We start from the raw sequence: 92,303 nt of genomic DNA, 5'->3' as shown, positions 1-92,303 counted from the left end.
GCACCATCGGACCCAAAGCCCCGGGCGCGCTTCACTTTCACCGTGACGCAACCAGCCCGTCACCGTGGGCAAAGCCCGAAAACCCCAGCCTCGGGTGGTCCAGAGTTGGAAGGCAGAGCTGAATGATTGGCTGACCGTTGCACCGGATCAGCGCGCAAACCAGTGCAGGGGTAGCTGTCGACCGAATAACTCGCCTGGGACGTCGCTTGGGATGCGGGGCTTGGGATAGGGGGCAGGGAGAATATTCTTGCTCCGTATCCTTCCTGCGAACTTGGCGCGTCAAAGGTTACGCGCGATCACCAATCTTTGGACCTCGCTGGTGCCTTCGTAGATCTGGCAGACCCTGACATCGCGATAGATCCGTTCGACGGGATAATCCGCCAGATAGCCATAACCGCCATGGATCTGGATCGCGTCTGAACAGACCTCTTCGGCCATCTCGGATGCAAACAGTTTGGCCATGGATGCCTCGGTCAGACAAGGTTGGCCTGCGTCACGCAGTGCCGCGGCCCGCTGCACCATCAGCCTTGCGGCATCGATGCGTGTGGCCATATCGGCCAGCTTGAACGCGATGGCCTGATGCGTGGAGATCGGCTTGCCAAAGGTGATCCGTTCTTTGGCATAATTCAATGCGGCCTCATAGGCGGCGCGTGCCATACCCACCGCCTGTGCCGCGATGCCGATCCGGCCGCCCTCCAGATTGGCGAGTGCGATCTTGTAGCCTTCGCCTTCCTGCCCCAGAAGATTTTCGACCGGGATACGCATCTCGTTGAACGCAAGCGCACAGGTGTCGGACGAATGCTGGCCCAGCTTTTGTTCGACGGAAACCACCTCATAGCCCGGCGTGTCGGTCGGCACGATAAAGGCCGATATGCCTTTTTTGCCCGCGGCGGGATCGGTGACCGCAAAGGCAATGATGACCTGACCGTTCTTGCCCGATGTGATGAACTGCTTGGTGCCGTTCAGGATGTAACTGTCGCCATCCCGCCGCGCCCGCGTTTTCAGCGATGACGCGTCAGAACCCGCTTGCGGTTCGGTCAGGGCAAATCCGCCGATCCATTCGCCGGACGCCATGCGCGGCAGAAACCGTGCCTTCTGGGCTTCGCTGCCAAAGCGCAGGATCGGCACACAGCCGACCGAGGAATGGACAGAGACAATGGTCGAACATGCGCCGTCCGCTGCCGCGATTTCCTCGAGCGCAAGGGCATAGGCCACCATGCCCGTCTCGACGCCGCCATGGGCCTCGGGGACCAACATGCCCAGAAAACCCAGTTCGCCCATCTGGGTCAGCTCGGCGCGTGGAAAAGCGTGGTCGCGATCGCGTTGATGGGCGCCCGGTGCCAATGCATTCTGGGCGAAATCACGCGCTGCGTCGCGGATCTGCTGCTGCTCTTCGCTCAGGTGCATCAGCTCAGCCTTTCGATTGCGATTGCCGTTGCCTCGCCGCCCCCGATGCATAGTGAGGCCACGCCCCGGTCGAGGCCGTGGGTTTCCAGCGCGGCCAGCAACGTCACCATCACCCGTGCACCGGATGCGCCGATCGGATGGCCAAGCGCACAGGCACCGCCATGGATGTTCACGATGTCATGGGACAGGTCCAGATCACGCATTGCGGCCATGGCAACCACGGCAAAGGCCTCGTTGATCTCGAACAGGTCGATCGCGCCAAGATCAAGCCCCGTGCGGTCCATCAACTTGCGGATCGCGCCGATTGGGGCTGTGGGAAACAGGCTGGGTTTATCGGCATGGGTCGCATGGCCCAGGATCCGGGCGCGTGGCGTCAGGCCCAGGCTTTCGGCCTGCGAGGCCCGCATCATCACCATTGCCGCGGCACCGTCGGAAATCGAACTGGAATTTGCGGCGGTGACGGTCCCGCCCTCGCGGAATGCCGGACGCAGGCCGGGGATCTTGTCGATCCGTGCCTTGCCCGGCTGTTCGTCGATGTCCACGCGTGTTTCACCCTTGCGCGACGTGACCGTGACCGGCGTGACCTCGGCGCCAAAGGCCCCGCTTTCGATCGCCTTCTGGGCACGGGTCAGGGACGTGATGGCGTAATTGTCCTGTTCTTCGCGGGTGAACTGATAGGACTGGGCGCAGTCTTCGGCAAAGGTGCCCATCAGACGTCCCTTGTCATAGGCGTCCTCCAGCCCGTCAAGGAACATGTGGTCCATGACCTGACCATGCCCCATGCGATAGCCGCCGCGCGCCTTGGGCAGCAGATAGGGCGCGTTCGACATGCTTTCCATGCCGCCGGCAATCGCGATCTCGGCGCTGCCGGCCGCGATCAGATCATGAACCAGCATGGCGGCCTTCATCCCCGATCCGCACATCTTGTTCACGGTTGTCGCGCCGGCAGACAGCGGCAGGCCGGCCTTCAGTGCGGCCTGACGGGCCGGGGCCTGTCCCTGACCTGCGGGCAGGACACAGCCCATGATGATTTCCTGCACCTGATCGGCGTTCAATCCTGCCTGCGCCATCGCGCCAGCTGTGGCCGTTGCGCCCAGCTGCGCCGCCTCGACCCCTGCCAGATCACCCTGAAAGCCGCCCATGGGGGTGCGCGATGCGCCCACAATGACGATCGGATCCTTTGCATTTTCCATCTTCTGATATCCTTTCATGCTTACCGGGGCGCCATACGCAAAGCACCGTCAAGCCGGATGACCTCGCCGTTCAGCATCTGGTTTTCGACGATATGGCGGACCATTGCGGCGTATTCCGCAGGACGGCCAAGTCGTTGCGGGAAGGGCACCGTCTTGCCAAGGCTGTCCTGAACTTCCTGAGGCAGTCCGGCCATCATCGGCGTGCCGAAAATACCCGGCGCAATCGTCACGACCCGCACACCATGGCATGCCAGTTCGCGGGCGGCGGGCAATGTCAAAGAGGCAACGCCCCCCTTTGAAGCAGCATAGGCGGCCTGTCCGATCTGGCCGTCATACGCGGCGATCGAGGCGGTGTTGATCACAACCCCCCGTTCGCCGTTCTGGTCCGGATCATTCGATGCCATGGCTTCGGCGCCAAGGCGCAGCATGTTGAATGTGCCGATCAGGTTGATGGTCACAGCTCTGGCAAACCGGTCGAGATCGTGGGGACCATCGCGCCCGACGATCTTTTCACCGGGTGCGACGCCGGCGCAATTGACCAGAACGTCGATCCGGCCGAATGCCTGACGCGCCTGCGCAATGGCGACCATACCGTCTTCGGGGCTGGTCACATCGGTGCGGCAGAATTTCGCCGCATCGCCGAGTTCTTGTGCCTTGGCCTGTCCGGCATCGGTGTTGATATCCAGCAAGACGACCTTTGCACCGGCCTCGACGGCCATCTCGGCAACTGCGGCACCCAGACCGGATCCTGCGCCCGTAACCAGGAGAACCTTGTCTTCAATCTGCATGTTGATGGTCCTCAGCTTTGCTGTTGTTTGGCGATTTCGGCCTTGCGCAGAATAAATCGCTGGATCTTGCCGCTGGGGGTCTTGGGCAGTTCGGCAACAAATTCGATCTCGCGCGGATAGGCATGGGCTGACAGGCGCTTGCGCACGTGCTGCTGCAACTGTTCCGCCAATTCCTGACCCGCCATGTGCCCATTGCCAAGAATGACGAAGGCCTTGACGATTTCGGTACGTTGGGGGTCGGGAACCCCGACGACGGCCGCTTCGGTCACGGCGGGATGTTCGATCAAGGCGCTTTCGACATCGAACGGCCCGATGCGATACCCCGATGAGGTGATCACATCGTCCGAGCGTCCGATAAAGCTGATTGATGCGTCCGGCTCGAATTCATTGCCTTCATCATCCAGCACCGCAATGCGATAACCCGGCATCGCCAACCCAGCCGATCCCGCCCGGACAGGGTGATCAAGCCCGTGGTGATTGTTGACGCACATGCCCAATTCCGTCTGACCGTAATGGTCATGGATCGGCGCATCGAGGCTGGCGGCAAACCAACGGATGATTTCGGGGTTCAGCGGCTCGCCGGCGCTGCTGACGACACGCAGGCGCCCCTTGGCCCCGGCCGCAGCCGCGTCACCGGCCGCAATCAACAACCGAAATGCGGTCGGGGATCCTGCAAGGCTGGTCACGCCCAGCTTGTCGATGATGCGATAGGTGCTGTCGGCGGTGAACCCGCCTTCGAACAGCGTTGTCGCCTGCCCCAGAAGCAAAGGGCCCGTCAGCGCGTAATAAAGGCCATAGGCCCAGCCGGGATCGGCGATGTTCCAGAATACATCGTCGTCGCGCAGATCAACCGCATCGCGCATGTAGGCGGCAAATGACAGCAAGGCGTGCAGAGGTACCGGCACGCCCTTGGGCAGGCCGGTGGTCCCGGATGTCGACATCATCATCATCAGGTCGTCACCCCGGCGCATGACCGGTGCAAAGTCCGGGGATTGCGCAGCGATGCCGCTACGAAAATCGGTGTCGGCCTCAGCAACATGTTCACCTTCGGATGCGACGGTGACGATGGCGGGGCAATGGGAAATATCGTCCAGCTTGGCGCGGTTGGCGTGATCGGTCACGATCAACGAGGCTTCGCTGGTGGTCAGGCGGTGTTCGATTGCCTTGGGACCAAAGGCGGTGAACAGTGGTTGATACACGGCCCCCAGGCGCCAGGTGCCCAGGATGACGGCGACCAGATCTATCTTGCGCGGTAACAGGCCGGCGACGACATCGCCCGGTTTTACGCCGAGGGATGCAAACAGATTCGCTACGCGGCCAGACAGATCCTTCAACTGTTCAAAGCTGTATTCAGTAAGATTTTCTTCGCCATCAAGGCAGCGCAGGGCCGTCCGGTTGCTGCCGGTATGACGATCACAGCATTCGACACATGCGTTCAAGCCGTCTTGCAGATCGCCCTGCAACCCGGCGATGGCCTCTTGGATGCGGAAATTCCCGGCGGCGTGCTGATAGCTGGGGCGCGTGCGCGCCTGTTCGGATACGGACATTGGCTCCTCCCTGCCAAGAATCGTTCAGGCCGTCGGCCCTCGGTTCGTCACGATTATGGCCATGTCCGGCATTGCAAACAATGACAGAGCCGGCCAAAATCACTGATCGAATTTACCAGAAAGGCGCATATGCAGCGATCGGTCATCTTTCCCGGTTTTGTTCGTGACGCGTTGGGACCGTTGTTATCACGTGGCATGGATACGGCGCCGGTTCTGGCCGAGGCCGGGATCGATCCGGCATTGTCCGGGCCGGTATCGAACATGCAGTATGGCCGTTTGTGGCTGATCATCAGCGAGCGGATCGAGGATGAGTTCTTCGGGCTTGCCGCACGGCCCATGCGTCCGGGCAGCTTCAGCCTGATGTGCCATGCCATCCTTCATGCCCCGACATTGGAACGGGCGTTGCGCCGCGCCCTGCGGTTTCTGAATGTCGTGCTGGATGATCCCCGTGGGGCGTTGCGGTTGCGCGATGGACAGGCCGAGATCGTGCTTGCAGATCGCGATGGTCCGCGCCCGGCATTTGCCTATCGAACCTATTGGCTGATCCTGATGGGGGTGCTGTGTTGGTTGGTGGGGCGGCGTTTGCCCCTGATACGGGTCGATTTCGCCGGTTCTCCGCCACCTGACCGCGCCGATTATCACCAGTTTTTCGGCGCGCCGGTCATGTTCGGGCGACCTCAAAGCCGGATGATCTTTGCAGGCGAATACCTGACATTGCCGACGATACGCGATGAACAATCGCTGAAGTCCTTTCTGCGTGCCGCCCCGGCGAATATTCTTCTGCGGTATCGCCATGACCAGGAACTGACGATGGCGATCCGCAACCGGCTGCGGGCCGATCAGCCGGAAGACTGGCCGGATTTCAACGAGGTCGCGCATGATCTGGGCTTGTCTTCGGCGTCGCTGCGGCGTCGTTTGCGGGGTGAAGGGCAAAGCTTTTCGGCCATTCGTGATGAAATCAGGCACCGCAAGGCCCAGCAGATGCTGGCCGGTTCCGGCCTGCCCGTGGCAGAGATCGCGACCCTTCTTGGGTATCGCGAACCCAGCGCATTTTATCGGGCCTTTCAGAAATGGTCGGGGGTGACGCCCGGCGCGTATCGCCAGACATGTCAGGGCCGACAGCGCGACGATTGAGGCCTTGCCCCCGACCCCGACGCGATGCAATGTCGCGCCATGATTCCCGAGACAGATGTTACATTCGCAGGCAGCTTTCTGGATCGTGCCGACAGGCTGCGCAGTAATCCGACCGAGATCGCGGCACGACTGGCCGATCCGTCCAGCCTGGTGTCACCGTTCTGGCGCGGAAAGCCATTGTTTGACCGGACAGCCGATGGCCCCCGGCTTGCGTGGCTGTCCAGCCGGGATCGTTTGATCGCCGATTGCCCCGAATCCCCAATCTTCATGGGGCTGGATGGTGACGGATTGGCGCATTTCGCGGCGGATGTGTCCTATATCGCGCCCGCCGATCAGGAACCTGCGGCGTTCATTGATGAACGGACGCTGGACCTGTCTGACACGCGTGCATTCGTCGAACTGCGCAGCATCATGGGCGAGATCGACCATCGCGATGCCGGTATTGCCGCCGCAGCCAAGGGCATCTTCGAATGGCGCGCCACACATGAGTTCTGCGCCAATTGCGGGCACCGCAATCAGGTCTCTCATGCGGGCTGGCGGTTTGATTGTCCCAATTGCGGTCGTCAGCATTTTCCCCGCACCGATCCGGTGGTGATCATGCTGGTGCTTGACGGGGATCGGGTCTTGCTGGGGCGCCAGTCCGTCTGGCCAGAGAAAATGTATTCCCTGCTTGCCGGGTTCATGGAGCCGGGAGAAACCGTGGAAGAGGCCGTCCGGCGCGAAACTCAGGAAGAGGCTGGCGTTGTTGTTGGTGATGTGCGCTATGTGACCTCGCAGCCCTGGCCATTTCCCGCTTCGCTGATGATCGGCTGTGTGGGGTGCGCGCAAACGACGAAGATCACCTTGGATACGCATGAGCTGGAAGATGCGATCTGGGTCAGCAAGGCCGAGGTCGCCGAAGCCCTGGCAGGGCGACATGATCGGATCTCACCTGCGCGCAAGGGCGCGGTTGCTCAGGTGATGCTGCAAGCCTGGGTCGATGGCACTGTAGCGGGATTTGGTCCCGTGCCGACGCAAGCGGTGGCATCCGCTTGACCTTGGTGCCCGCCGCTGCAAAGACCAAGGGAACAGAGGCAAGGGCATTGAAATGAAAGAAAACTCTTATCCCAGCCTCGCCGAGGCCGTTTGGGTTTGGGCAAGGATTGCGGCGCTCAGTTTTGGCGGACCTGCGGGTCAGATGGCGGTGATGCACCGTATTCTTGTCGAGGAAAAGCGTTGGATAGGCGATGACAGGTTCCTTCATGCGTTGAATTTCTGCATGCTGCTTCCTGGTCCCGAGGCCCAGCAGCTTGCAACCTATGTTGGTTGGCTGATGCATGGGGTTCGTGGCGCATTGGTTGCGGGGCTGTTGTTCATTCTGCCCGGGGTCTCTGCGATCATGGTGCTTAGCTGGATCTATGCGGCACATGGTGATGCAAGTTTTGTCGAGGCGCTGTTCTTTGGCCTGAAGGCCGCAGTGCTGGCAATCGTGATTCAGGCCGTCATGCGCTTGGCGGCAAAGGCCCTGCGCAACAATACCTTGCGTGTTCTGGCGGTTGGCGCTTTCATTGCATTGTTTGGCTTTGCCGCGCCGTTCCCGCTGGTCGTGGCGCTGGCAGCCCTTGTCGGCTGGGCCGGGGCCGCGATGGGGTTACAGGCCTTTGACAAGGGCAAGGGGGGCGGCAGCACTGCCACCGGGCATGTTATGGATGCTGAAACCCTGTTGGGTCAGCTGGGGCAGGGTGCTGGCCCGGACAGACGGACTGCGCATCTGGCCGGTCTGGCTGCGCTGGTGCTGTGGCTGGCGCCGGTCGCGTTGCTTGTGATCTTTGCGCCGGGCAATGTGTTCACGGATATTGCGACATTCTTTTCCAAGCTGGCATTGCTGACCTTTGGTGGCGCATATGCGGCGCTGGCCTGGGTGGCGCAAGAAGCGGTCGGGACCTATGGCTGGTTGCACCCGGGCGAGATGCTGGACGGCTTGGGCCTTGCGGAAACAACCCCGGGGCCGTTGATCATGGTATTGCAGTTCGTCGGCTTTCTTGCGGCATTTCGCGAAGCTGCCTGGCCGATGGCGCTGCTGGCGGGAACTGTTGGCGGTTTTCTGGCAACTTGGGTCACGTTTGCGCCCTGCTTCGCCTGGATTTTTTTCGGTGCGCCTTACATGGAGCAATTGCGTCACAATCAAAGATTGTCCGCCGCACTTTCGGCGGTAACGGCTGCTGTGGTCGGCGTCATTCTCAATCTGGCGGTCTGGTTCACGATCCACACGATCTGGCGCGAAACGACCTTGCTTGATGCCGGCCCGCTGCACATGGAGCTTCCGGTCCTGTCTTCGCTGGACTCGTTTGCGGCATTGCTGTCGGTTTGCGCGCTGATTGGCGTGTTCCTGTTGCGGCTGGGCATGACCACATTGCTGTTTGCATCCGCCGTTGCGGGAATCGCGCTGCATCTGGTCGGGTTCGTCTGATCGGATGCCCGTATGTGATCATTGTCGGTCGGTATCAGCGTCAGAGCCAAAGCAACCTTTGCGGGAACTGGAAAACCTTGCTGCGATATGCTTAGACCCCGGAAGATCAGCGGGGAAATCGAATTAGAATGGCTTTACAGCAACGTGGCAAGATTTTCGCGGTTCGCAACGACCGGCTTGGGGGACGGCTTGGGGCATTGCTGAATGCCAAGCGGATCGCCGATGATTATTCGGCGCGCTTCGCCTTTACCTGGTCCAGCCATGCCAATGTCAGCCCGGAACTTCAGCACCCCGAGCAGCTGTTTTCCGAGGACTTCCTGCAGGAGTTCCGCGAAACCGAGCTTGGTTTCGGCGAACTGCAGGAAAAGGCCCTGGCGCTGGAAAGCCTGCCCGCAGGGGCGGATCGGGAATGGTTGGTGAACCAGCTGTCGACCCGGAACTTGCGCTGCTCCGAGGCGATGAAAGTCGTGAAGATGCCGTGGGAGGACCCGGATGATGTGGCCGAGCGTCTGGTCAGGACGCTTGACAGCATCCGGTTCAATCCCGTGGTCGAACGGGCCATGACCCGCATCCGTGCCAGCCTTGGGGATACCGCGTTGGTGGCCTATCACCTGCGCCGGGGCGACATCATTGACCCTGCGGCACGTCCCTCGAATGTTCTGTGGCCCAGCAAATACATTCCACGGGTGTATTATGAGGAACATATCAATCGGGTTCTGACGAACGAGCCGGACGCGCGCATTGTCATCTTCTCGGATGCGCAGCACGAGGTCGATGCATTCTGTGCCCTGTCGCCACGCGTGATACCGGCGGCAGAGCTGATCGATGATGAGGAACTGGCCCCGCTTCAACGCGATTTTCTTGAACTGTTCACGATGTCACTGTGCAAGCGCATCATCGCACCGGGGGCCAGCGCGTTTTCAAGCCTCGCGGCGCTGTTGGGGAACAGTCGGATCGTTCCGATCACCGCGGATCTGAGTCAAGAGGAACGCGAACGCGCATTGACGCGGCTGACCATGCAGCTGGACCAAACCCCCGAGGTCTTTGCGGGGGACGCGGATCTGGGGCAGAATTTTCCCGAACTGATCGCGTTTCACGGACGGCGCAAGACACCTGATGTCGCGCGGGCTATTTTGCAAAAGCATCACCAGCGTGGCTTTCACCTGTCATACATCCATGACCTTTTGGCCGAACAGCATTTCTGGGCAGGTGATGCCGACGCGGCCTTGAAACTTGCGCAATCCCTGAAAGACCGGCCGATCCTGACCGATCTGGCCAATGCCCAGGTCTATGCCTGGGCCGGGCTGGCGGCATTGGCCGATAACCGTCTTGCCGAGGCATCGCGCATGGCCCATATCGCCAGCTGGCTTCAACCCAATCTGCCGATATCGCGATTGCTGGTGGGGGCACTGGCGGCGTCGGATGCCGATCAAAGGCATCTGTATCCTGTTGCTCCCGAGTTCGTCGTCCTGAAGATGACCATCGTCGCACGGTTTCAGGCCATCGCCGCAAGATTGCCCGTTCAGGGGAATGCGCGGGGCCGGTTGAATTTCATACCGTTCGAACTGGACATCCGGGATTGGCGCGATGTGCAATCGCTGCGCCTGCCATCGGCATTCTGGAACCTGCCAAACCAGCAGAAGATGATCGGGTTCTATCGCAGCAGCTTTCGCAAGCAGCTGGATAATCCACAAATCAAATCGCTGTTGGGACAACTTTACGTGCAGGCCGGGGAACGGGATCAGGGCCTTGAGTTGATCCGGACTTCATATGAGGAAAGCGGTGATGATCCCTTCGTTGTCCTGCGCCATGCGCGAATGCTTGCCGCCGATGGTCAAATGGCGAAGGCGCTGAAAGGCTTTGATCACGCAAGCGAGCTTTCGGGCCGCCACACCTGCTTTCAGGCCGAACTGGGTCTTGCGATGATGCGGGTTGGCAAAAAGGGGGCTGCGGCCGATTTGTTCAGCCAGCTCTGGGATCGCGGACATGATTTCATTGAAATCCATATCCTGACCGCCGATGTCCTGAGGCGTCAGGGCAAGACCCGTGACCTTGCGTTGCGTGTGGCGGACCATGTGGATGACATGGTGCCCGGTGCCCTGCGCACGGCTCAGATACATCGCAAGGTTCTGGAACAGTCCGGTCAACAGGAACAGGCCGATCGGATTGTTGCACGCTTCAAGCAGTGGAACCGTTCCTGCGGCAAGTTTTCATCGCGGATCGGATCGACGGGTTAGGAAAACACGACTGGCGAGGATGCAAATCTCGCCAGTCCTTGTTGCTTGCCGGTTAGGCCAATTGTCGTGCATAGCCGCGTTTGCGAAGGGCCTGCGCAATTTCTTCCAGAATTTGGGGGTCGTCGATTGCTGCCGGCATCTTCCATTCCTGGCCATCGGCGATTTTCTGGACCGTCCCGCGCAACACTTTTCCTGAACGGGTCTTGGGCAGGCGTTCGACCTCGATCGCCGTCTTGAACGCGGCAACCGGGCCGATCTCTTGACGCACCAGCGAGACTAGTTCACCTTCAAGATCGCCGGACTCGCGATGTACGCCCGAATTGACCACGTAGAAGCCGACCGGCATCTGGCCTTTCAGTGCATCCGCAACCCCAACGACCGCACATTCCGCGATGTCGGGATGGCTGGTGATGACCTCTTCCATGGCGCCGGTGGATAGACGGTGGCCAGCCACATTGATGATGTCATCAGTGCGCGCCATGATGAAAACATAGCCGTCCTCATCGATCATCCCGGCATCTGATGTGGCGTAATAACCCGGGAACTCGGTGAAATAAGCGCTGAGATAGCGTTCGGCGGCATTCCATAGCGTCGGAAAGCAACTGGGCGGCAAAGGAAGCTTCAGCGCGATATTGCCAAGCGTGCCCGGCGCAACCGGTTGTCCGGCATCATCCAGCACCTGCACGTCATAGCCGGGCATGGGTTTGCCCGGACTGCCCAGGCGGATGGGAAAGGCGCCAAGGCCAACGGGATTGCCCGAAATGGCCCAGCCTGTCTCGGTCTGCCACCAATGATCGATGACCGGACGATTCAGTTTGGACTGAGCCCATTTCACCGTGTCGGGATCGGATCGTTCGCCTGCCAGAAACAGGCTGCGGAAATGAGAAAGATCATATTTGCCAAGCAGATCGCCGTTCGGGTCTTCCTTGCGGATGGCGCGAAAGGCCGTCGGGGCCGCAAACAGCGCGCTGACCTTGTGATCCTGAATGACGCGCCAGAATACGCCAGCATCGGGGCAACCCACGGGCTTTCCTTCGAAAACGACCGTGGCGCAGCCCTGCAGCAGCGGGCCGTAACAGATATAGGAATGTCCAACGACCCAACCGACATCGGATGCCGCCCAGAACACATCCCCCGGGCGGGTGCCGTAATGGTTTTGCATCGACCAGTGCAGCGCGACCATATGCCCGCCATTGTCCCGGACAACACCCTTTGGCTGACCTGTGGTGCCGGATGTATACAGGATATAAAGCGGGTCGGTGGCGGCGACGCTGGTGCATTCGGGTCGGCGGTTGTCCTGTTTGGCCCGTGCAACTGCGGCACCCATGTCGATATCGCGGCCCGCAATCAGGTCGCACGGGTGGGCGTTTCGTTGCAGGATGATACAGGTCTCGGGTTTGTGCGTCGCCGAGGCGATCGCCTGATCGAGCAGCGGTTTATATTGAACGATACGCCTGGTTTCCAGGCCACATGACGCGGAAATGACCAGCTTGGGGGCTGCATCATCAATGCGCGCCGACAGTTCATGGGCGGCAAATCCTCCGAATACCACCGAATGAACCGCGCCCAGACGCGCACAGGCCAGCATAGCAAAAACCGCCTCGGCGACCATCGGCATATAGATGATGACCCGATCCCCCTTGGTGACACCATGATCCTGCATCACCGCGGCTAGCGCGCAAACTTCGTCCAGAAGCTGGGAATAGCTGTAGCGCGCAACCGAGTTGGTGACCGGGCTGTCCCAGATCAGGGCGGTTTGCTGGCCGCGCCCGTTGTGAACATGGCGATCGACGCAGTTCCAGCAGGTGTTGCATTCCGCATCGGAAAACCAGCGACCGAATTCGCCCATGTCCGGGTCGAATACCCGTGTTGGAGGCTTGTTCCAGTCAATGGCTTCGGCGGCTTGTGCCCAGAACGTCTGGGGGTCCGCCTGCCAGGCGGCATAAGTCTGATCGTATCCCGACATTGGACGTTCCTCAGCAGACATAGTTCAGGCCCAGCCGCCCGCCATCGACATAGATGGTTTCGCCGGTGACGTAGCTGGCCTTGTCCGATGCCAGGAATGCGACGACGTTGCCGATCTCGCGGGCGGTGCCCATGCGTTGCAGCGGTGTGCGCGACATGGCCATTTTCATTGCTTCGGGATTCGCATTCACCCCGGCCATCATGTCGGTGTCGATCGATCCCGGCCCGACCGCATTGACGCGGATCCCATGGGGTGCCAGCGCCAGGGACATGGATTTGGTCAGCTGCATGACCCCGCCCTTCGATGCGCAATAGGCCGGAATGGCGGGGATGGCGACGACGGCATTGATAGACGACATATTGACGATGGAACCGGGGATCTTGTGCTGCGCCATTGCCTTGGCGGCCCGTTGTGATGCGTAGAACACCCCGGTCAGGTTGACGTCGATCACCTTGCGGAAATCCTCGATGGAATAGTCCAGGAAATTGCCGGGCAATGCCACACCGGCATTGTTCACCAATGTATGCACATGGCCCAGATCGGCCTCGATCTGTTCGAACATGGCGTCGATCTGTTCGATGTTGCCCAGATCGCAGCTCAGCCCGACGGCGCCATTTCCCAGTTTGGCAGCTGCGGCCTCGACACCTTCGGCGTTGATATCGGCCAGGACCAGTTGATAGCCATCCTCGGCAAGCGCCTCGGCACAGGCATATCCAATTCCTTGTGCAGCACCGGTCACCAAAGCAATTTTGCGCGTCATATCATAATTCTCCTTCAGTCTTTCAGACCGTAATCGTCGCGGGCCTGTTCAGATGTGATATATCCAGCCTCCAGATCGGCACGCACCAGTTCACGGTTGCGCTTGCTCGGGTCGCCATAGCCGCCGCCACCGGGCAGCCGCAGGACCAGGCGCTGATTTTCGGCGATTTTCTGGCGACCCTTGCCCTTCAGTCGCGTGCCGTCCGAAAGTTCGACACTGCCGTTGCCGCCACTGCCGCCGCCATCGCGACCGCGGGCGGGGTGATCGATGCGATCGAACATGGCGTTGAAGAACAGATCGTATCCCTGACGGGGTTCGATTTCGATCGTCTGGCCCAGGCCGCCACGAAAGCTGCCCGCGCCGCCAGAACCTTCGCGCAGATCCTTGCGCCAGACAGTGATGGGGCCGACCTGTTCGGTCACTTCGACGGACATCGTTGACACACCGGATGGGAAGGCGGTTGCCGACATGCCGTCCAGTGTCGGGCGCGCGCCTGTCCCGCCGGAATTGAACATCAACACCTCGCGATTGGGAAGATCGCTGTCGGGGGAGGATGGGCGTGCCGAGATCTGGATATTCCACAACGCCGACGCACCTTCCGCAGGCACGGTATTTGTCATGGCCTGATGCAGTGCCCCCATCACGACATCCGGGACCAAATGTCCCAGCACGTGACGCACCGAGACCGGGGCAGGGCGTCGGGCGGCAAGGATGCAACCCTCGGGGGCGGTGATGCGGAACGGTTCAAGCGATCCGGTATTGTTGGGCACCTCGGGCGCGATGGCGCATTTCAGCGCATAGCAGGCATAGGCGCGCGTATAGACCTCGGGGCAGTTCACCCCGAATTTTGACATGCCGCTGGTTCCGTCGAAATCGGCCAGCAGACGATCGCCCTCGACAGTCAGGCGCACCTGAAGATGCACAGGCGCTTCATATCCATCAACGGTCATCGAGGATTCATAGCTGCCGGCCGGAACATTGGCGATTGCGCGCAACGTGGCCCTGCGGCTGCTGTCCATGATGAATTCGGACAAGGCGTCAAGATCGTCGATGGCGAATTCATCCATCATATCCTGCAATCTGCGGTTTCCGGCCTCGTTGCAGGCGGCAAGGGAATACATGTCGCCCACGGTCTGGTCGGGGGTGCGCACATTGGCGCGGATCATCTGGATCAGCAACGCGCTGACCTGTCCTTTTTCTGCGAATTTCGTGATCGGAATCAGCAGCCCTTCCTCGTAGACTTCGCCAGCGTCCGGACCAAAGCCGCGCCCACCGATATCGACCACATGCGCCGTACAGGCGAAAAAGCCGATATGCGTGCCCTTGCGAAAGATGGGTGTGACAACGGTGATGTCATGCAGATGCCCGGTGCCCATCCAGGGATCATTGGTGATGAATACATCACCTTCAAAGATGTTCTGTGCGCCGATCTCGCGGGTGAAATGGGTGACGCTTTCGGCCATGGCGTTGACATGGCCGGGCGTGCCGGTGACGGCCTGGGCCATCATGCGCCCCTGCCGGTCGAACAATCCGGCCGACAAATCGCCGGCCTCGCGGACACTGGTGGAAAATGCGGTCCGGATTAGTGTGGTGGCCTGTTCTTCGACCACGGCGATCAGGCGGTTCCACATGATTTGCAGGTCAATCGACGATACGCTCATTTTCCCGTTCCTTTCCGCTGCAGCAACAGGCTGCCATCGCCCTGTCCGATCGCCGCATAACCCGACGTGACGATGGTCGAAGTTTCATTTTCGGTAATGACAGCGGGGCCGTCGATCACCGTTCCGGGCGCGATCTCATCGCGCGGAACCTCTTGCGCGGTTACAGTCTGACGCAGCGCCGAATCGAAGAATTGTCTGTTCTTGGCGGCCCGCAATGAAGTTCCCGACAGGAAGCGTTTCGCCTTGGCCATCTCTGGCAGGACTGACGCGACGGTGAGCGACCAATTGGTCACCTCGACGGCAAGATCATCAATGGTCCGGCCGAACAATGTGCGATAGGCGTCCTCGAAGGCGCGCAACAATGTATTGTGATCACCTTCTGCGAATGGGCCATAGGGCAGGACGACCGGAATTTCCCAGCCCTGACCGGTATAGCGCATGAAGGCGGTCAGCCGGATCGTCGTGGCGCCATCACCGGCGCCTTCTGCGACAAAGGCCCGCGCCTCGACCTCCAGCTCATTGAGGGCCGCGTTGACGGATTCGGCGTCAAATGCGTCCAGCCGTTGGAACAGGCCGCGCGTCGCTTCATAGCTGAACGGCGCCTTGAGAAAACCAATGGCCGAACCCACGCCAGCGCCCGGCGGGATCATCAGATTGTCGATACCCAGCTTTTCGCACAGGCGGCACGCATGTAGCGGTGCGCCGCCCCCGAATGCGATCATGGTGAAATGTTCGATGTCGCGACCGTTTTCGACCGTATGGACGCGTGCTGCATTGGCCATGTTTTCATCGACCATTTCGGTCACACCGAAAGCTGCATCCGCGACAGGCATGTCCAAGGTTTCGGCCAGATTGTCCCGCAGCGCCGCATGGGCGCATTCGGTCGAAAGGGTGATCGCGCCGCCTGCGAAATTATCCGGGTCCAATCGGCCCAGGGCCAGGTTGGAATCGGTTACGGTCGGTTCGATCCCTCCGCGCTGATAGCAGGCCGGACCGGGTTCCGAAGCCGCCGAGCGTGGGCCGACCTGAATGCGGCCCATTGCATCGATCGACGCGATTGAACCGCCGCCGGCACCGATTTCAACCATTTCAACGACCGGCGTCGAGACCGGCATGCCCGAGCCTTTCTTGAAACGATAGGTGCGCGCCACCTCGAAGGTGTTTGCGGTTTTCGGGCGACCGTCTTCGATCAGGCAGATCTTGGCCGTCGTGCCGCCCATGTCAAAGCTGAGCACCTTGTCCAGACCATGGGCGCGCGCAAATTCCGCAGCAAAGATGGCGCCCCCCGCCGGGCCGGATTCCAACAGGCGGACCGGTTCCGCGCTTGCGGTTTCCACCGAGATCAGCCCGCCCCCGGAATGCATCATGAAGACCGGAGCCTGGATTTCCGTTTCGCGCAACCGGCGAACCAGCCTTCCCAGATAATCTGCGACCTGCGGTTGCACATAGGCATTGGCGATTACGGTGTTGAAACGCTCGAATTCGCGCATTTGCGGTGAGATGACCGAAGACATCGAAACCGACAGATGCGGGGCCACCGCCTTCAGGGCATCGGCCATCATCTGTTCGTGGTGTGGATTGGCATAGGCATGCATGAAGCCGATGGCGACGGCCTCATATCCGCCGGCAACGATCCTGGCGGCCATTGCTTCGACCTCGGCGGTGTCCAGTGCCAGCAGGACCGAACCATCGGCGGCCATGCGTTCATGCACTGTAAAGCGGTCCTTTCGGGCGACCAGCGGCTTGGGCAGCGTCAGGTTCAGATCATACTGCTCGAACCGGTTCTCCGAGCGCATCTCGACCACATCCCGGAACCCCTCGGTCGTGATGAAGGCAAGTTTCGCGCCGCGCCTTTCGATCAGGGAATTGGTAACCAGCGTGGTGCCGTGAATGACCTGCCCGATGCGGGCGGGATCGATTGCGCCCGTTCTGGCGGCCTGCAGGATGCCGTCAAGAATGGCTTGCTCGGGCTGGGCATAGTTTGTCAGAACTTTCGCGGTTGCCATGCCGCCGGGATGTTGCAACGCGACATCGGTAAATGTTCCGCCGATATCAACGCCGACACGGATATTTGGATCAGTCATGCAGACCTCGGATCAGAAGCTTTTCAATAATTGGTTCATGGTAAAGGCGGATTCGTAGAACCCGGCCTTCAACGCGCGATGAGACACGCGCTTCATGCCGCTTACCGGAACGGGCAGAACGGATTCGTCCGCGCCGGTCATCAGCTCGGCCAGGGCCTTGCCGAACATCGTGCCGGTTGTGATCCCGCGACCGTTATAGCCGATGGGCGTGAACAATCCGTCGGCCAGTTTGTGGATCCGGAACAAATGGTCAGGGGTCATCGCAATCTGACCATGCCAGGCATTGTCGAATTCGACCTGGCCAAGTTCTGGAAACAGGCGCTTCAGGTTGGCCTTGGCCCAACGATGCGAAAGACCATTCATACCACCGATCGCAGACCCCATCGAGCCGATGATCAACCGCCCGAAATCGTCACGGCGCAAGGAAAACATGATCTGGTTTGTGTCCCATAATCCTTGTCTTTCGGGCAGGATATGATCGGCTATCGCGCCAAGGGGCTTGGTCGAAAGCTGGAAGAAATGGATGTTCGTGAATGTTTGGCGCAGCCCCGGCCACAGGTCATCGGAATAGGCGTTGGTCCCAAGCACGACATATTTTGCGCTGATTGTTCCGCGATTGGTTCGAACCAGCCACCGATCGCCGCTGCGCGACAGGTTCGTCGCCTTGACGCCAGTTGAGATCCTTGCGCCGGCTGCAAGCGCTGCCCGTGCAAGCCCGCGGGCATAGCCCATTGGGTTGATCGTGCCCGCACGGCGGTCAAGCAACCCACCGTGGAACTTGTCCGTGCCGGTCTTTTTCGCAGTTTCGGATGCATCCAGAAGATCAACCGGCGCCCCGATCCTTTGCCATTGTTCCGCGCGTGTCTGCAGGTCTTGAAAGCCTTTTGCGGAATGTGCTGCGTGAATCGTGCCGTTTCGTGTCGCCTCGCAACGGATCTGGTATTTTTCGATCAGCGAGAAGACATATTCCGGCATCTGCCCAAGTTGGTCGACCAGTCGTGAGCCTGTTGCCTTGCCCAATGTGTCTTCGACATCCCGGGGGGGCAACCAGACCCCGGCATTCACCAGACCCACATTGCGCCCTGACCCGCCATAGCCGATATGCTTGGCTTCCAGAACATGGCAATCCAGCCCCAGATTGGCGGCGTGCAAGGCAGTGGACAGGCCTGTAAAGCCCCCTCCGACAATGGCGACATCACATGTCGAGTCACCATCCATATCGTTTTGATATGCGTGTTCGGCGGCTGACATGTCCCACAAGGAAATCGGCTTGTCTGGTGCCACGGCTCTCTCCTGGTTGGTGCGGTATGGCGGTCGATTCATGTCGGCACGCCCTTTGGGTGAAAGCTTGATGCACATAAAAGGATGTGTCAATATACATTATGATTGTTCTGAATAGCGATACAAAGGAGATGGCGAATGCCAGAACTGAACACATCGGTCAAGAAAATGGTCGAACAAGCGCGCGCACGCATCCAAGAGGTCGAAACAAAAGACGCCATAGCGATGGTCGATGATCCCGGTGTGGTGATCGTGGATCTGCGGGATGTGCGGGAACGGCAGCGATCTGGCTTTATACCGGGCAGTTTTCATTGCCCGCGCGGCATGCTTGAATTCTGGGTGGATCCCGAAAGCCCGTATTTCAAGGAGATCTTTGGCGAGGACAAAAAATTCGTCTTCCACTGCGCAAGTGGCTGGCGGTCGGCATTGTCCGTCGCGCTGCTTCAGGACATGGGTTTTGAGGCAGCCCACCTGAAGGAAGGTTTCTCGACGTGGGAAAAGCAGGGCGGGCCGGTCGAATTTCCCGCCCCCAAATCGTAGCTCCGGACTGGCTAGCTGCGACCCAATTGTTGTGACACCGACTCGGCTGCCAGCCTGACCAGCTGGCAGATCATTTCTTCATCGCCATCTTTCAGATTGATTTCGGGAACCGAAACGCCGAAGGCCGCAATCGCGGTTCCGTCGGGCATGCAGATCGCGGCCCCATAGCTGCGGATCTGGTCGCGGAATTCACCGGTGTCGATGGCGTATCCCTTGGCCCGGATCTGTAGGATCTCGTCATCCATAGCCTTGATCGAGGTGATGCTGTGTTCAGTGTGTCTGGTCAGGTTGCCGGTCAGAAGATCCCTCATCCTGACATAGTTTGCCGCCAGGATTGCCTTGCCGGTCCCGACGCAATGTATAGGTGCCGAGCCTGATACCGGGTTCCATGATCGGATCGGCTGGATACTGTCGATCTTGTCGATATAGACCACGTTCAGCCCTTCGGGCACTGCCAGATAGACGGCTTCGCCCGTCTTGCTGGCCAGCATTTGCATCGAGGGTGCACAGATGTCGCGAAGGTTGAAATGTTCGACAACAGAACGGCCAACCTGCCACGCCTTCAAGGTCGCGCTGTAGCGTTTGTCATCGGTCGGGCGTGCATAGCCCAGGGTGGATAATGTCTGCAGTAGCCGGAACACGTTCGATTTCGTCAGCTCCAGCTCTCGGGACAGTTCTGATACGCCGCGAGGGCCTTTGGATTGGGCCAGCGCCTCAAGTATCTGCAGGCCTTTGGCTAGAGTGCTGTCGACTTTTGGTGTCTTTTTGGGTTCTGGGGCTGTGTCTTGTTGATCCACCCGTTCCTCCTGTGTTTGTCCGGCGCTTGTTATCGATCATCCGCGAAATCGCTTGCGAAGTGAATGTCGGTGCCGCATTCGCGGCGAAGCTCGTTATGCAAGTCAATCGGTGTGCTGATATAAAGAACATATATCACATATATTGACACGAAAAGACCTATTCGTCACAGTCGGAAAATCCATTGCCGCAAAGGTATCTCCGATGACTGATCGTCCTTTATTTTCCGACGCGCTTGTTCACCTTGGGCGCGGAGTGCAGGCCAATGGGCGCCCCGTGAACCTGCCGATATCGCAAGGGTCGACAATGCTGTTCAACAGCCTCGCTGAATTCGAGGCGGCGCGTGACGCCCGGCACCAGCATGGGACATTGTATTACGGGCGCTATGGAACCCCTGCCAGTTTCGAACTGGAGGCTGCGATGACGGCGTTGGAGGGCGGGGCAGGTTGTGTCAGCGTTTCGGCCGGGCTGACTGCGGTGACACTTGCCCTGATGGGGGCTGCAAGATCCGGGGATCATCTTCTGGTTGCCGACAACGTATATATGCCGACGCGCAATTTCTGCGACAATGTGCTGGCGCGCTATGGCGTCGAAGTGACCTATTTCGATTCAATGCAGGACATTTCGCCGCTCTTGCAAAGCAATACCAGCGCCGTGATGTTCGAGGCCCCCGGTTCGGGAACCTTCGAAGTGCCGGACATAAGGGCAATTTCCGCCACCGCGCGGGCGCATGGTGCGCTTGCGATCATTGATGGCACCTGGGCGACGCCGATTTTCTGCCGCCCGCTTTCCCTGGGGGCGGATGTCGTCGTGCATTCCGGTTCAAAATATATCGGGGGACATGCCGATAGCATGATCGGGTTTATCGTTTGCAATGAAGCGACCTATCCCCGCATGCGGCAAATGGCACTGGCCTTTGGGGACAAGCCCGGCAGCCAGGACGTGTTCCTGTCCTTGCGCGGATTGCGGACATTGGAAATGCGCATGAAAGCTGCCGAGTCTTCGGGGTTGCAGGTCGCGCGCTGGCTGGCGGAACAGCCGCAGGTGCTGAAGGTCCTGCATCCAGCTTTCCCGGAATGCCCGGGGCATGACACATGGAAACGCGATTTCGAAGGATCTGCGGGCCTGTTCAGCATCGTGGTTCGCGATTGCTCGACAGACCGGTTGCATGCATTTGTCGATGCGTTGGATCTGTTCGGGATTGGCGTCAGCTGGGGCGGATTCGAAAGCCTGATCCTGCCGGTGCGGCCGCTGCGCACGGCGACTCGATGGGATGAGGCCGGGCATCTTGTCCGGTTGAATATCGGCTTTGAAAATCCCGATAGCCTTTGCGCGGATCTGGCGCGGGCACTACCACTTTTGGACTGAGGACAGGATCATGAACAACAGGATCGACCATATCGCGATTGGCGCGGCCAATCTGGAACAGGGGCAGGCGGCGCTGCGCGACATTTTGGGGGTGACGGTGCCCCCTGGCGGCAAGCATGAAGCGATGAGCACCCATAACTGCGTCATGCAGACGGGCAACCAGACCTTTCTTGAAATCATCGCCATTGATCCCGACGCTCCGGCACCCGGGCGCGTCCGTTGGTTTTCGCTGGACGACGACGCCACAAGGGACCGGATCGCGCAACGGCCACGGGCCTTGTGCTGGGTGGTGGGGACCGACGATCTGGACGCTGTTGTTGCCGCCAGCCCTATCGATCTGGGCGAGGTGATCGAGCTGAGCCGCGGGGGGCGCAGCTGGCGCCTGACAGTGCCGCGTGACGGCCATTTGCCCGAAGGCGGTCTGCTGCCGGCTTTCATCGAATGGTCGCCGGGTCCGCATCCGTCACAAGGTCAGCAGGACCTGGGCGTTCGCCTGCAATCCGTGGTTCTGACGCATCCCCGCCCGGCTGAGTTGAACGGGACACTGGTCGCGTTGGGAATCGACCATCTGGCCCGGGTCGATCAGGGGCCGGCTGGTTTGTCATTTGCCGTCGATACACCTGACGGGCCGGCTGTCATCGATTGAGTGTGACGCCGGACCTTGACGCCCGCCCGGACCCTTGCTGACATCTGGTCCGGGCGGGCGAATGCCATGCCTTGAAACAGCGAGTGACGGGTTGTCGGTCGAAATCCGGACCTGATCAGCTTGGGGGTGATTGTCGAACCCCGCCGGATGGGCCTAAGCTGCAGTTGGGCACGATAGGCACAAGATTAGGAGGCGACGATGACCCTGGACCTGACGCAAAACGATATCTCGGATGTGGTTGCCGCGGATCGCGCCCATGTCTGGCATCACCTCAGCCAGCACAAGCCATATGAAACGACGGATCCCCGCGTGTTTGTTGAAGGCAAGGGGATGAGATTGTGGGATGCGACGGGCAAGGAATATCTTGATGCGGTCTCGGGCGGGGTCTGGACGGTCAATGTCGGTTATGGCCGCGAAAGCATTGCGGATGCCGTGCGCGAACAGCTTGTGCGGCTGAACTATTTCGCGGGGGCCGCAGGCAATGTGCCGTGCGCGCTTTTCGCGGAGAAACTGATCGAGAAAATGCCGGGCCTGAGCCGTGTCTACTTCTCGAATTCCGGGTCTGAGGCAAACGAAAAGGTCTACAAGATGGTGCGCCAGATCTCGGCGCGTCATCATGGCGGCAAGAAGGGCAAGATCCTGTATCGCGAACGTGACTATCACGGCACCACGATTGGCACGCTTGCAACCTCGGGGCAGGCGCAGCGGGCCGAACAATACGGTCCGTATCCCGACGGTTTTGTCATGGTCCCCCATTGCCTTGAATATCGCAAGCAATGGGATGTCGAGGCTTATGGCGTCCGCGCCGCCGATGCCATCGAAGAGGTGATCTTGCACGAGGGGCCTGACAGTATCGGCGCGCTGGTGCTTGAGCCGGTCACTGCCGGTGGCGGGGTGATCGTGCCGCCGGAGGGGTATTGGCAACGTGTTCAGGAAATCTGCCGAAAACATGACATTCTGCTGCATATAGACGAGGTGGTCTGTGGGCTGGGCCGTACGGGCAAGTGGTTCGGATATCAGCATTACGGGATCGAACCTGATTTCGTGACGATGGCCAAGGGGGTTGCCTCGGGTTACGCGGCGATTGCCTGCACGGTCACGACCGAACGGGTTTTTGACATGTTCAAGGACGACGCCAGCGATCCGATGGGCTATTTTCGCGATATATCGACCTTTGGCGGATGCACGTCCGGGCCGGTTGCGGCATTGGAAAACATGCGCATCATCGAGGATGAGGGATTGCTGGAGAATACCCGCCTGATGGGTGAGCGTGTCCTGAAAAACCTGCGAGAGTTGATGGACCGTCACGACGTCATTGGCGATGTTCGGGGGCTGGGCCTGTTCTGTGGTGCCGAACTGGTTGCGGATCGCGATTCCAAGGAACCCCTTGAGGAAAAGCTGGTGCAGGCCGTGGTTGCGGATTGCATGGGGCAGGGGGTGATCATCGGGGCGACCAACCGGTCACTGCACGGGCTGAACAATACGCTATGCCTGTCGCCGGCTCTGATCGCGACCGCAGAGGATATCGACCGGATTACCGACGCGATCGATGCGGCGTTGACGCGCGTCATGGGTTGATCTCAAAACCATTCGATGCTGCGGGATATCATGTTTCGCAGCATCAATGTCATACAATAGCGGCCAATGGCCGCTATTTTTCTTTGACATCTGCGATATTCAGCGCCATGAAGGCATTTATGGTATGACCAAAGGCACATGAGGGCAAAGTTAATGGAACGGCGCGATATCTTTATCGGCGGTGAATGGATCAATCCTTCGGGCGCTGGCAGGATCGAGGTCGAAAACCCGGCGAACGAGCAAATCATCGCCAGCGTTCCAGATTGCGGTGCTGATCTTGCGCTCGAAGCGTTGGAAGCGGCAAGGAAAGCCCAAACGAGCTGGGCCGCGATGCCCGCGATTGCCCGTGCGAAGGTGGTTCATGCATTGGCCGCCAGCGTCCAGAAGAATTCCGAGGCATTGGCGACATCACTGGTCGCGGAACAAGGCAAGCCGATCGGGCAAGCGCGCGGAGAGGTGCAGGCCGCCGCCAATTTCCTGACCTATGCCGCGGAAAATGCCCGGCGTATCGAAGGCGACATCATGCCTTCGGACAACCCGGATGAGGAAATCATGATCAGGCGGGTCCCGCGCGGCGTGGTCGTCGGGCTGACAGCGTGGAATTATCCGCTGGCCCTTGCCGCGCGCAAGCTGGGCCCGGCCTTGGTTGCGGGCAACAGCTTCGTGTTGATGAGCCATGAAATCACGCCGCTTTCCGGTCTGAACCTCGCCCGATTGGCGCAGCAGGTCGGCGTTCCTGCCGGGGTGTTCAACGTGATTACCGGGCGTGGTGCCATCGCGGGACGGGCGATGGTCGAAAGTCCGCTATCCGACATGATCACCATGACCGGCAGCACGCGCGCGGGGCGCGAGATCTATCGGTCGGCGGCGGATCGCCTCAAGGTGATCAGCCTCGAATTGGGTGGCAAGGCGCCCTTTATCGTGATGGAAGATGCTGATCTGGACAAGGCTGTCGAGGCGGCAATTGTTGCGCGGTTCACCAATTGCGGGCAGGTCTGCACCTGCAATGAGCGTATGTATCTGCATCGCGACATAGCTGATCGTTTCATGCAAAAATTTATCCAGCGCATCGGGAAGCTGCGGATCGGTGACCCCATGGATGATCCGGATCTTGGCCCCAAGGTCAGCGGCGTGGAGATCGACAAGATCGAAGCATTGGTGGAACAGGCTATCGCCGCGGGTGCCAAGGCGATCCTGCCCGGTGGGCGATTGCGCGAAGGGTCCTTTTCCAAGGGGCATTGGATGTCGCCCACGGTGCTGGAACTGGACAGAAATGACAATCCGATCATCCGCTCCGAGGTTTTCGGACCGGTGGTGCCGTTTATGCGCGTCGACAGTTTCGAAGACGCGTTGACCAAGGCCAATGACAGCGATTATGGGCTTTCGGCCTATCTGTTCACCCGAGATATCCAGCGGATGATGCGTGTCAGCCGCGAATTGAACTTTGCCGAGATCTATTTCAATCGCGCCAATGGCGAGCAGGTTCAGGGCTATCACGCCGGTTGGAACCAATCTGGCATCGGCGGCGAAGACGGCAAGTATGGCTTCGACAACTATCTGAAAAAACAGACCATGTATGTGAACTGGTCCTGATCCGGAGGGAAGATCTATGGCAGCAATCACCGATGTTACGGTGCGCTATTTCCAAGTGCCGCTGGATGAGGTTCTGGTCGATGCAAAACATGGTGCGCATACGCATTTCGAACTGATCACCTGCACGATTACCGATGCAAATGGGCGATCCGGGACGGGCTATACATATACCGGCGGCAAGGGCGGCAGCGCGATCGTGGCGATGCTGCAAGATGATCTTGCCCCTTTTCTGATAGGTCAGGACGCCGACGGGATCGATCAGCTTTATGATGAAATGCAATGGCATATGCATTATGTGGCGCGTGGCGGCATCGCGTCATTTGCCATTTCCGCGGCCGATATAGCGTTATGGGATCTACGAGGGCAGGCCGAGGCGATGCCGCTTTGGCAAATGGCGGGGGGCGCGCAAAACACCTGCCGTGCCTATCGTGGTGGCATTGATCTGAATTTTCCATTGCCGAAGTTGCTGGATACGATTTCGGGCTATGTTGCCCAGGGGTTCGACGCGGTAAAGATCAAGGTGGGCCAGCCGCATCTTTCGGAAGATGTCCGGCGTGTGCGGGCGGTTCGCGAGCTGATCGGACCGGATGTGGCCTTTATGGTCGACGCGAATTACTCGATGGATGTCGAGGGTGCCATTGCAGCGGCGCAGGCATTCGCACCCTATGATATCACTTGGTTCGAAGAGCCGATCATTCCCGATGATTATCAAGGTTTTGCAAAGATTTCCGAGGCGACGGGAATGCCGTTGGCAATGGGCGAAAACCTGCATACCGAGCATGAGTTCGGATACGCGCTTGCGCAATCGCGGCTGTCCTTCATTCAACCTGACGCGTCGAATTGCGGCGGGATCACGGGCTGGTTGAGGGTGGCGCATATGGCAGCAGCGAAAGGCGTTCCGGTTTGCAGTCACGGAATGCAGGAACTGCATGTCAGCCTGGTGTCCGCACAGCCCAATGCGGGCTGGATCGAAGTTCACTCTTTTCCCATCGATCGCTACACGACCCGACCTCTGACCCTGGAAAACGGGCGCGCGGTCGCCCCGGATTTGCCGGGAACTGGTGTCGTGTTCGATTGGGACCTGTTGAAGCAAAGCTGCGACCGCGCAGCGTGACGGAGGATAGCATGAAGATTGATGCAGCATATTATACGGGCAATGGCAGTTTCGAGCTGCGCAAGGTCGAAGATGTCGCGCCCGGCCCTGGCGAAGTGCAGGTTGAAACGGCATTTTGCGGCATTTGCGGGACCGATCTGCATGTCTATCTGGGCCATATGGAGGCGCGGATCGGCGATAATCGCGTGATCGGCCATGAGATGTCGGGCCGGGTCAGTGCGGTTGGCGACGGGGTCGAAGGATACAGGATTGGTGATCCCGTCGTGGTCAGGCCCTTGGCGCATTGCGGGCACTGTCCGGCCTGCAAGGCCGGTCATATTCACGTTTGCCACAAGTTGAAATTCCTGGGGCTTGATACCGATGGGGCGTTCCAGAACCGCTGGACCGTTCCCGCGCATGTGTTGCACAAGCTGCCGGCGGACATGCCGCTGGATCAGGCCGCATTGGTCGAGCCGATGGCGGTTGCCGTGCATGATGTCCGTCGGGCCGGCGTTGCGGTGGGCGAAGATGTTCTGGTTATCGGCGGCGGACCCATCGGCATGCTGGTTGCGCTGGTCGCACGGCATGCGGGCGCGCAGGTGACGATATCCGAGGTGAATGAGAGCCGGTTGAAACTGGCCCGCAACATGGGCTTTGCGACGGCGAACCCGCGCAATGAGAACGTCGCCGAGCGGATCATGGCCGAAACCGGCGACAAGGGCGCCGATGTCGTCTTCGAGGTGTCCGGCACGCAGCCCGGTGTCGACCTGATGACCGAGGTTGCCGCAACCCGTGGGCGGATTTGCATGGTCGCCATTCACGCGCAAAAGCCACAGATCGATCTGTTCCGGTTCTTCTGGCGAGAGATCGAGCTGATCGGTGCCAGAACCTATGAGATCGGCGATTTCGACGCTGCGATTTCGCTGCTGTCACAAGGGATCGGGGCCGACAGGCTGATCACCGATATTCGTCCGCTTGCAGAACTGCCCGATGCTTTCAAGGCGCTGACCGAGAACCCCGACTCTATGAAAACCCTGATCCGCGTCACAGAAGAGGCCGTATGATGTTCGATCCCAAAGCATTTGACCTGACGGGAAAAACCGCGCTGGTGACCGGCGCAAAACGCGGTATCGGCCGTGGCATGGCCGAAGCCTTGGCCGCGGCAGGGGCGGATATTGTCGCCGTCAGCGCCTCGATGCCCGAAGATGGCGCGGAGTTGGGTCGCGCCGTTACCGCGCTGGGTCGAAAGTTCAGCGCGTATGCCTGTGATTTTTCAGATCGCAAGTCGGTCCATGAATTTGCCGACCGGGTGCAGGCTGAACATCCGGCGATTGATATCCTGATCAATAACGCCGGCACAATTCGTCGTGCCCCTGCGGCCGAGCATGGCGACGACATCTGGGATGAGGTGATCGAGGTCAACTTGTCCGCTCAGTTCGTCCTTACCCGAGAGATCGGGCGGGGTATGGTCAAGCGCGGTCGGGGCAAGGTCATTTTCACTGCGTCCCTGCTGACCTTTCAGGGTGGCATCACCGTTCCGGGGTATGCGGCCTCGAAAGGCGGGATCGGCCAGTTGACCATGGCGTTTGCCAATGAATGGGCGGGGCAGGGCGTCAATGTGAATGCGATCGCGCCCGGCTATATCGCGACCGATAATACCCAGGCGTTGCGTGATGATCCCGAACGCCATGATGCCATTCTTGGGCGTATTCCGGCGGGTCGCTGGGGCACGCCGGATGATTTCGGCGGTCCCGTCGTGTTCCTTGCTTCCGATGCGGCCAGCTATGTGCATGGCGCGATCCTGACGGTGGATGGCGGCTGGATGGGGCGCTGATCACCATGCTTTGCGTCATCCGCAAGTTGCGGGTGGCGCATGCATCGCGGACCTAAGCGTCGGGCATATCGGCAAAGAAAGTGCTGCTTACGAAATCCCAGGCAGCATCGAGATGGCGAACAAGCGCGGCCTCGGCGGCATCCGGATCGCGTTCGAGAATGGCAGTATAGATCTGTTCATGCGCGGCGAAATTCCGGCGATTGCGTTCAGGCAGCCGTTCCATCCGTTCCCATTGGGGGGCAAGCCAGGACACAAAGCCTTCATGGGTTGCGGTGAAAACGGGATTGTCGGCGATCTCATAGAGTACGCGGTGAAAGGCGACATCGGTCTGATAAAAACGTTCCGAGTTGTCGATCGCCTCGCCGTTTTCGGCCAGTTTTTCCTTGAGCCGGCGGATGTCTTCGCGATTTGCGCCTGTCGCTGCGTCGCGAACCAGAAGGCGCTCGACGAAAACACGGGCCTTGTACAGATTGCGAACCCCGACCGGATCATGCAGCAGCCGTTTGATGACGGGGCTGGTCGTGTCCAGCACCGAGTCATAGCCGATGCGGCGCACCACGGGGCGAAACCTCGGGCGTGCCTCGATCAGGCCCCGGTTGGACAGCGCGGTAATCGCTTCGCGCACGACGGTGCGGCTGGCGCCGAATTCCTCCATCAGCGAACGTTCGGCGGGCAGCGGTGCGCCATCTTTCAGTGCGCCGGATGCGATGCGCGTCTCGATTGCGTCCACGATTGCATCTGCGGCGCGGGCGGATTTTCGAATGGGTTCTTCATTTTCCATATGTCGGCGCCCTGCTGCTGATCCTGTCATCCGGTTTGGTCCTGTAGCATCCCCGGCGCCGCAAGTGAAATCCCATGATTTCGGTTCTCGCGTGGCACCAAAAGAGTGAACGTGACCTGTAGGTCATGCGGATTCCGCCGCATTTCCAATATCGCCCGGAGCTGTTTGGTATGTCAATAACTTCTCTTTTCGCATTCTCCATGCGTTTTTTGTTGACATACAGCCAGTATTGCCGTCCATTGCACTGTGTTTAGTCATACAAAAATGGCATGCAAGAGGAAGCAAATGCCATTCAGGGGAGGACAAGCAATGAAGAAATATTCGACGATCAGTCTGGCATTGGCAGGTGCGATGGTGCTGGGGGCGCTGCCATCACTGGCGGACCTGCCCAAGCTGGAGCAGAAAGATCGCTACAAGGTCGGTTTCTCGCAAATGGAAAGCAACAATCCCTGGAGGATCGCCGAAACGAAATCCTTCAAGGACACGGCGGAAAGCTGCAACTGGGATCTCATCTCGACCGACGCGGCGGGTTCGGCGGCCAAGCAGGTTGCCGATGTCGATTCGATGATTGCGCAGGGCATCGATGTTCTGTTCCTGCCGCCCCGTGAAGAAAAGCCGTTGATCCCGGCCGTCAAGAAGGCCAAGGCCGCCGGCATCCCGACCTTTCTTGTCGATCGCTCGGTCGACCCCAATGCGGCAAAAGCCGGTGAGGATTTCGTTGCCTTCCTTGGATCGGATTTCGTCGATCAGGGACAGCGCGCCGCAGAGTGGCTGATCGAGAATTTTGACGGTGACAAAGGCGTTATCGTCGAATTGGAAGGCACGACGGGTTCCTCGCCCGCAAATGACCGCAAGAAGGGGTTTGACGACCGGATACTTCAGGATGACCGTTTCGAGATCGTTGCGTCGCAATCGGGTGATTTCGCACGGGATCTGGGTCGCCAGGTCATGGAAACGCTGTTGCAGGCGCATCCTGACGTGAATGTGGTCTATGCCCATAACGATGAAATGGCCATCGGGGCGATTCAGGCGCTGGAACTGGCCGGTCGCAAGCCGGGCGATGACATCACGATCGTGTCGATCGATGGCACCCGCGACGCTTTGCAGGCAATCATCGACGGCAAGATGGGCGTCACGGTGGAAAGCTCGCCGTTCTTCGGGCCTTTGGCCTGCGAGGTGATGAACCGATATGCCGCCGGCGAGGAAATCGAACCCTGGGTTCAGGTTCAGGATCGCATCTTCACCGCCGACAACGCTGCCGATCATATCGACGAAGCCTATTGAGGCCGGCGCGCCGGGACGGGTTCGTTCCGGCGCGAGCCACGAATACCGGGGGGGAGACGTGCAACAGCTTGTGTCAATGCGGCAGGTCCGCAAATCATTCGCGGGCGTGCCAGCCTTGCGCGACGCCTCGCTCGAGATCGTGCCGGGAGAGGTGCATGCCCTGATCGGACAGAACGGGGCGGGAAAATCGACCTTGATCAAATGTCTGACCGGGGTGCATCGACGCGATGGCGGGCAGGTTTCGCTGTCTGGCAGGGAATTTGCCGCCGATAGCCCGCGTGATGCCCAGGATTCCGGAATCGCCACGATTTACCAAGAATTGAACCTTGTTCCCCTGCGCAGCGTGACCGAAAACATCGTCATGGGGGCCGAGCCGAAAAACAGGCTTGGGCTGATCGACTGGCCGGCGGCCCACCGCCGGGCTGGCGAGATGTTGTCGCGCTTTGGCATCGATATTGATGTGCGCCAGCGATTGGGCCGATATCCGGCCGCAATCCAACAATTGGTGGCGATTGCGCGGGCCGTTTCGCTGGACGCCCGTTTGGTCATCATGGACGAGCCGACCTCGTCATTGGATGATCGCGAAATCGAGACGCTGTTCTCGGTTGTGCGCAACCTGCGTGCCGAGGGTATTTCGGTTCTGTATGTATCGCATTTTCTGGACGAGCTGTTCCAGATCTGCGACCGGGTGACGGTCATGCGGGACGGCTGCACGGTTGCTGTGCGAGAAATCGCCCGGACCGACAAGCTGGGCCTGATCGCAGACATGCTGGGGCGCGACCGCAACGAAATCTCGGCCTCGGGCATGACGGCGCTGGATGGTCCGCGTGGCGAGGTTGGCGCCGAAATCCTGTCGCTTGGACATGTGGCCACCGGGCGGTCGTTGCGTGATGCCTCTTTGACCGTGCGGCAGGGAGAGATCGTCGGGCTGGGGGGCTTGTTGGGTTCGGGGCGAACAGAAACCGCCCGCGCCATCTTTGGCCTGGACAGTCTGAAGCACGGCGAAATCACATTGCCCGGCGGTGGTGGCGCGCCGCGTTCCCCCGCGGACGCGATCGCCGCCGGAATCGGCTTTGTCGCCGAAGATCGCAAGGCCGAGGGAATCGTGCCCGATATGAGCGTGCGCGAAAATCTGACACTGGCCTTGCTGCCAAGGCTGCGTCATGCGGGCGGCATAGATACCCGGCGCGAACGAGAGATCGTCGATCACTTCATTCGGGCGCTGGGGATCAAGCTGGCCAGTGCCGATCAGCCGATCCGGCAATTGTCGGGTGGAAACCAGCAAAAGGTGCTGTTGGCGCGATGGCTGGCAACCAGGCCGGACCTGTTGATCCTGGATGAACCGACACGAGGGGTCGATGTCGGCGCCAAACGTGAAATCCAGGCCATCATCCGCGATTTCGTGGCCGATGGTGGGGCGGTTCTGCTGATCAGTTCCGAATTCGAGGAAATCGTCGAAGGTGCGGACAGGGTGATCGTGATGCAGGAAGGGCGGTCGGTATCCGAACTGCCGGGCGAAGGACTGACGGAATCGGCATTGATCGCCGCAATCGCTCATGTCCCCGATGAGGTGCCGGCATGAGTGACGAAGGAATGACAGTGGAAAACAGGGTGCGGGGCAAACGGGAGCCAATGGCGATGATTTCCCGCCACGGGGGGCTGGCTGCCCTGGCGGTGCTGTTGATCTTCAACTTGCTTGTCACGCCCAATTTCCTGCAGGCGCAGACATTGGCGGTCAATGTCAGTCAGGTTGCCACCATTGCCCTGGTTGCCGTGGGAATGACACTGGTCATCGCAACCGGGGGCATCGACCTGAGCGTTGGTGCGGTCATGGCGTTGTCGGGCGCGATGGCACCGATCATATTCACCTCGGAATTCGCGCAAGCCTATCCGGTTCCTGGCCTGGCTGCGGCCTTTTTGCTGCCGCTGGTCGCGGCGTTCTGTTGTGGCATGTTCAACGGGGCACTGGTCGCGCTGCTGGGGGTTCAGCCGATCATCGCGACGCTGATCTTTTTCATCTCCGGGCGCGGCGTTGCGCAGGTTTTGACAAATGGCAATCTGCAGACATTCACCAACCCTTCGTTCAGTTATATCGGCACTGCCCGCCTGTTGGGGATTCCGGTTCAGGGTTGGCTGGTCGCATTGATCGCGGCGGTGATCTGGTATGTCATCCGCTACACGGCCAGCGGGCGTTATCTTCTTGCGGTGGGCGGAAACGAACGCGCAGCGCGGATGGCGGGGGTTCCAGTGACCCGCGTCAAGATCATGGCCTATGCAACCTGCTCGGTTCTTTCGGGGCTTTCGGGGTTGATCGTGGTTGCGATCAATTCGGCCTCTGACGCGGCGCGAATCGGAAATCTGATGGAGCTGGACGCGATTGCCGCCGCAGTTGTCGGAGGTGCGGTCCTGTCGGGTGGTCGCGCGCCGATCTGGGGGGCGATTCTGGGCGCCGTGGTGATCCAGCTGGTGAAATACACCCTGTTGGCCAATGGCGTCGCAGACGAGATCGCGCTGATTGCCAAGGCAGGAATTATCGTTGCGGCCGTCTATGCGCAGCAGATGAGAAAGGGTTGAACGATGGCAAATACTGACATGTTTGACTTGCGCGGGATGGTGGGACGCCATGCGCAGATGTCAGGTGTCTGGGTGGCGCTGGCAGCGATGATCATCTTCGGGCTGTTGCGATACGAGAATTTCGGCAGTGCCTATAATCTGGGATCGTTTCTCAACTATAACTCGATGTTCATCATCATTTCCCTGGGCATGTGCTTCGTGATCATGACCGGGGGGATCGACCTTTCGGTCGGCTATGTGGCTGCATTCACCTCGATCGTTGCGGCCTATCTTTCACCTTGGGGTATTGTTCCAGCGCTGATCGGTGGCGTGGCTGCCGGGGTGGCCTTTGGCGCGGTGAACGCGATCCTGATCGTGCCGATGCGTCTGCCCCCCTTTATCGCGACGCTTTCGACGATGCTGGCCGCCAAGGGCGGTGCCCTTGTGATTTCGGGCAAGCAGACGGTTGCCGTTGATTGGGAATCAAGCTTTACCAAGCTGGGCATGGAAAAGGCGTTTGGCCCCATCCCCTGGACCATCGTTCTGGTGGCAATTGCTGCCGTTGTGCTGTGGATCATATTGGAACGCACGGCGCTTGGTCGCACGGTTCTGGCGATCGGTGGCAGCGAAGAAGCGTCAGGACTGATGGGGCTGAAGGTGACGCGCGCCAAGGTCTTTGTCTATCTGCTCAGCGGTGGCTGTGCGGGTCTGGCCGGTGTGTTCCTGGCCAGTGGCTTTGGCGCCGGACAGCCGCTGGAAGGCACGGGCTGGGAGCTGACGGCAATCGCATCGGTGGTCGTGGGCGGCACGTTGCTGACCGGCGGGCTGGGCTCGATTCCGGCAACCGTCGGCGGCGCGCTGTTGCTGGGCCTCGTATTCAACCTGCTGAATTTCGAGAACGGGCGCGGCACGATTTCCCTGTCTGCCTATTGGCAGATGGTCATTCGCGGTGGCGTTCTTTTTGCGGTGATCCTGTTGCAGGCCCGCATGAACAAAAGCGCGGATCGCGCGAACTAGAAACCAGACATCTCAATCAAGTCCAACGGAGCTATTTCATGAAAATTACCCTGACCACGACCGCCCTTGCACTGGCATCGACCCTGATGACCGCCTTGCCGGGCCTGGCCGAAACGCTGAAATTCGCGCATGTGTATGAAACCGGGCATCCGCTGCATCAGGGCGCATTGCGCGTCGCGGAAGAGGTCGAGAAGGCCACCGAGGGGCGCGTCACGATCGAGGTCTATCCAGCCTCTCAGCTGGGCGAAGAGCTTGCGCTGAGCGAAGGGCTGACACTTGGCACGATGGACATCATCTATACCGGCATCGGGTTCGTGTCGTCCTATTACGCGCCGATCGGCATGACCGACTACCCGTTCACATTGCGCGGGATGGATCACTGGCGGGCGTTTCGTGGAAGCGATCTGTTGACGGAAATGAAGTCCGAGCTTTCCAATGCAATGGGAGGGGTCGAGGTCGCGGCCGTCAGCTATTATGGCGCACGCCACGTCACCGCGAACAAACCAGTGACCACGCCTGCCGATATGGAAGGCCTGAAGATCCGCGTGCCGAACGCCCCAGCCTACCTGATCTTTCCCGAGGCGACCGGAGCCAACCCCACCCCGATGGCATTTTCCGAGGTGTACCTTGCCTTGCAACAAGGTGTTGTCGATGCGCAGGAAAACCCGCTGACCACGATTCAGGCAAAAAAACTCTATGAGGTTCAAAGTGATATCAGCCTGACCGGGCATATCATGAACAGCACGCTGACCCTCTTGTCTCCGATGACGGTTTCCAAGATCGGCGAAGATGATGCTGCCATCCTGCGTCAGGCGTTGGTCGACAACGCGACCCGTGTCACGGACCAGATCGAGAAGGCCGAAAACGAACTGGCTGACTGGTTCACCGAACAGGGTACCAACGTGAATGTTGTCGATCGCACCCCCTTTATCGAGGTCGTGCAGCCCGCCTTGCTTGCCGCTGATGTGCCCTTCTCGAAAGAGCAGTTCGACCGCCTTCAGGCACTGCCCGGGAATGAATGATCAGCCACGGGTCGCCCTATTGGGCGGCCCATCCAAACATCGAGGCGGATATGTCCGACGATAATATCGATTTCGAGGAAATCACCGACGACATTTCGGTCGTCAGGCCAGAAGATATTCCAGCGCTGTTGCTGTTCGCCTTTCTGATCGTGATCGTCGCGCTGCAGTTCTTCACCCGCTATGTGCTGAACGACAGCATCAGCTGGACGGAAGAAGTGGCGCGCTATTGCCTGATCGCGCTGACGTTTCTGGGCAGCGCGATCTGTTCGCGCCGAGCATCGCATTTGGCGCTGGGGCTGATCTACCGCTATGTGCCGATGCGGGCAGTCAAGCCGCTTGCAATGGCAAGCGAGGCCTTGACCTGCGGGTTCTTCATCTGGATGGCCATCATCGGCACCCAGATGATGCAGCGGACTGCAGCGCAGATGATGATTTCGGTGCCGGTGTCCAAATCGGTCCTTTACACCGTGATAACCGCTGCCAGTGCCCTGACCGCTGTCTATTGCGCAATCAATATATGGCGCATTTCGCGCCAGAGTGCCGCCGAGATTTCCGAAGCGCGGCTTGGAACGGGCTGATCACATGGAACTTCTAGTCTTGTTTTTCGTATTGGCGATCACGCTGATCGCCGGGCTGCCCGTCGGGGTGTCGCTGGGGCTGGCGTCTTTAGCCTATGTCGTCCTTGCCGGGCTGCCCGAAGCCGTGGTGTTGCATCGGATGGTCGGCGGGGTTGACAGCTTTCCATTGTTGGCGGTTCCGTTCTTCATTCTGGCGGGCCATCTGATGAATACCGGCGGGATTACCGAAAGGATCTTCGGATTTGCCCGTGCATTGATCGGATGGTTGCCCGGTGGTCTGGGCTATGTGAATGTCGGCGCAAGCGTGATGTTTGCAGGCATGTCGGGTGCGGCGGTCGCCGATGCCGGCGGGTTGGGCAGCGTCGAGATCCGTGCCATGCGCCAGGCCGGTTATGACAGCGATTTTGCTGTCGGGGTCACGGCTTCGTCCTCGACGATCGGGCCGATCATTCCCCCGTCGCTGCCATTGATCGTCTATGGGGTGATGGCCTCGGCTTCGATCGGCGAGCTGTTCGTCGCAGGTTTGTTGCCGGGGCTGTTGATGGCTGTTGCCCTGATGGTCATGGTGGCCTGGTATTCACACCGTCGTGGCTATCCGCGTGACGGCGCATTGACCCTTGGGCGGGTGTCTCAGTCATTCGCGCGTGCGTTTCTTCCGCTTTTGACGCCGGCGATCATCATTGGCGGCATCATGACCGGGGCCTTCACCCCCACCGAAGCCGCGGTTGCGGCGGTGGTGTGGACCCTGGTCCTGGGCATGTTCGTCTATCGGTCCCTGACCTGGCGGCATCTGGTGCGTGTGATGTTCGATACAGTGGAAACCACGGCGTCGATCTTGCTGATCGTTGCGGCATCGTCGATTTTCGCATGGATCCTGATTTCCAATCAGATCGCTGCGCATCTTGCAGCTGGCCTGTTGGGGATTTCCAGCGATCCCATGTTCGTGATGATGGCTATTCTGGTCATCGTGCTGCTGCTGGGGCTGTTCATGGAAACGGTTGCCGCCATCACCATTCTTGTGCCCGTTCTGTTGCCAGTGGCGACGCAGGCAGGGATCGATCCTGTGCATCTGGGCATCGTTGTGGTTCTGGCGCTGATGATCGGATTGCTGACCCCGCCGGTCGGATTGGTGTTGTATGTTCTTGCAGGGGTTTCGGGCGTCAGTTTCGAGCGCTGCGTCAAGGCCACGATGCCATTCCTTGTTCCCTTGCTGATCGTGTTGTTGATGGTGGCGTTCATTCCCCAGCTTTCGCTTTGGTTGCCTCATACGCTTTATCGCTGAACTGCATGACATGCGCCGCCATCCACGACCAGGCTGGCGGCGCAATTGAAGTCTTGACGGATGCAGGCATCATGGGAAACGATCACGCGCATCTTGGCCGGGGATTGTTCAACGGGATGAAAGGAAGGTCGACATGCACGAGGTCGCATCATTGCCTGATGGTCGCGTCGTTCATGCCATTTCATTGCGTGGCGGAGGGCTGCGGGCGACTGTCTTGACGCTCGGGGTGACTGTTTGCGATCTGCGATTGGATGGCACTGCACATCCCTTGGTTCTGGGATGTGCGAATATCGCCGACTATTTGACACACGGGCGTTATGTCGGGTCGGTGGTCGGTCGCTATGCCAACCGGATCGCCGGCGCGCGGTTCGAACTGGATGGTCAGGCCCATCAGCTTGATGCCAATTTTCGTGACCGCCATATCCTGCACGGCGGCAGTGATGGGGTAGATGGTTGGATCTGGCAGGTCCGGGACATCGGCGTCGATCGCGTGATCTTTGAACTAAGCTTGCCGGATGGGCATATGGGCTTCCCCGGGAATTTGCAGATCGTCGCCGAGCTGTCACTGCAAGATGGTGCGCTTTGCTTTGATTTCTCGGCGGTTGCCGACAAGGCGACCCCATGCAGTCTGGCTCATCATGGGTTCTTCAACCTCGACGGTGGCAAGGATATTTGCGATCATGAACTGCGGATTGATGCGGAAAGCTATCTGCCCGTGGATGATGACCTGATCCCGCTGGCCGATCCATCTATGGTCCGGAATGGTCGTTTCGACTTTCGCGCACCGAAACGGATCGGTGGCGATGGGTACGATCATAATTTCTGTCTGCGTGATAGCGGCGGTGAATGTCCGGTGGTGGCCGAACTAAGCGGCAAAGGCGGTCTGGTGATGCAGGTCGAGACCGATGCCCGGGGCCTGCAATTGTATGACGGTGCGCATTTTGACGGCTTGCGCGGAATTGGAGGGCGCGTCTATGGCCGCAATGCCGGGTTGGCGCTGGAAACGCAGCACTGGCCGGACGCGCCCAACAGATCGGATTTCCCGGATGCGATCTTGCGTCCCGGTCAGACCTATCGCCATCGTGTGAACTATCGCTTCCAGCAGCGCGCGCCGCGTCGTTCATAAGGTCCGGCAAATATCCTCGATCGTGCTGGCGGAATCGCTGTTCAGCGCCAGTTTCAGGAAGCGTGGAAATTTATGCAGATGACGGGCGAATAGTTTCTTCGATGTCAGTGTCGGATCCGCTTCGACAAGCAGCGACAATTCGTTTGCATCATTGCGCGCAGCAAAGCTGAGGTTGAACCCGTCGCCAGGCCCCGCGGCCAAGACCTCGCGCGTGGTGTCGCATCCCTTGAAGCGCGGCGGCTCGAAGGGCAGAACATTCACCAGCGGAGAAAAGAAGAACCTGTACCCGCTGTCGAGACCACGATCAGCTGTCATTTGTTCGATCCGATAGCGGCCGTGACGACGTGCCTTGCGCAGGTCGCGCGCCATAGTGGTCATCAGATCGGGCAGTGGAATTTGGGCATCTGCCCGCACCTGAAACGGCAGGATATTGACGACCATGGCTGGTATCGTGGCGCTGACACTGCCCAGACGGCCCATGAATGGCAACCAAATCGTCATCGGCTGACGGGGCAGGCGGTTGTCCTCGCCCGGGCACGACCACAGCCAGATTCCGCTCAACAGGGTCAGTAATTCGGGCCATCCGATCCCGGTCCGTTCTGAACAGAGCCGCAGGGCCGGAACCAGATCTTGCAGATCGACATGACCTTCGTGCGGGGCTTGCGGGTAATCCTCATCACCTTTTCGCAGAACCTTCAGGTCGTTGGCATCCCCAAGATAATCTTGCCAGAACTGGCGATCCCGAACATGCCGCGACCCATTGCGATAGCTGTGTTCCTCGGCCAGAAATGTATCGAAATGCGCGAACTCCCGACCAAGATCACCGGCCGAAATATACGCGTCATAAAGCCGAGCGACCCGACGTTCGATCAACGCCATCGAATACCCGTCCAGAAAGATGTGATGGCCGCGAAAATACCAATGCCATTCTTGATCATCTGTTTGTAGCAGCCATTGCGCCGCCAATGGACCGCGCGTCAGGTCAATTGGGGCTTCGGTATCGGCGCGCATCAGTTCCGTGGCTGCGGCTTGCGGGTCGGTTTTCTGGCGAAGGTCACAATATTGCACGATCGGGGTCAGACGCGGATCAATCACCTGCTTGGGGGATCCGTTGCAATCATGACCAAATCGCAACGAGAGAACCTGCGCCTCGCGTGACATCTGGTTGATGGCCCGTTCCAGCGCAGGACGGTCGATCACGCCCCGCAATCTGGTGACATGCGCGACAGTTGAAACCGGCTGTCCGGGATGGGCGCATGCCTCTTGCCAGAAGTCCAGTTGTCCAAGGGTCAGATCGTGCCAGGTGGCTGTCGGGCTATGCAGGTTCATTGAATTTCGCCTTGCGGGTTCAATTGTGGCGCGATCCGGCAGGTGCCGGATTGACAATTTCCGACAAAAATACTTAAGAATTATGTGGCGTCAATATCTGGCCTACGCCACTGGACGCTGCAACGGCACGGAACTGCTCAGGGTATTGAAAAAATGATAGAATTCACGCCGTGGCCAAAGTGTTTCGCCGATCTTTACCGGCAACGCGGCTATTGGGCGGGGCGTCCGCTTTCTGCGGTATCAGAACAGGGCGCGCGGGAACATCCGGATGCTGTTGCCATTTTGTGCGGTGAGCGGAGCTTTACCTACAAGCAATTTGACCAGACGGCTTCAAGGCTGGCTGCCCGGCTAGCTGCCGCGGGGTTGGGGCAGGGCGACACGGCATTGGTGCAACTGCCGAATGTCGCAGAATTCTACGTTGTTTTCATGGCCCTGATGAAGATCGGGGTCGCTCCGGTCAACGCCTTGTATAGTCACCGTCAAACAGAATTATCTGCCTATGCAGATCAGATCGGTCCACGCTTGCTGATCGCCGATCGGGCCAATTCGTTGTTTGCCGACGAGAGCTTCCATAAACAGTTGATCGCCAAAGGCACGATCCAGCTTTCGTTGATGTTGAACGATGGCAATTCGGATCGGGATCTTGGATCCTGGCTGTCCGATGGCCCCAACCTAACCTGCGCTTTCGCGCCGACACCTACGGATCAGGTGGCGTTCTTCCAGCTGTCCGGTGGCAGCACGGGAACCCCAAAGCTGATCCCGCGCACGCATGACGATTATGACTACAGCGTTCGGGCCAGCAACGAGATCTGTGGCGTATCTGCGGCGACGCGCTTGTTGGTGGCTTTGCCCGCCCCGCATAATTTTCTGATGAGTTCACCTGGCGCGCTTGGCGTGTTTCTTGCGGGCGGCACCGTTGTGCTGGCCCCGAATCCGCAACCGAATATCTGCTTTGCGCTGATTGCACGTCATGGTGTCACCATGGCTGCGCTTGTGCCTGCGGCGGTTGGTCTTTGGGTTCAGCTGGCCGAAGAACAAGGGCCGCCGGCATCACTGGCGCATTTGTTGGTTGGGGGAGCCAGCTTCTCTGAAACGCTTGCACGCAAGGTGCCCACCGTTCTGGGATGCCGCTTGCAGCAGGTCTTTGGCATGGCCGAGGGGCTTGTCAATTATACGCGTCTGGATGATCCCGACGAAGTCGTGTTCACGACCCAAGGGCGCCCGATCAGCCCCGATGACGAGGTAAAGATCGTCGATGAAACCGGAAAGCCGGTTCCGGCAGGGATGCCGGGGCAACTGGCCGTGCGCGGCCCATATACGTTTCGCGGATATTATCGGGCACCGGAACAGAATTGCCAGGCATTTGACGCCGAGGGCTTTTATTACAGTGGCGATCTGGTCATGCGCACAGCTTGCGGCAATCTGCGGGTTGTTGGCAGGTTGAAGGACCAGATCAATCGGGGTGGCGAAAAAATCGCCTCCGAAGAGATTGAGCATCTCTTGCTGCGTCATCCCGACACCCGCCAAGTCGCATTGGTCGGATATGCCGATGAAAATCTGGGTGAGAAAAGCTGTGCCTTTGTCGTCGCGGGGCGGGAAATGCGTGCTTCTGAACTGCGGCGTCATCTGATCGGTCTGGGAATCGCGGATTACAAGCTTCCTGACCGGTTCCGGTTTGTAGATCGTTTGCCGCTGACTGCGGTGGGCAAGACGGACAAGCGCCAGTTGCGGATCACATTGCAAACCGCGACGGCCTGACGAAAGGAAAAACCATGAATGATTTGTCATCACGTGCAATCGACCGCGACTGGCTTGCCGCGCAGATTGTCGCGATCATCGAGGACGAGGAAGAGATCTGTCCGGATGAAAACCTGATGATGTATGGCCTGGATTCTGTTGGCGTCATGAAGCTGATCGCCACACTGGAACAGCGCGGTGTAACGCTCAGCTTTGATGAACTGGCTGCGGAGCCGTCGGTCAATGCATGGTGGACGTTGATAGAGGCCCGGATGCAGCCATGAAGGGCGCGAGGTGTCAGGCCCGAAGGGTCGCGCCTCCGTCAACATACAGGTCGGCCATGGTGATGTGGCCCGCCTGATCCGACAACAGGAACATCGCGGCCTGGGCAATATCAACCGGCGTTGCCAGCTTGCCAAGCGGGATACCTGTCCGGAACGTTGCCAGATCCCCCGCGATGACCTTTTCGGCACCGCGCTCATCCGCCCACATTCCCGTTTGCATCGGCGTCAGGGTGGATCCCGGAGCAACCAGATTGCAACGAATGCCGAATTCGGCAAGCTCTAACCCGGCGCAACGTGTCAGCATCGCCGCAGCCGCCTTCGAGGCCGCATAGCTGGCCATTCGATGCCGTGGAATACCCCCGGCATTCGACCCGATGACGACGATGGCGCCCTTGCGTTGGGGGCACATCGCCTGACCGGCCGTGCGAAGAACGTGAAAGGTGCCGTCATTATTGATCCGGGAAACCCGCGACCATTCCTGCGGGGTCGTTTGCAGGATCGGCATATTGGAAAGCGTTCCGGCCGCGTGAATTACTAGTCCGATTGGTCCGAAATCGCGTGTGGCCTTGGCAAACAGGGTTTCGGTCGCGCTTGCATCGCTTACGTCCAGCGCCTGCCATGATAGCCCGTCCTCGTCTTGCTTGTCTGCAAGCGCTGCGGTCAGGTCGGTTGCCACGACCAGGCTTCCTGCCGCGCGCAACAATGTAACCAGCGCCAGACCTATGCCGCCAGCGGCGCCGGTGACAACAGCAGTCCTGCCTTTGAAACCTGTCAGCTGCATGTCATTTCCCCATGGTGTTCAAGGCAGTTTGCGTCGAGATCACGCCCCCACAGCATGACGCGACCCAATCCATGGCCATCAGATGACGCTCTTTGCTGAAATCGGCCTGCGCATCCGCCGCGGCAAAGGGCTGGATGTCGCGTTGAAAGGCCTCGGCGGCGGTGCACAGGCAACCGATATGGGCGTAAATTCCCGTCACGATCAGCTGGTCCCGCCCTCGCGCGCGCATCAGATGTTCAAGATTGGACCGCTGAAACGCGCTGTAGCGATGCTTGACCAGAACGATATCACCCTCGTGCGGGGTCAGTTCCGGCAAGATGTCCTCATGTGCGGCGATGGCCTGCATTCCTAGCCCCCAAAGGTCGGCTTGCAACCCTCGATCCGGTCGGAACTGATTGCCCTTTTGTGCCGTGTAAAAGACCGGAATGTCCGCGTGCCGCGCTGCTGCTGCAAGCGCCGCGATATTGGCGGTGACGGTCGCAAGGGGCGCGCCCTGATCAGGGAATGGACGACAGAAATAGCGTTGCATGTCATGGATCAGCAATGCACAGCGCGAAGCGTGCAATTGCCAATCACTGCGCGATTCTGGCAACGGTTCGGCAGGTGGCGCATAGGCGGCGATGGTCGGCAATGCCATAGGTGGTCCTTGGGTTCTGGTTAGTTCAGCCCGGTCAGCGCAGTGTCGGCAGGCAGGCCAAGTGCGTGCAAAAGGGCCGCGAACTTGCTGCCGGTCTCTTGTGCTTCGGCCTTCGGGTCGGATCCGGGGACGATCCCGGCCCCGGCGAACAGCGTGGCATCGCAATCACTGATTTCGGCACAGCGAATGGCCACATGCCATGCACCATCGCCATTCTTTGCCGTCCAGCCGACGGCACCGGCGTAAAAGCCGCGCGAAGTTGGCTCCAACTGCCGGATCAAATCATCTGCCCGCTGACATGGCAGGCCACAGACGGCGGGTGTCGGATGCAATGATGCGGCCAGCACCGCTGATGGCACATCGCGGTCCTTCACGTGCCCGATGATACGCGTGCCCAGATGCCACATGCTGCGGGTGCAGGTCAGTCGGGTTCCGTCAGGGCAGGACAGCTGTTCGCAATATGGCGCAAGCGTGTCGAGAATATATTCCACGACAATGGCATGTTCGCGCCGGTCCTTGTCGGATTGGGCAAGATCCGAACATGCGTTGCAATCCTTGACCATATCCGGGGAACGTCGCGCTGAACCCGCCAGCGGATAGGACAGGATATGTTTGCCCTGTTTTTCCAACAGCAGTTCCGGGGTTGCACCCACTAATGCGCGCGGATGCGGCCCGTCATCGGGCAGGGCGACACGAAATGCTGTCGTACCCGGATCGATTGCCAGGCGCGACAGCAATGCATCCAATGAAATCGGGTGTCGGGTCCGCACTTTCAGCACCCTTGCCAACACGATCTTGCGCAGGGCATCGGCCCGGCCGGTATCCTGTTCCATGATCTGGAGGGCATCTGATACCGCGGCTGCATAATCGGCAATGCCGGGTTCTGCCCATATACGCTCGGCGACGGCGCATGCCTGATCCCGCTCTGTGTTCCACATGCCGCGATTGCAAGAACGCGAAAGCCACAAACAGTCCCGGTCGCTGCGATGAAACGGCATGGCGCCGCCGATCAGGGCATCGTCATCGCTATCGGCGAACGCGTCGGACAGGCGTTGTTCAAGCGTCTGTGCCGTGCCCTGTTGCAACGGGATGGGGGCGCCTGCGGCGGCAACATGTCCGGTTGGCCCACAGAACCGGAAATGCCCACGGTCGGTGGCGCTTGCATATTGCTGTGCATCATGAAGCGGAATGTTCATGGATAAGCCCTTCAGCCTGTCATTCGACATTTATAAACGCCGGACTTGCTGGCCGAGGCTGGCTGTCCAATGGCTGTGCGACATGCACAGCGTGATCAGAGAGCGGGCTGCAAAGGGTCTTTCGACGCGCTGTGCAACCCGCGCCACGGAGGGAACCGCAACTTCTGGCGGGAATAATCTGCAACCTCAGATATAGTCAACTAAAAAACTCGGATATATAGGGTGGGGCGCGGAACTTCGCCGTCATCATGATTCCACCAACAGGTCAGGCCGATGCGTGCCGTAAAGATCAACACCCGGATACCGTTCGCAATTGCCGGCATTGTCTGGGCGGAATTGGATTATGCGCAGCTGAGGGACGTGGCCCAGGACAGCTTTCTGGTATCAGAAACGATTCAGCCGGTGCGCAGGATATGCGTGCCGTCGCAACTGAGCCGGGCGGGTTTCCGACGCCGGCGCGATTGGATGTCGGGCAGGTTATGCGCGATGCGCGCGCTGGAACAGATTGGAAGATCGGCCGACACAAACGCAACGAAGCTTCCCATCCATTGGCCTGCCGGGGTTGCAGGGTCGATTAGCCATGATCGGTTAGGGGCGGTCGCCGCCGTCTCGACCAGGTTTCGGCGGATTGGCGTGGACAGGCAATGCGTCTTCGATAACGACGAGGCCACGCTGCTTGCGCCAATCATACAGGCGCCGGGTGATGACGGCTTTAGACCAGATTGTATTTCAAGAGAAAAATTTCTGACAATCCTGTTTTGTGCCAAGGAAGCTGCTTACAAGGCTATGCCGATGAACATGCAGCACGGCCAAACAATGGACCGCTATTCGCTGCGCGCCTTCACCCCCGATTACTTGCAGTTGCTTGGCCCCAGAGGCAGCTTTTTTCTTTGGTGGCACATCAATGAAACCGGGGCGACCAGCCTGGCCATCGAAACCTGACAGAAATACTGCGATATATATGCAACAGAGATTTCATACGGAGTTTATTCCCAAGTAAAATACTTGGATTCCAGCGTTTATGCTCCTAGGGGGCGGATACTGGAATTCATAATTGGGTGACCGAAATGACGCTTCGACGCGTGATGCCCCTGGCCGGGGTTTCGCTGATGGCAATGTCCACTGCGCTGATGGCGCAAGATTTGCAGATCTCGCAGATACCGGGGACGATCACACTTGATCCGATTACCCTTATCGCAAACGGACAGGAAAACGTCGAAGCGACCGGCGGTGTAGTGGTGTCCTCGGAAGACATCGAGCGAATGCAACCTGCGGATGTGTCCGAGCTGTTCGCGCGCGATTCCGCGATCACAGTTTCGGGTGGGGCCGGTCCGTCCAAGCGCATCCATGTCTTCGGCATGGAGCAGTCGAACCTTGCCGTGACAGTTGACGGCGTGCCGCAGGGTGTGACCAGCTGGCACCATACCGGCTCGAACGTGATTGATCCTGCATTCCTGAAATCGGTCGAGGTCGAAGCCGGTGCAGCCGCCGCGGATGCCGGTTTCGGCGCAGCGGCCGGGGCGGTTCGCTATGAAACGGTCGGCGCGCGTGACCTGTTGGATGACGGGCGCACGCAGGGTGGTCGCGTCGGGTTGTCATATGGCAGCAACGGGCGCGGTGTTTCCGCCGATCTGGCCGGATACGGCGTCTATGAAGGTTTCGACTGGTTCGCGATGATCCACACCGCCGATGGCGATGATTACGAGAACGGTGATGGTTACACATTGCCGGGAACCGCGCCGGCGACGCAAGGGGCGCTGGCCAAGGTCGGGTATGAATTCGAAGGCCATCGCGTCGAACTGGCCTATGAATACAGCAAGGATGACGATGACCGCGTCATCAAGATGAACATGGATCTTGGGCGCAGCACGGACACCTATCCGCTGGAAGTGTCGCGCAATACGTTCAGCCTGAAATACACCGAAGTCGCCCCCACCGATTTGTGGGACCCCGAAGCGATGCTGTATGTCAGCCGCGACGAATACTGGCGTCCGAACTATGCCACCGTCGAAAGTGGCCGTCCGATCAATGGCGACATGGATCTGGAAAGCAATGTCTTTGGCGGCCTGATGCAGAACACCTTCACGCTGGGTGCAGGCACCGTGACGGCCGGGGTGGATTTCAACAGCACCGATTACCAGATCGACAATTATGGCGATCTTGCGCCGGGCCTCCGCAATATGGAAACCCAGCAGATCGGCACCTTCATCCAGGGGCGCTTTGCCTTCGAGAACGGGATCGACCTGTCGACAGGTCTGCGCGTCGACCAAAGCAAGTTCACCGATTGGAACAACCGTCGCCTGACCGATCAGGGCATCAGCGTGAACGGCACCGCATCCTATGAATTCGCCCCTGGGTTCGAGGTTTTCGCGGGCGCGTCCAACACCTGGCTGGGCTATGATGTCGGCGAATACGGGCTGCTGCATGCACGTGATGATGCGTTCGTCACCGATCCCGATTTCGAACCCGCGACCGCCGAAAACGTCAAGGTCGGCCTGAACGCGGCTCAGGACAACTGGACCGGTAATCTGACCTTCTTCGATACCCGTCTGGATGGTCTGGGCGAATATGACGTGGCCGCCGGCATGCTGACCAACGCCGATGAATACCGCAGCAAGGGTGTCACCCTGCAGGGCAGCTATAGCTGGGGCTCGGGCCGTATCGGCGCCAGCTATACCAAGGCCGATGTCACCCAGGATGGCGAAGATGTCCTGCCAAATGGTGGAACGGTCATGCCGATCGGAGACATGGCGACGCTGTATGTCGATCAGGAACTGCCGCAATATAACCTGACGGTCGGCGGCACGCTGGAATGGGCGGGCACGCTGGACGGCGATTACCTGACCGAGGCCGGGTTCGAGGATCATTCGTCCTACACGGTGCTGAACGCCTATGCCGAATGGCGCCCCGAGCGTTTCGACAATGTCGTTGTCCATTTCACCGTGGATAACCTGCTTGACGAAACCTATTACGAGCGCAGCAGCTATGTTCAATACAGCCCGCGCGATGTCTATCCGCTCTATGCGCCGGGTCGCACCGCGACGCTGGGTCTGACTGTCGACTTCTGATCCCTGCGATCATCGCAAGATACGAAAAAGGCCCGGTTTCCTACCGGGCCTTTCTGTTTTTCGACCGGCGCGGGATCAGTCGATCTGACCGAGGTTCCAGAACAATGTCTCGCCCGAGCTGTCATCAACGCCGTCATTGTCGGTCACGACCCAGGCATCGCCCGCCGCATCGAATGCCAGCCCCTCGACCTTGTCGACGGCATAGCCATTGGTCAGCGATGTCAGTTCCGGCAGCAGGTCGCGGACCTCGGCCTTGGCAACGACGGGCAGATCGCCGTCCAGCGCCGCCGGCTGCATGTCGGACAAGGCGACCCGAAAGATCTTTTTCAGCGCAGCGGCCTTGCCGATCTGGTTGTCGCGCTCGATCACATAGGCATGGTCGCCTTTCACGGCGATTTCAGACAGACCGACCCAGCCCACGCCCTTTTCTTCGAGCGGATAGCGCAGGCCGCCCCAACTTTCGTTTTCAAGATCATAGGCCAGCAGCTTGACCTGACCTTCAGGATCGTCGCCCCATTCACGCTGCATCGCGATCCAAAGCGTCTGTCCGACCAATGCGATGCCCTCGGCCCCAAAGCGGCGCTGATGGGCCAGCACTTCGTCAGGCAAGGCGATTTCACGGGTGATCTCGCCCTGCGCATCGACATGGACGATGGCATGGGGCACCAGCTTTGCCGCATTGCCTTCGATGGCCAGCCAGAAACCGCCCTCATTGTCACTGGTCACGCCTTCGATATCCAGCTTCTGCGCCGCTTCGCCGCCGCGTGTGATGACGGTCTGGGCCGTGATCCGGGCCGGGGTCTGGCTTGCATCGATATGATAGAGCGAGGGCATCATCGAATAGACGCTGTCCGAGGCCGCAACCAGCTGTCCCGGCTGATCGCCCACTGCTGTCAGCGCCCCCAGCGCACCCCACCCGATCAGGCTGTCAGCGCCCTTGGATGTCAGCATCGGGTAAACCGGTTCGGATTCCTGCAAGCTGTAAAGCATGACATGGGCGCGTGCGGCACCATCCTCGCCCAGATCGGCCTCGTTGGCGGTGGCCAGAAGATTGCGCGAGGGGATCGCGACCGCGCCTTCGGGGCTGATGCCAGAGGGCAGCAGTTGCACCAGTTCGGGTGCGGTCGGATCGGTCAGGTCATAGACACCGACGACCGAGGCACGTTCCGACACCACGAAAAGATAGGGGGTCTCTCCGAAGCGGGCGAATTCGATATTCTCGACCTCGACGCCTTTGGACTTCGAACGTTTTTCGGGATAGTGCCCGATCTGGATGATCGCATGTTCAAGCGTATTGCCGGAATCATAGACCACGGTGCCATCCTTGTTGAAGATGGTGAAGCCGCGGCTACCGCCATTCCAGTCACCTTCATTGGCCGTCGCGAAATGATCGTTGTCGATCCAGCGCACCCCATCGGGTTCGCGCAGCATGGGGGCAGGGGATTCATCAAAGCGCAACCGCCCATCGCTGCGCGTGTCAATCCCGTCCAGCGCGACCTTGCCCGCTGAGAAATGGCTTGTGACTGCGCCGTCTGGGCCGATCACCACGATATGGTTGTTTTCCTGCAGCGTCACGACGATCTCGCCGGCCTCGTTGATATCGACGAATTCGGGTTCGGGATCTTGGCCGCCGATCTCGGCCAGGCCCGTCAGGTCGATCTTTTGCAGCGCGTCACAGGCGACACCTTCAGCCGAGACGGGCATCTTGACCACGAAACCCGCAGGCATCTGGGGCAGGCCGCCATCACCCAGATCCTCGTCACGCTCGTTCTCGATGGCGACGGCGATAAAGCTGCCATTGGGCGCGACAGCCACGGAATCCGGCTGCCCGCCCAGATCGCAGGAACCGATCTCGGTTGCAGATGCGAGATCGATCACCGCGATCCGTCCGGCAGGGGCCGTATAGCTGTCAGAGGTGTTGACGCCGACAATCGCCTTGTCGCCGATGATATAGGCCGTGGTGGGTTCGCCCTGCAGCGCGATATGGCCCAAGGGCTTGGGGTTTTCGGCATCGGTGATGTCGATCAGCCCGACCCCGCCAAGCGGACTGTCGGTATAGATCAGCGTGTTGCCATCATCCGAGACCGAGATGATCTCGGCCGATGTTTCGCGGCTGCGGTCTTCATCCGCGCCCATATTGGCAAGCACGGGAAATGTCGCGATGCGGTTGAAGCTGTTGGCGAAGGATGGCGTGGCCAGCAGGGCCAGGACCGAGACTGCTGAAAAAAGTTTGACCGACATGGATTGCCCTTGATGTTGGATTCAAGGGGGCATGGCGTGCGCTTGTGTCACCGATATGACGGTTGCGCGAACATTTAGTGTCGGCCAGCGCAACCTGCCGGCAACCCGTCAGAAGCTGACCGCCAACCCGATCCCGTAGCCGTTCAGATTTTCACCCATCGTGTAGCGCAGCACAACGCGCCCCTCGGTGATCCAGGGAAGCTTGGTCTTGGTGGTGTTGACCTCAAGTCCGACGCCGATCTGCGCCAGCCAGTCGGTATGCAGGATTTCGCCCTGATCGCCCGCCAGCCACGAGGCCGAAAATTCATAGACCGTGCGCATCGGATTGTCGAAGGCCCGCAACGAGTTGGGCTGTCGCCAGCGCGACCACAGCGCCAGCGAACGTGCATCGGCCGATGCAATGACATCCTTGTCGCCGCCGATGGGTTTCAGGTGGATATCGGTATAGCGCAGCACCGCGTCGGCCTCGGCACCATTTTTCCATTGCTGGTTATAGACCAGCGCCAGCGACCCGCCATAGCCGCCGACTGTCAGCCCTCCTTCACGCAGATACCGCGCATCTTCATTGCCGATATGGTTGGCGATAAATTGCGCCACGACCTGCGTATCGGTGATGACCTTGCCATAGGTCAGGTTCAGGATAGGGCGGATCTTCAGGGTCTCGGTCAGTTTGAAATCCCAGCCGATGCCGCCTGTCGCCGCGATGCCGGTCCATTTCGGTCGCAACCGCGCGGATTCTCCTTCCTCTGTCAGCAGCAGGTCGGGATTATATCGGTTATAGCCGATTGATCCTTCCAGATAGAGCGGGAAATCATCACTGAATGTGAATCCGCCGCTAAGCTGAGACGAGCCGAACTCGGCCCGAGAGCCGCGCGCGATATTTCCGCGCAGCTGAAGGCTGCTGGAGGTGGAATCCGGGATGGCGGAAATGCCCATCATCGACAACACCCCCTTGGCCTGCCGTTCGACCGAAAAGCTGAGTTCATTGCCGATTTCGAGAGCATGTGCGCGGGGGGGCGCAAGCGCGGTGATGATGATCATGCCCGTGCCGACCAGCGATGCACGCGCATATTCGCGAATGCGCGATGCGCGTGGCACGCTGATGAATGATACTGACATGCCCATGGCCTATCCCGTGCAGTGGCTGAAAACCTGACCTCCCGGCATGTCCGGGCAATATGGCCTGCGCAAAGTCCTAAGAGGTGGGCCGTGCCGGAATCCAGAAAATTCCAACCATCGCCAGCGCGCTGACCAGTTTGGCAGGCAGGGCGCGACAAAAAGGTCGCGCTTGCCGGGTGCCGAGGCTAGAGATGAAGGGATATGGAGACACAGCCCCAAAGACCGATTCGCGGTATCCTGTTGAAATGCAGCAGCGTCACGGTGTTCACCGTGATGGCGGCACTGGTGAAAACAACGTCGGATGGCGGATTGGGAATTCCCCCCGGCCAACAAGTCTTTTTCCGCTCTTTCTTTGCGTTGCCGGTCATTTTGCTGTGGCTTGTGATGCGGGGCGAGATGCGCGTTGGCCTGCGCACGTTCCGTCCAATGGGACATTTCTATCGTGGGATCGTCGGCACGGCCGCCATGGCGTTGAATTTCTGGGCACTCGCGCTCTTGCCATTTCCCGAGGCCACGGCGATCGGTTATGCGGCACCACTGTTGGTGGTGATCTTCGCGGCTATGTTCCTGGGGGAAAATGTACGGATATTCCGCCTTGGCATGGTCGCCATGGGGCTTGTGGGTGTGCTGATCGTGTTGTCACCCCAGTTGCTGGCGGGTGAGGGGACGGGTGACGATCTGTTGCGCACGCTTGGGGCCGTGGTGGCGTTGGGCGGGGCGTCATGCGCCGCTCTGGCCCAGATCTTCATTCGCAAGCTGGTCGTGGAAGAACGGACCTCGGCGATCGTTTTCTGGTTTTCGGTAACCTCGTCCGTTCTGGGATTGATGACCTTGCCCTTCGGATGGGCAGTCCCGACGCCAAAGACCTTTGCCCTGCTTGTCACCATGGGGCTTCTGGGCGGTGTCGGGCAAATTTTGCTGACCTCGGCCTATCGCTATGCGGATGCGTCGCTGATTGCCCCGTTCGACTATGTGTCGATGATCCTTGCGATCGCGATCGGTTGGTATGTCTTCGGCGAGGCACCGACGGCGGTTGTCCTGACCGGTGCGGGGATCGTCATCCTTGCCGGCATTCTGATCATTCTTCGCGAACGCCGTCTCGGGCTCGAACGCAATCGCCAACGCAAGGCAATGACGCCGCAGGGGTGATAGGCGCCTAGGGTGCGCGGCAGGCGATCAGGTCCGCCACCGTGTCAATGTCGCGCAAGCATTCGGCAGAGGCTGGTACAAGACTGCATCGCGGCGCCGATAACAATAATTGACGTGCACCACGATCCCCGCTGATCTGACCCAGCGCATCAAAATGCGCCGAGGTAAAGCAAGCCGGTGGCATCGGCCCCTTGTCAACACTGGCCGCGCTGGGGGCTTCGGGGTTGGCCGCCGCCAGAACGCGCTTCAAAAGTTCGGCGGTGACGAATGGCATATCGGCAAGCGCAATCAGGCATCTGGTCGCACCCAGATCGCGGGCCGCGGCAATGCCGGCGCGCAAGCTGTCCGATTGCTGGCCGTGGCTTGTCACGATCTGAAAACCGGCAGGCAGCAACGGGGCAAGCGCCGGGTCCGAGATGACCGCAATCAAGGCATCAGCCCCGCATTTCGCCAGATTGTTCGCGCTATGGGTCAGGATCGCGGTTCCCGAAATTTCAGCCCGCAGTTTATCAGTGCGGCCAAAGCGGCTGGACTTGCCCGCCGCCAGAAGCACCGCAACAGAGGTCATGGCTGCGCCGCCGCGATTTCCGCCAGAACCGAGATCGCCAGGACGCGCGGATCCCGCGCCTGAGAAATCAACCCGATGGGGCCGTGAATCCGCATTAGCGCTGGTTCCGGGATGTCACGTGACCGCAGGCTGTCCAGACGCCGCTGCTGCGACAATCGACTTCCCTGCGCGCCAATCCAGAATGCGGGTGATTTCACGGCTTGTTCCAGAATTGCGATTTCGCGGCTGTGGTCGTGAAAGAACAGGGCGATTGCGGTAAAGCTGTCAATGGTTGCAGGATCCGGCTTTGCCGCCAGAACGACATCATATCCTGCAGATTGCGCCAGCGTTTGAAAGCAGCGGGTTTCTTCGCCTTCGCCAAATACCAAGATCCGGATTTCCGGTTGAAGCTGCACCGGAGGCAAGGTGCCAAGTGAAAGCGTCGTCGGGTGTCGCTGCGCCAGATTGCAAAGCGCCGGTTCGATTTGCGCGGGCGTGACCCGCAGCAAGGAAACCTCGATTCCGGATCCACAGGGCAGCCGAATGTCGAAATAGGGCGAACCCGCGCCATAGCGCAATGTCTTGCCCTGTCCGGTTTTGACAAGCTGGGTCGCGTGCAGCGCAATATCGCCTTCGACGCAACCGCCCGACAACTGACCAACCTGGCGTCCGTCCGGCAGGATTGCCATCATCGCGCCGATTGGCCGATAAAAACGCCCCTCGATACCTGTCAGCATTGCCAACACGCCTCCGGCCTTGGCCAGTTCGGCCAGAACGGGCCACGCCTCTGCGGCGGGGATCTGAGGCAAGGACGGGCTTGTGCCGATGGTGGCGCGTGCAGCAAGGGGCATGATCTGACCGGTTTCCGGTGGCTTGACTGACCTTACGGCCAGAGGTGACGTGGTGCGGTGGACCTTCCCGCAGGCAAGAAGCCCGGAAAGGCCCGATTTCAACAAGGACGACAGGCGGTCACAGATAGAAATCCGTCGATGAGATCATTGGCAATTCAGTGATGCGCTGACCCGTCGCGCGTGCGATGGCATTTGCCAACGCCGGAGCGGCAGGCGGGGTTCCCGGCTCTCCGATCCCCGAAGGGGGCAGGGCCGAGGGAACGATATGAACGTCAATCGCCCCGATATCCGCGATCCGCAAAGGTTCATAATCGGGAAAGTTCGACTGAACGATTTCGCCCTTGTCCAGCGTGATTTCGCCGCGCATCGCGTGGCCCATCCCCCAGCCGATCGCCCCTTCGACCTGCGCTTTGATGACATCCGGGTTGACCGCGATTCCGCAATCGACGGCAGCCGTCACCTTGTCGATCCTGATCGTGTCGTCGGGTGTCGAGATTTCACAGACCTCGGCGATATAGGTGTTGAAGGATTTATGAACCGCAACGCCAAGGCTGCGACCGTCCCCTTGCTGCGCCCATCCGGCCTTTTCCGCGGCGAGTTTCAGAACCTGCGCGGCGCGCGATCCATCATCGCTGTTCTGGTCAAGATGGTTCAGTCGAAATTCGACCGGATCGATGCCGCTGGCCTCGGCGGCAAGGTCCATCATGACCTCCATCACATATGCTGTATGGCTGTGCCCGACCGACCGCCACCAGTTCACCGTGGTTGCCTTTTTGGCATCCGACAGCATCAGCGCCATACCGGGGATGGTATAGGGCCCGTCCGCGATACCTTCGATGCTGGAACTGTCGACACCGTCACGAACCATCGCCTCTTCGAACGGAGAACCCTTGAAGATCGACGGCGTGGCAACATGATGTTCCCATCCGATGATCTTGCCCGCATCATCCAGCCCGACACGCACCCGGTGCAGCGCCATCGGGCGATACCAGCCACCTGTTACGTCGTCTTCGCGCGACCAGACCAGCTTGACCGGGCGGGTGCGGTCGGTCAATGCATAGGCCATGGTCAATTCGACAAGGTAATCGGATCCACCATTCAGCCGGCGACCAAAAAACCCCCCGGCATACAGTGACTTGACCTCGACTTGTTCAGGTGAAATCTCAAGTATCTGCGCCGCGACCATCTGGTTTGCGGTGGGACCCTGCGCACCATCATGATACCGCACTCCGCCGTTTTCCAGTGGTTCGATCGTCGCGTTGATCGGTTCCATGGGGGAATGAGCCAGAAGCGGAAAGTAAAATTCCTGGGACAATGTCGTGGCGGCGCCATCAATCGTGGCAGCAACGGCGGCCTGATCGGCATTGTTGACATTATAGTCCGGTTCGCCATCCAGCTGCATACGCAGGTCGGCAAGAATTTCGTCTGATCCGCGGGCTTCGGCCTTGCTGAAATCCCATTCGACGCTCAATGCATCACGTGCCTGAAACGCCGCCCATGTGTTTCTGGCATAGACCGCGACGCCCGCGCCGTTTGGCAGGGTGGCGGCATGGTCGAAACCGTTGATGTCTTTCGCGGCGCTATCATCAAAAGAGATCACGACGCCCCCCATCCGCGGGGTGCGCTTGATCGCGACGACCAACATGCCATCCAGATGGACATCCATGCTGAACATGGCCTGACCATTGATCTTGTCGCTGCTGTCGCGGCGCGCCCGCTGGGGGTTGCCGATCTGGGTCCATTCGGATGGATCCTTCAGCGTCGGCTCGGCAGGCACATCCATCTTGGCGGCGTCACCGACCAGCTCTCCGATCGAGACGGATTTTCCATCCCCCGAGATGATGCCCTCTTTCAGCGCAAGGCTTTCCGGGGCCACCGACCATTGCTGTGCGGCGGCTGCGATCAGCATTTCGCGAGCAGCGGCACCGGCGGTGCGATACTGCATGAAAGAGTTGGCCATTGCGGTCGAACCGCCGGTTGCCTGAACGGGACCGAATAGCAGGTTGTTGTAAACAGCCGCATTTGCCGGAGCCATCTCGAACCGAATATCGGTCAGCTGCATGTTCAGTTCTTCGGCGATAAGCGTGCTCAGGCCGGTTGCCGCGCCCTGGCCACCTTCGAGATGCTTGACAATCGCGGTGACCGTGCCGTCACCTGCGACCTTCAGAAATGGCGTCAATTGCTGTGTTTGCGCAGCTTGCGCCAGCGCCCCTCTGGGTGTGAATCCCAGGGTCAGGACGGCGCCGGAGGCAACGGCTGTCTGCAGGAATCCGCGACGGGACAGGGTTGTCATATCTTCAGCCCTCCAGAATTTCCGAAGCGCGCTGAACAGCGGCCCGGATACGTTGATAGGTGGCGCAGCGACAGACATTTCCCGACATGTAATCGTTGATCTGGGTGCTGTCGGGTTTCGGAGTCTCGCGCAGCAGCCCAATGGCCGACATGATCTGCCCGGATTGGCAGTATCCGCATTGCACCACATCCAGCTCACCCCAGGCTTGCTGGACGGCTGCGCCGACAGGGTCATCTGCTGCAGCTTCGATGGTGGTGATCTCGGCGTCTTCGATGTCCTCGATATAGGTTTGGCAGGATCGCACCGGTTCCCCGTCCAGATGAACCGTGCAGGCGCCGCAAGATGCAACGCCGCACCCGAATTTGGTGCCGGTCAGGCGCAATTCGTCGCGGATGACCCACAAAAGGGGCGTTCCGGGTTCTGCCGCAACCTGCCGCGTTGCGCCGTTGATCTTGACTGTATAGTCCATCGGACCTCCTGAAGCTGGCTGGGACGGCGCGCAGGGTTGGTTAGGGTCCGCAAATGACATGCACATGCTGCAAGCCGAACCAGACCAGCGCGCTTGTCCGTTTCGCTGACTGGAAACCATATTAGCCCGAAACTATATCGGGCGGAACTTGCGGAACACGTCAAATCACTAACGATCGGTGACAGGGGTCACAGCCTGCCGAGACCATGGAAGGGACAGCAATGGTCGAGAACAGACTATACAAGATCGCGGCAGGGATCAGGCACAGTTGCAGCATTCTGGGTATTTCGCCGGCGCGTGTTCTGGCGCGTTGCGGGCTGGATGCGGCGTATCTGGACCTCGAAGCGAACGGACACGCACGGGGGGTCGATGCCGCGGGTTATTTCAGGCTGTGGTCTGCGTTGGCCGAGGAAAGCGATCATCCCGAACTTCCGCTGGCCTTGGGGCAAGGGGCGTCAAAAGGACCGTTCCAACCTGCGCTTCTGGCATGTTCATCCAGTCCCGATATCTATACCGGATTGAACCGCTTGCAGGTATTCAAGGCGTTGATTGCGCCGATCCGCCTGGACTTTATCGAAACCGCCAACAGTTTCTCGGTTCGATTTGAAAGTGTGGTGTCGCAGCCTATTCCCGAAATCATGGCCGCAAGCGAGATTGCCTTTTTTCTGGATTTCGCCCGTGCCTTTACCGCGCATCCCGTGCAACCGCTTGGGGTTACGCTGCCGGGGGCAACTTTTGTGACGCCAGCCTATCAGAGCTTTGTCGCGGCGCCGATCACGCAGGGGGCGCACGCGGTGCTGACCTTTGCGATGGAGGATGCGCGGCGGCCATTGATTTCGGCCGATGCGGATCTCTATCAACTGGTGGCGACCGAACTGACATCGCGGCTACGCAACGCGCAAGCAGACGCGGCCTTCGTCCCGCGCGTGCGACGAGTGTTGACCGAATTGCTGCCAACAGGGCAGATTTCGGCCGAGCAGGTCGCGTCCCGACTTGGAATCAGCAAGCGCAGCCTGCAGCGCAGGTTGAAGGACGAAGGCACGACCTTTCGCCATGTGCTGGATGAAACGCGCGCGGAACTTTCGTTGATCTATCTGCGGGACCGGAAGCTGAGCACCGAGGAAACCAGCTTTTTGCTGGCGTATCAGGACCCGAACTCATTTTATCGTGCATTTCATGAATGGACAGGTATGACCCCCGCACAAGCGCGCAATAGTGAAGGAGCGCCGCGCCGTTCCGAGGTGAATTAATGGCGGCAGTGTGTTACTTCACCGTCTCGCAATCCCTGTCCTGTGGCGGCTATCAAGATGTTCGATAGTCCGGTCCAATTGATCTTGCCTCTGACGGTCATCCCATTTTAGAATATTTGCGCAAATAATTGAAATATTGTTAATATCTCTAATCGATAGACTTCCTGTAACGGCCAATGGGGTGCGCCGCATCACAAGGTCTTGCAGATCCCGGACCTGTTCATGCCCGGTGATCCAGGCCAGCTCAGCGTGACTGAAATCGATTGCGTCTTCCAGCATGACGGGGGTTTCCCCCTCGGCCGCGGCAATTTGGGCAGCCGTACTGCCATATCGTGACAGCAGTTGATCTATTCGCTTCGGGTGCGCTCCGGTCGCTTGGGAAAGCCGGGCAATCCAGTTTTCGCGCTGGTCTTGCGCGGGCAGGTCGCGGCCGCCTCCGATCGGCAGGTTCTGGGTGCTGATCAATCGTTTGGATTCAATCAGATCCAGAACCATATCCGCAACTTCTTCGGAAAATCCGCGAAACGTGGTCCATTTGCCGCCAACCAGCGATATGATCGGCCATTGCCGGTCTGCGTCACGCGGGGCGACCGGGGCGGAATGGTCGCGACTTATCAGGCCGGGGGCAGTTCCGTCGCTGGCAGGCAGGGGGCGGATGCCGGAATAGGCATAGACGATCTGACTGTCGTCAAAGCTCAGGCCCGGCAACAAGCTGCGCAGCGCTGACATGAAATAGGTGACTTCGTGATCTTCGCATCTCACCTTGTCGGGGTCATCGGCGCGAATGTCCGTCGAGCCAACCAGCGCGCGGCCGAGATAGTCGAAAACCAGACAGATACGCCCATCATCGGCTTCGAAATAGATCATCCGGCCTTTGAGGGCACGGATCAGCTCCGGGTGGTCCAACAGAATGTGGGATCCTTTGGTTCCGCCGATCAGATGTGAAGATGCGCCAAGTTGTGCGTTGACCCGATCAATCCATGGCCCGGCCGCATTCACCACGACGCGTGGTCGTAGCGCGATTTTACCTTCGGGTGTAGCAAGGTGAATGATTTCGCCATCTGTCGCGGCGATATGCGTATAGTTCAGGGCCGTCGCATCGGTGTTCGCACGCAGACCATCAGCGACCAGTTCCCAGACCAGTCGCTCGGGCTGGGTGACCGTGGCGTCGTAATACTGACCCGCAGCAACGATCCGAGATGTCAGGGGCGGAATTTCCTTCAGGGCGCGGGCCTTGGACCAGATTTGGTGCCGGGGCATCACCCGATGACGTCTTCCGTAAAAATCATACATCATCATCCCGATTTTCATCAGCACGGCGCCGCGGCTGCGCGGTGCCGTCGTCGAGCCGATCAACGTTCGCAGCGCAGCTGGAATGCCTTTGAGCCAAGAGAATATCGGGATGACGGTGGGTAGAGGCTTGACCAGATGAGGCGCATTCTTCAGTAGCAAATTGCGTTCAAGCGTAGACTGAGAAACAAGTCCTAACTCTGCGGTTTCCAAGTATTTAATTCCGCCATGTATTAGCCTGGATGGGGCGGATGACGTGCCGCCGCCGAAGTCCCCCTTGTCCGTGATGACGCAGTTCAGACCCTGTTCGCACAGATCCCGGAACAGACCCGCGCCGTTGATGCCCGCGCCGATGATCAGCACGTCGAGATCGCGGATTTCGCTCATCATGCGGTTCCTTCCAGGGCATCGATGCGGGGCCAGATGGGCTGCAGGGCTTCAGCCAGTTCCATAAAGACGCGATAGCGTTGGGCCAGCGCCTCGCTTTGATGCGGGTCCGGGGTGTAGGTGGTGGTCAGGTCAGCCAAATTTCGTGGATCATCCGTGCATCGTGCAAACAGGCCAACGGCTTCGCCTGCACAGAGGGCAGCCCCCCATGCTGCGGCTTCATCCGTCGCGCTTACCTCGATGGGGATTCCAAGCGCGTCGGCAAATAGCTGCGAAAACAGACTGCTACGGGATATTCCTCCGGTAAGAACTGCTTTCTGCGGGGCAAAGCCGTCGCGCAGGGCGTCGACGTGAATGCGGTGATTGAAGGCGATGCCCTCGATCACGGCACGCAGGGTCTGTCCCCGATCCTGCCAGCCACGCAACCCGAAGAGCGCGCCGCTTGCATGTGGTCCCATCGGCGAGCCAAACAGGAAGGGATGAAAGATTGCGGTTGATGGACTTTCCATAGCTTTTTGGATTTCTGGAATAATATCTACATGCAAAGATCGCCCTGCATCTTCGGCCGCCCGCTTTTCATGTTGGCAATAAGTATCCAGAAACCAATCGTAATTCGCTGCGGATGCGGGCGAGATGGACATGTTGTTCCATTCTCCACGGGTCAAGCCATTGCGGCAGAACCAGCGTTTGTCCGTGCGCGGCCTTAGTGAGACGGTTTCATTGATCGAATAGGTGCCGGCGACGATGGCAACACGATCCGTTCCATAGCCTCCGGAGCCAAGCGATGAGGCGGTCACATCATGCAGACCGGCAGCGACGGGCGTCCCTTCTGGCAATCCGGTTGCGGCCGCAGCATCGGCGGTGACATGTCCGGCAATCGATGCAGGGGCAAGGACCGGCGGCAAAGTGCCGGCCAATTCCTCCAGGTCGAAGATCGGCAGGATTTCGTCATCGTAATGCTGTGTCGCGACATTGGTAAAAGAGGTGCTGGCCTCGGTCAGGTCCGTGGCAATCTTTCCGGTCAGGCAAAAACGTAACCAGTCTTTGCAGGCCAGCACATGGGCAATCTGTTCAAATCGCTGAGGTTCGTTCTTGCGGATCCAAGCCAGCAACGCCGAAGGGGCCGAGGCATGGGGCGTCTGCCCGGTCTTTTCCAGGGCGATGCGTGCTGTTCCATCCTGTTCCCATTGATCTGCGACGTCGGCGGCGCGGCTGTCCAGTGACAATATTCCCGGACCCAGCGGACAATGAGCGGCATCAAGCAGATACAGACCATCACCATGAGCGGTTGCCGCGACCGCTACGATTTCGGTTGCGGCAACCGGGCAGGTCGAGATGGCCTCGGCGATTGCGGCAGCCGTTTGTTTCCATAACTCTCGCATGTCGCGTTCGACATGACGGGGGTGCGGCATTGATTGGGGCACCCTGCGGCGGGCAAGTGACAGGACATTGCCCTTTTCGTCAAAGATGACCGCTTTGGTTACGGTCAGGCCATTATCGATGCCGAGTAGCAGGGGCATGGTGCCTGGTCCTTGCGTCCGATGGTCGTATGATTTGCAGTCAGGCAATGATGTTCCATCCATCCGACCGGAGTGGGTCGATGGCGATCATCGCGTGACGCATGTGATGTCAATTCAAACGAATGGGCGCGACCCCAAGGCCGCGCCCGCTTTTGCGGTGTTACTGATCCAGCACGAAGGCTGCGCTGTATTGGTCAACATTGTCTTCGGTGATCAGCAGGCAGTCGAACAATTGCTTTTCTGAATCAGCGCCGGTTTCACCGGTCTTGATGAAATTGTCGGCCTGGCGAACCGCGGCCTCAGAGAAGACGGCAACCGGCTGAAGGACAGTGTATTGCATCTCGCCCGACTTGACGGCATCGACCGCATCAGGGGACCCGTCGAAACCGCCGACCTTGACCTGATCCAGCTTTCCGGCTTCTTTCAGGGCGGCAATGGCGCCTAGGGCCATTTCGTCATTGCCCGAAATGACACCGGTGATGTCGGGATTGGCCTGCAGCAGCGACTGCATCTTTTGATAGCCCTGCGTGCGGTCCCAGTTCGCGACCTCTTGGCCCACCTTGTTCAGGTCGGGATATTGCGTCAGCACGGTTTCATATCCGTTCGAACGGGTCGCGGCATTGTTGTCAGAGGGGTTGCCGAACAGTTCGACATAGTCGCCGCTGTCCCCGACCGATTCAACCCATTGCTGCGCACCCATCGCCGCGCCTTGCGCATTGTTGGAAACCAGCTGCGATTTTGCCAATCCCTCTTGGTTGATTTCGGCATTCACCAGAAAGACGGGAATGCCTGCATCGACGGCTTTCTTGACCGCGCCAACTGAGCCATCGGCATTGGCCGGGTCAAGGATGATCGCGACCGATTTATTCGTGATGGCGGTGTCCACCAATGTGCTTTCGGCATTCGTGTCACCCTTGTGGGCCGCGACATTGGCCGAATATCCCAGCTCTTCCGCGGTTTGCTTGGCGATCTCGCCTTCGGTGAACCAATAGGGGTTCGCCGGATCGTTCACGATGATCGAAATCAGGCCATCGGCCCATGCCGAAGATGCCATCAGTGGAACGGTCGCGGCGGCTGCCAACAATGTGCGGCGCGTCAGATTGAACATTTCGTTTCTCTCCCTTGGGTTGGTAGTGCTGCCGTGGTTTTCGGCAGGTATTCCGCCCGGATGGTGCGTGGTCCGCGTCCGGGCGGGAATGCTTTGGGGGTCAGGATTTTCGCCCCCCGCCATATTGAAGCGAGTTCATCAGGACAGCCAGAACAATGACTGCTCCGGTAAAGACGGTTTGCCAGTATGACGACACGCCAATGATCACCAGGCCGTCCGACAGGAAGCCGATCACGAACGCCCCGAGCATCGTGCCCCGCATTGTGCCGCGTCCGCCCGTCAATGCCGCCCCGCCGATCACGACCGCGGCGATTGCCGTCAGCTCATAGGTAACGCCGGCCGTCGGTCCCGCCGAGGTCAGCTGGGATGCCAGCACAAGGCCGGCAACAGCAGACAGCATCCCCGACAATGTATAGACAGTGATCTTGACGCGGCGGGTCGGAACGCCCGACAGTTCGGCCGCGCGCTCGTTTCCGCCCGATGCATATAGCCAGCGGCCAAAGGATGACCGCGACAACATCAATCCGCCCAGAATGGCCAGCAGCGCCAGAACAATCACAGAGATCTGCACGCCCGCGATCCGGCTGAAACCCAGCCAGTCAAAGCCGGTATTTCCCAGCTCGGCACGCCCCGAGAGGTTGTTGTAGGTCAGGCCATTGGTCATCAGCAACGCGATCCCGCGCGCCACATACATGACACCCAAGGTCGCGACAAAGGCCGGAACCTTGAAAACGGCGATCAGCACGCCATTGACCGCGCCCACCAATGCCCCCAGCACACAGGTCAGTATGACCACCGCCCAGACAGGAGGATACAGGATGACCCCCATCGCCTGAAGCTCGATCCCCTGCATCATGGCCCCCGCCGTGACACCTGCCAGCGCCAGGATCGACCCGACGGACAGATCAATGCCGCCATTCAGGATCACCAGCAACATACCGATGGCAAGGATCCCATAGATCGCGACATGGCTGGCCATGGTCAGAAAGTTGCTGACGGTTAAGTAGTTTGGAGAAAGTATTGAAAAAACGACAATAATCGCAATCAACGCAAAGAATGCTCGACCTTCCAGAAGCAGGCGCGCGATGCTGAAGTCGCTTTTCTTGTCGCTGGGTCGTGCGGCGGTTGTGTCCGACATGGTTGGTTCTCTCTCGCTCTCGTCCATCAGGCGGCCACGGACTCGCCCGAGGCGGCCATGATCTGTTCCTTGGTGACGGTGGAATCGAATTCGGCCGAGATGCGGCCCTTGTGCATGACGATGATGCGATGCGCGATGGACAGGCATTCGCTGACTTCGGAGGTCGAATAGATGACAGCCAGCCCGTTTCCGGCCCCTTCGGACAGCAGCCGAAAGACCTCGGCCTTGGCGCCGATGTCAATGCCGCGCGAAGGTTCGTCCAGCATGATGACCCTCGGTTTGGTGGCCAACATCTTGCCGATCACCACCTTTTGCTGGTTGCCCCCGGAAAGGGACCCGATCGCGGCATTCCCCCCAGAGGTTTTGACCGTCACTTCGCGGATGCTGTCATCGACCAGCTTCTGTTCCAGGCGTTTCTGCGTAAATAACCCGCGGGTAAAACTTGCAATCGAGGCCAGGGACAGGTTTTCGCCGACGCTCATGGTCTGAACCAGTCCGTCGCGCTGGCGATCTTCGGGCACCAGGGCAAGACCCCGGGCGATGCGCTCGGCGATGGACAGATGCGAGACCTCTTTGCCCTCCAGCACGATTTGGCCGTCACTGGCCTGCAGTCGCCCGGCACAGGTTTCCAGCAACTCGGTGCGTCCCGCACCCATCAATCCGTAAATGCAGACGATTTCACCCGCACGCACGTCAAGCGACAGCCCGTCAACCAGATTGAAGCCTCCGGCGGGGTCGGGCAGGGTCAATTCGCGGATCGACAGCGCGACATCGCCCTGACGGCTGTCGGGCGGGCTGCCAAGATCGTAATTCTCGCCAACCATATTGCGGACGATCCATTCCAGATCGATTTCGGCGCGCGGGGCATAGGCCGTCATGGTGCCGTCACGCAGGACAACAGCATGATCGGTGATGGTCAGTGCTTCTTCGAGGTGATGAGAGATATAGACGATGCTGACGCCGCGTGCGGTCAGATCGCGAATGACCTTGAACAGCACCTCGACCTCGCTGGCGGACAGGGCGCTGGTCGGCTCGTCCATGATCAGGATTCGACTGTCCACAGACAAGGCGCGTGCGATCTCGACGATCTGTTGCTGGCCCAGTCGCAATTCCTCGACCGGGGTCAGGGGGTCGATGTCTTCTTCCAGTTCGCTCATCAGCGCGCGGGTCTGGCGTTCTTCTTCGGCGAAATTGACGCCGGTGGCGCCCATGATTTCGCGGCCCATAAAGATGTTGTCACGCACGGACAGATTGGGGGCCAGCGACAATTCCTGGTGAATGATCGAGATGCCCAGATCGCGCGCCTCGGTCGAGTTATTGAATGCAACCGATTGACCATCAAGGATTATTTCACCACTTGTTGGTTGAATGACACCCGAAAGGATTTTCATCAGCGTCGATTTCCCGGCGCCGTTTTCACCAAATAGCGTTGTCACCTGCCCGCGATGGATGTCGAAGTTGACACCTTTCAATGCGTGGACCTGACCATAGGATTTCGCCACGTTGCGCGCGGCCAGAACCACTTCGCGCGTGTCAGGGTCACCGGTCGGCATTTCGCCCGCAATGTTCATTGATGTGCTCATTCGACACTGACCTTCACCGGGGTGATCATCCAGTTCTTGGGATTGATCAGACGAAATGCGCCGGTAACCGACAGGGTTTTGCCCGTCAGCTCCGCATTGTCGATGTTGTCGAGGACCGCGGCCTTCATGGCACGGTTGATCCCTGAACCCGCGTCCTGATATTCGATCTGGTTCTTGAACTGCCCGAACTCGATGTCTCCTGGTGCGTCCCGCAGGTCCGTGCCAATGACGGCCGGGCCGGTTTGAACGCGCAAGGTTATGTCTTCGGGGACCCCTTCGACCTGCAGGTTGTAGATTCCGGATTTGCCTTCGCCCACGATTCCGGTGGCGGTGACAAACATGATCGTGCCGGTGGATGCCGGGGTTCCATATTTCTCGGCCGCGGCATTCTTGTCGCCAAGAACTTCGGGTGCCAGTGTCGCGGCTTCGATCGCCTTGTCGGTCACAAAGGACTGGATCCGCGGAAATTCGGATTCGCCATAGCTGTCAGGTGAGAATGCCTGTGCCCGCACATCCTGGTCAGAGCCGATGTGAACCACGGTCGTATCCAGCGCGATACCCGCCGCTACCAAAAGCGTCAGGGTAGCGCTGAAATAAAGCCCCCGCCGCGGGGATGCCGGCGCTTTTGGCGCGGATGCGGTGTGTGTTGTCATGACGCAGCCTCGTATTGATGGAAGCAAGTTGATCAGGCGCGGTGCGCCGCCGGACAGGTGAAGGCTACGATGTTTGCACAGCCTTTTTCCATATGGATGCAAAGGGAATCCGGGCCTGAATGCGACATGTATATTCCTCCTCCGTTAACTCAGCTTAACTGAAAAAAATTACTCTGTCCGTAAAAAAATACGTTTCATGCCGAAAATTCGTGATATAGGGTTGAGGCAAGCGGCAGAGGCGTGGCCAAGGCTGAGCATGTCGCGAATTTCCGGGGGGATCATGGTCGCTGATATTGTAATCGGGATTGATGCAGGCACATCCGTGATCAAGGCCGTCGCCTTTGATCTTACGGGCAAGCAGCTGGCATCGTCGGCGGTTCGCAACCGCTACACTTCCGGTCAGGATGGCGCGGCCACGCAATCGCTTGCGCAGACATGGCGCGATTGTTCGACTGCATTGCGCGGCCTGGGCGACAAGGTTGAAGGCTTGGCACAGCGCACGGCGGCAATGTCGGTTACGGCACAGGGCGATGGAACCTGGCTGATCGGCGCGGACGGACCGGTGGGGGATGCGTGGCTGTGGCTTGATGCGCGCGCGGCGCCGACCGTGGCGCGGCTGGCGTCTGGCGCGGGCGAGCGGGCACGGTTCGAAGCAACCGGCACCGGCCTGAATACCTGCCAACAGGGCAGTCAGATGGCGCATATGGATGCCCATCACCCCGAGTTGCTCGATCGTGCCGAAGTCGCGATGCATTGCAAGGATTGGCTGTATCTGAACTTGACGGGTATGCGGGTGACCGATCCGTCCGAGGCCAGCTTTACCTTCGGCAACTTTCGGACCCGCAGCTATGATGACACCGTGATCGAGTCGCTTGGCTTGCGCCATCGCCGCCATCTGTTGCCAGAGATTGTCGATGGATCGCAGGTCACGTATCCGCTGTGCGCCGCCGCGGCCGAACAGACCGGATTGCTGGCAGGGACGCCGGTCAGCCTTGGATATGTTGATATGGTGATGACCGGCCTGGGGGCAGGGGTCTATGGCGGGGTTGGTGACATTGCCTGTTCGACCATCGGCTCGACCGGGGTTCATATGCGGGCGGTCCGTGCAGACAAGGTGAATCTGAACGCCGCAGGCACCGGATATGTGATCTGCCTGCCTGTGAATGATACGGTCACGCAAGTTCAGACGAATATGGCGGCGACGCTGAACCTTGATTGGCTTCTGGGTGTCGCGGCGGATCTGTTGTCCGAAATGGGGCATGGGTGCGATCCGCGCGATCTGATGGGCCGGATAGAAGGCTGGCTGGCGCAGTCACGGCCCGGCCAGATCGTCTATCATCCCTATATTTCCGAGGCTGGCGAGCGCGGCCCCTTTATCAACGCGGATGCGCGGGCGGGGTTCATTGGCCTGTCGGCAAACCATGGCTTTCCCGACCTGTTGCGCGCTGTCGCCGAGGGTCTGGCCATGGCCATGCGCGATTGCTATGGTGCGATGGGGCCGCTGCCATCCGAGTTGCGCCTGACCGGCGGGGCCGCCCGCTCTGGGGGACTTCGCGCGATATTGGCGGCGGCGCTGAACGCCCCGGTGCGCGTCTCCAGCCGCGACGAAGCCGGTGCGGCGGGTGCCGCGATGATGGCAGCCGTCGCGATTGGCGCCTATCCCGATATGGATGCATGTGTTGCCCAGTGGGTGACCCCGTTATTGGGGGCAGCCGAAACCCCTGACCCCGGGTTGGTGGAGGTATATGACCGATTGTTTCCGGCATTCTCCGCGTCTCGCCACGGCATGAACGATAGCTGGAGCGCCCTCGCGGCTGCCCGCGACGTATTTTCGAAAGGATTATGACATGACGCCCGAACAACGCCCCCCCGAAAGCGACATCGTCGACCTGTTCGTGATCGGTGGTGGGATCAATGGCGCCGGAGTTGCGCGCGACGCGGCGGGGCGCGGACTGAAAGTCGTGCTGTGCGAAAAGGACGACTTGGCCGAGGGAACATCGTCGCGATCGGGCAAGCTGGTTCATGGCGGGTTGCGCTATCTTGAATATTACGAATTTCGCCTGGTGCGCGAGGCGCTGATCGAGCGTGAAGTCCTGCTGAAATCGGCCCCTCACATCATATGGCCCATGCGTTTCGTGCTGCCTCACAGCCCTCAGGACCGTCCCGCCTGGCTGGTGCGGCTTGGATTGTTTCTTTACGACAATCTGGGGGGGCGCAAGAAACTGCCCGGCACAAGAACGCTGGACCTGCGCCGTGATCCCGAAGGTGCGCCCCTGCGGGACGAATATGTCAAGGGCTTCGAATATTCCGATTGCTGGGTCGATGATTCACGCCTGGTGGTCCTGAACGCATTGGATGCGGCAGAGCGTGGCGCGACTGTCCTGACCCGCAATCCATGCGTTTCCGCACGCCGGGAAGGCGGAATCTGGCACGTCGAAACGCGCGATACGCACAGCGGTCAGATCCGGGTGTTTCGCGCCCGTTGCGTGGTGAATTGCGCGGGTCCGTGGGTGACGGATGTGATTGACCGCGTGGCCGGTGCGCAATCAACGCGCAAGGTGCGGCTGGTCAAGGGCAGCCATATTATCGTGCCGAAATGGTGGGCCGGGAGCAACGCCTATCTCATTCAGAACCACGACAAACGTGTCATTTTTGTCAATCCCTACGAAGGCGACAAGGCGCTGATCGGGACGACGGATATCGCCTATGACGGACGGGCCGAGGATGTGGCCGCTGATGAAGGCGAAATCGACTATCTTCTGGATGTCGTGAACCGGTATTTCAAGGAAAAGCTGCGTCGCGATGATGTCGAACACAGCTTTTCGGGTGTCCGACCGCTGTTTGATGACGGGCAGGGCAATCCTTCGGCCGTGACACGTGACTATGTATTTGATCTGGATGTGACTGCTGGGGCGCCGTTGCTGAATGTCTTTGGCGGCAAGATCACCACATTCCGTGAACTGGCCGAACGCGGCATGCATAAATTGTCCGGGATCTTCCCGAAGATGGGCCCTGACTGGACCGAGGAAGCAACGCTTCCGGGTGGTGAAATCGCGAACGCCGATTTCGAAAGCTATGCAAACCTGCTGCGGGAACTTCTTCCGTGGATGCCCCGACCCTTGGTCCTGCATTACGGCCGCCTTTACGGGGCCCGCACCAAGGATGTCGTGGCGGGGGCGAACTCGGTCGCGGATCTTGGTCGCCATTTCGGGGGACTGCTGTATGAGGCAGAGATCCGCTATCTTGTGGCGCACGAGTGGGCGCGTCATCCCGATGACATCCTGTATCGCCGCACCAAGCACTATCTGCACCTGACGCCCGAGCAGCGCGGTGCCTTTGCCGAATGGTTCAGCCATGCTGACCTTGTGCACGCAGCCTGAGGAATTTCGCATGCCCCTGACGCTGTCCCTGAATACCAATCCCTTGGTCAACCGGTTTGCCGACCCCGATGATCTGATCGACATGGTTGCACGCGATCTGAAAATTCGTGACCTGCAATTGACCCATGAGTTTATCAACCCGTCGTGGCCTGCGCCGCTGATCCGACGACTGACGCGCCAGATGGACGCTGCGTTAAGGCGCACGGGCGTGCGCGTTACGAGCGGGATGACCGGCCCTTATGGGCGCTTGAATCATTTCGGACATCCTGATCGCGATGTCCGGCGTTACTACGTGGATTGGTTCAAGACCTTTTGCGACATCATCGCCGATCTTGGCGGGCGCTCGGTTGGCACGCAATTCGCGATTTTTACCTATCGCGACTTTGATGATCCGGTGCGGCGCGAAGAATTGACATCCATCGCGATCGAATGTTGGGCCGAAGTGGCCGAACACGCCCGTTCGGCCGGGCTGGACTATCTGTTCTGGGAACCGATGAGCGTGGGCCGCGAATTCGGGGAAACAATCACCGGCTGTCTGGCATTGCAGGATCGGCTGACTGCGGCAGGGATGGCGGTTCCGATGTGGATGATGGCCGATATCGACCATGGCGATGTGACCTCATCCGATCCAGATGATTATGATCCTTATGCATGGGCACGTGCGGTGCCCCGTGTCAGCCCGATCATTCACATCAAGCAATCTCTTATGGACAAAGGTGGTCATCGCCCCTTCACCGCCGAGTTCAACGCCAAGGGGCGTATTCAGCCCGCCCCCTTGTTGGCTGCCTTGCAGGAAGGTGGGGCCGAGGACAACGAGATCTGCCTTGAACTCAGCTTCAAGGAGCGAGAACCAAATGACAGACAGGTCGTGTCGCAGATCGCGGAAAGTGTCGCGTTCTGGGCACCCCATATCGATAGCGGCGGCGACAAGCTGAAATTGTAACGCTATATCCACAGGATAGACCACCCAGCGAACGAGGCAGAAAACATGGCACGTCGTGGTGCAACCGACCCGGAAGAAGACCTGTCGATCAGGGCTGCGTGGCTGCATTACGCGGGCGGCTTGACGCAGGCAGCGGTTGCCAAGCGTCTGGGCGTCCCCTCGGTCAAGGCACATCGGTTGATCGCGCGGGCTGTGGCGGATGGGGTGGTCAAGGTCAGCATCGATGGCGAAATCGTCGCCTGCGCCCGGCTCGAGGCCGATTTATGCAGCAAATACGGCTTGGATTATTGCGAGGTCGCGCCCGATCTGGGTGAAGAAGGTCTGCCTTTGCGGGCGCTGGGGCTGGCCGGTGCCGCGTTCCTGCGCCGCCAGATCGAACGCGGCGAGCATCCCGTGATCGGGGTCGGGCATGGCCGGACATTGGCCGCCGCCGTGCAGCAGATGCCGCGCCTTGATGCCGGGGGTTTGCGGTTCGTATCGCTGTTGGGCGGCTTTTCCCGCAACTATGCCGCCAATCCGCATGATGTCATGCACAGCCTGGCCGAAAAGACCGGCGCAGTGGCCCATGTCCTGCCGGTGCCGTTTTTCGCGCGATCCGAATCCGACCGCGCCGTTTTGCTGGCCCAGCCCGGCGTGCGCGAAATTTTCGATCTGTCCAATGGTGCAACGCTGAAATTCGCCGGTATGGGGCCTGCGGATTCAACCGCTCAGCTTGTGTCGTCGGGAATGATCGAACCTGATGAAATCGCGGAAATCAACGCCGCCGGTGGTGTCGGAGAAATCCTTGGGAACTTTTTTGATGCCGAAGGTCGGGTGCTGGAAACCGGGCTGAGCAGCCGCACTCTTTCTGTCGATCTGGACGGACCGGCAACCAGTCGGATCATCGCGATTGCCGGAGGTCGCGAAAAGGTCGCCGCGATCCGTGCTGTCCTTCGCAGCGGCCGCCTGTCCGGATTGATCACAGACGAGGCCAGCGCCCGCGCAATCCTTGACCAGGACGGATAACCGTTCGGGTTCTTGAACGAAGCACCTCTTCCGGTCAGGGCTGCACTGCGGGGCCTCGATCCACGAATCTTGCCGCAAAGCGATGGCATGCGGCGGCATCGTGATCCTTGTCCTTCAGGATCGCCAGTGTCTGATGCGCCAACCGGTCCACCGGGACCGCAATGGTAGAAAGCCCGCCATTCAGCCAGGTGTAGAAGGACGGATCCCCATAACCGACAAATGCGGTTTCGGATCGGGCTGCAGGGGCAAGATCCATGAAGGCATTCAATGCCCCGTTGGATATTTCGAACCCGCCGCAAATCACCGCCGTCGCACCGGAAGGGCGCAGGATGCGGCGGCCTTGTTCGCGGCCGGTCGTGAAATTGGGGGCGCCGGTGCAGATCAGGTCCGGGTATTCGTCAAGGTCGGCGGTGCAGATCCCCTGACGAAAGGCAGCAAGTCGGTTCCGCCCCGAGGACAGGTGATCATGGGCACCGATATAACCGATGCGTTCATGGCCCTTTCTGGCCAGATGTTGAACGGCCTGAACGATCGCCGCCTGGTCATCGACCAATATGGCAGGGGCCGGTTCGCCGTCTTCCCGCTGGCGGATCAGCTGAACCTGCCGCATCGCGATGGACGGGCGGGCAGGCGGTGCTTTGGGTGACGGTGCGGGAACCATGACGGCCGCCATGGCCTGGACTTCGTGCAGGCGGGCAATCGCGCTGGCCTCGGCCTGTGGGTCGTCATCGGTCAGGTGGATGATCAGATGCAGCCCGTTTTCACCACATGCCTTGGCTAATGTATTGGCAAAGCGCGCATAAAACTCATTCACGATATTTGGCAGCAGCAACCCGACGATTTGCGTTTCCTCTCCGCGCATGGCGCGGGCCGCGGCGCTTTTGACATAGCCCAGTTCGCGGGCGCGGGTCTGGATTGCCTCGCGTGTTTCGGCATGCACGTTGGGATGGTCCGACAATGCGCGAGAGACCGTCATATGTGAAATGCCAAGGTCTTTTGCGATGGATTTGATCGTCACACGCTTGGACATTCTGTCTCCTACCGGTTGTTCTGCGCGCAAATGCGGTGATCCGCCCACAGAGGCAAGTGCCACGACACAAGTCGTCGGGATTTTTCCAAGTAAAGCGTTGACAGGAACTTTCTGCAACACTTATTGTTCACGTGAACACTGGCGGTTGATCCAGTTTGACGATTGGGGGCAGGAAATTTGAATCTGACTGAACGCTGCACGGCACTGATACAGGCGCTGGATCTGGGGCATCCGGATCAGGTGACGCTGGTGCGCCCGCTGACCGGGGGCGTCGCTTCGGACATCGCCGAGGTTCGGGTCGCGGAACTGCGCCTATGCGCGAAATTCGCCTTGCCCAAGCTGCGTGTTCAGGCCGAATGGCTGGCCCCTGTGCATCGCAATCGCGCCGAGTTCGAATGGCTGTCCTATGTACATGGAATCGCGCCTGAAAACGCGCCAAAACTCTATGGCCGGTCCGAGGATATGCACGGCTTCGCGATGGAATTTCTGACCGGAGAGGACACCTATCTCTGGAAGGACGCGTTGCTGGCAGAACGACCCGAGCGGGGCGAGGCCGCCGCCGTTGCCACCTTGTTGGGGCGGATTCACAACGCATCTGCCAAGCCCGGTTTCGATACATCCGCGTTTCAGAATCACGATGATTTCCGCGCTTTGCGGATCGAGCCGTATCTGCTGTTCACAGCGACGCGCCATCCTCAGCTAGCGGAGAAACTGCAAGGGCTTGCCGATATGCTTTACAGCGCATCGATCGCATTGATTCACGGCGATGTCAGCCCAAAGAACATCATGTTGCGCAACGGCGCACCCGTCATTCTGGATGCGGAATGTGCCACAATGGGGGATCCATGTTTCGACGTGGCATTCTGCCTGAACCACCTGATGTTGAAGGCGGTTCACCTTCCACAATCCGCACCGGATCTGATCGCCCGGCTCACGGAATTTCGAGACAGCTACCTACCCTTTGTCGACTGGGAAAACCCGGACCAGTTCGAGGCACGCGTTGCGGCGCTGCTGCCGGCGCTGTTCCTGGCCCGTGTCGATGGCAAATCGCCGGTCGAATATCTGGATGACGCAGCACGCGATCATGTGCGCCGCATCGCCCTTGCCTTGCTGAATGCCGGTCCGGGCAATCTGGACGAGGTCGCGGCGGGGTTTCTTAAAGAACGGAACAATATATGAGCCAGTTTGATATCAGGAATTTGCATGCCCGACGCGTCTGGGACAGCCGGGGGCGGCCGACTGTCGAAACCGAAATCACCCTGCAAGGTGGGGCGGTCGGACGTGCGATTGCCCCTGCGGGGGCATCCCGTGGCAGCCGCGAAGCCCTGGATCTGCGTGACGGCGGCAAGCGGCTTGGCGGAATGGATGTGTCGCGTGCATTGGCCGCGGTCAATACCGAGATTGGGCCATTGCTGACGGGACGCGATGTGCGCGATCAGCAAGGCCTTGACAGCGCCATGATCGAGCAGGACGGAACCGAGCTGAAATCCCATCTGGGCGGAAACGCGCTGGTGGCGACATCTTTGGCGGCGATCCACGCGGCAGCCGCAGCCGAGGGGGTCCCCTTGTGGCGATACCTGTCGCGGATCACCGGGCGCCAGGCAAGTATCCCCTTGCCCGAGATCCAGATTTTCGGCGGTGGCGCCCATGCCGGACGACGTGTCGACATTCAGGATTTCATGGTCATGGTTCCCGGCGCGAATGATTTTGCCGAAGCTATTGAAATCAGCTCTGAAATCCATGCGGCGGCGGGATCGTTGATGGCCCGGCAGGGGCGGCGCGCCGGTGTCGCGGATGAAGGCGGCTGGTGGCCGTCCTTTGACAGTAACGAGCAGGCCTTGGAAACCCTGATACAGGCGATAGAGCTGGCCGGCGAAACACCGGGTCGGCGGGTGGTTGTCTCGCTCGATATCGCGGCATCTGAATTCGGGAACGACGGTCAATATCAACTGGCACTGGATCAGCGAAAGATGGACACGGGTGGAATGATCGACCTGCTGGCCCGCTGGATAGACGATTACGCAATCGCGTCGATCGAAGACCCCTTGGCCGAGGATGACACCGCGGGCATGATCGAGTTCACCCGGCGTTTCGGTTCAAGGCTGCAAGTCATTGGCGACGATTATCTGGTGACCAATGCGGCGCTGCTGAATCACGCGGCGCGGGAAGGGGCCTGCAACGCCGTTCTGATCAAGGTCAATCAGGCAGGAACCGTCAGCGAAAGCCTTGAAACAATGCAGGCGGCCGAGACATCTGGATACCGCTGCATCGTGTCCGCGCGTTCGGGGGAAACCGAGGATGTCTCGATCGCACATATGTCTGTCGGGCTTGGCGCTGGACAGTTGAAGGTCGGGTCGATGACCCGTTCCGAGCGGATGGCAAAATGGAACGAGGTGTTGCGGATCAGCGAAGATCCCGATGCCGGAAAATTCGTCGGCGGAGCCCCCTTGGGGAACGCCTGGCAACAAAGCGGAGTATGACAAGATGAAACTTATGCGTCTGGGTGATCGCCATGCGGCCAAGACCCCTTGCATTGTCGATGATGATGGTGCCTTGCGCGATGTCAGCGGCATAGTTGACGATTTCACCCCCGAGACGATCTCTGCCGATCTGTTCGTAAGGCTGCGAGCCACGGACCTGTCATCCTTGCCGGTCGTCGATGCCGGTGGACGCCGGATCGCGCCGCCTGTGGCGCAACCTCGAAATATCTGGTGCGTGGGCCTGAACTATTCCGATCATGCCGCCGAGGCCGGCATGGAAATTCCGTCGGAACCGATCCTGTTCAACAAATCTTCGGCGACTTATTGCGGGCCGAATGATCCGATCCTGTATTCGGCGAAGATGACCAAACTGGATTGGGAAGTCGAGCTGGGTATCGTGATTGGAACCGCGGCTCTGGATGTTGATCGCGAACGGGCCATGGATCATGTCGCGGGCCTTGTGCTGGTCAACGATCTTTCCGAACGCGCCTGGCAACTGGAACGGGGCGGGCAATGGGTCAAGGGCAAAAGCTATCCCAACTTCTGCCCTACGGGTCCGGTTCTGGTCACGCCGGATGCAATCGGGAATTTTGACGATCTGGATATGTTGCTCGATGTGAACGGGCAACGGATGCAGACCGGCTCGACCGCCAAGATGATCTTCGATGTGCCCACCATCGTCTCCTACATGAGCGAATTTTGCCAGCTTCTGCCCGGAGACCTGATCTGCACGGGAACGCCCCCCGGTGTCGGTGCCGGGATGAAACCGCAGGTGTGGTTGCAGCCCGGTGACAAGGTGCGGCTGTCCATCGATGGGTTGGGCGAACAGAACCAGACAGTTGTTCATGCTGCGGATGCGAAATCATGAACAGCTATGATTTCAAGGACCGCGTCGCTGTCGTTACCGGTGGTGCAAACGGAATTGGGGCCGCTGTTGTCGAACGTCTTGCGCAATCCGGTGCGCGGGTCGCGATCTGGGATATGGATATCTCTGCACCTGAGGCCCGTGTGACCGGGCTGCCGTCGGATCAGGTGCTGTTGGTTCAGACAGATGTCAGCGACCTGGACAATGTGCTGGCGGCAGCGCAGGCGACCGAAGAACGCTTTGGTCTGATTGATGTCCTGATAAACAGTGCCGGTATCGCCGGACCGGCGGCACCGCTGGCCGAATACCCGGTGGATATGTGGCGCAAGGTGCAGGCGGTGAATGTCGACGGCACGTTTCACACATGCCGCGCGGTCATTCCGGGCATGGTCGCGCGGGGCTATGGCCGGATCGTGAACATCGCGTCGATTGCGGGCAAGGAAGGCAACCCCAACGCTTCGGCCTATTCCTCGTCCAAGGCTGCGGTCATCGCGATGACCAAATCGCTCGGCAAGGAAATGTCGCAATATGACATCGCGGTGAACTGCATCACGCCGGCAACGGCGCAAACACGCATACTCGAACAGGTTTCCGCCGAGTTCATCGAATATATGCGCGGCAAGATTCCCCGCGGTCGTTTCGTCACGGTTGATGAGGTGGCCTCGATGGTTCTGTGGATCGCCTCGGCAGAAAATTCCTTCACCACGGGTGCGGTATTCGACCTGTCTGGCGGGCGCGCAACCTATTGAGGTGATCATGGATAGCGCGAAGATACAGGAGGCACAGGATGGCCAAGGCTGAACAAGGCAGATTGTCGGGACGCGTCGCCGTCGTCACCGCAGCCGGGCAAGGCATCGGGCGGGCCGTGGCGGAACACCTGACAGCCGAGGGCGCTGTGGTGCATGCCAGCGACATCAATGATGCGCTCCTGCGGGATCTGGAGGTGGCCTCGACCACGGTCGTCGATGCCAGTGATGGCAGCGCGGTTCGCGATTGGATTTCGGACATCGCGCATATCGACATCGTCGTGCACGCGGCAGGTTGGGTGCATCAGGGGACCATTGTGGAATGCAGCCCCGATGATTGGCGCAAAAGCATGCAAATCACCCTGGACAGTGCCTATCTGCTGTTGTCCGAGGCCGTGCCGCGCATCGGGGAACGGGGTGGCAGTGTCATCGCCATTGCATCGGTGGCATCGTCGCTGCGTGGTTTTCCACGTCGTGCGGCCTATTGTGCCGCCAAGGGCGGCGTCATCGGGCTGATCAAGGCCTGTGCCGCGGATTATCTTTCGCAAGGAATCCGGTTCAACGCTGTGTGCCCCGGAACCGTCGACACCCCTTCGTTGCGGCAGCGGATCGAAGAGTTGGTGCCGCAACTGGGAAGTCACGAAGCCGCGCTCAGGTTCTTTACCGATCGACAGCCGGCCGGGCGTTTCACCCACGTGGACGAGGTGGCGGGACTGGTGGCGATGCTGGCCAGTGATGAGGCCGCGGCCATCAACGGGCAGGCGTTGTGCATCGATGGAGGAATTTCGATCTGACTGCGACCAAATAAGACGACAAATCAGGGAGGAAGAAACATGACAACAATCAAAACCACCGGCCTCGCCGTAACCAGCCTGCTGGCCGTGATCGCCAATACGGGAACGGCGCTTGCAGAACCCAAGACCAACATGATGCACCAATGGGCGCAAGGCTCCGAGGCGGCGGCCATCGCCAAGCTGGGCGAGATGTATGAGGCCGCGGGAGGCACATGGGAGCAGACGGCGATCTCGGGGCATACCTCGAATACGCTGGCCAAGCTGCGTTCGGATGTCGTGGCGGGCAATGCCCCTGCGGCAGTGCAGTTGAAAGGCCCGGAAATCATTGAGTGGAACGAAACCGGACAGACCGCGAATATGGATGAGCTGGCCAGTGCGGAAGGCTGGGATGATGTCGTCGCCCCCGAATTGATCTCGGTCATGAAGCCGACCGGGCATTGGGTCGCGGTGCCGATGAACATTCACCGCGTGAACTGGTTGTACAGCTCCAAGAAGTTGCTGGACGAAATGGGCTTGGCCGTCCCGACGACCTGGGCGGAATTCAACGCGGCTTGCGACAAGATTGTCGAAGCAGGCAAAACCTGTATCGCCCATGGGGCCGCCGACTGGTCGGATACCACCACCTTTGACAGCGTTGTCTATGGGATGGATATCGACCTGTATCGCAAGGCTTTCCAGGAGGCCGATATCGATGCGATGCGCAGCCAGGGAATGATCGACGCCTTTGCGCAACTGCGCAGGATGGTCGGCTACATGGATGATGGTATCAATGGCCGGTCCTGGGAACAATCGATGACCATGACCATGACCGGCGAGGCGGCGTTTTTCCTGATGGGGGACTGGACGATCGCTTCGGCCAACCTGGCCGGCTTCGAAGAAGGGGTGGATTACCTGTGCAACCAGACACCAGTTGATTGGGGTGGCACCGGATATATCCTGAACGCCGATTCCGTCGTGATGTTCAAACAGAACGAGCCCGACTATGTCGAGGGTCAAAAGCTTCTGGCCAAGACGATCATGTCGCCGGAATTCCAGGTGACCTTCAATGTCGCCAAGGGGTCGATCCCGTCGCGCACCGATGTCGACCTGTCCGAGGGCGGGTTCACGCAGTGTCAACAAAAAAGCCTGAGCGATCTGCAGGCCTCGGTCGAGGAAGGAACGCTGGTGCGTTCGATGGCCCATAACATGACCGTACTGCAGAAATTCCGTGGCGCAATGATGGAAGTCATCACCGAATATGTCGCCGACGACTCGATCACGCCTGAAGAGGCCGCGAACCAGTTGGCGGATGCCGTCGAACTGCAGATGTGATCCAGGCATGGCTCCGGTCGCGCGTGCGTGCGGCCGGGCATCCCCACCCTCAAGGAAAGGATCTCGCCATGCCGCCCGAACGGGCCAGTGTGCCGATATACCGCCGGCTTGCCGGAATGACGCCGCAAATGGTGCTGGTGCCCACCATTCTTGCGTCGGTAATTTACGTCGTGCTGTTTTCGCTGTGGACGATCTGGATTTCGCTGTCCCAGTCGACCTTGTTGCCGGACATGACCTATTCGGGTTTCGACGCCTATTTCACGCTGTGGCAATCCAAGCGATGGACAGTCGCGTTTACCAACCTGTTTGTCTTTGGCACTTTATATGTCCTTGGTGCGCTGGCGATGGGCACATTGCTTGCCATCCTGATCGACCAGCGGGTGCGCTTTGAGGCGTTTTGGCGCACGATTTTTCTGTATCCGCTGGCCGTGTCTTTCATCGTGACCGGAACGGTGTGGCGCTGGATCTTTCACCCGCAAACCGGGGTCGAACTTGCGCTGAAGGATCTTGGCTGGATCGGCGCGAAATTCGATTGGATCAGCGATCGCGACATGGCGCTTTATGTAGTTGTGTTTACGGCGATCTGGCACGCTTCGGGTTTCGCGATGGCATTGATCCTGGCGGGGTTGCGTTCGGTCGACAGCGATCTGATCAAGGCAGCGCAGATCGACGGAGCTTCGATGCCGCGCATCTACCGCCGTGTCGTCTTGCCGACGATCTGGCCCATTTTCGTGGCGGTCGCGGTCGTATTGCTGCAATTCGCCATCAAGACCTATGACCTTGTCGTGGCATTGACACAGGGCGGCCCCGGTGTCGCGACCACGGTGCCGGCAATCGTGGTTTACGACCTGATGTTCCAGCGGGGCCAGATCGCCGAAGGGGCCGCCGCCGCGGTGATGATCCTTCTGGGGCTGGTCTGCGTGCTGATCCCCTATGGCCTGTGGTCATCCTGGCGCCAGCGCAAGGAAGGCGGAAAACATGGCTGATATGACACAACGAACCGAGTTCGACCCGCTTGCAACCGGGGGCAAGGGCCGCCAGCGGCGCGCACGGCTGACGGTATACGGGCTGTTGGGCCTGTTCGCTGCCATTTACCTGATGCCCGCAGTCATCATTTTTCTGAACACGTTGCGACCGCTCGAAGAAATCGTACGCCAGGGCTTTATTTCCTGGCCCGGCTCGATGTCGCTGCATCATTGGAGCGAGGCCTGGTCCAGTTTCTGCATCGGTGGCACCTGTGAGGGTGTTTCCCGATACTTCACCAACTCGTTGTTGATGGCCGTTCCGGCGACGGCATTGTCCACGGCCCTGGGCCTGGTCAACGGCTATGTCCTGTCGAAATGGCGCTTTCGTGGCGATGCCTGGGTCTTTGGCGTGATCACGCTTGGTGTGTTCCTGCCCGCGCAGATGACGTTGCTGCCCTGGGCATTCGTGCTGGGCAAGCTGGGCCTTTCAAACACGATTTCTGGTCTGGTGCTCGTGCACACAGTGCAGGGTGTGTCGTTTACAACTTTGTTTTGCCGAAACTATTTCCTGAATGTGCCGGATGATTTGATCAAGGCGGCCCGCATTGACGGAGCCGGTTTCTGGCGAATTTTCCGACGCATCATTCTGCCACTGTCGCCACCAATCCTGATCGTCACCGTCATCTGGCAATTCACCGGCATATGGAATGAATTTCTGTTCGGCACGGTTTTCACCTCGGGTGCGAACCAGCCGATCACCTCGGCGATCGTGGCATTCTCGGGGTCGGGAACCGGCGAGCGGCATTACAACGTCGAAGCCGCATCGGTGATCATGGCCGCCTTGCCACCTTTGTTCATCTATCTGGTCGGTGGAAAATATTTTGTGCGCGGGCTGACCCAGGGCGCGGTCAAGTAAGGAAGGCAATCTCATGTCCACACTTGAAATCAACGATCTGCGCAAAAGCTTTGGTGCGGTCGAAGTGCTGAAGAACATCAACCTCTCGGCGCGCTCGGGCGAATTTGTCGCCCTGGTCGGGCCGTCGGGCTGCGGCAAATCGACCTTGCTTTCGATGATCGCCGGGCTTGAGTCCGTTTCATCGGGTGAAATCCGTATCGACGGCCATCTTGTCAATGACGAGGCACCAAAGGACCGCGATATTGCCATGGTTTTTCAAAGCTATGCCTTGTATCCAACCATGAGCGTTCGCCAGAATATGACCTTTGGAATGGAATGTCGGGGCATCGCGAAATCAGAACAGGAACGCGAAATCCAGCGGGTCGCGACGATGTTGCAGATCACACCGCTGCTGGATCGCAAACCCGGGCAATTGTCCGGTGGGCAACGCCAGCGCGTGGCGATGGGGCGCGCTTTGGTCCGCGACCCCAAGATGTTTCTCTTTGACGAACCACTATCCAATCTGGATGCCAAGCTGAGAATCGAGATGCGCAGCGAAATCAAGAAGCTGCATCAGAATGTCGGAAAAACCACGATCTATGTCACCCATGACCAGATCGAAGCGATGACATTGGCAACCCGCATCGCGGTGATGAACAAGGGGGTGTTGCAGCAATATGATACGCCTGATGAAATTTATCGCCGTCCGGCGAATATGTTCGTGGCCGGCTTCATGGGGTCGCCGACGATGAACTTTCTGAACGCGACGGTCGTGCAGGGGCGGATGCTGCGCCTGGAAGGTGCGGAGGGCGTGTTGTTACCGTTGCCCGAAAACGCCGAGGTCGCCGATGGCAGGTCAGTCGTGCTTGGGGTGCGGCCAGAACATTTCAGCCCCCTTGTTGCACGCAGGTCAGTGCGCAAGGGCCTGAAATCCGTTCCAATCAGGGCTTTTATCGAGATGCTTGAACCGACCGGCGCGGAAACGATCCTGATGGGACGGGTGGCGGGGCAGCAGGTGGTCCTGACATGTGAACCCGATGAGGCCCCGACCGAAAATGTCGAGGCCGAGTTCGAAATCGACATGGATCGTGTTTGCCTGTTCGATCCCGATACTCAGGTGCGGCTGTGACCGGCCGCCCGGTTTTTCCCGACCTCGCGGGAAGGCATGTCGCCGTGACGGGCGGAGCGTCGGGGATCGGCGCCGCGATCGTGCGGGCTTTTCGGGATCAGGACGCCATGGTCACCTTTTTCGATATCGATAAAGACGCGGGCATGGCGCTGGAGGCGGAACTGGCATCGAATATACGCTTTCATCGGCTGGATCTGGCGCAGACAGGTCACATCGGGGCGACCTTTTCCAAGGCGGCAGCGGATCGGCCATTCGATGTCCTGATCAACAACGCGGCCCATGACGATCGCCATAAAACCGCAGATGTGACCCCGAAGTATTGGCGCGATCGATTGTCGGTCAATCTCGACCATCACTTTTTCTGCAGTCAGGCCGTCATTCCGCAAATGAAGGCGCGCGGGTCCGGCGTGATCATTCACTTGGGGTCGATCGCATGGCGCGTCGGATTGCAGGATGCGCCAGCCTATGTGACGGCCAAGGCCGCCATCGAAGGGCTGAGCCACGGGCTGGCCCGCGAACTGGGACCGTCGGGTATTCGCGTGAATTGCGTGTTGCCAGGATTCGTGCGGACGCGCCGCCAGGTCGAGAAATGGGTGACGCCGGAATTCGAGGCCCAGGTGCTTGAACGGCAATGTCTAAAGCGATTTGTCATGCCTCATGATGTTGCTGCCGCAGTCGTCATGCTGGCCTCGGACAGTGCAGCGGCAATTACCAACCAGACCCTGATCGTTGACGGGGGCTGGTCCTAGCGCGTGCCCGGAACGAAGCGGCCGTCATCCGGTTTCCTCGGAACGGTCGGTGGCCGGATCGGGTGTCTTCGAAAGGGCGGTAACAGCTGCATAAACATCATCGACAAGGTTCAATCCCATCGCCGCCAGCGACGGGGCAAGTTGCTCGGGTGATCTTGCGCTGATGATCGGGGCGGCGATGGCTGGATTGCGTGCGATCCAGGCCACCGCCAGCGTCGCCGCGTTGTGGCCCAGTTCCGCAGCCAGATCTGTCAGCTTCGACGCACAATCCCACATCCAGTCTGCACCATAGCGCGCGGCATACACCTGATCGCTGGACAGCCGTCCGGTTCCGCCACCCCGGTATTTCCCTGTCAGCAAGCCGCCTCCAAGCGGAGAATATGGCAAGACGGCAATATTCTGGTCCAATGCCATCGGCAGGATTTCGGCTTCGGCCTGACGCTTGACCAGATTGTACATCGGTTGAATCGCATCAATGCGCAGACCGAAGCTTTGCGCAACATGGTTTGCCTTCATCACCTGCCATGCAGCAAAATTCGAGACCCCGACATGTCGCAGTTTTCCGTCCTGCTGCAGCCCGGCCAATGTTTCGAATGTTTCGCTAAGCGGTGTGTCCGGGTCCCAGCGATGCAGGTAAAGCAAGTCGACGCAATCCAGCCCGTGCCGCCTTTGGCTGATGTCGAACTGGGCCAGAATATTCGCGCGGGCCGATCCACCTGTTGCCGCCAGCTTGGTGGCGAAGAACAGGTCCTCGCGTTCAGCCTGCACGAAGCTGCCCAACCATTCTTCGGACAGACCGTCATTATAGCCATGAGCGGTGTCAAAGACATTGATACCCGCGCTCCGACATTGCTGAAACATGGCGGCAGCCGCGGCGTGATTGGCCCCGCGGCCGAATTGCATGGCACCAAAGCACAGCGAAGAAATCGGGGTTCCGCGCATGGTTTTCAACATCTTACAGGTCTTTCCGGTATTGTTTCGGTGTCATAGCTGCCGCAGGCGATGGCGTTCCAGAAGGTCAAGGATCATGTCGCGGGCCTGCTGCCGATGCGCCCGATGCAAATTGCGGGCTGCGGTATAATCACCGCGCAATATGGCTTCGTAGACGCCTTGATGGTCGCGGTTCGATTGGATGGGCAGGGGGCGCATGAACAATGTCACGGCGCGCGCCCTTCGCACCTGATCCCCCAGCATTGCCGTGATCGCAAGGACGCGAGAGTTGCGACCCAGCCGCACCAGTTCGGAATGGAACCTGTCATCGGCCTGCGCCCATGCCTCGAGGTCACGCTGATCCAGAGCATGATCCATATCTGCGATCGCCGCAGCCAGATCTTGCAATTCATTGGCAGAATAGCCTTGTTCGGCGGCGCGTTCGGCAGCCAGACTTTCCAGCTCGGTCAGGACGTCATAGATCTCGCGCATGTCATCGGGCGAGACAGACAGGATGCGGACCCCTTTGCGCGCGCGCAATTCCAGCAAACCCTGGCTTTCCAATGTACGCGCAGCTTCGCGGACCGGTGTGCGCGACATGCCCAGCATCTCGGCCAGTTCACTTTCGAGGTGATCCGACCCGGCCGCCAGTTCACCCGAAAAGACCAGGCGACGCAGCTCGGCGATGGCGCGTTCAGTGTTCGAGACCGGTTTTTCACCTTGTTTGTTCACATGGCCTCCAATGGCAGTTTCTGTGCGAGTTCGGCCGATCGATAGATCGCGGCCTCGGTCCGCATAACCGAAAGATAGTCCTGAGCAAGGTTTTCCAATGCCTCGCCATCCAAAAGCCCGGAAATGACATGCGACTGCAAATTGTGGACGCAATCGCCGCCAAAGCCCGGATGCCCGTCGGCGGGGAGCAGGGTCGAGACCTTTTCCTGACCAAATTTGCGCAAATGAACCGCGCCGTCACCGGTCAGCGTGATGGTCCCCTGCGTGCCTTCGACCAGACCCTCGCCCATGGTGCGACGCGTATTTTCGGCCTTGTGATCCAGGCTGCGATTGCCGTCCAGCAAGGCCCGGACGGATTTCGAATGTTCAAAGATCACGTATCCGGCATCTTCGCCGGCAATGACAGGATTGATCTGACGCAGATCCGCATAGACCGAGACCGGTTCACCCAACAGGAACCGGAATGTATCGATCCAGTGGACGCCCGTTTCGCGTATCAGAAAACGTGGCATCGTCTGGAAATATGGCTGACGATCCAGATAGGCGCAGGGGCCCTGACCATCGCCGGGGCGTAAGCGGAATGTGACCTGCAGCACATCGCCGACGGCGCCCTTCTGCAGGGCGGATTTGATGGTGCGATACCAGGGCTGAAAGCGAAAATTCTCGTGGATGATGATCTGTGCGCCTGCTTGGTCGGTCTCGGCCAGAATGTTCTGAGCCTGATCCAGATCGATGCAGAATGGTTTCTGGCAGATCAATGTTTTCACGCCTGCCGCAAGTGCCGTTCTGATGGCATCGGCGTGTTGGACCGGGGGCAATATGATGTCGAGCAGGTCTGGCTTGGTTGCGGCCAGCATCGTGGCCAGGTCATCAAATGCCGGCAGTCCGGTCGCCCTGGCTTTGGCAAGATCAAGATCGCAACTGCCGACCACACTCGCGCGATCCATACGTGCCCAGCTTTCATAGTGGAACTGGCTGAAATAGCCCGCGCCAACACAGGCCACGCGCAGGGTCTTGCGGTCGGTCATCTGGTCCTCCGTCCATCCCGGTCTTCACATTTGCCGCCCGATCTTGGCCCAAAGGCGATCGTGGCGTTGACAGACATGATAATAGCGTATACGTAAAAAAACGCAATATCGTACACAACTGCTGGGAGGAGGGGTTGATGAAAAAATTGCTGACGGGCGCCACATGTGCGGCCATGCTTGTCGCAGGAATTGGCACATCGGTCATGGCGCAAGAATATCCCTATCGTGATATCACGAATGCGGTGGTTTGGGGTGCCGGAGGGGGCACTGACTCGATCAACCGCATGATCATGGCCGAAATGGAAGAACACCTGCCAGTCTCGATCAATGTGATCAATCAGACTGGCGGCGTCGCGGGATCAAACGGCATGGTCTATGTCATGAACCAGCCCGATGACGGATACACGCTGGCCGGTATTTCGGAATCAAATGTCACCGCCGCAGTGCAAGGCGGCTGGGACAAGAAATTCGATTTCTGGTATCCATTCATCGTTGGCGGTTCACCCGATCTGATCTCGGTGCCGGCTGACAGCCCCTATGGCACGCTGGAAGATCTGGTCGAGGCTGCGAAGGCCGATCCCGGCAGCATTCCCGCCGCTGCATCGGGGGCCGGATCGATCCATCATCTGAACCTGTTGGCGATAGAAAAGGGTGCCGGCGTCGAGTTCAAGTTCGTTCCCTACAAGGGATCGGCTGCGGGGCAAGAGGCCGCGATGGCTGGCGAGGTTGCCGTCGTCGTGACATCGCTGGCAGAGCAGGCCCCCTTGATCGAGGGCAGAGAACTGAAACCCCTGGCAATGTTGACCCCTGACAAGGCGCAGATTGCCGGAATGGACGTGCCTTCGGCGTTCGATCTCTATGATGGGCTGGACGCCTATTTGCCCTTGAAGCAGGCCATCGGGTTCGCCGTCCACAACTCGGCCTCAGATGAGGTCAAGCAGGCGCTGACAGAGGCTTTTGATGCGGCGATGGCGGGCGAAGCCGTCGCGCAATGGGCGGCGGCCAATCACTATGACATTGGCGGACAGTCCGGTCCGGAAGCACAGGCCCTGTTTGCAAATCTTGAAAGCAACTTTGCCTATACCCTGCAGGAATTGGGTGTGGCCACCGTCGATCCCGCCACATTGGGCATCGACAAGCCGTAAGGGCGCTTTGCCAGCATTGCAAATCCGGGGGCGCTGGTCCTGCGCCCCCGATGACGCCGGGGAGAGCGGGTTTGGACATCCATGACGACAAGACGGTGATGCGGGCCCGCGATTTCTGGGCATCCTTGCTGTTGATCCTTGTGTCGGTGTTTTTCATCTGGCGCACATTCGACATTCCGTTGCTGGCCGGAACTCAGGGCGGAGTAAAAGGGGTCGAGTGGTTCAATTCGGCGGCGATCGTGCCGTTAGGTGTCTTCGTGGCCTTGCTGATCCTTTCGGTTGCATTGCTGGCCCGTTCCATTCGCGAAGGCGGCGCGGCCCTGGCGCTGGACAAGGTTGGGCTGGGCTGGAACCCGGCAGAGGCGCTGCGCTTTTGCACGCTGATCGTGATCTTCCTGTTCTATATCGTGGCGCTTGTGCCGCGAGTTGATTTCATCATTGCCTCGGGATTGCTGATTACCGCGCTGATCTATGGCTATCACAGTGGTCGCCCGAAGCGGATGTTGCTGGCCACCTTGGCAATGACGGTATCGGGCCTGGCCGCATTGATTTTGCATTTTCCGCAATCGGAATGGAATGCCCATGATGATGACTGGATCGCCTTGGGCGTCTGGCTGGCCCTGACCATCTGGTCATTGTGGAACGGACGCGGCGATCCCGTCGCTCGGGTGACGCCGGTGATCGCCATCGGTGCTCCGCTGGTGCTGATCTGCGCGATGGCCTTTGCCTTCCGACAGAATGTGCCCAATCGCAGCGGCCTTCTGTTTTCCAAGATCGAATATCACTACTATGTCACGCTCGCACCGATGTGGAGGCAGTGATGGATTTTCTGCTCTCGCAACTCATCGGTTTTGGCGGTGCTTTTGTCGCGCTGGTTTCTGACCCGCTGACATATCTGTATTTGATCGGGTCGGTCTTTCTGGGCATCACGTTCGGGGCGTTGCCGGGACTGACGGCGACACTGGCCGTCACCATCCTGACCGGCTTTTTCGGCAACAAGATCCCGCTGGATTATTCACTGATCGCCTTGTTGGGGGCCTATGTCGGTGCGATCTACGGAGGTTCTTACCCTTCGATCATGCTCAACATCCCCGGCACGGCCGCAAGCGCGGCAACCGCGATGGACGGGCATCCGCTGGCAAAGGCGGGCAGGGGGGGCGAAGCATTGGGGCTGACCACCACCGCCAGCTTTATCGGCACGCTGATCGGCACGACGGCGCTGCTGGTGTTTGTCTGGGCCTTGCTGCTGGTGTCAAAGAACATCGCCAGCCCTGAAAAGGCGCTGCTCGCATTGTTTGGAATTCTGCTGTCCGGCGCATTGATGAGCGAGGATCTGGTCATCAAGGGCTGGATCGCCGGGCTGATCGGGCTGGCCATGGCGATGGTCGGGCTTGACCCGCTGTTGTCCGAGCCGCGCTATACCTTTGGCTGGTCATATATGCTGTCGGGATTTCAGGTCGTGCCGGTTCTGATGGGGGCATTCGCAATCCCCCAGATCATCGCCGGAATGCGACACACGCAGCGCGCCAAACTGACCCAGCTGACCGGGCGCATCGTGCCCAGTTTCGCCGCAGTGCGCCGGTATTTGCCCACGATCACCCGTTCCGGGGTCATCGGCACGGGTGTTGGCGCTTTGCCGGGGGTGGGCGAAGATGTCGCCGGCTGGGTCAGCTATGGCGTCGGCAAGACGGTCTCGAAAGAGGGGGACAAGTTCGGCAAGGGATCGATCGAAGGGTTGTTGTCTTCGGAAACCGCGAACAATGCCTGCATCGGTGGGGCGCTGATTCCGCTTTTGGTGCTGGGCATTCCGGGATCGCCCCCTGCCACGGCGCTGATGGGCGCGTTCATGATCAACAATGTCATCCCCGGCCCGACGCTGGACCCGTCTATCATTTTGCGCGTGGTCGCCATTCTTGTGCTGGCATCCTTTACGATGTTCCTGATGGGGTTGTTCACCGCGCGGGTCTTTATCCGCATCCTGCGGATTCCGCAGACGGTGTTCTTGCCGGTCGTCCTGATCCTGACCACCATCGGGTCCTTCAGCGTAGGGGGCGGAATCAATGATCTTTACCTGATGCTGGGGGTCGGCGTGGTGGCCTATTTCATGAATATGCTGGCCTTTCCAATCGCGCCGCTGGTCATTGGTGTCATCCTTGGCGGCATGTTCGACGAGATGTTCCGCCGGTCGCTTTTCCTGTCGGACGGCGACCTGAGCGTTTTCGCATCGCGCCCCGCCGCCGCGGTGCTTCTGGCTTTGAACCTGGCCCTGATCGCAAGCCAGCTTCCCCCCGTAAAACGCGCCTTGGGGCGCATTCGTCGAAGGATCGTCTGATGTATGCTGTCACCGTCACTTTCGTGACCAAACCCGACCAGTTTGATATGTTTTTGCCGTTGGTCCTTGAAAATGCACGCACATCCCTGGAGCTGGAACGGGGTTGCCACCGCTTTGACGTCTGTACGGATCCAGAGCTGCCGGAGCGGGTATTCCTGTATGAATTGTATGATGATCGTGCAGCATTCGACCTTCACCTGAAATCGTCACATTTCAGGTCGTTCGACACCGCGATCGGATCGATGATTGCCGACAAGAGGGTTCATTGCTTCTCGAATGTCGAGGGCTGAACATGTGGGAAGTGCATGCCGTCAAATACGCGGATCGAAACGCCAGGACCCGCCGCGACAGTTTTATCTTTGATGACAATCATGATGCGCCACATGCAATGGATTACTTCATGTGGGTTCTGCGCCGGGGCGATCAGATCGTTCTGGTCGATACCGGATACGACAATGACGAGGCCGCGGCACGGGGGCGCCCCATTCGTCTGGATCCGCGCGCGGCATTACAGCCGCTTGGGATCGACCCGGCAGATGTCACCAACGTCATTGTCACCCATTTGCATTACGATCATGCGGGTGGGCTGCATCTTTTCCCCAATGCGACCTTGCATCTGCAAGCGGCCGAAATGGCCTTTGCCACCGGGCCTTGCATGTGTCATGACACGCTGCGCGCGCCCTTTACGGCGGGCCATATCTGCGAAGCGATCCAACGCTTGTATTCGGGGAAAGTCGTGTTCCACGACGGAGACGCCGAGCTGGCTGAAGGCATCACCGTGCACCGCATCGGCGGGCATAGCAGGGGCCTTCAGGCGGTGCGGGTCATGACCGGCGCAGGCTGGATGGTGCTGGCGTCGGATGCCGCGCATTTCTATGAAAACCTGTTTGCGCGAAAACCTTTCCCGATTGTTGTCGATATGCAGGACATGTTGGACGGGTTTGATCGTTTGCGACAGCTTGCCAGCAAGCCCGAATTGATCATTCCGGGGCATGATCCGCTGGTGCGCAACTATTTCCCCGCCGGGGTCGCCGATCATATTTTTCGACTGGATCCCGGACCTATACGAAAGATTCCGACATGAGCGAGCAATCCAGACAGCGCGAAGATATTTGCAGGATCGCGAAATCCATGTTCGACCGGGGGCTGACCTGCGGTGCGTCGGGCAACATTTCGGTGCGCTTGTCCGATGGCAGCCTGCTGATGACACCCACCGGCAGCTCGATGGGGTTTCTGGATCCCGCGCGCATCAGCCATCTGGACCGCGACCTGCAATTGCTGTCGGGGGACCCTCCGACGAAGGAGATCCCGCTTCACACCGCATTCTATGACACGCGTCATGGGACCGGGGCGGTTGTGCATCTGCATTCATCGCATTCGGTTGCCCTGTCGATGTTGCCTGATATCGACCCCAACGACATGCTGCCGGCATTGACGCCCTATGCGATCATGCGGCTGGGCAAGGTTCAGCGGTTGCCCTTTATCCTGCCCGGCGATCCCGCGATGGGCGATGCGGTGCGCGGGCTGGCGGGCCGCCGGTCAGCGGTTGTTCTGGCAAATCATGGGCCGGTCGTGGCGGGCAAGGATCTGTGGGCGGCCACCTATGCAATCGAAGAACTGGAAGAAACCGCCAAGCTTGCCCTGCTGACGCACGGCGCGGGTGCGATGGGGCTAAGCACGGCCCAGATCGCTGCGGTGGTCGAAAGATTTGACATTGACTGGTAAAGGGAAGGGGTGCCCGATGGGAACCGCCGCACGCATCGCGCTGATCAAGGGTGACGGAATCGGGATCGACGTGGCCGAGGCCGCCATGCAGGTCGCAGAGGCAGCCTGCAGCCATGTCAATGCCCCGGCGCTGGAGTTTGACGATATCCATGCCGGGGCCGGTTACTTTCGCGACACCGGCACAGATATCGAGCCGGGCGGCGAAGAACGTGCCGGATCAGCGGACGCCATTTTCCTTGGTGCCATCGGCCTGCCTGCGATCCGACACGCAGATGGGACCGAGATTTCCCCGCATCTTCGTCTGCGGGATCGATACGGGCTTTATGCCGGCATACGCCCTGTCCGCGCCTATCCGAATGCGCCCCAGCGCCTTGCCGACCCGCGTGCTGCCGGGCTGGATCTGATCATCCTGCGTGAAAGCACCGAAGGTTTGTTCTATTCGGCTGCTGCCCATGGCAGGGCGCAGGTCATCGGTGATGACGAAGTGCGCGAAACGCTGCGCATCACCCGATCTACCACCGAAAAGCTTCATCGGTTCGCCTTTCGTTTGGCGCGAAAGCGGCATGAGCGGGGCAAGCGCGCCCGTCTGACCTGTGTGGACAAGGCCAATGTGTTCTCGTCCATGGCGTTCTTTCGCAAGATCTTTGATGAAATTGCAGCCGATCACCCCGAGGTCGAAATCAGCTACAACTATGTTGATGCCCAGGCGCTGGACCTGGTGCGCAGGCCTTGGGATTTCGACATTCTGGTCATGGAGAACATGTTCGGGGATATTCTTTCGGATCTTGCCGGGGGGTTGGTCGGCGGTATGGGCATGGCAGCTTGCGCCGAAATCGGCGACAGCACCGGACTGTTTCAGCCCGCCCATGGCAGCGCCCCCGACATCATGGGCCAGGACAAGGCAAATCCTTTGGCCGCAATCCTCAGCGCCGCATTGATGCTGGATTACCTTTCCGAAAAGACGGGGAATTCAAGCTACGCAGAGGCCGGATTGGCCATTGACCTGGCCGTCGATGCCGGATTTGCTGCGAACGCATTGCGCCCGATGGAGTTTGGCGGCGATATGGGCACCCATGCGGTCACCAACGCAGTTCTGAAACATCTGGGCGGTTGATTGCCCTTTGCGCGACACGCTTGTTCAGGCTTCAGGTCCGGCGCGAGACCCAGCCCTTATACGTAAATGCGGCAAAGAACATTTGAACCTGTTCAAAGCCGGCTTTGTTCAACAGAGCTTCATCGAGGTCCGGGGCAAGAACCGGCAGGTGCTGTTTCATGGCCTGAGCGCCTCTCCTTGCCTGCGCAGCGGGAACCCCGGACGCTTCCAGCCAGGCGGCATTGCGTCCCAGCCAAAGGTCGCGCGCGGATCCATCTGTCGGAAAGCTGTGATGGGCTGTAACAAGGGGCGCGCCCGGTCGCAGGCGGCCTGCAATTTGCTGCAATGTGCGCAAACGCTCGTCACGTTCCAGGAAATGCAGCGTCAGCAGGCAGACCGCCCCGTCAAAGGGTCCGCTCGGCGCATCATCGATATATCCTTGGCACAATGACACCCGGTCGAGATGCGCGGCCGCAGTCTGACGCGCCTGGGCAAGCATTTGCGCGGATGGGTCGATCCCGCAGAAACGCCATTGCGGATGTTGCCCGGCCAATGCGCATAGCTCCAGCCCGCCGCCGGCCCCAAGAACCAGAACCGAGCCGGTTTGAGGCACATGTTCGGCCAGAAGCAACCCGGTCATACGGTGAAGATCCGTCAGGGCGGGAACATGGCGCGCAACGCGTTCAGCATAGCTTTCCGCATCACCGTGCTGATCTGTATCGTTCATGGTGTTTTGAAACATCTTTTCTGTTGCATGATGATGCTTGATTTCCGGCATCGGTCTGCCTGACATGTTTTTGTGCCAGTTCAGTTAGGGGCTATGTGAAAGCGATCGGCCTACCGGCGGTGGAACGGATATTCCATGCGGCAGTAATTGCCCGCAGCCATCGCCACCGAAACGGACCCATCCTTCGGCCCCGAGCCGAACTGGGACGGACCTGCATTGGCGGTCTTTTTCGCCGGATCCAACGTGAAGGTCATACCATGCCCCGCCTTTCGGGGTTTGGGCGAAGCTCGCCACATTCTGGTTTTACCGTCCAACCCCAAAGCGCGCTTTGCAAAATCACCGGCAGCACACCAATATTGGGTCTCGATCCGGCGAACATCCAGTTCGACGGCAATTTCGGTCGGACTGATTTGCTGAACCTTCATGCCATTGATCGCGGTGAACGCAGCGGCAGGCAGGGGAAGCAGCAGGGCGAAAAGACAAATCCAACGCATCGGGACCTCCGTTCTGTTTGGATCATCTCGAAACTATGCGCCATGCTCAAGCCCTGGTTGTCACATTCACGTCAGGGCCGGCACCTCAGGCGCGTAGAAACCCACAACCGGATTTTTTGGGAAAGCGCATCTATTCAAGACATTCAAGCAAGGCCGGTCCCAAGCGTTCACGCGTCAGCAAGCTGGTGAGAAATCACCAACTATATCCATTTTCAATAAAGTGAAGCCAATATTATGCGGATTTTATATTTGAGCGAGGCGCGTAAATACCGGGGCAAGCAAATTCAACAGCAGGAGTTGTCCGATGAAGGCCATGACCCTTACCGCCTATGGTGCCGACGCACCGTTTGTATCTGCCGATCTCGATCGCCCAAACGCGTCCAATGGACATGTCGTGGTCCGCGTTCACGCGACCAGCATCAATACGATCGATACGATGATCAAGGCCATGGGTTCCGACCTGCCTTTGTCTCCGGCATTGCCCGCGGTGTTGGGCATGGATTTTGCCGGGGTCATCGAGGAAATCGGAGATGGTGTCGAAGGGTATGCCGTCGGTGACGAGGTGTATGGCTGCGCCGGTGGGCTGGCCGACCTTCAGGGTGCCTTGGCCGAATACATGCTGGCCGATGCACGCCTGATTGCCCATAAGCCGAAATCCTTGTCCATGCGTGAGGCTGCGGCCATCCCTCTGGTTGGCATTACCGCCTATGAAGGGCTGGAACGTGCCGGCGTCGGTCCCGACCAGAAAGTGCTGGTTCAGGGTGGTGCCGGCGGCGTAGGGCATCTGGCGATCCAGCTGGCCCGACATCTGGGTGCGACCGTATCGGCGACAGGAACCGGTGACGTTCATATGGCGGCCATCAAGGCATTTGGCGCGACACCGATCGATTTCATGAAGGAAAAGATTGGCGACTATGTCGCATCGCATACGGCGGGCAAAGGCTTTGATATGATCTTTGATGCCGTCGGTGGTGCGAACATGACCAATTCCTTCGAGGCTGCGGCGTTGAATGCGCAGATGGTATCGACGGTTGCATTGCTGGAAATCGACCTGACGCCTGCGCATTTCAAGGGCTTGTCGCTGCATGTGGTGTTCATGCTGTTGCCTATGCTGCATGATCACCAGCGCCAGAAACATGGCGAGATCCTGGCCAAGCTTGCGCAGATCGTCGATTCCGGTGCCATGAAGCCCATGCTGGATGAACAGCGTTTTGGCCTGCAAGATGTGGGGGCCGCTTATGCACGGCTGACCAGCGGACAAGCCATTGGCAAGGTCGTGGTCGAAATCTGATCGGGCATGGCCTCCCTGCAGTTTGTGATCGGGCGGTTCCCGACCCGATCACAGACGTTTTTTTACGGCGTTGCGGGTGTCCTTGTATTCGGGTTGTGACCGGCATATGGGGCCTGGCGATGAAGTTTTCCGATCTTGCCGAAAGGCAGATCCGCAAAGCGTAGGCCGCAGGCACATTTGACAATCTGACCTATTCGGGAAAGCCACTGGATGGTTCGACGGGTGGCAGCCCGGAAATGCGGGTCATGTATCGCACAGTTACGTTCAGCAGTTCTGCCCGGAGACGA

At 59.4% G+C, this 92,303-nt stretch carries 81 protein-coding genes; 48 read left to right on the top strand and 33 right to left on the bottom strand.

Annotated elements, in window-relative coordinates; translation table 11 throughout:
* Positions 1 to 279: 279 nt before the first annotated feature.
* From PAF17_RS02730 to PAF17_RS02715, 4 genes are read right to left on the bottom strand one after another with little or no spacing between them, the layout of a single operon-like run.
* A complete protein-coding gene (locus tag PAF17_RS02730; RefSeq protein ID WP_271887550.1) occupies positions 280 to 1,407 on the bottom strand; it encodes an acyl-CoA dehydrogenase family protein in 1,128 nt (375 codons plus the stop codon).
* The gene (locus PAF17_RS02725; protein ID WP_271887549.1) at positions 1,407 to 2,600 is read right to left on the bottom strand and encodes an acetyl-CoA C-acyltransferase; all 1,194 of its coding nucleotides are present in this window, start codon (positions 2,598 to 2,600) and stop codon (positions 1,407 to 1,409) included. Before PAF17_RS02725 ends, PAF17_RS02730 begins: the two co-directional genes overlap by 1 nt.
* A 20-nt stretch (positions 2,601 to 2,620) precedes the next feature.
* Positions 2,621 to 3,388, bottom strand: coding sequence for a 3-hydroxyacyl-CoA dehydrogenase (locus PAF17_RS02720; RefSeq protein WP_271887548.1), 768 nt, complete (start codon positions 3,386 to 3,388; stop codon positions 2,621 to 2,623).
* An 11-nt stretch (positions 3,389 to 3,399) separates the two neighbouring features.
* Positions 3,400 to 4,935 (bottom strand): AMP-binding protein, encoded by a 1,536-nt coding sequence (locus PAF17_RS02715; RefSeq protein ID WP_271887547.1) that lies wholly within the window; start codon positions 4,933 to 4,935, stop codon positions 3,400 to 3,402.
* Between the two features lie 129 nt (positions 4,936 to 5,064).
* On the opposite strand from PAF17_RS02715, the gene PAF17_RS02710 reads away from it, so the two are divergent.
* From PAF17_RS02710 to PAF17_RS02695, 4 genes are all read left to right on the top strand, one after another.
* Positions 5,065 to 6,069, top strand: a complete 1,005-nt coding sequence (locus tag PAF17_RS02710) for an AraC family transcriptional regulator (RefSeq protein WP_271887546.1) — start codon at positions 5,065 to 5,067, stop codon at positions 6,067 to 6,069.
* A 39-nt stretch (positions 6,070 to 6,108) separates the two neighbouring features.
* Positions 6,109 to 7,104, top strand: coding sequence for an NAD(+) diphosphatase (gene nudC / locus PAF17_RS02705; protein WP_271887545.1), 996 nt, complete (start codon positions 6,109 to 6,111; stop codon positions 7,102 to 7,104).
* 52 nt (positions 7,105 to 7,156) lie between these two features.
* A complete protein-coding gene (gene chrA / locus PAF17_RS02700) occupies positions 7,157 to 8,518 on the top strand; it encodes a chromate efflux transporter (protein ID WP_271887544.1) in 1,362 nt (453 codons plus the stop codon).
* A 128-nt stretch (positions 8,519 to 8,646) separates the two neighbouring features.
* A complete protein-coding gene (locus PAF17_RS02695; RefSeq protein ID WP_271887543.1) occupies positions 8,647 to 10,755 on the top strand; it encodes a hypothetical protein in 2,109 nt (702 codons plus the stop codon).
* Positions 10,756 to 10,807: 52 nt separating this feature from the next.
* Here the strand turns inward: PAF17_RS02695 and PAF17_RS02690 are convergent, their stop codons facing one another.
* From PAF17_RS02690 to PAF17_RS02670, 5 genes are read right to left on the bottom strand one after another with little or no spacing between them, the layout of a single operon-like run.
* Positions 10,808 to 12,721: a propionyl-CoA synthetase gene (locus PAF17_RS02690; protein ID WP_271887542.1), complete on the bottom strand. Its 1,914-nt coding sequence runs from the start codon at positions 12,719 to 12,721 to the stop codon at positions 10,808 to 10,810.
* 10 nt (positions 12,722 to 12,731) lie between these two features.
* Positions 12,732 to 13,481 (bottom strand): SDR family NAD(P)-dependent oxidoreductase, encoded by a 750-nt coding sequence (locus PAF17_RS02685; RefSeq protein WP_271887541.1) that lies wholly within the window; start codon positions 13,479 to 13,481, stop codon positions 12,732 to 12,734.
* Positions 13,482 to 13,495: 14 nt separating this feature from the next.
* Positions 13,496 to 15,142: a hydantoinase B/oxoprolinase family protein gene (locus tag PAF17_RS02680; RefSeq protein WP_271887540.1), complete on the bottom strand. Its 1,647-nt coding sequence runs from the start codon at positions 15,140 to 15,142 to the stop codon at positions 13,496 to 13,498.
* On the bottom strand, positions 15,139 to 17,226 hold the full coding sequence (locus tag PAF17_RS02675) for a hydantoinase/oxoprolinase family protein (protein WP_271887539.1): 2,088 nt from the start codon (positions 17,224 to 17,226) through the stop codon (positions 15,139 to 15,141). The genes PAF17_RS02680 and PAF17_RS02675 overlap by 4 nt, the downstream gene beginning before the upstream one ends.
* A gap of 12 nt (positions 17,227 to 17,238) precedes the next feature.
* Positions 17,239 to 18,510, bottom strand: coding sequence for an NAD(P)/FAD-dependent oxidoreductase (locus tag PAF17_RS02670; RefSeq protein WP_271887538.1), 1,272 nt, complete (start codon positions 18,508 to 18,510; stop codon positions 17,239 to 17,241).
* A gap of 135 nt (positions 18,511 to 18,645) precedes the next feature.
* Between PAF17_RS02670 and PAF17_RS02665 the strand changes: the two genes are divergently transcribed.
* On the top strand, positions 18,646 to 19,047 hold the full coding sequence (locus tag PAF17_RS02665; RefSeq protein WP_271887537.1) for a rhodanese-like domain-containing protein: 402 nt from the start codon (positions 18,646 to 18,648) through the stop codon (positions 19,045 to 19,047).
* An 11-nt stretch (positions 19,048 to 19,058) separates the two neighbouring features.
* Here the strand turns inward: PAF17_RS02665 and PAF17_RS02660 are convergent, their stop codons facing one another.
* Entirely contained in the window at positions 19,059 to 19,844 is a 786-nt protein-coding gene (locus PAF17_RS02660) for an IclR family transcriptional regulator (RefSeq protein WP_271887536.1), read from the bottom strand.
* A gap of 202 nt (positions 19,845 to 20,046) precedes the next feature.
* Between PAF17_RS02660 and metC the strand changes: the two genes are divergently transcribed.
* The 7 genes from metC (at position 20,047) to PAF17_RS02625 (ending at position 27,954) form a co-directional block, all read left to right on the top strand.
* Positions 20,047 to 21,210, top strand: a complete 1,164-nt coding sequence (metC, locus tag PAF17_RS02655) for a cystathionine beta-lyase (protein ID WP_271887535.1) — start codon at positions 20,047 to 20,049, stop codon at positions 21,208 to 21,210.
* 10 nt (positions 21,211 to 21,220) lie between these two features.
* Positions 21,221 to 21,856 (top strand): VOC family protein, encoded by a 636-nt coding sequence (locus PAF17_RS02650; RefSeq protein WP_271887534.1) that lies wholly within the window; start codon positions 21,221 to 21,223, stop codon positions 21,854 to 21,856.
* 198 nt (positions 21,857 to 22,054) lie between these two features.
* The gene (gene tpa / locus PAF17_RS02645) at positions 22,055 to 23,434 is read left to right on the top strand and encodes a hypotaurine--pyruvate aminotransferase Tpa (protein WP_271887533.1); all 1,380 of its coding nucleotides are present in this window, start codon (positions 22,055 to 22,057) and stop codon (positions 23,432 to 23,434) included.
* A 153-nt stretch (positions 23,435 to 23,587) separates the two neighbouring features.
* On the top strand, positions 23,588 to 25,027 hold the full coding sequence (locus PAF17_RS02640) for an aldehyde dehydrogenase family protein (RefSeq protein ID WP_271887532.1): 1,440 nt from the start codon (positions 23,588 to 23,590) through the stop codon (positions 25,025 to 25,027).
* A 16-nt stretch (positions 25,028 to 25,043) separates the two neighbouring features.
* Positions 25,044 to 26,141 carry a mandelate racemase/muconate lactonizing enzyme family protein gene (locus PAF17_RS02635; protein WP_271887531.1) on the top strand — a complete coding sequence of 366 codons (1,098 nt, stop codon included), beginning with the start codon at positions 25,044 to 25,046 and terminating at the stop codon, positions 26,139 to 26,141.
* Positions 26,142 to 26,152: 11 nt separating this feature from the next.
* The gene (locus PAF17_RS02630; protein ID WP_271887530.1) at positions 26,153 to 27,184 is read left to right on the top strand and encodes a zinc-dependent alcohol dehydrogenase; all 1,032 of its coding nucleotides are present in this window, start codon (positions 26,153 to 26,155) and stop codon (positions 27,182 to 27,184) included.
* Positions 27,184 to 27,954 (top strand): SDR family oxidoreductase, encoded by a 771-nt coding sequence (locus PAF17_RS02625; protein ID WP_271887529.1) that lies wholly within the window; start codon positions 27,184 to 27,186, stop codon positions 27,952 to 27,954. Before PAF17_RS02630 ends, PAF17_RS02625 begins: the two co-directional genes overlap by 1 nt.
* Before the next feature lie 52 nt (positions 27,955 to 28,006).
* On the opposite strand, the gene PAF17_RS02620 is transcribed toward PAF17_RS02625, so the two are convergent.
* Positions 28,007 to 28,735 (bottom strand): FCD domain-containing protein, encoded by a 729-nt coding sequence (locus PAF17_RS02620; RefSeq protein ID WP_271887528.1) that lies wholly within the window; start codon positions 28,733 to 28,735, stop codon positions 28,007 to 28,009.
* A 309-nt stretch (positions 28,736 to 29,044) separates the two neighbouring features.
* On the opposite strand from PAF17_RS02620, the gene PAF17_RS02615 reads away from it, so the two are divergent.
* From PAF17_RS02615 to PAF17_RS02580, 8 genes are all read left to right on the top strand, one after another.
* Positions 29,045 to 30,019 carry an ABC transporter substrate-binding protein gene (locus PAF17_RS02615; protein ID WP_271887527.1) on the top strand — a complete coding sequence of 325 codons (975 nt, stop codon included), beginning with the start codon at positions 29,045 to 29,047 and terminating at the stop codon, positions 30,017 to 30,019.
* A gap of 58 nt (positions 30,020 to 30,077) precedes the next feature.
* Positions 30,078 to 31,601 carry a sugar ABC transporter ATP-binding protein gene (locus PAF17_RS02610; protein WP_271887526.1) on the top strand — a complete coding sequence of 508 codons (1,524 nt, stop codon included), beginning with the start codon at positions 30,078 to 30,080 and terminating at the stop codon, positions 31,599 to 31,601.
* Positions 31,598 to 32,593, top strand: coding sequence for an ABC transporter permease (locus PAF17_RS02605; protein ID WP_271887525.1), 996 nt, complete (start codon positions 31,598 to 31,600; stop codon positions 32,591 to 32,593). The genes PAF17_RS02610 and PAF17_RS02605 overlap by 4 nt, the downstream gene beginning before the upstream one ends.
* 3 nt (positions 32,594 to 32,596) lie before the next feature.
* Positions 32,597 to 33,589, top strand: coding sequence for an ABC transporter permease (locus tag PAF17_RS02600; protein ID WP_271887524.1), 993 nt, complete (start codon positions 32,597 to 32,599; stop codon positions 33,587 to 33,589).
* Between the two features lie 38 nt (positions 33,590 to 33,627).
* The gene (locus PAF17_RS02595) at positions 33,628 to 34,611 is read left to right on the top strand and encodes a sialic acid TRAP transporter substrate-binding protein SiaP (protein WP_271887523.1); all 984 of its coding nucleotides are present in this window, start codon (positions 33,628 to 33,630) and stop codon (positions 34,609 to 34,611) included.
* A complete protein-coding gene (locus PAF17_RS02590; RefSeq protein ID WP_271887522.1) occupies positions 34,608 to 35,189 on the top strand; it encodes a TRAP transporter small permease in 582 nt (193 codons plus the stop codon). Before PAF17_RS02595 ends, PAF17_RS02590 begins: the two co-directional genes overlap by 4 nt.
* Before the next feature lie 4 nt (positions 35,190 to 35,193).
* On the top strand, positions 35,194 to 36,471 hold the full coding sequence (locus PAF17_RS02585; protein WP_271887521.1) for a TRAP transporter large permease: 1,278 nt from the start codon (positions 35,194 to 35,196) through the stop codon (positions 36,469 to 36,471).
* A 133-nt stretch (positions 36,472 to 36,604) separates the two neighbouring features.
* The gene (locus PAF17_RS02580) at positions 36,605 to 37,597 is read left to right on the top strand and encodes an aldose epimerase family protein (protein WP_271887520.1); all 993 of its coding nucleotides are present in this window, start codon (positions 36,605 to 36,607) and stop codon (positions 37,595 to 37,597) included.
* On the opposite strand, the gene PAF17_RS02575 is transcribed toward PAF17_RS02580, so the two are convergent.
* Entirely contained in the window at positions 37,592 to 38,926 is a 1,335-nt protein-coding gene (locus PAF17_RS02575) for a condensation domain-containing protein (RefSeq protein ID WP_271887519.1), read from the bottom strand. The two genes, PAF17_RS02580 and PAF17_RS02575, sit on opposite strands and share 6 nt — an antisense overlap.
* Positions 38,927 to 39,079: 153 nt before the next feature.
* On the opposite strand from PAF17_RS02575, the gene PAF17_RS02570 reads away from it, so the two are divergent.
* Positions 39,080 to 40,684, top strand: a complete 1,605-nt coding sequence (locus tag PAF17_RS02570) for a (2,3-dihydroxybenzoyl)adenylate synthase (RefSeq protein ID WP_271887518.1) — start codon at positions 39,080 to 39,082, stop codon at positions 40,682 to 40,684.
* A gap of 14 nt (positions 40,685 to 40,698) precedes the next feature.
* Positions 40,699 to 40,947 carry a phosphopantetheine-binding protein gene (locus PAF17_RS02565; RefSeq protein WP_271887517.1) on the top strand — a complete coding sequence of 83 codons (249 nt, stop codon included), beginning with the start codon at positions 40,699 to 40,701 and terminating at the stop codon, positions 40,945 to 40,947.
* Between the two features lie 13 nt (positions 40,948 to 40,960).
* Here PAF17_RS02565 and PAF17_RS02560 read toward each other — a convergent pair whose 3' ends face one another.
* From PAF17_RS02560 to PAF17_RS02550, 3 genes are read right to left on the bottom strand one after another with little or no spacing between them, the layout of a single operon-like run.
* On the bottom strand, positions 40,961 to 41,728 hold the full coding sequence (locus PAF17_RS02560) for an SDR family oxidoreductase (RefSeq protein ID WP_271887516.1): 768 nt from the start codon (positions 41,726 to 41,728) through the stop codon (positions 40,961 to 40,963).
* Position 41,729: 1 nt separating this feature from the next.
* A complete protein-coding gene (locus tag PAF17_RS02555) occupies positions 41,730 to 42,365 on the bottom strand; it encodes an isochorismatase family protein (protein ID WP_271887515.1) in 636 nt (211 codons plus the stop codon).
* A gap of 20 nt (positions 42,366 to 42,385) precedes the next feature.
* Positions 42,386 to 43,561: an isochorismate synthase gene (locus PAF17_RS02550; RefSeq protein ID WP_271887514.1), complete on the bottom strand. Its 1,176-nt coding sequence runs from the start codon at positions 43,559 to 43,561 to the stop codon at positions 42,386 to 42,388.
* 273 nt (positions 43,562 to 43,834) lie between these two features.
* Between PAF17_RS02550 and PAF17_RS02545 the strand changes: the two genes are divergently transcribed.
* Together PAF17_RS02545 and PAF17_RS02540 are read left to right on the top strand one after the other, a co-directional pair.
* Positions 43,835 to 44,503, top strand: a complete 669-nt coding sequence (locus PAF17_RS02545; protein ID WP_271887513.1) for a hypothetical protein — start codon at positions 43,835 to 43,837, stop codon at positions 44,501 to 44,503.
* 125 nt (positions 44,504 to 44,628) lie between these two features.
* Positions 44,629 to 46,629, top strand: a complete 2,001-nt coding sequence (locus PAF17_RS02540; RefSeq protein WP_271887512.1) for a TonB-dependent receptor domain-containing protein — start codon at positions 44,629 to 44,631, stop codon at positions 46,627 to 46,629.
* A 75-nt stretch (positions 46,630 to 46,704) separates the two neighbouring features.
* On the opposite strand, the gene PAF17_RS02535 is transcribed toward PAF17_RS02540, so the two are convergent.
* Positions 46,705 to 48,870: an esterase-like activity of phytase family protein gene (locus tag PAF17_RS02535; RefSeq protein ID WP_271887511.1), complete on the bottom strand. Its 2,166-nt coding sequence runs from the start codon at positions 48,868 to 48,870 to the stop codon at positions 46,705 to 46,707.
* Between the two features lie 108 nt (positions 48,871 to 48,978).
* On the bottom strand, positions 48,979 to 49,989 hold the full coding sequence (locus tag PAF17_RS02530) for an autotransporter outer membrane beta-barrel domain-containing protein (RefSeq protein ID WP_271887510.1): 1,011 nt from the start codon (positions 49,987 to 49,989) through the stop codon (positions 48,979 to 48,981).
* 201 nt (positions 49,990 to 50,190) lie between these two features.
* Here PAF17_RS02530 and PAF17_RS02525 point away from each other — a divergent pair, with 201 nt between their 5' ends.
* Positions 50,191 to 51,138 (top strand): DMT family transporter, encoded by a 948-nt coding sequence (locus PAF17_RS02525; protein ID WP_271887509.1) that lies wholly within the window; start codon positions 50,191 to 50,193, stop codon positions 51,136 to 51,138.
* 7 nt (positions 51,139 to 51,145) lie between these two features.
* On the opposite strand, the gene PAF17_RS02520 is transcribed toward PAF17_RS02525, so the two are convergent.
* From PAF17_RS02520 to PAF17_RS02505, 4 genes are all read right to left on the bottom strand, one after another.
* A complete protein-coding gene (locus tag PAF17_RS02520; protein ID WP_271887508.1) occupies positions 51,146 to 51,706 on the bottom strand; it encodes a nucleotidyltransferase family protein in 561 nt (186 codons plus the stop codon).
* Positions 51,703 to 52,536 (bottom strand): XdhC family protein, encoded by an 834-nt coding sequence (locus PAF17_RS02515; protein ID WP_271887507.1) that lies wholly within the window; start codon positions 52,534 to 52,536, stop codon positions 51,703 to 51,705. Before PAF17_RS02515 ends, PAF17_RS02520 begins: the two co-directional genes overlap by 4 nt.
* 118 nt (positions 52,537 to 52,654) lie before the next feature.
* The gene (locus PAF17_RS02510) at positions 52,655 to 54,829 is read right to left on the bottom strand and encodes a xanthine dehydrogenase family protein molybdopterin-binding subunit (RefSeq protein ID WP_271887506.1); all 2,175 of its coding nucleotides are present in this window, start codon (positions 54,827 to 54,829) and stop codon (positions 52,655 to 52,657) included.
* Positions 54,830 to 54,833: 4 nt separating this feature from the next.
* Positions 54,834 to 55,298 (bottom strand): (2Fe-2S)-binding protein, encoded by a 465-nt coding sequence (locus tag PAF17_RS02505; RefSeq protein ID WP_271887505.1) that lies wholly within the window; start codon positions 55,296 to 55,298, stop codon positions 54,834 to 54,836.
* A gap of 221 nt (positions 55,299 to 55,519) precedes the next feature.
* On the opposite strand from PAF17_RS02505, the gene PAF17_RS02500 reads away from it, so the two are divergent.
* Positions 55,520 to 56,548 (top strand): AraC family transcriptional regulator, encoded by a 1,029-nt coding sequence (locus tag PAF17_RS02500; RefSeq protein ID WP_271887504.1) that lies wholly within the window; start codon positions 55,520 to 55,522, stop codon positions 56,546 to 56,548.
* An 18-nt stretch (positions 56,549 to 56,566) separates the two neighbouring features.
* Here PAF17_RS02500 and PAF17_RS02495 read toward each other — a convergent pair whose 3' ends face one another.
* The 6 genes from PAF17_RS02495 to PAF17_RS02470 form a co-directional block, all read right to left on the bottom strand.
* The gene (locus PAF17_RS02495) at positions 56,567 to 58,225 is read right to left on the bottom strand and encodes a glycerol-3-phosphate dehydrogenase/oxidase (protein ID WP_271887503.1); all 1,659 of its coding nucleotides are present in this window, start codon (positions 58,223 to 58,225) and stop codon (positions 56,567 to 56,569) included.
* A complete protein-coding gene (locus tag PAF17_RS02490; RefSeq protein ID WP_271887502.1) occupies positions 58,225 to 59,745 on the bottom strand; it encodes an FGGY-family carbohydrate kinase in 1,521 nt (506 codons plus the stop codon). Before PAF17_RS02490 ends, PAF17_RS02495 begins: the two co-directional genes overlap by 1 nt.
* 160 nt (positions 59,746 to 59,905) lie before the next feature.
* Positions 59,906 to 60,853: a D-ribose ABC transporter substrate-binding protein gene (locus PAF17_RS02485; RefSeq protein ID WP_271887501.1), complete on the bottom strand. Its 948-nt coding sequence runs from the start codon at positions 60,851 to 60,853 to the stop codon at positions 59,906 to 59,908.
* 100 nt (positions 60,854 to 60,953) lie between these two features.
* Positions 60,954 to 61,991, bottom strand: a complete 1,038-nt coding sequence (locus PAF17_RS02480) for an ABC transporter permease (RefSeq protein ID WP_271887500.1) — start codon at positions 61,989 to 61,991, stop codon at positions 60,954 to 60,956.
* 26 nt (positions 61,992 to 62,017) lie between these two features.
* On the bottom strand, positions 62,018 to 63,574 hold the full coding sequence (locus PAF17_RS02475) for a sugar ABC transporter ATP-binding protein (RefSeq protein ID WP_271887499.1): 1,557 nt from the start codon (positions 63,572 to 63,574) through the stop codon (positions 62,018 to 62,020).
* Positions 63,571 to 64,227, bottom strand: coding sequence for a DUF2291 family protein (locus PAF17_RS02470; protein WP_271887498.1), 657 nt, complete (start codon positions 64,225 to 64,227; stop codon positions 63,571 to 63,573). Before PAF17_RS02470 ends, PAF17_RS02475 begins: the two co-directional genes overlap by 4 nt.
* A 256-nt stretch (positions 64,228 to 64,483) precedes the next feature.
* Here PAF17_RS02470 and PAF17_RS02465 point away from each other — a divergent pair, with 256 nt between their 5' ends.
* The 4 genes from PAF17_RS02465 to PAF17_RS02450 are packed head-to-tail and all read left to right on the top strand — an operon-like array spanning position 64,484 to position 69,555.
* On the top strand, positions 64,484 to 66,073 hold the full coding sequence (locus PAF17_RS02465) for an FGGY-family carbohydrate kinase (protein ID WP_271887497.1): 1,590 nt from the start codon (positions 64,484 to 64,486) through the stop codon (positions 66,071 to 66,073).
* 1 nt (position 66,074) lies between these two features.
* Positions 66,075 to 67,607, top strand: coding sequence for a glycerol-3-phosphate dehydrogenase (locus PAF17_RS02460; RefSeq protein ID WP_271887496.1), 1,533 nt, complete (start codon positions 66,075 to 66,077; stop codon positions 67,605 to 67,607).
* 10 nt (positions 67,608 to 67,617) lie between these two features.
* The gene (locus PAF17_RS02455; RefSeq protein WP_271887495.1) at positions 67,618 to 68,550 is read left to right on the top strand and encodes a sugar phosphate isomerase/epimerase family protein; all 933 of its coding nucleotides are present in this window, start codon (positions 67,618 to 67,620) and stop codon (positions 68,548 to 68,550) included.
* A gap of 45 nt (positions 68,551 to 68,595) precedes the next feature.
* Positions 68,596 to 69,555 carry a sugar-binding transcriptional regulator gene (locus tag PAF17_RS02450; RefSeq protein WP_271887494.1) on the top strand — a complete coding sequence of 320 codons (960 nt, stop codon included), beginning with the start codon at positions 68,596 to 68,598 and terminating at the stop codon, positions 69,553 to 69,555.
* A 34-nt stretch (positions 69,556 to 69,589) separates the two neighbouring features.
* Here the strand turns inward: PAF17_RS02450 and PAF17_RS02445 are convergent, their stop codons facing one another.
* On the bottom strand, positions 69,590 to 70,585 hold the full coding sequence (locus PAF17_RS02445; protein WP_271887493.1) for a LacI family DNA-binding transcriptional regulator: 996 nt from the start codon (positions 70,583 to 70,585) through the stop codon (positions 69,590 to 69,592).
* 177 nt (positions 70,586 to 70,762) lie between these two features.
* Between PAF17_RS02445 and PAF17_RS02440 the strand changes: the two genes are divergently transcribed.
* From PAF17_RS02440 to PAF17_RS02395, 10 genes are all read left to right on the top strand, one after another.
* The gene (locus PAF17_RS02440) at positions 70,763 to 71,764 is read left to right on the top strand and encodes a phosphotransferase family protein (protein WP_271887492.1); all 1,002 of its coding nucleotides are present in this window, start codon (positions 70,763 to 70,765) and stop codon (positions 71,762 to 71,764) included.
* Positions 71,761 to 73,065 carry a phosphopyruvate hydratase gene (gene eno, locus PAF17_RS02435; RefSeq protein ID WP_271887491.1) on the top strand — a complete coding sequence of 435 codons (1,305 nt, stop codon included), beginning with the start codon at positions 71,761 to 71,763 and terminating at the stop codon, positions 73,063 to 73,065. The genes PAF17_RS02440 and eno overlap by 4 nt, the downstream gene beginning before the upstream one ends.
* 4 nt (positions 73,066 to 73,069) lie before the next feature.
* On the top strand, positions 73,070 to 73,933 hold the full coding sequence (locus tag PAF17_RS02430) for a fumarylacetoacetate hydrolase family protein (protein WP_271887490.1): 864 nt from the start codon (positions 73,070 to 73,072) through the stop codon (positions 73,931 to 73,933).
* A complete protein-coding gene (locus PAF17_RS02425; protein WP_271887489.1) occupies positions 73,930 to 74,679 on the top strand; it encodes an SDR family NAD(P)-dependent oxidoreductase in 750 nt (249 codons plus the stop codon). Before PAF17_RS02430 ends, PAF17_RS02425 begins: the two co-directional genes overlap by 4 nt.
* A gap of 38 nt (positions 74,680 to 74,717) precedes the next feature.
* Positions 74,718 to 75,470 carry an SDR family oxidoreductase gene (locus PAF17_RS02420; RefSeq protein WP_271887488.1) on the top strand — a complete coding sequence of 251 codons (753 nt, stop codon included), beginning with the start codon at positions 74,718 to 74,720 and terminating at the stop codon, positions 75,468 to 75,470.
* Positions 75,471 to 75,509: 39 nt separating this feature from the next.
* Positions 75,510 to 76,781 carry an ABC transporter substrate-binding protein gene (locus PAF17_RS02415; protein ID WP_271887487.1) on the top strand — a complete coding sequence of 424 codons (1,272 nt, stop codon included), beginning with the start codon at positions 75,510 to 75,512 and terminating at the stop codon, positions 76,779 to 76,781.
* Positions 76,782 to 76,849: 68 nt separating this feature from the next.
* Positions 76,850 to 77,767, top strand: a complete 918-nt coding sequence (locus PAF17_RS02410) for a carbohydrate ABC transporter permease (RefSeq protein ID WP_271887486.1) — start codon at positions 76,850 to 76,852, stop codon at positions 77,765 to 77,767.
* Complete coding sequence (locus PAF17_RS02405) at positions 77,760 to 78,662, top strand: carbohydrate ABC transporter permease (protein ID WP_271887485.1); 903 nt, start codon at positions 77,760 to 77,762, stop codon at positions 78,660 to 78,662. Before PAF17_RS02410 ends, PAF17_RS02405 begins: the two co-directional genes overlap by 8 nt.
* Positions 78,663 to 78,675: 13 nt before the next feature.
* Positions 78,676 to 79,770, top strand: coding sequence for an ABC transporter ATP-binding protein (locus PAF17_RS02400; protein WP_271887484.1), 1,095 nt, complete (start codon positions 78,676 to 78,678; stop codon positions 79,768 to 79,770).
* A complete protein-coding gene (locus PAF17_RS02395; protein ID WP_271887483.1) occupies positions 79,767 to 80,519 on the top strand; it encodes an SDR family NAD(P)-dependent oxidoreductase in 753 nt (250 codons plus the stop codon). Before PAF17_RS02400 ends, PAF17_RS02395 begins: the two co-directional genes overlap by 4 nt.
* Positions 80,520 to 80,543: 24 nt before the next feature.
* Here PAF17_RS02395 and PAF17_RS02390 read toward each other — a convergent pair whose 3' ends face one another.
* Genes PAF17_RS02390 through PAF17_RS02380 form a run of 3 tightly spaced genes read right to left on the bottom strand, consistent with a single transcriptional unit; the run spans position 80,544 to position 83,209 of the window.
* Complete coding sequence (locus PAF17_RS02390; protein WP_271887482.1) at positions 80,544 to 81,473, bottom strand: aldo/keto reductase; 930 nt, start codon at positions 81,471 to 81,473, stop codon at positions 80,544 to 80,546.
* Between the two features lie 30 nt (positions 81,474 to 81,503).
* Positions 81,504 to 82,181, bottom strand: a complete 678-nt coding sequence (locus tag PAF17_RS02385) for a GntR family transcriptional regulator (protein ID WP_271887481.1) — start codon at positions 82,179 to 82,181, stop codon at positions 81,504 to 81,506.
* Positions 82,178 to 83,209: a Gfo/Idh/MocA family protein gene (locus tag PAF17_RS02380; protein ID WP_271887480.1), complete on the bottom strand. Its 1,032-nt coding sequence runs from the start codon at positions 83,207 to 83,209 to the stop codon at positions 82,178 to 82,180. Before PAF17_RS02380 ends, PAF17_RS02385 begins: the two co-directional genes overlap by 4 nt.
* Before the next feature lie 137 nt (positions 83,210 to 83,346).
* Here PAF17_RS02380 and PAF17_RS02375 point away from each other — a divergent pair, with 137 nt between their 5' ends.
* From PAF17_RS02375 to PAF17_RS02345, 7 genes are all read left to right on the top strand, one after another.
* Positions 83,347 to 84,354 (top strand): Bug family tripartite tricarboxylate transporter substrate binding protein, encoded by a 1,008-nt coding sequence (locus PAF17_RS02375; RefSeq protein WP_271887479.1) that lies wholly within the window; start codon positions 83,347 to 83,349, stop codon positions 84,352 to 84,354.
* Positions 84,355 to 84,425: 71 nt separating this feature from the next.
* On the top strand, positions 84,426 to 85,175 hold the full coding sequence (locus PAF17_RS02370) for a tripartite tricarboxylate transporter TctB family protein (RefSeq protein ID WP_271887478.1): 750 nt from the start codon (positions 84,426 to 84,428) through the stop codon (positions 85,173 to 85,175).
* Complete coding sequence (locus tag PAF17_RS02365; RefSeq protein WP_271887477.1) at positions 85,175 to 86,686, top strand: tripartite tricarboxylate transporter permease; 1,512 nt, start codon at positions 85,175 to 85,177, stop codon at positions 86,684 to 86,686. The genes PAF17_RS02370 and PAF17_RS02365 overlap by 1 nt, the downstream gene beginning before the upstream one ends.
* The gene (locus tag PAF17_RS02360) at positions 86,686 to 86,976 is read left to right on the top strand and encodes a putative quinol monooxygenase (protein WP_271887476.1); all 291 of its coding nucleotides are present in this window, start codon (positions 86,686 to 86,688) and stop codon (positions 86,974 to 86,976) included. The genes PAF17_RS02365 and PAF17_RS02360 overlap by 1 nt, the downstream gene beginning before the upstream one ends.
* Before the next feature lie 2 nt (positions 86,977 to 86,978).
* Complete coding sequence (locus tag PAF17_RS02355; RefSeq protein WP_408636359.1) at positions 86,979 to 87,770, top strand: N-acyl homoserine lactonase family protein; 792 nt, start codon at positions 86,979 to 86,981, stop codon at positions 87,768 to 87,770.
* Positions 87,767 to 88,411, top strand: a complete 645-nt coding sequence (otnC, locus tag PAF17_RS02350; protein WP_271887475.1) for a 3-oxo-tetronate 4-phosphate decarboxylase — start codon at positions 87,767 to 87,769, stop codon at positions 88,409 to 88,411. Before PAF17_RS02355 ends, otnC begins: the two co-directional genes overlap by 4 nt.
* A gap of 16 nt (positions 88,412 to 88,427) precedes the next feature.
* Complete coding sequence (locus PAF17_RS02345) at positions 88,428 to 89,525, top strand: isocitrate/isopropylmalate dehydrogenase family protein (RefSeq protein WP_271887474.1); 1,098 nt, start codon at positions 88,428 to 88,430, stop codon at positions 89,523 to 89,525.
* Positions 89,526 to 89,556: 31 nt separating this feature from the next.
* On the opposite strand, the gene PAF17_RS02340 is transcribed toward PAF17_RS02345, so the two are convergent.
* Both PAF17_RS02340 and PAF17_RS02335 read right to left on the bottom strand, forming a co-directional pair.
* On the bottom strand, positions 89,557 to 90,231 hold the full coding sequence (locus PAF17_RS02340) for a class I SAM-dependent methyltransferase (protein WP_271887473.1): 675 nt from the start codon (positions 90,229 to 90,231) through the stop codon (positions 89,557 to 89,559).
* Positions 90,232 to 90,341: 110 nt separating this feature from the next.
* The gene (locus tag PAF17_RS02335; RefSeq protein WP_271887472.1) at positions 90,342 to 90,725 is read right to left on the bottom strand and encodes a hypothetical protein; all 384 of its coding nucleotides are present in this window, start codon (positions 90,723 to 90,725) and stop codon (positions 90,342 to 90,344) included.
* A 304-nt stretch (positions 90,726 to 91,029) separates the two neighbouring features.
* On the opposite strand from PAF17_RS02335, the gene PAF17_RS02330 reads away from it, so the two are divergent.
* Positions 91,030 to 92,016: a zinc-dependent alcohol dehydrogenase family protein gene (locus PAF17_RS02330; protein WP_271887471.1), complete on the top strand. Its 987-nt coding sequence runs from the start codon at positions 91,030 to 91,032 to the stop codon at positions 92,014 to 92,016.
* The last annotated feature ends 287 nt before the right edge of the window (positions 92,017 to 92,303 follow it).

This window comes from Paracoccus onchidii (assembly GCF_028294535.1).
GTDB lineage: Bacteria > Pseudomonadota > Alphaproteobacteria > Rhodobacterales > Rhodobacteraceae > Paracoccus > Paracoccus onchidii.
Note: the sequence above shows the minus strand (reverse complement) of the source record. Positions and strands in the feature narration are given on the sequence as shown.

What these genes read in the sequence shown, in the direction of transcription:
- chrA (WP_271887544.1), top strand. Translation starts at nt 7,157, where the DNA reads ATGAAAGAAAACTCTTATCCCAGCCTCGCCGAGGCCGTTTGGGTTTGG.
- PAF17_RS02505 (WP_271887505.1), bottom strand. Translation starts at nt 55,298, where the DNA reads ATGGACTATACAGTCAAGATCAACGGCGCAACGCGGCAGGTTGCGGCA.
- PAF17_RS02335 (WP_271887472.1), bottom strand. Translation starts at nt 90,725, where the DNA reads ATGCGTTGGATTTGTCTTTTCGCCCTGCTGCTTCCCCTGCCTGCCGCT.
- PAF17_RS02635 (WP_271887531.1), top strand. Translation starts at nt 25,044, where the DNA reads ATGGCAGCAATCACCGATGTTACGGTGCGCTATTTCCAAGTGCCGCTG.
- PAF17_RS02640 (WP_271887532.1), top strand. Translation starts at nt 23,588, where the DNA reads ATGGAACGGCGCGATATCTTTATCGGCGGTGAATGGATCAATCCTTCG.
- PAF17_RS02715 (WP_271887547.1), bottom strand. Translation starts at nt 4,935, where the DNA reads ATGTCCGTATCCGAACAGGCGCGCACGCGCCCCAGCTATCAGCACGCC.
- PAF17_RS02595 (WP_271887523.1), top strand. Translation starts at nt 33,628, where the DNA reads ATGAAAATTACCCTGACCACGACCGCCCTTGCACTGGCATCGACCCTG.
- PAF17_RS02535 (WP_271887511.1), bottom strand. Translation starts at nt 48,870, where the DNA reads ATGTCGGTCAAACTTTTTTCAGCAGTCTCGGTCCTGGCCCTGCTGGCC.
- PAF17_RS02580 (WP_271887520.1), top strand. Translation starts at nt 36,605, where the DNA reads ATGCACGAGGTCGCATCATTGCCTGATGGTCGCGTCGTTCATGCCATT.
- PAF17_RS02665 (WP_271887537.1), top strand. Translation starts at nt 18,646, where the DNA reads ATGCCAGAACTGAACACATCGGTCAAGAAAATGGTCGAACAAGCGCGC.
- PAF17_RS02390 (WP_271887482.1), bottom strand. Translation starts at nt 81,473, where the DNA reads ATGTTGAAAACCATGCGCGGAACCCCGATTTCTTCGCTGTGCTTTGGT.
- metC (WP_271887535.1), top strand. Translation starts at nt 20,047, where the DNA reads ATGACTGATCGTCCTTTATTTTCCGACGCGCTTGTTCACCTTGGGCGC.
- PAF17_RS02600 (WP_271887524.1), top strand. Translation starts at nt 32,597, where the DNA reads ATGGCAAATACTGACATGTTTGACTTGCGCGGGATGGTGGGACGCCAT.
- PAF17_RS02375 (WP_271887479.1), top strand. Translation starts at nt 83,347, where the DNA reads ATGAAAAAATTGCTGACGGGCGCCACATGTGCGGCCATGCTTGTCGCA.
- tpa (WP_271887533.1), top strand. Translation starts at nt 22,055, where the DNA reads ATGACCCTGGACCTGACGCAAAACGATATCTCGGATGTGGTTGCCGCG.
- PAF17_RS02485 (WP_271887501.1), bottom strand. Translation starts at nt 60,853, where the DNA reads ATGTTCAATCTGACGCGCCGCACATTGTTGGCAGCCGCCGCGACCGTT.
- PAF17_RS02565 (WP_271887517.1), top strand. Translation starts at nt 40,699, where the DNA reads ATGAATGATTTGTCATCACGTGCAATCGACCGCGACTGGCTTGCCGCG.
- PAF17_RS02710 (WP_271887546.1), top strand. Translation starts at nt 5,065, where the DNA reads ATGCAGCGATCGGTCATCTTTCCCGGTTTTGTTCGTGACGCGTTGGGA.
- PAF17_RS02450 (WP_271887494.1), top strand. Translation starts at nt 68,596, where the DNA reads ATGGCACGTCGTGGTGCAACCGACCCGGAAGAAGACCTGTCGATCAGG.
- PAF17_RS02470 (WP_271887498.1), bottom strand. Translation starts at nt 64,227, where the DNA reads ATGACAACACACACCGCATCCGCGCCAAAAGCGCCGGCATCCCCGCGG.
- PAF17_RS02530 (WP_271887510.1), bottom strand. Translation starts at nt 49,989, where the DNA reads ATGTCAGTATCATTCATCAGCGTGCCACGCGCATCGCGCATTCGCGAA.
- PAF17_RS02570 (WP_271887518.1), top strand. Translation starts at nt 39,080, where the DNA reads ATGATAGAATTCACGCCGTGGCCAAAGTGTTTCGCCGATCTTTACCGG.
- PAF17_RS02465 (WP_271887497.1), top strand. Translation starts at nt 64,484, where the DNA reads ATGTCGCGAATTTCCGGGGGGATCATGGTCGCTGATATTGTAATCGGG.
- PAF17_RS02460 (WP_271887496.1), top strand. Translation starts at nt 66,075, where the DNA reads ATGACGCCCGAACAACGCCCCCCCGAAAGCGACATCGTCGACCTGTTC.
- PAF17_RS02560 (WP_271887516.1), bottom strand. Translation starts at nt 41,728, where the DNA reads ATGCAGCTGACAGGTTTCAAAGGCAGGACTGCTGTTGTCACCGGCGCC.
- PAF17_RS02425 (WP_271887489.1), top strand. Translation starts at nt 73,930, where the DNA reads ATGAACAGCTATGATTTCAAGGACCGCGTCGCTGTCGTTACCGGTGGT.
- PAF17_RS02525 (WP_271887509.1), top strand. Translation starts at nt 50,191, where the DNA reads ATGGAGACACAGCCCCAAAGACCGATTCGCGGTATCCTGTTGAAATGC.
- PAF17_RS02555 (WP_271887515.1), bottom strand. Translation starts at nt 42,365, where the DNA reads ATGGCATTGCCGACCATCGCCGCCTATGCGCCACCTGCCGAACCGTTG.
- PAF17_RS02515 (WP_271887507.1), bottom strand. Translation starts at nt 52,536, where the DNA reads ATGCCCCTTGCTGCACGCGCCACCATCGGCACAAGCCCGTCCTTGCCT.
- PAF17_RS02540 (WP_271887512.1), top strand. Translation starts at nt 44,629, where the DNA reads ATGACGCTTCGACGCGTGATGCCCCTGGCCGGGGTTTCGCTGATGGCA.
- PAF17_RS02680 (WP_271887540.1), bottom strand. Translation starts at nt 15,142, where the DNA reads ATGAGCGTATCGTCGATTGACCTGCAAATCATGTGGAACCGCCTGATC.
- PAF17_RS02590 (WP_271887522.1), top strand. Translation starts at nt 34,608, where the DNA reads ATGATCAGCCACGGGTCGCCCTATTGGGCGGCCCATCCAAACATCGAG.
- PAF17_RS02380 (WP_271887480.1), bottom strand. Translation starts at nt 83,209, where the DNA reads ATGACCGACCGCAAGACCCTGCGCGTGGCCTGTGTTGGCGCGGGCTAT.
- PAF17_RS02575 (WP_271887519.1), bottom strand. Translation starts at nt 38,926, where the DNA reads ATGAACCTGCATAGCCCGACAGCCACCTGGCACGATCTGACCCTTGGA.
- PAF17_RS02490 (WP_271887502.1), bottom strand. Translation starts at nt 59,745, where the DNA reads ATGCCCCTGCTACTCGGCATCGATAATGGCCTGACCGTAACCAAAGCG.
- PAF17_RS02605 (WP_271887525.1), top strand. Translation starts at nt 31,598, where the DNA reads ATGAGTGACGAAGGAATGACAGTGGAAAACAGGGTGCGGGGCAAACGG.
- PAF17_RS02330 (WP_271887471.1), top strand. Translation starts at nt 91,030, where the DNA reads ATGAAGGCCATGACCCTTACCGCCTATGGTGCCGACGCACCGTTTGTA.
- PAF17_RS02365 (WP_271887477.1), top strand. Translation starts at nt 85,175, where the DNA reads ATGGATTTTCTGCTCTCGCAACTCATCGGTTTTGGCGGTGCTTTTGTC.
- PAF17_RS02550 (WP_271887514.1), bottom strand. Translation starts at nt 43,561, where the DNA reads ATGAACATTCCGCTTCATGATGCACAGCAATATGCAAGCGCCACCGAC.
- PAF17_RS02475 (WP_271887499.1), bottom strand. Translation starts at nt 63,574, where the DNA reads ATGAGCACATCAATGAACATTGCGGGCGAAATGCCGACCGGTGACCCT.
- PAF17_RS02650 (WP_271887534.1), top strand. Translation starts at nt 21,221, where the DNA reads ATGAACAACAGGATCGACCATATCGCGATTGGCGCGGCCAATCTGGAA.
- PAF17_RS02430 (WP_271887490.1), top strand. Translation starts at nt 73,070, where the DNA reads ATGAAACTTATGCGTCTGGGTGATCGCCATGCGGCCAAGACCCCTTGC.
- PAF17_RS02545 (WP_271887513.1), top strand. Translation starts at nt 43,835, where the DNA reads ATGCGTGCCGTAAAGATCAACACCCGGATACCGTTCGCAATTGCCGGC.
- PAF17_RS02720 (WP_271887548.1), bottom strand. Translation starts at nt 3,388, where the DNA reads ATGCAGATTGAAGACAAGGTTCTCCTGGTTACGGGCGCAGGATCCGGT.
- eno (WP_271887491.1), top strand. Translation starts at nt 71,761, where the DNA reads ATGAGCCAGTTTGATATCAGGAATTTGCATGCCCGACGCGTCTGGGAC.
- PAF17_RS02400 (WP_271887484.1), top strand. Translation starts at nt 78,676, where the DNA reads ATGTCCACACTTGAAATCAACGATCTGCGCAAAAGCTTTGGTGCGGTC.
- PAF17_RS02620 (WP_271887528.1), bottom strand. Translation starts at nt 28,735, where the DNA reads ATGGAAAATGAAGAACCCATTCGAAAATCCGCCCGCGCCGCAGATGCA.
- PAF17_RS02340 (WP_271887473.1), bottom strand. Translation starts at nt 90,231, where the DNA reads ATGAACGATACAGATCAGCACGGTGATGCGGAAAGCTATGCTGAACGC.
- PAF17_RS02415 (WP_271887487.1), top strand. Translation starts at nt 75,510, where the DNA reads ATGACAACAATCAAAACCACCGGCCTCGCCGTAACCAGCCTGCTGGCC.
- PAF17_RS02445 (WP_271887493.1), bottom strand. Translation starts at nt 70,585, where the DNA reads ATGTCCAAGCGTGTGACGATCAAATCCATCGCAAAAGACCTTGGCATT.
- PAF17_RS02345 (WP_271887474.1), top strand. Translation starts at nt 88,428, where the DNA reads ATGGGAACCGCCGCACGCATCGCGCTGATCAAGGGTGACGGAATCGGG.
- PAF17_RS02410 (WP_271887486.1), top strand. Translation starts at nt 76,850, where the DNA reads ATGCCGCCCGAACGGGCCAGTGTGCCGATATACCGCCGGCTTGCCGGA.
- PAF17_RS02500 (WP_271887504.1), top strand. Translation starts at nt 55,520, where the DNA reads ATGGTCGAGAACAGACTATACAAGATCGCGGCAGGGATCAGGCACAGT.
- PAF17_RS02615 (WP_271887527.1), top strand. Translation starts at nt 29,045, where the DNA reads ATGAAGAAATATTCGACGATCAGTCTGGCATTGGCAGGTGCGATGGTG.
- PAF17_RS02725 (WP_271887549.1), bottom strand. Translation starts at nt 2,600, where the DNA reads ATGGAAAATGCAAAGGATCCGATCGTCATTGTGGGCGCATCGCGCACC.
- PAF17_RS02495 (WP_271887503.1), bottom strand. Translation starts at nt 58,225, where the DNA reads ATGAGCGAAATCCGCGATCTCGACGTGCTGATCATCGGCGCGGGCATC.
- PAF17_RS02520 (WP_271887508.1), bottom strand. Translation starts at nt 51,706, where the DNA reads ATGACCTCTGTTGCGGTGCTTCTGGCGGCGGGCAAGTCCAGCCGCTTT.
- PAF17_RS02405 (WP_271887485.1), top strand. Translation starts at nt 77,760, where the DNA reads ATGGCTGATATGACACAACGAACCGAGTTCGACCCGCTTGCAACCGGG.
- PAF17_RS02585 (WP_271887521.1), top strand. Translation starts at nt 35,194, where the DNA reads ATGGAACTTCTAGTCTTGTTTTTCGTATTGGCGATCACGCTGATCGCC.
- nudC (WP_271887545.1), top strand. Translation starts at nt 6,109, where the DNA reads ATGATTCCCGAGACAGATGTTACATTCGCAGGCAGCTTTCTGGATCGT.
- PAF17_RS02685 (WP_271887541.1), bottom strand. Translation starts at nt 13,481, where the DNA reads ATGACGCGCAAAATTGCTTTGGTGACCGGTGCTGCACAAGGAATTGGA.
- PAF17_RS02625 (WP_271887529.1), top strand. Translation starts at nt 27,184, where the DNA reads ATGTTCGATCCCAAAGCATTTGACCTGACGGGAAAAACCGCGCTGGTG.
- PAF17_RS02355 (WP_408636359.1), top strand. Translation starts at nt 86,979, where the DNA reads ATGTGGGAAGTGCATGCCGTCAAATACGCGGATCGAAACGCCAGGACC.
- PAF17_RS02480 (WP_271887500.1), bottom strand. Translation starts at nt 61,991, where the DNA reads ATGTCGGACACAACCGCCGCACGACCCAGCGACAAGAAAAGCGACTTC.
- PAF17_RS02630 (WP_271887530.1), top strand. Translation starts at nt 26,153, where the DNA reads ATGAAGATTGATGCAGCATATTATACGGGCAATGGCAGTTTCGAGCTG.
- PAF17_RS02675 (WP_271887539.1), bottom strand. Translation starts at nt 17,226, where the DNA reads ATGACTGATCCAAATATCCGTGTCGGCGTTGATATCGGCGGAACATTT.
- PAF17_RS02695 (WP_271887543.1), top strand. Translation starts at nt 8,647, where the DNA reads ATGGCTTTACAGCAACGTGGCAAGATTTTCGCGGTTCGCAACGACCGG.
- PAF17_RS02360 (WP_271887476.1), top strand. Translation starts at nt 86,686, where the DNA reads ATGTATGCTGTCACCGTCACTTTCGTGACCAAACCCGACCAGTTTGAT.
- PAF17_RS02420 (WP_271887488.1), top strand. Translation starts at nt 74,718, where the DNA reads ATGGCCAAGGCTGAACAAGGCAGATTGTCGGGACGCGTCGCCGTCGTC.
- PAF17_RS02730 (WP_271887550.1), bottom strand. Translation starts at nt 1,407, where the DNA reads ATGCACCTGAGCGAAGAGCAGCAGCAGATCCGCGACGCAGCGCGTGAT.
- PAF17_RS02510 (WP_271887506.1), bottom strand. Translation starts at nt 54,829, where the DNA reads ATGACAACCCTGTCCCGTCGCGGATTCCTGCAGACAGCCGTTGCCTCC.
- PAF17_RS02455 (WP_271887495.1), top strand. Translation starts at nt 67,618, where the DNA reads ATGCCCCTGACGCTGTCCCTGAATACCAATCCCTTGGTCAACCGGTTT.
- otnC (WP_271887475.1), top strand. Translation starts at nt 87,767, where the DNA reads ATGAGCGAGCAATCCAGACAGCGCGAAGATATTTGCAGGATCGCGAAA.
- PAF17_RS02690 (WP_271887542.1), bottom strand. Translation starts at nt 12,721, where the DNA reads ATGTCGGGATACGATCAGACTTATGCCGCCTGGCAGGCGGACCCCCAG.